The following is a 115,343-nucleotide window of genomic DNA, read 5'->3' as shown; positions in this document are numbered from 1 at the left end:
TGACGCCACCGATCAAAGTCATTGCGCTGATCTCGCTTTTCCAGGCCCTGGCAGGTCTCCCGCCCCCCTTGGAGCGAATGATCTTCAGCAAGCATCGTGCCAGAAAGACCAACATGTCCTCGACAATAGGCACTGAACGAATCGTGGTATTTGCCGCGAGTCATCGAACGGCATCGTGCCAAATCAACCTGTTCGAGAGTATTTGCTGGTCTACATGTCTCGGATGGTCATAGCGGGTATGTCCGCGATGTGAATCAGCTGACCGTTCCTCAAGGATGAAATGCGGGTGGAAAGCGTGACCATTTGCTGCTTTGTGGCTCTGTTTCTTGATGGATCATTTTAGGCAATGGCCATACCAGGCGGCGCTGGGCAAGCCATAACGCCGAATGGGCTTTTCGAGAGTTCGCTACTGCCAGCTGTACTCGACCTGACACGGGATTTGGGCTCTGTCGGAATACCGACAACTCTCCACATACTTTAGTAAGCTCAAGCTGACTGTTCCATTGGCGAATTCGCGAGTTAATTGACGACCCGAGGTAATGTCCCGTAATGCCGATGGAGCCCGTGAGAGTTGCAGATGTAAGATCGCTCTCTTTCGAGCGGCGCTCTTGGCGGCAGTTATGCACATTATCGTCTCGGTCCTGAAGTAGGATAAAAGCTGCAATTTCCTGGTCCTGCGTCAGTTTGCTCGCCGCTAGGCGGGTGGAGAAACGAATACGATCAGGCACGGGCGGTGGCTCATCTTGCGCTTGCCTTCTATCATGGTAAACGCGATGAAATCCGCGGGAGCATCGCTGACCGCCCACGGCGTCGCACGTCACGTCTCATGGAGATTCGTCAGTCGCGTCACGATCTGAAGCGGGCGATTGAGATTCTCGAAGAATTCAATCGGCCCATTGGCGTGGACTGCGATGTAAATTCCATGTCGGCACCATATGTTCGGCTTGTGGCTTGCTGGGAGACCAGGATGGCGTCTCGCAAGCCTCTGCGCCAGTAAAGATCGCCAGAGCGGTCCGATCGGGCAATGCGCGATTGCGGATTGCTAAGTTCACTTCGCCGGCGGCTTGCCCAGCGTCTTTGTCTACTGGACAATAGACCGAGCCGCCGCCATGGTGCGGAACGTCGTGGCACCGGCGGTAGGGCTGGTCCACAGCGGCTCCTGCGGTCGTTTGTTCCGTAATGTCCGGAAGCATCCCAATTTCCAGGAAACGGATGCTTTCTCGGGCACTTAAGCGCTGTTAGCGGAACGACCGTACAGCTATTCGTGAGGCTTATGGGCACGGGGGCCCCTTGGCACGTCGCTGCCTCACTTGGGCGCAGTTCTCTTGATCTTTCTCAAGCGATGCCCCTTCTGCAGCAGTGGAGGAGGCGCGCCTGCCGCGCAGCGCTGGCAAAGGCGTCGTGGTCGACGATTCTACGACGGATCAGCTTCGGGCAAGGCCAGGAAACTGAAATCGCATCCAACTTCCAGGGGTCCGGCGAGTACCGTGGTTCAAGAGCCGCCCCTCCTCATTGCCTCGATGCTGGCTCGGGCGAGCCCCCAATCGTCAGACTTCAGAAGGGCAACTTCCACACGAAATAGAGAAGCGCAGCGATTGCCACCCAGAAAAGTATGCCGCGGAAGATGAAAGCGAGCGCCATTTTAATCGACATCTTGCCCAAGCCGCTGCGCCATGGCGATTCCATCGATCGCGTCTGCCAGCCCTTCCAAGAAAGTCCGATACCACGCGTCATCGTCGGGAAGGTCCCATTCTTGTAGGCTGCCGACGTAACGCGTCAGAGCAATCACGCCTGCGATCGTGGTTGGGGTTGAACGGATGAGCACGTTCCCATGCTCCGCGAGAGCACGGTTCCTTTGACAGCTGATTTCGTCGGCGGCATCAAACTCGGGTCCCGAATCGAGCTTTGCCGATACGGACAGGGCCGCATCGTAATGTGCCAACAGCTCGCGATGTCGCTCGATCACTAGGAAGGTTAGATCCCGATCGGCTGCAGCAGTCGACTGGGGAGAAATTTCCTGCGATGACAATGTTGGCCCCAAGCAAGTAGCAGGGCTACGTTAGCATGGTGGCCATGATGATAATCAGCGTAGAAGGTCCTTCATCTGCGGTATTTCTGCTCGATCGTCTTGGCATTCAGGCGAGGTCAACCAGCTCCATTTGGGGTCGAGACGTTTCGCGCACGAGGCGCGCCTTACTCGCGGGAAAACGGCCCTGCTCGATCGTTTTGGCGTACATTACTGGCCTTTCAAGCGTCGTCATTTATGAATGCCACCAGGTGCCAGGGCGGAGATCCTCGCACAGCCGGCTTGGGGTGTCCTCGCACCGTTGGTGGAACCTCGTCCGCGTCGTGTGAAGGCGACACCACCACATCGGGTATTCGGCGGCAGGCCCATTCAGCCATCCTTCACGGATCATCCGGTCTGAGCCGGAGTGACGACGCAGTTGAGGCGTCGACGCCGGCGGTGGGATCCCTCCGCAAAGTCTTACGCGGACGGTTGGATAAGATATCGTAGGTTTGGTCGGTGTGGGGGTCTCCTTTGACTTTATTTGGATAGGCCTTTTCGCCGAGCAGGGAGTTCAGCCGGCCTGCTATCTCGACGGCTAAACCACCTGGGCGTCCTGGTTGGCGGAGCACGGTGACCGTCTCGACCAAGTCTCTAATGGCTTCCGCGGCCTCTCCGTCGCCCGTACTGACACCTTTACCCACTGCTTCTTCAAGCCGACCGAGTTGCTCCTCATATCGTTTTAGGATGGCCGGATGCAGCGCAATTTCGTTCGGGGCGGGTGGTTCGCTTTGCAACTCCTCAGATATCCGCTTTCGTTCGGCATCTAAGGCAGTCGATCGCGGCCCGAGAACAGACGGATTGCCATGTCCCTTCGCGATCGCATCGACCAGTCGTTCGATTTCTCGAGTCAACTGCCCTAGCTGCTGCTCGAGGCGGTGTCGCTTTGCCTGTGATGTAGCTAGGAGGCGCTTCCGCTCCTCCAGATACGTTCGTACGTATTCCGAAAACACCTTCGGTGCACGCAGTTCGGCCCTGAGCCCGCTGAGGACTGCACTCTCGACCGCATCTAGATAAAAGGTCTTTGCATCAGAACATGTGCCGCTCTCTTTCGACGCGGAGCAGCGAATACGAGTGCGCCCTGACTTATCGCGTCCATTGGTTGCCATACCCGAACCGCATGAGCCGCACCGGAGCAGTCCGGATAGCATCCGACGAGGCCGACGTTGGTGGCTGGGGTGGATGTGACCGCGCTCTTCCTTGCGTTGCTGAGCAGCCGTGAATAGCTCTGGATTGACAATTGCAAGATGCGGCACTTCAGCCATCTGCCAGTCACTCTTCGGATTAGGTCGCGACAGGCGTTTTCCCGAGTCGGGGTCCTTCACCATCCTGACCTTGTTCCAGACAAGGCGCCCCACATAAAGTTCGTTTAGTAGAATGCCGGCGCCCCTCTCATGATTGCCATTGATTGTTGACGCATTCCAACCTCGTCCCCGCGGAGGAGATACCCGCTCGTTGTTGAGATCATGCGCGATTTCCCGAGGCGTACGGCCGTCCACGTATTCCTGAAAAATGCGCCGGATCACTTGTGCCTCGGCCTCGACAACCACTCGTTCACCACTTCTTCCAGGGACCGCTGCGTATCCGTACGTCAGGCCGCCACCAGCCAAACCTTGCTTAACCCGCCCCGCTTGGCCGCGACGCACTTTGTGCGCATTGTCCTCGCGATAAAGTTGTCCGACCAAGCCGCGAAGGCCCACCAGCACAGTGTTAACGACGCCCTCGTGGACCGCCCGGATCTCGATCCCGAGAAATGACAGCCGCTTATGAATGCCAGCCAGATCTTCCATGTCGCGAGAGAGGCGATCGAGCGCTTCGACGATCACTACGTCAAAGGATCTCTCCCGCGCCTGGTCCAACATCTGTAGCAGGCCTTCGCGGCCCATGACAGACCCGCCCGAACGAGCCCGATCTTCATGGGTACTGACAACAATTAATCCTTCACGCTCGGCATAGCTTTGACAAAGTGAAAGCTGATCCTCAATCGATCGCTCGTTCTGAAGATCGGTTGAGAATCGAGCATAGATCGTCGCTCTTTTCCTCGTTTCGATCGATGAGCTGTCTTTCATGATCCTCCCTCGCGGCCACACGGGCAAGTACTCGCGCGAGACGTAAGATCGCCTTGTCTGGATTCGTCGGCAAGGAAAATTTGCAATCGGCCTCCCCCACGATCGAACCTCTAGGTTATCGCGCAGCTCAACGAGGTGCACGCACCTGCGCTGGCGCCAGTCGACAAGACGACGTGGGGCGAACTGATCATCTCGAGCATCCTTGCTCGGATCATGACCAAGTGTAACGCCCTCCATGAGCTCGTCGTGCAATCGGATGCCCAGGCGAAGAAAAAGATACGAGCGAACGGCGTTGCATGGAACTGATACTGCTAGGAACCGCACAACCTCTCCATTTAGCCAAGACCGAAATGGAAATCCCGGGCTTCGCCACAGGGCTCTATTTCCGCCGTCGAATTCGCCACCAGTTCGGCCGATTGGAGTACTTAGCTAGACCGTGGGCGAGGAGGCGGTGGATGGTTCAACCGTCCTTAAGCAGGTCTACCTAGCGAGGGGAAATGGCCTTCGCCGTTCTCGCAACGTTCAGACATACTGCTATGGCTCGACCTATGGCCTGGATATTGCGTCTTTGTCTCCAGGTGCGCTCCAATGATGCTGAAGTCGGGAATCGGATGCGTGGCTAGGGTGAACAAGCCAGAAGCTCATTGCCCCCTCGCGATAAGCGGCTTCAGGATTGGGTGCGGGGGCAGGGGTGGTCGGCACAACGCGTCAGTTTCTCCCTCGCAAGCCAGCTCAGCCGACCAAATCTGGCAGGTGCCTTGCGGGACGTCTCGGCGATAAAAGGCAGGGCGCCCCGGGCAGCCGCCCAAGGGTGCGAGGTGGCAGCGTTGCAGTACCGCGGCGCTGGCGAGCGAAGTTAGTGGCGCACGTGATAGGGACAGCGCTTTCCGAGGGCCTCTTTGACGAGCGCCGAGTCACATCGTCATTTAACTCCGCTGGCAGCGCGGAGTTGGCGGTTTCAGAGCTTTGAACAGCGCGGAGAGCCGGCCCGCGCTGCCTCCCCTCTAACTCTAAACCTTCTGGGCTCGGAATACCTCAGCACACCAATGGGTGAGCCATGCCCGATCCTGACCGTCGATTGCTGTGAGCCAGAACCTTGCGATGTTCTCGCGATCTGCTGCATAAGCCGGCGGACACGTTCCCTGGCAAGCGTCAGCATGAGTCGAGGCGGCTGCCCCATGTCGAGCGCCGCTGAGATCGCATTTGTCACCAATGGACGGTTTCTCTAATCTGGATCAGAGACGTCGATTGGCGCCTTCTCTCCAGAGAAGGCCGAATTATCCTGGTGCCGCCAAACGCCGCCGATTGCGGTTCGGCAGGCGACGGATCTTTACCGCGCGTACGAGACATCGCAGTTTTTGGCGAGAGCGAAGAGGCAAGCGCGTAAATCAAATGCCTATCTGATCATTGCGCAGCTACAGGGTCCTTTTCGATCGTCTTCGCCGAACAGATCATGGCACGGCGCTCAACGACGGCGGCAGCACGCGCGTATTTTCGCAGCCGATCCCGCACATTCGCACTCTTCGATGTTGCGAGTTGTTCCGCCGAGTCTCGGCGAAGCAAAATGGTGGCACGCCGTTGAGGAACCGGCAGACGCGAATTCAAAGCTATGCTGAGCACAAATAACATCAACGCTGATCGCCCGCAGCCTCACAGAGTGAGGCCGCGCGTTCTCGGGGATCCATCGCGAAAGATCCTGCGGGAATTCGGAGCCACGCGCTCACTGTACGCCAGAGGCGCGACTGCACTGCGGCACGCACAGCCGTCATTGCGTTGCTCGTGTGGCTTCATTTTGGGAACGCAAGCCGTTTGGTCGCTCGCGAGAGAATGAATTGACCGATGCTTGGTGAAAGAAGAGCATGCAGACGCTTGCGCCTCTACAAAATCAACCTCTGCCCGACATCGAGCTGTTCGGCGCAAACTTTATCGCGCAACTGCGCTCCAAAAACGGCAGGAAGCCTGCCGCAGACGCTAGCCCGAGGGACAAACGCCTGGAAGCCAACGCTCGCCGCCGCAAGCCGTGCTGGCCATACCTTGGTCTCTCGCAAAGCAAGGCCAGCGTAGAAGCGCTGGGCTACGAGACCTTCGCCAGAATGGCGAACAGCGCCCGGAGCTATATCGGGGACAAAGGCCGCGGTGTAGTGAGGGAGCTCCAGTGCTTATACGCAAAGACGCTCTGGATAACGGCGTTACGGAGCGACCGATACCGCCGAACCCCGCGAAGCCTGCTGCCTTCATGCAAGGTAGTTCAACGCGGCGTGCTTGCTCATTCGCCGCCGTGCTGTGCATGACTACCAATGCTGGTAGGTTACCCGAGCCCACTCTCTCTCTAAAGTCCCACTGTACCCTGAGGCGGCGGGCCTCACGGGAAAGCCGGGTGGGTTAGCCTTGTGATCCCCCGAGGCTGACTACTGAGCCAGCGGTACGTGATAGGGACAGCGCCTTCCTTCCTCCAATGGGGGGGGTGCCGAGTCATGTCGCCCCCAGCGTTCCGGCGAAGCGGATGCGACAGATAGCGCATTTATCCACCCTCCCTGGTGGACATCGGCGCCGAGTCGCATCCGCGCTCTTTCTCTCGAACTCGCTAATTGCGTCTAATTTTCGCGCCTGACAGGGAGGTAGGCTGACGAGCTCATTAAGCATTTTGACGAATCGAAACCCAATCGTCCTCCACACGCGAACCCAGCGTGGAGCACGAGCCGGTAACGGCGCGAGGTATTCGAATTCGAAAGCAAGTGTGCGCAATCCGAATGGCCAATCCTGCATCGAAGAGCCCACGAGCCAGGGGGCGTGAAGTCATACGGCGATCAGTCATTAAACGCGCGGTGGATTGGGTGAGTGTCAATCCGGCGCGTGGTCCCAATGCGGTTGCCGCTCATCGCAAGCGCGCCGAATTGCTGATCTGAGGCGTAACGGCGATATCGCTGCCAGCGGCAAGCGGCCCGCCCACATGCTCACCTTCATTATTTGATTGCGCAGGTCTGTCAGCTTTCGGTAAGCCAGCCCCGATAAAAAAGCGTTGGGTTTAACGGGGCTTGGCAGGGACAGCGCATGAGCTGAAGGACCACCATGTGCCGAGTCACGCTTCCGTTAAGCTCATTGCATTGCGGATGCGGCAGAGTGGTGCCTCATGATGCCCCCCCAGGCTGCCAGGCGCCGAGTCGCGTCCGCAATGCGCTCACAACTCGCAGGTTAGTTCTCCTCTCGATTTCGATCGTTTTTGCAAGCAATCAGCTTCTTGCCGCTGCTTAAAGCTCAGTTTGGAGCAGTTAGCTGGGTGGCAGGGAAAGCGTTGCCAACTGCATGCGTGGCGAAAAAGTGCTGATTCATGTTCTGCTAGTTCAACAAGCAGTCCGGGCGGGGTAGGGACAGCGTCTGCTCCAGCGCAACCAAACGGCGCCGAGTCGCACCCACACTGCTTCCGATCAATTTTCGCCAACACTCAGGAAGGGAAAGGAGAGTGCTTTGGCTTAGTCCGGTGCGCTGTTGTCTTGATGCAATTGTGTCCGCCACGTGTGGCAACGACGACGCACGCAGCGTCGTCGATTCTTCAACGCGGTACTTCCTGTCGCGGCTTTCAAGGTCTCGGATAATCTTCTCATTCTATCGCGCTTCGTCTGGACTTGCCCTGCCAACATTCTTGCGCCTCTCATGTGCGTTCGGCCTGACATTGTCTTTTATGCACTGTTTTCTATCTACGCCCACGTGTCTGGTCATGCTGGTGTCTCCAATCGCTTTAAGGCAAAGGCCCAGTTTAGAGGGGCGACGATGAGATGGGGCCGACCTATTTTGGTAGGTGCCCTTCATTACTTCTCGCAGATATAACTTAGTCACCCTTGAGAATTTGAGCCTCATGGGAGCAAAGGTGGCCAGCCCCAGTCCTTGTGACCGGGTTGGCCGCCAGCGCTTGCGACACCATGCCCAAGGCAGCTACAGGCCAAAAATGCATATATTGGAGCGGCATATCACGACCCTGCGGTCGCAAGCGCTTGCGGTGCTTGTAGCCAAGCAGGTCCGTGCCTCCGATCAGTCTCTGGGACTATCAGATCGCAAGGTCGCCACATTGAACATGGACGAAGTCCAGGCAATGCTAACCATACTCGATTGCATGAAACCCAACCTGCGGCCGAAGGAAGCACGGCAGATCGCTGCGCGCATACGCGCGCTTTTAGAGGGGGCGCATGAGTGTCAGCCGGTTCGGGTAGCATGTCTGTGAGCCCCCTAGTGTGAGCTCTCGGTAGGTTGTCCAACAGGTCGTGAACGAGGAAGCTGGAGTTAGCGAAGCTTTAGCCCACTCCTGGAGAATTGATAGGCACGCATAAGGATGCGGCTCTGACGCCGAGAGATCGGGAAGCCATGGTCCCGAGCGTGAGAGCCTGACAAAGGCCAACCGCGCTGCAATTCAGGCCAAGTCCGTCGCCAAGTGGGTCAAGCGTTCCGCAAGGGCAGGTGTCAATAGCGTGATCGCTCTACAAGGTTTCTTTGAACGCCGAGCCAAACTCTGCCTGCCACATGCGCCGAAGTCGGAGTGCGACGACCGCGCTATGCCGATTGCGCAGCTTGACCCGGCCGAACCGGTGCGGCGCTATGAACGTGAACATCCCGTGAGCTGACACATCGATATCAAAAAGCTGGGCAAGTATAACTGTGCCGGCCGGTTGAAAGAGCAGCCTGCGGGTACGCGGCGACGAACCTGGCCAGGATTATGTCGACATCTGAATCGAGGATGCCTCAATACCTCCAGCAAGGCGATGAAGAGCGATCGTCAGGGCTGCGCCGCGGCCGTCCTCAAGGCGAGGACGCCACAAGCGTCGGCGTCAAGACCAGCAAGTCAGGACCGACAACGGACCCCGCTACGAACCTTTGCTTCCCGCTAAAGCGGGCGAACGCCTCGGCCTCGAGTAAATCGGCACCAAGTTCTATTGGGGCTCTTTAGCGACCGAGATCTGCTGCTGCGGTGCTTGGAAATGCGATCTTTGTCAGGCCGCAGTATTGCGCACCTTGGCGGACCTCAAGGCATTCTACACTGCGCATCGTCGATCCAGCCCGTGAGCTGCTCTAGAGCAGACCGGATCGCTTGCCTACAGCGGCAGCCGGTAGGCGAATCGGCGGAAGCCGACGCACGCCTGCATTACTAACAGACAAGCGAAGAAAGTCTCGCGGCGATGATGGCGCAACCAAAAGGATTTTCATCCATTCCCGGCCCATCTTTGAGCCGTCGATTTCTTTTTCTCTTGTGCAAGTTGACAATTTTCTTCCCCGCTCCCTAGGAAGTACCGTTTGCGCGGAAGGCTGAATTTCTTCAAACGAGAACAGTATACGCCGCGAAGCATGAGACGGAGGCAATCTTCATTACCACGGTTCCATCAGCCCTCGATCCACCCCCTTATCTCGCAGCGGCCCTCCACCAAGGAGTTCGTAAACATCCGCAACAAGAACTCCGGGACGCAGTCAGTTAAGCTAAAGCCGAAGAAGTTCACCTGCGTTTCGCAGCAACTAGACTGCTGATCACCCGACATACTCGATCATTTCGTCGCTGTGGATAGCTATGACTTGAAGTCGTTGACGAGTTAACCGAAGTTCAAGCTTTGCCACATTCGCACCTGCAAAATCGAACTGAGGTCCAAATGAGCCACGTTTCGGAGAAGCCGACCGATCGCATCACAATTCCCATGCTGCAGCGGTGGAAGCAGGACGGTCGGCGTCTCGTCATGACGACTGCCTACGACGCGGTTGCGGCGCGTATCGCGGATCCGTCCGTCGACATCATTCTTGTCGGTGACAGTGTGGGTAACGTTTGCCTTGGATTCGAAAATACGCTTCCAGTGAGCGTTGCGATGATGAACCATCATCTGGATGCCGTGGTACGTAGCAAGCCTCGTGCTTTACTCGTCGCCGATATGCCGTTTCTAAGCTTCCACGTCAGCGTCGAGGAAACGATACGCAATGCTGGCGGATTCCTGCAGCGAGGCGCAGCTGCAGTGAAACTCGAGGGCGGTGGCAAGAGAATCGAGATGGTACGGGCGCTCGTCGATTGCGACATTCCTGTGATGGGTCATCTCGGTCTTATGCCTCAGAGCGTCAACGTGATGGGCGGCTTCAAAGTGCAGGGTCGGAAAGCGGATGAAGCGTTGCGTTTGCTCGATGATGCTCACCTTCTGCAGGAGGCCGGCTGTTTCGCCTTGGTCTTGGAGGGCATTCCGGCCGAGCTTGCTGCTCGAGCGACCAAGTCCTTGACAATACCGACAATCGGGATCGGCGCCGGCCCGGACTGTTCAGGCCAGGTGCTCGTGTTTCACGACGTACTGGGCCTCACTGGAGGTCATCGCCCCAAATTCGTTCGCGCCTATGCAGAAGGCTTTCAGCATTTGCATGATGCGCTCTCGCGCTGGGCCGCGGATGTCCGCGGTGGTGCATTCCCGGGACCGCAAGAGTCCTACAGGCTTCCCGAAGACGTTGGAGAGTCAATTGCCACCTGGGCGCCGTCCAACCCAACTTGATATAGAGCTCCACATGCAAACAATCACGACGGTCGCTGAACTTCGCCGTACTCTCGCTAAATCCCGCGGCGCCAATCGACGGGTCGGATTGGTGCCGACAATGGGCTATCTTCACGATGGCCACATGGCGCTGATCGCAGCGAGCCAGGCGCAATGCGACGTCACGGTCGTCAGCATCTTCGTCAACCCCACTCAGTTCGGACCAAACGAGGATCTCAGCAGCTATCCGCGCGACTTTCTACGTGATGAGGAACTGTGCCGTGATGGCGGTGTTGCGATCCTCTTCGCGCCGGATACACAGGAAGTTTATAGGAGCCATTTCGAAACCTTCGTTGAACCGGGCGACCTCGCCAAACCTCTGTGCGGAGTCTTCAGGCCTGGGCATTTTCGCGGTGTGGCGACCGTCGTATGCAAGTTGTTCAACATGGTGCAGCCCGATGTCGTATTTTTTGGGCAGAAGGATTTTCAGCAATGCGCAGTCGTGCGTCGCATGGTGATTGATCTCAATCTCCCGATCGAGATGGTCACTGTACCAACCGTTCGCGAACGCGATGGGCTCGCAATGAGCAGCCGCAACCGCTATCTCAGCAAAGAAGAGCGTCAGCGGGCCCTTGCGATCAACCGGGGACTATCCGCCGCGCTCGACGAATTTCGCTCGGGAGAGCGCAACGTAGAAAAGCTGATTGCGGTCGCCAAGGGGCATTTAGAGGCAGTTGACAGATTGCAGTATCTTGAACTTGTCGACGGTGACACGCTCAAAACCGCCGATAGTCCACTGCGGCGCCCCGCGGCGCTTTGTGCGGCAGCCTACGTTGGCTCAACGCGTCTGATCGACAACGTCTTACTGGGTTGCCAACTCGGTAGCGAAATGCGTAGCTAAACCGCGCGCAGCATATTGAGTGGCAAGAAATGCTCAAAGCACCTCCGAAAGGCGCGTCGAGCTGGCAGCGAAGGGCCAACTCCAACGCGACTTTGTTTAGCGAGTTAGCGAGGATAGGTAGCCGGTGCGTATGGAATATTGTGGGACCTAAAACTTTGTGTCTGGCAACATCACCAGATTTGCTCTACGGCGATCAGCGATCAATTCGACAAACCTTCGTATAGTGCTCTATAGCTCAGGCTATATCACCCATTTACCTTTGTAGAGTTGAGCACCCGTCACGTCGCGTGTACTTTCGACGTCGAACCTCAATCATTGGTCTGCGGGTCAGTGCGAAACCTGAGCTGCTGCCTTGCTATAATTCGTTAAGCTCCAATCAGTCGTTACGACGAACATCTGGAGTCAGGACCTCCGGCGGAGAAGACAGGGGCTTTATAGCAGGCGCCGATCATCGAGATGGGGATTTAGCCATCAGAGCAGCGGAATAACATTCACTCGAGCGACGAACATGGAAGCGAAGGATAGTGCGTCCGCACCCGCGAGCACGTGAGCTCTTAGAGTAGCCAATAGCGCGTCCCTCGTACCGGGGGCTAGCACAGCCGCAGCATTGGTGATCATTGCCGCTTTATAAGTTGCGGCGAATCTGCATCCCACCCTTGATACATGAGTCGATATGGCATTTACCGAGCTTTTCATCAAACGTCCGGTATTGTCTATCGTCGTCAGTTCCTTGATTTTGCTGATCGGCTTGCGCGCGGCCACCGTACTGCCGATCCGGCAATATCCCAAGCTATCTAATACGGTCGTCAATATCACGACGTCCTATCCTGGGGCTTCTGCCGACATGATCCAGGGGTTCATCACCTCTCCCCTGGAGCAGGCTGTCGCGTCCGCCGAGGGGGTTGACTACATTAGTTCCTCGTCTGTGCTTGGTACTTCGACCATCAAAGTCTACATAAAGCTCAATTTTGATCCCAACGAAGCGCTCACGGAGGTGCTCTCCAAGGTCAACTCAGTCAAATACCTGATCCCAAAGGAATCAAGCGATCCAGTTGTTACGAAGTCGACGGGTCAGAAGACTGCTGTCATGTACATCGCCTTCTCCAGCGAGGAACTGGCGGCAAGTGCGATCTCCGACTATCTCTCACGCGTTGTGCAACCGGTTATCTCAACGGTCGACGGCGTTGCAGCGGCAGACATTCTGGGCGGCCAGAATTTTGCGATGCGGCTATGGCTCGATAGTGCGAAAATGGCTGGGTACGGCGTGTCGCCGGCTGAGGTTTCGGCTGCAATCGCCGCTAACAACTTCCAGGCCGCGGCGGGTCAGACCAAGGGCTATTTCACTATCTTCGATGTCACGGCAAACACGGATCTGCGGAGTGTCGAAGATTTCAAGCGCATGATCGTGAAGGCCAATGACGGTGGCTTTGTGCGCGTGGAGGACATTGCGGTAGTGGAGCTTGCCGCGCAGACTGCTGACGTTAGTGTCGCGATGAATGGCGAGCACGCGGTCTTTGTCGGCGTGCAGGCGAGCCCGCAAGGAAATCCTCTAAACATAGCGCGAGGCGTTCGAGGGCTGTTTCCAGAAATCGAGCGTAACCTGCCGCCGTCATTGAGGATGAAAGTAGCCTACGACTCCACCAAATTTATTCAATCATCGATCGATGAAGTTGAAAAGACGCTCATTGAGGCCGTCGTGGTCGTTGTGGTCGTGATCTTCCTGTTCCTGGCCTCGCTGCGCTCGGTCATCATTCCGGTTGTCACTATTCCGTTGTCGCTCGTTGGTGTCTGCAGCATGATGCTCGTGCTGGAGTTTTCATTCAATCTCTTGACCCTCCTTGCAATGGTACTCGCTATCGGTCTCGTAGTCGACGACGCGATAGTGGTGGTGGAGAACATTCACCGTCATTTAGAAGAAGGTGCAACGCCGCGAAAGGCTGCCACAGCGGGAGCGCGCGAGATCGTCGGCCCCATTGTCTCGATGACGATTACTTTGGCTGCGGTGTATTCCCCAATCGGATTTCTAGGCGGCCTCACCGGTGCGCTATTCCGCGAGTTCGCGTTTACGCTAGCGGGAGCGGTGATCGTCTCGGGCGTGATCGCTTTGACACTATCGCCGATGATGTGCTCGCTCCTGCTGAAGCGCGACGAGGGGGGACGGTTTGCACGATTTGTGAACCGTGGGTTCGGCGCCATGACACAGTGGTACGGCCGCAAGCTCGACCGCTCGCTTGACTATCGACCGGTTACGGGCCTGTTTGCACTTACCATGCTTGGCCTCGTCGGCTTTCTCTATATGCACACTTCCAAAGAACTCGCCCCCGAGGAGGATCAAGGGATCGTATTCGCTTTAACGAAGGCGCCGAAATACGCCAACATCGACTACCTCGACTATTACGGCACCAAGCTCGAAAACGCGTTCCAGAAATTTCCAGAGACTGACTTGAGCTTCGTGCTCAATGGCGTTAGCGGCCAGCAGAGTGGCCTCGCGGGCATGCTGCTCAAGCCCTGGGACGAGCGCAAGCGATCATCGATTGTACTAAAGTCCCTCGTCCAGGCCGAGCTGTCAAAAATCGAAGGCATCAACGCGTTTGCCTTTAGCTTGCCTCCGCTTCCGGGCGGTTCGGACGGGCTACCAGTGCAGATGGTGATCAATTCGACCCTTGGCTTCCAATCCATCTATGAGCAGATGTCAAAGCTGAAGGATGCGGCGCGTAAGAGCGGCCTGTTCATGGTGAGCGACTCCGACCTGGAGTTCAACCAGCCGGTGGTACGAATCAAGGTCGATCGATCCAAGGCTAACGAGCTTGGCATAACCATGCAGACCATCGGGAATGCGCTTGCCACATTACTGGGGGGAAACTATGTGAACCGCTTCAATTTGCAGGGCCGCTCATACCAGGTGATCCCGCAGGTTCCCCGAGGGGAACGTCTGGTGCCGCAAGCAATCGGGAGCTATTACGTAAAGAACGCGACAGGCTCAATGCTTCCACTGTCTACCGTAGTCTCCATCGAGACCGCCACCGATCCGAACGCGCTCACCCACTACAACCAGCTCAATTGCGCGACTTTTCAGGCAGTGCCGATGCCTGGCGTCACGATCGAACAGGCTGTGGATTTCCTGGAAGCCGAGGCGAAGAAACTACCCGCAGGCTTCAGCCACGACTTCCTGGCCGACGCGCGCCAGTATGTGCAAGAGGGTAATCAACTGGCCATTACATTTGCATTTGCACTCATCATCATATTCTTGGTGCTTTCGGCTCAGTTCGAAAGTCTGCGCGACCCGCTCATCATTATGATCAGCGTGCCGATGGCAATTGTCGGCGCGTTGATTCCGCCGTTCTTTGGCTGGGCGACCATGAACATCTACACCCAGGTTGGACTGTTGACACTTGTCGGGTTGATTTCTAAGCACGGCATCCTGATGGTTGAGTTCGCCAATGAGCTGCAGCTCAAGGAGAGATTTGACCGTCGCTCGGCTATAGAGATGGCGGCGCGCGTCCGATTGCGCCCAATATTGATGACCACGGCGGCGATGGTCACGGGCTTCATCCCCTTGTTGACTGCAACGGGAGCTGGAGCGGCGAGCCGCTTCTCGATCGGGCTCGTCCTCGCCGCCGGCATGTCTGTCGGCACTCTGATCACGCTGTTCGTTCTCCCAGCCCTCTACGTGGCGATCGCGTCCGATCACCGTGACGACGCGAGCGCCGACCGCGCGAACCTAGCCGAGCTCGACTTCACCGGCGCTGCTGATGCCGAGATGGCTAGGTAATGACCATCAAATAGATGTGGGTTTGCTCCGTGGTGCGCGCGAAGGAGCCTAGGACCGCTTCAAGTTACTGGGACGTCGAGACTTCGCGCACTTGGCGCCGAGCTGGGCGCCTCATCTCCTCGGAGAAGAATACTTCGGTGGTCCGCTGGTGGCTGCTAGGCGAAGCGGCGCCGGATATTCACGGCATCGGAACCAAGCTCGACCCGCCGGAGGGGGCAAAAGACAGTTGGTGCTCTCTTGATAAAACGGTGGATTTACCAATCATCGTGAATGGCTCGGCCCGCCATTCGGATCGTTGGTGGGATTGCTCTAATCCGTGATGCAGGCTTCCTTCTCGAGAACAAGCCGATCACTCTTGTGCCGTCGATCGCTCTCAATACGAAACGCCCGGTATGCCAGCTGAATGCCCTCGTTGAGCGAGGTGGTGGCGCGCCAGCCGAGCCCGGATAACCGACTGACGTCGAGCAGCTTGCGCGGCGTTCCGTCGGGGCGCGACGTGTCGAAGCTGATCTCACCGCGAAAGCCGACGGCGGCCGCAACCATGAGTGATAACTCGGCGATGCTGATGTCCTCGCCGGTGCCGATATTGACCGGTTCTGGCGAGGAGTAGGTCTTCATCAAATGGATGCAGGCGTCGGCGAGATCGTCGACGTAGAGAAATTCGCGGCGCGGCTTGCCGGTACCCCACACCACGACGTTGCTTCCGCCCGCAATCTTGGCCTCGTGGAAGCGGCGGATCAGCGCGGCCATGACGTGGCTGTATTCGGGGTGATAATTGTCGCCAGGCCCGTATAGATTGGTCGGCATCACGCTAATGAAATCGGCGCCGTACTGGCTGCGATACGCCTCGGCCATCTTGATGCCCGCGATCTTGGCGATTGCATAGGGCTCGTTGGTCGGCTCCAGCGGGCCGGTCAGCATCGAGTCCTCTCGCAGCGGCTGCGGCGCCAGGCGTGGATAGATGCAGGAGGAGCCGAAGAACATCAGCTTCTCGCATCTGTTGGCATGGGCCGCCTGGATCACGTTGCTCGATATTGCGAGGTTGTCGTGGAGAAACTCGGCGCGCAGGGTGTTGTTGGCGACTATACCGCCGACCTTGGCTGCGGCGAGGAACACGGCCTGCGGCCTCTTCGCTGCAAACCAGGCAGTCACCGCGGCTTGGTCACGCAGGTCAACCTCGCTTCGTGACACCGTCAAGAGATCGACCTGCTCGCGTGCCAGTCGGCGCACCAGCGCCGCGCCGACCATGCCGCGATCGCCGCCGACGAAAACGGTCTTGCCTTTCAGCTCAAACGCCGCGATTGCCATTTGCTGCGTCCTGTCTGGCTTGGACGAGATCGCTGGCGACCATTTCCTTCACCATTTGCGAGAACGACGTTTTCGGCGCCCAGCCGAGTTTTGCGCGCGCCTTGCTGGCGTTCCCGATCAGGAGATCGACTTCGGTTGGACGGAAATAGGTGGGATCGACCTGTACCAGGGTCTTGCCAGAAGCCTTATCAACGCCGACCTCCTCGACGCCCTTGCCACGCCATACGATGCTGCGCCCGACCTCGGCAAACGCCAGCTCGACGAACTCGCGGACAGACCGCGTCTGGCCGGTCGCAAGCACGAAGTCGCCGGGCTCGTCCACCTGCAGGATCCTGTGCATGCCTTCGACGTAGTCGCGGGCATGGCCCCAGTCGCGCTTGGCGTCGAGATTTCCGAGATAGAGCTTGTCCTCGAGGCCGACCTCGATGCTGGCGACGGCGCGGGTGATTTTTCGAGTGACGAAAGTCTCGCCGCGGGTAGGACTCTCATGATTGAACAGGATGCCGTTGCTCGCGAACATACCGTAGGCCTCACGGTAGTTCACCGTAATCCAGTAGCCATAGAGCTTGGCGACGCCATAGGGCGAACGCGGATAAAATGGCGTGGTTTCCGTCTGTGGCACCTCTTGCGCGAGGCCGTAAAGCTCGGAGGTCGAGGCTTGGTAGAAGCGCGTCTCCTTTTCCATGCCGAGAATGCGGATAGCTTCCAACAGGCGCAGCACACCGATCGCGTCGGCATTGGCGGTGTATTCCGGGCTCTCGAAACTGACCTGGACGTGGCTCTGTGCGGCGAGATTGTAGATTTCGGTCGGCCGAATCTGCTGCACAAGCCGGATCAGGTTGGACGAATCGGTCATGTCTCCATAGTGCATTAAGAACGGCACATCGGCGGCATGCGGGTCCTTGTAAAGATGATCGACGCGCGCGGTGTTGAAGGAAGACGACCGGCGCTTGACCCCATGCACGGTGTAACCGAGACCGATCAAATGCTGGGCGAGATATGCGCCATCTTGCCCGGTGACACCAGTAATCATCGCGACGCGCCGGTTTGAATTGTGAGCCACCATGATGTCTCGTTTACTTGCGCCAAAAGAGTTCGCTATGAAAAGCCATTGCGTAGTCGCTTCCCGAAAATCTAGATGGGCACGCGCGCGCCAATCTCACTAAAGGAGCGCGATCGTTAGCCCCTGTCATACACCTCATGAAGGAATACAACACCATATACGTTGATTTATAGGTGGACCTGCCAACACATTGATCTTAAGGGGATGAAACTCAGGCGACGTCGCAACGGTGATGATCCTAAGCAGGTGAGATGAATTGTAAGCGCCGGTGCGCCCGCTCGGGGCGCTTTCCGGCTGGCTATATTTCCAAATGAGACAGATGTCGTCCATCTGTGAGCCTTATCTTCTCACGCGCATGTATGCATCCGCGCGCTCTCAGGGAGGCGGAGGAGCTGCGGGTTGCGGCTTCCAAATAGGAGACTCAGTCTTAACGGTCGGCATAACAACTATAGTCCCCGCCGGTCCCAAGTAGCTGGTTTGCAGCAGGCGATGCACAGCCGACGTAAAACAAATGAGAAGGACTGGCAAACGTTGGTATAGACCGTCGAACATTTCGATATCGAAAGTTTACGTTAGTACAATGGAGCTTCGACGCCGATCCTCTAATCTTGACTGAACGTAAGTTGCCTCAGTCCGAGTATGACAAGTGTCTTGAGCCCGCGCCGGAAATTCGTTCTGAGGAGAACTAGACAATTCAAGCTAGAGCCGCCGCGCAGGTATATCACCAGCAGACCACGTAGAGGATGTGGGCAGCGTTCTTTTTCTGTCTGAGCCGGAGGGAAGCCGAGACCAAACGTGACCGCTCTCTCGACCCGATCCTGAGACGCATAGACTCAGTTGTTGCGCATCAACTTCATCGCGGGGGCGGTATCGCTGCTCATTGTTTTGGAAACTTAGAAGGGGGGCGCGAGATGGCTCATTAGTTCCGGTGAGTCTCTTTGTGCCGAGCTGGATGTCGGCGCGCAGGCGCAACTGCACGTTCGGCTCTCGTCGAGGCGGTCACGGCGTTGGCGACACCATCGCAGCGTCTATTCGAATAGCTAGCTAAAGGAAGAAATGAAGCCGATGGCTGGAAAAAGATCTAAATCACGCGGGCGAATTCAGATGCGATAAAGGCGCCCGCGGAAGATTCGAACTTGAACCCCGTTGTTGTCGGGCAAGCGAGCTCTATCACGGGCTCCTATAGCGCGGACGCCAGACTCCTCGAAGTTGGGCTGCATGGATTGATATGTGTGGAATTATTGGCATTTTGGGACGTGGTCCGGTCGTTGAGAAGCTGGTCGCGTCGCTCAGGCGACTGGAATATCGTGGCTACGACTCAGCGGGTCTCGCGACTCTCGAAGGTCTCCGTATCGAGCGCCGCCGCGCTCAAGGTAAGCTGAGAAACCTTGAGGAGCAGTTGCGCTATAGTGCCCCTGTAGGTCAAAGCGGCATCGGTCACACCCGCTGGGCGACTCATGGAAAGCCGACCGAGAGCAATGCTCATCCGCATGCGACGGAAAATGTCGCGGTCGTTCATAATGGGATCATTGAGAATTTCCGCGAGCTCCGAGCTGAGCTGGAACGAAATGGAGCCAAGTTTTACTCAGAGACGGACACCGAGGTTGTGGTGCATCTCGTCGAGTTCTACCTCAAAAACGGCTACTCACCGCAGGATGCGGTGCAGGCGTCGTTGCCGCGCTTGCGCGGTGCCTTCGCGTTGGCATTCCTTTTCAAGGACCACGACGATCTTTTAATCGGTGCGTGCAAGGGGTCGCCTCTTGCGATCGGACATGGTAACGGCGAAGTGTATCTAGGATCTGATGCGATTGCGCTCGCGCCTCTGACCAATACCATTACCTATCTTGAGGACGGTGACTGGGCCGTGCTTACGCGCGCGACGTGCGCGATCTATGGTGCAGACGGCTGTGTCGTCCGACGGGAAACATCAAAGTTTGCTGTGTCGTCTCTCCTTGCGGAAAAGGCTAATTATCGCCACTTCATGGCTAAAGAAATCCACGAGCAGCCGACAGTGGTCGCGCAGACATTGGCGCATTATCTCGATGAGGCGGCCAAGCGGGTAGCGCTGCCGCTCGCATTGCCCTTCGACTTCAATTCCATTCAGCGCATTTCAATTACTGCGTGCGGCACGGCAAGCTACGCCGGGCACATCGCCAAATACTGGTTCGAACGGCTGGGGCGCTTGTCTGTGGAGATAGATGTAGCCTCTGAGTTTCGATATCGGGAGGCGCCTCTGCGCCGGGGCGATCTCGCGATCGTCATCTCGCAATCGGGCGAGACGGCCGACACACTAGCTGCGTTGCGATACGCCAAGGGCCAGGGCCTGCATACGATATCTGTAGTTAATGTCCCGACGTCGACGATTGCGCGCGAGAGCGAATCCGTTCTGCCGACGCTGGCTGGGCCGGAGATCGGCGTCGCTTCCACCAAGGCATTTATCTGCCAGCTGACGGTACTGGCGGTGCTTGCCATCGCAGCAGGGAGAGAGCGAGGTAAGCTGTCTGAAATCGATGAATCGAAGCTCGTGCAAGAGCTCATCGAGGTGCCGCGGTTGGTCGCTGCGGCCTTGTTAGTCGAGCCGCAAATTGAGAAGCTCGCGCGCTATATCGCCGGCGCGAGGGCGGCACTCTACCTCGGTCGTGGCACATCGGCTCCGCTGGCGTTGGAGGGCGCGCTCAAGCTGAAGGAAATTTCGTATATCCACTCAGAAGGTTACGCCGCCGGCGAGCTTAAGCACGGGCCGATCGCACTGGTCGATGAGGCTATGCCTGTGGTGGTGATCGCGCCTTACGATGGCGTTTTCGAGAAGACCATTTCGAACATGCAAGAAGTGGCGGCTCGCGGCGGAAAGATCATCCTGATCACCGATGCGAAGGGCGCTTCGGAAGCGACGGTGGACACGCTCGTGACCATCGTTCTGCCAACAATGGTCGCAAGCTTTACGCCGATGGTCTATGCTATTCCGGTCCAGCTCTTGGCTTACCATACCGGCCTCGTAAGTGGCGCGGACGTGGATCAGCCGCGCAATCTCGCGAAATCCGTCACTGTGGAATGAGACTGCAGTGTTGCTATCGAAGCGTCAGGTTTCGGCGCCGACGCGTTCGGCTTGCGGCTCCTTTCCTCGGTTGGTGGGTCATGGATCTCGACGAGTTCCCAATCCGGAGTCGCTGTAGCTGCCGTGGGTCTCGCAACCTCGAGCGATGCTACGTCAGCCCGCCTCAGTGTAGTAGGATCGGCCACCCTATAGGAGGCTTTGGGTGCCTGTCGGCCTGCAAGGTGCTGGCGAAGCCGTTCAGGAGCCATTTGCAATCCGCCACAGGAGCCAAGAGTTCCACCTTGATTGGCCTGATGATGCTCCAAACCGTATGCTGGGATTGGACGGGTCGCGATGCAGCCGTCATGAAGCGCGCGCTCTACAATGCGCTTCTGCCCAGTATCGCGATCGATGCAAAGGATCCAATTGGCATCGGCAGTGAATCGGGGATCGACCGTTCCAACGGAGGAGGATCCTCGCACTGCTCGCTTCTCATTCAACCTAGTGAATCAATGCGCAAGCGCACCACGTTCCACTAGAAGCAGGCCCTGCGTCAGCTAACGTGAGGGCGGCCGGCAGCATCACGTCAGATTTTCGTAAGCCTGAGTCCCTATCTGCGCCGCAGGGCCTAGCAAGCCTGAACCAGACGTGGAAATTCATGCCCGACCGGAGCACCAATTGCATGTATAATCGGATCAATGGCTCGTCCTATTTCACATCCTCTCCCCTTGACGAGACTGATGAGCAAAACGACGCAGACAGTTTCGCGGATGCGTTTCGGCAGCTGCGTTTAGCCCCGTCAAACTCCAGCGGCACTTCGTCTTCGACAACACGGCCCTATTGGCTTGATTCAAGCCCGCCTATCGTAGAGCTCGATAAGCGGTCGTTCAGAATGGCGGCACAGGGCTATCACAGCGACGAAATCAGGAAAATCGCCGATAACCCACATGAATATTCGGACTTCGTCTCTCGGAAAGCGGCACGAACTGCAGAGCTTGCACAGAAATATGGAACAGCTTCAGATTCTGATAACGCGCGATACTTCAGCTATCAACTAGGAAGCGAGAGTGTCGGCCTTTTACGAATGGAAGGGGGCGACAGCATGACGAATTTCGAGGTCGAAAACTGGCAGGAGCTGTTTCCCGGCCGATCTGGGACGACTGCTACTGTAGATCTTCAGGTCGTTCATCCGCTTGTCGAGAACGCTGGCGATATTCTGCTCGAGCATCAACTTGGAATCGCCGGTGAGCGGCCACTGCTAAATTTGCGTCCGGCGAATCCGGAGGCAAGAGCCCGTGCTGCAAAGATGGGGTTCGTCGAGGTTGACGCCGATAACATGGTCCTAGACCCAGCGAGGTCAGACAAGTGGGTGAGGAATGGCGAGGGCAAGTGGCAGCGAGAAGGCACCGCTTCGCGGTATCTTCGCAAAGCTGACGACAGCCAAGATCGTAAAATCGAGATGCCAGCGAGTGCTCCAACATACGATTATGAAGATGATTTCATGTGACCATGGAATCACCGGGCATTAGGCCCCTGGTGATCTAGCCTGCTCCGCACTTCCGTGCGGCGGGCGGCGGTTAGCCAGAGTACCTTACTTAGCTCAGAATGCTCTCTCCTCAATTCTCCTTGGCTGAGCAGTTGCTGATTGTTCGCGCCTGCGAAATTAGGGGCCTATTGAACAAGCATATTGCTGAGAATGCCCGCCTGCGGCGACGACCTGTTCTGCCCCCCGCCAACCGGGGGGCGGGACGGGTGGCGCCGAGCACGTTGGACGGCTCGAACCACAACTCTTCTGCAGATGAAGCTTGCGAAGAAATAATGGCGTGGACGCCGGACGAGAGTCGGTCGCAACAATGTACAGCGAAGCGGCTGCCCAATGGACAACCCGGGCCCGCTCAACGGACGTAAGGATCTGGTGAGCACGAGGATCGTGCAGAACACTCTCACCAGAGAAGCGGTGCGTAAGACATGAGGGGCTACAAGCGAAGCTCCATTCTCGTCGTCACCGCGGTAGGGCTGAGCATAGCCAATCTCGTGCGTGCCGGGCGCACGCGGGCAACTCCGCTCTGCAATGGAATAGATAACCTCGCTCCAGATGGAGCTAAGAACGCTTAGGCGCAACGACCGCTCTTTATTACCATGAGCGTAGGCGTGGAATGAGCCAGTGCCAGCGTCTCTCGCAGAATAGTCTGTTCTGCAGCCGCCCAAATCGGTAAAGCCTGGAGGCGCAAGAAAATGCTGGCCGTAGCATATTTGGAGTAAGCCGGGGTTCGGACTGAGAACGTTGCCAGCCGACTTGATTGTTGCCCACGAGCTTTTAGATCGGACATCAACTCAAGCTGCAGGTTGGAATCAGATACCGCCTCGAGCGCTATATGCCTTCAGTGCGTTGTCGAGGCACTTAAGTAACTCTTGTCCGCCAAATGGTTTGGCGAGGAAGCCAATTGCGCCCGCCTCCAGGGCTGACGTGCGCACACGCTCGCTGGGGAACGCTGTAATGAAAATGAATGGTGCTTCGTAGCCACGCGTCCGCATTTGCGCCAGCAGCTCCAGCCCGCTCATGGCCGACATCTGCACATCGGTAATGACACAGGATATCTCGTTCAACTGCGGGGACCGCAGGAGCGCCTCGGCCGACGCAAATATCTGAACGACGTAGCCACGCGATTTCAAGAGGTTCCCTGTCGCCGCACGGACTGAGGCGTCGTCGTCAACGACGGAAATCAAAGGCGTGGGCAAGATGAGCTCTCCTGACGCAGGAACAGTGGCTGCCAAAGTGTTAGCCACCTTCGGCGAAAATGGGCTGGAGAGATGAAACTGTAAAATCATACTTGCGTTTGTTCAGGATGATTTGCACGAAGTCCCAGCGTCTCGCTCATTCTGATCAGCTCGGCCAGCGACCGGGCACGCATCTTTTTCATGACGTGACCCCGGTAGATCTTGACGGTGATTTCGGCAAGCCCAAGTTCGGCGGCTACCTGCTTGTTCATCAGGCCGGCCGTGACCAGTTTCATCACCGCCTGCTCTCGCGGGCTTAAGGTCCCAAATAGAGACTGCAAGTTCGTGACGGTTCGCTGAGTTTCCCGCCTCTTGCGATCGCGTTCGGTCGCCGCAACCACGGCATCGAGCAATTCCTGATCGCGGAACGGCTTGCTGAGAAAATCGACCGCACCTCCCTTCATGGCCCTGACGGTCATGGGAATGTCACCATGACCGGTGATGAAAATGATCGGGATGTGTATGTTCAACCTGGCCAGCTCGGTCTGGTAGTCAAGGCCGCTCAGGCCCGGCAGCCGGACATCAAGAACTAGACAGCTTGTGACGTCCGGAATTGTGCTCTGCAGCATTTCCCGGGCCGATCCGAACGCAACGACCTCCAATCCTACCTGGCGGAAAAGGTTAGTAAGCGAGCGGCGCACCGAGATGTCATCCTCAACGACAAAGACGATCGCCTTCGTCGAGGCCTCGGCATTGCTACGCTCACCTAGCGAGTCAAACGGTCCTGTCACTGGAGGGCCTCCTTATGCACGGGCAAGAAAAACTGAAAGGTCGCGCCCGGTTCATCTTTATGAAGAAGCGATAGCCGCCCTCCGTGAGCTTCCACGATAGATCGGCAGATCGAAAGTCCCATTCCAAGGCCACTCGACTTGGTGGTGAAGAAGGGGTCCAACACGTGGTCAGCGTCCTTCTCAGCGATCCCGACGCCGCAATCGGCCACGGCAAGCTGCACGCGCCCCAGATCGTCCTTGGATGATTGAATCAGAAGTTCGCGCGGCCGGTCTGTAATTGCGTCCATCGCCTCGATTCCGTTCATTACCAGATTGATGATCACCTGTTGTAGCTGAATTCGGTCACCGAGGATCCTAGGCAGAACGGCCGTTAACTCGGTTCGCAACGTCACCCGGTGGCTCACCAGCTCTCGTGTTACCAGCGCAACGACGTCCCGGACGACATCATTAATGTCGAGCGGCACCATCTCAATCTCGCCTTTCTTCGCGAGTGCGCGAACGCTACGGATCACCTCGCTTGCCCGGATCGCGTCTTCGATGATCCATTCCACTGAAGAGCGCGCTTCGGCAAGATCAGGAGTTTCGCGAGCCATCCATCCGAGGCACGCATCGGCGTTGGTGAGAATGGCGGCGAGTGGCTGGTTTATCTCATGGGCGATGGAGGTTGTCAGTTCTCCTAACGTCGTTACACGCGTCACATGGGCAAGCTCCGCCTGTGCCTTTCGCAGGTCTTGTTCGGTCTGATCGGCGCGGATAATGGCTGTGATGTCAGTGCTGACGCCACGGTAGCCCAGAAAATTACCGTTTCCGTCGAAGAAAGGCTTGCCACTCGTGCGGACGTAGATCGGAGATCCCATCCGATTCACGGTACGGTAGACGAGATCCCGAAACGGCTGACGCGCCTGCAACGTCGCCCGATGTTGCCGCCACTTTTCGGGCTCCTCTTCGACGTCGCACGCAATCTCCCAGCGAGGCAGGTCCATCAATCCAGTGGCCAAAATTCCTGCAGTGCTGGTGTGCTCGGATAAGCGGGTCACCCGATGATCTGGACCGGTCTCCCAGAGCCAGTCGGAAGCTGTCTCGGCGTAGTCGCGAAAGCGCTGTTCGCTTTCGCGCAGCGCGACAAGCGTGTTTTCCAGGCGTTCCCTAGCTGCGTGTTGATCGGTGACATCCATATGTGTTCCGATCAGCTCGCTGACCTTACCATCACTAGCGGCGACAACATGCGCAACCGAGTGTATGCGCCTTGTCCTGCCATCTGGCAGAAGGATACGGAAATCATATTCGAACCGCTCCTGCTCCTTTTCTCTCGCCTGGCGCTGCACCTCCTGTAACCGTGGCAAGTCTTCCGGATGGATGCGCGAGCGAATGGTCTCTATCGATACCGGCTCTTGTGGGTCAAAGCCGAACAATCGGTCAACTTCCGCGGACCGATAAACGAAATCTAGCCCGTGGACGTCCCAGGACCAGCTCCCTGTGTGGGTGAGATGCTGGGCCTCGGCCAGATAGGCCTCGCTGCGACGCAACTGCTGTTCTGCCCTCCTCGCTGCCGTAATATCGGTAGCTGCCCCAACAAACTCGATTTCACCAGAAGCGCTTCTCGTGAGCCGTGCCTTAGCACGGATGTGCTTCACAGAGCCGTCTGGTAGCAGCAATCGATACTCGTGCTCGAAACCGCTCAAGTCTCGCATCGCTCTATCGATAACTTCTTTAACCGAAGCCCTATCATCTGGGTGAGTGCGATCAACGACAAGCTGCGGCGAGGGGATCGTTTGAGGATCTAATTGGAAAATCCGAAATGTTTCCTTTGACCAGAATGCCTCGCCAGTGGTGGCGTTCCAGCTGAAGCTGCCTGTATGACTCAACTCCTGCGCTTGAGCCAAATGTGCTTCGCTCCGCTGCAGGGCGAGTTCGGTCCGCTTTCGCTCCGTGACATCTTCGCAGGCGATAAGGACAATGGGCCGGTCGTCCGCCCAAAGCATGGCTTTGGCGTTTTCACGTACCCACAACACGGAGCCGTCCTTCCTGACTTTCTGGACGTCCCACGTGCGCGATTGTCCAATATCCTCAAGGCACGCCCGAATGCAGTTGTGAACGAATGCGCGATCCTCCTCAAGAAATATGCCGAGTACGGAGTGGCCGATCAGATCTGCAGGAGCATAGCCGAGTTGTGTCGCGCCGAATGTATTGACGTTAAGGACAGTGCCGGCTTTATCGAGCATGAAGTACATGGCCGGATTGTGCTCGAAGATTGCTCGCCACCGTTTTTCACGATCCTCCAAATCCGCCGCGCTGCGCTGAAGCTTGACCGCAGCTACACGCGCAGCCTCTCTTTCCTGGCGGAGCTTTCCGATCAGGTACGTTCCTACAATGGAGACAAGAAAGAATGCGACAACCACTGGAAGATCGCGGGAGTCGTCGATTTGCAGGCTAAACGCCGGCGGCGCAAAGTAGTATGCGAGAGCAGCGATTGCCATGATGCAAAGCGCGGACGACGCGATGAAGCTGCCCATCAATGAAAATAGCAAGACTACTAACAAATAGGCGAACGCCGTCGCGGCGAAATGGGCATTGAGGTATACGCAACTTAATGTAACAGCGGCTAGCGTTATGCCGCCGAAGGTCAACTGAGGGGCTGAACGTTTAAGACTGCTTATCTGGATAGACATTTTGAGACCGTCCGGCCTGTCTCCGGCGGGAGAGCTATAGCATTTTAGGCAAAAATGGGGCAATCCTCGTCGCTTGGGTCGAGCGTGCCCGAGATTGATCACCTGCTGCCGAACTCAGCACGTGCGGGGAAAAAACGCATTATAAACATGCGTATAGTTGTCCTAAACTTTCGAAGAGGTGCCGCTGACGGGCAGCACTCGAAGCTGAAATTTCTGACTTTCCGCCCCTGCCGATAGCCCTCCCGGCATTCGTTCGAGCCTGCCCCGATGCGCCCTGCTTACGCCCCCCGGACCGAGGACCGAGGATCTAGTTCAGCCGAGAGGTTGAAGCTAAACGATCAGGCGCGCCTCCGAACCGGCAAAGAACAGAAACAAGCGGCCGCCCCCGGCACAGTCTGCGAAGGAAAGCACAACCTTCATGTGCCGAGACAGGAACGAAAAGTTGCGCGAGTGCTACCGGTGCGATTGGGCCATCGCGCCTAGCTGCTCGGTCAAGGATACCTCCATCTGAACTGCGGCGAGCCGCCCACGGCACCGTCGGTTCGGTGTCATGCCGCGCTGGATTCCAGCGAAATCCACCCTGAAGAAGCCGCTATTTCTTTGATCGCGTGCTTTTCAGGAGGACCTGCCCGGCCGCGACGCGGGCGCAAGAGCGGTGCACTGGAGAGCGCATGAGAAAGTGCCAGCTCGCCTTAAGTCGGCTTGGCCGATTCGAGTCAATTCGTGTTCGGATGGTGGCGGTTAAGATCCGGGACCTACTTCATTGTGCTTGTAGGGTCGATAGTGGTCGAAGCTGTGGGCTGGTTGAGTCGAGCCTGCAGCGTCCCGTGCTCTAGCTCGTCTTCCCACCAGGATACGAACACGGCCGCGATACCATTGCCGATGATGTTGGTCAGGGCGCGAACCTCGCTCATGAATTTGTCGATCGAAAACACGATTGCCATGCCCGGCACCAGCGCTGGGTTTACCACCGACAATGTCGCAGCGAGGGTGATGAAGCCCGCGCCGGTGACGCCGCTTGCTCCCTTCGACGTTAGCATTGCCACGAGCAAGATCGTGAGCTGCTGGTTAAAGGAGAGATCGACCCCGAGTGCCTGGGCAATGAACAATGTTGCAAGTGTCATATAGATGTTAGTGCCGTCGAGGTTGAAGGAATAGCCAGTTGGCACCACCAGTCCGACGACCGTCTTGGAGCAGCCCAGCCGCTCGAGCTTCTCCATCAATTGCGGCAGCGCGCTTTCGGAGGACGACGTACCGAGCACGATCAGAATCTCGTCTTTGATATAGACAAGGAACTTGAAAATTGAAAAGCCGACGAGGCGCGCGATCAGGCCGAGTACCACCACAACAAACAGCGCGGCTGTTGCGTAAAACAGCGCGATCAGACCGATCAAATTACCGAGCGCTGCCGGCCCGAACTTGCCGACCGTGAAAGCCATGGCGCCGAAGGCGCCGACCGGGGCCGCTTTCATTACAATAGCGATCACGCCGAACACGGCTTGCGCGACGTCGTCAATCATGCCGCGCAGCCGCTCCCCACGCTTTCCCAGCGCCATCAGAGAAAAGCCGAAAAGGATCGCGAACAGGAGAACCTGCAGAACATCCCCGCGAGCGAAGGCGCCGATCACGCTATCGGGAATGATGTTGAGAAAAAAGTCGACGGACTTCGAAGCTTCCGCTTGCTTGACGTAATTGGCGACCGCCGCAGCATCCGGCTTGACCGTAAGGCCATGGCCGATTTGGACGAGATTGCCCATAACAAGGCCCAACAGCAAGGCAAAGCTGGACACGATCTCGAAATAGAACAGCGCCTTGACGCCGACGCACCCGACTTTCTTCGCATCCTGAATATGCGCAATACCAGATGTGACGGTGCAGAAAATAATCGGCGCGATCACCATCTTGATAAGCTTGATGAACCCGTCACCGAGAGCCTTAATCCAGTCGTTGGTGGCTAGAGATGGCCAGAGGCAGCCGACCACGGCGCCAATAATGATCGCGATCAGCACTTGGACGTAGAGTATCTTATACCAAACTTGCGACGCGCGTGCGGGCGCCGCAGTTGCCATGGTGGTCATGACGCTTCCTTCCCGAATATACTCGAATGCGAGCCGCCGCGCCCTTCAGAGGCGGCAGCGTCATACGAGACTCATCATTTTAGCCGTGTCCGATTGAAGACGGTTCCGGGAGCCGGCGCGTCCTTCCAAAGGCAGGCGCTTAGTTACGTTGTCCATTCTCCTTAAGCAAGATATGCACCAGATGCCTAAACTCCGGCCGATTGATCAGTCGTGGACAAGTCGTCTGCCCCGGGCGCATCGGCTCAGTCGAGCGCGGACCGCATGCGTAAGATCGAACAAAATAATTGCAGCGTAGCGCCGCCTTGGCGGAGTTACGTCTCGCCTGGGAGCGTTAGCGTGATCGATATGCACACACTGCTGAGATCGATGCAACAACACGCGGCATCGGTAAAATCGATAGTTTGGATCGCACGCATTTGTCGGATGGAAGCGCCGCTTGGGAACAGATTGTTCTGAAAAGCCTTTGATGGATGAACTGCGTTGTGGCTAGCGACAAAGCTCGCTGTGCACGGGGGGGCGTTTGTCTCCAGGCCTTTGCTTACGATGCATTGGCTATGTCGACCACGAGGCGGCCTTCGCTCGCGGCTCCTCGGGCCTTTGCGACCTCGCAGAGGCAGCGTTACAACGAGTTCTCGGCTAACCGTTCGTGTTGCGGCCAAACGGCGAGCTTGCTTCCGCCCGCTGCACTACCGCCGCGGCGAGCCGTCGACCAACCACATAGGATCCTCTTCGGCCGGCAAAGTCGAACGCTTCGTTGCGGGGCCGTCGCTGTTTGCTCGGGAACAATGATGCCGAAAACCTGACAGAGTGTTAGGTCCACTCCAAAGTGACGTCGCCTTCCACTCGACTGTCTCTCGCATTGAGCATGGAGCTGCCACTGTTCGCACCCGGCACAGGAATTGCTGACGACAAATGAGAAGTTGCCCGGTCATATGGACCGAAGCGGACCTGCCACAGGAGTTGTCGATGAGGCTTGCGATGCTGCTCTTGCTCGCACAAAGGAAGCGCGTGAATTTGGCGGCCGCCGCGAGCCGCCGCGCGACCAATTGGCCATTCGCGCCACCTCCCCGTGTGAGCCGCACGTGCAGGCTATCACTGTCAGGATACGTCGGCCCACACTCTCTGGCGGGCTGACGCAGATGGAAGTGGTTTGGGCAGAGATTTCGCAATCCCTTGCGCTCACGATTGAGCTCGCCAGTGTGACGACCGTGATCCTTCTCTTGATTAGTGTGCCCCTCGCTTGGTGGCTAGCGCGCTCAAAGACCTTTGCGAGCGAGGCGGTGGCCACGATGATCGTCCTGCCGCTGGTGCTGCCGCCAACGGCTCTCGGCTTTTGCGTCCTCGTTTTGCTCGGCCCCCACGGACCGGGTGGCGTTCTCGCCTCTTTCTGGGGCGAGCGTACGCTAGCCTTTACCTTCGCCGGAATCGTCGTCGGATCGGTCCTCTCGGCGCTGCCGTTGGTCGTGCAGCCGATCCGTAGCGCCTTTGTTGCGATAGGCGATCTCCCCTTGGAAACGAACGGGCGCGTTCCGCCGTTCTACGCCTTCATTGCCGTCACCGCGCCACTGGCGCGACTGGAATTCATTAAAGCCGCCGTGGTTGGCTTTTCTCATACGATCGGCACATTCGGCGTCGTGATGATGATCGGCGGCAATATTCCTGGACGCACCAAGGTGTTGTCGGCCTACGTCGTAGACTTCGTCCAGGCGTCGCGCTGGCGTGAGGCAGGTGTGGTCGCCGGTGGTATGGTGATGTTCGCCTTGGCGACAATCTTCACTTTGGCGCTCATCGACAGACACTGTGCCAGGAGGGGCACCGAATCGTCTTAGCGCTGCGGCCTGACATTCCGATAATGCCGGGCAGCAGTCTAGCAAACTGGGCCCAGTCCGAGGGTACAATGAAAAAGCTTGCTATCGCCACGGCAGCTGCTGGATTCGCTCTCAATTCGGTGCACTCCGCGCCTCTGCCCGAAGCAGCGGCCGATGAGGTAGGCGTTTCTCAGCAGCGCATTGCCAAGCTAGACGACTTCTTCGCTCGTGAGATCGCAAGTAAACGCGTTCCAGGCGCGGTGGTTGCAATCGCAAGAGACGGAAAGTTGATTCACTACAAAGCGTACGGCCAACTCGACCCCGCAAAAGGAAGGCCGATGCGACTCGATGCGATCTTCGCGCTTGCTTCTATGACCAAACCGATGGTGGCCGTTGCGGGGCTCATCCTCATGGAGCAAGGTCGCCTACCTCTACAAGCCAAGCTTACTGATTACTACCCGGAATTCGCAAACATGAAGGTGGCAGTGCCACAGCATGATGGCTCATTAGAATTCCGAACACAGAGTTCTGCGATCTACATCCACGATCTTTATCGCCACACATCCGGACTCACCTATGGTGCGCCCGGCAGCTCAGACCAAGTGGTGCGTCTCTATCCCGGTTTCGCCGATCCGCCCCTAAGAGGCGATAAGCAGGCTTTCATTGAAGCGATTACCAAGCTGCCGCTAGCGCACCAACCGGGGACTGAATTCGAATACGGCTTCTCGACCGATGTGCTGGGTGCTGTCATTGAACAGGTCAGCGAACACCGATTGGGCGACTATCTCACCCGGAACCTATGGAAGCCCATCAAAATGCAAGATGCCACTTTCCATTTGTCGGAATGGCAACGCGACCGCCTCGCGCGTCCATTTTCGGAGGACCCCCTGACGGGAAAGCCGCAAGACATCGGACTCCTCGAAAGCCAGACGAAGTTTGACTGCGGCGGAGCCTGCGCATTTGCGACAGTGGGTGACTACGTGCGCTTTGGACAAATGCTGCTCAATGGCGGGGAGCTGGACGGGCAGCGAATTCTTGGTCCGAGGACGGTGGGCCACATGATCTCCAACCACCTTGGGCCAGAGATCAAGAATAAAGTCGCCAATGTCGAGCCGCATCGTGCCGGCTTCGGCTTCGGGCTTGGAGTGGCTGTACGGCTAACCGGGGGGCTCTCGGCGGTTCCGGGCAATCCAGGAGAGTTCACCTGGACCGGCGCCTACGGCACACAATTCTTCTGCGACCCAAAAGAGCGTCTGGTCGTGGTGGTCGGAACGGCAGCGCCCGGGGAAATCCGGAAGTACTACCGCGAACAAGTCCAGTTTATCGTCTATGCTGCCATAATCCGATGACTCTCCGCCAAAAGGCTCGATGATCCGTTTTGGGTAGTAGGTAGGCAGTGTTGCTAGTACCCATGGATTTCGACTGAGTCTTGCCGTTGCCATCTATCCGTGTCGGATGGATCGTACCGATGCGTCAAGACGCGATCGCCTTCCGAAGAAGCCCCTGCAAGCCGGTGAGTGTCGCGATGCGCCCAGACGTCGCGCCTTGCCAACGATGGGCTTGCGTGATGAAGGCTTCTTGATGATAACTTTAAACGTCCGGTCTCTTGCCCACAGCGCCGTAGCGATCACGTGCGACCTGCCGCTATTACCAAAGTCAGATCGAGTCGATCCAGACTGTAAAGCAACGTCAGCGGGGCGCATCGCAGCTCGGTCCATTGCCGCCTCTCTTCCTCGCTCGACGGCCGCTTTTGGACGGGCTGCCTGTGCAGTCGCGAGCATCAGAGCTTGAACGCCTCGTTGGTCAGCAATCGGCAAGCCTGATTGGGGGAAGGCAGTGCAGTGCCCGTCAACTGCACCAATTCTATTCGACAATCGGACTGATGAGCGTAGCGATTGTAGGATAGTCTGCGTGCAGAGGTGAGCCATCGTACTGATTTGTTGATGTGCTCACATCTTCGAAACTGAACACCATTAGCATGACAGATCCATGGCAAAGCTACTGGTGGGTGGCTGGGTTCACAATTTCGAAAATCTCAGCGATCGATTGATGTCCTAAGTCTTTCGCTTCGCTGGCCTGGTTCTTGCTGAACCATCAGCAATTCGTAACGGCCACGGCTACTCACTTGGAAGGTTTCATGGATGATGCAACGGAAACGTTCTACAGCGTGATCAGACGTCAGGGTATCACGCGTCGTAGTTTCCATAAATTCTGTAGTGTGACGGCCGCGAGCTTGGGGCTTGGTTCGCTCACCCCAAGCAGTATTGCCCACGCCCTGGAAACCAAACCGCGTGTGCCCGTCATCTGGTTGCACGGGCTCGAGTGTACCTGTTGCTCGGAAAGCTTTATCCGCTCGGCCCATCCCTTGATTAAAGACGCGCTGCTGTCGATGATTTCGCTCGACTACGACGATACGCTCATGGCGGCGGCTGGACATCAGGCTGAGGCCATCCTGGAAGAAACCCGTGCCAAGTACAAAGGCCGCTATGTGCTCGCAGTGGAAGGCAATCCGCCGTTGAAGGAAGGGGGCATGTTCTGCATTGATGGCGGCAAACCGTTCGTTGAAAAGCTCAGGTGGATGGCGGAAGGGGCCATGGCGATCATCGCTTGGGGCACGTGTGCGTCCTGGGGATGCGTGCAAGCGGCCAAGCCCAATCCGACTGGCGCGGCGGCGATCGATAAGGTGATCACCGACAAGCCCATCATCAAGGTGCCCGGGTGTCCTCCTATCGCAGAGATCATGAGTGGTCTCGTGACTTTCATAGTCACGTTCGGAAAACTTCCGGAGCTCGATCGCCTAGGACGTCCAAGTATGTTTTACTCCGAGCGCATTCACGACAAGTGCTATCGGCGTTCCCATTTCGACGCTGGCCAATTCGTCGAAGAGTGGGACGATACGTACGCCCGCAAGGGCTATTGCTTGTACAAGATGGGTTGCAAGGGGCCAACCACCTACAATGCCTGTTCGGCCGTTCGGTGGAACGGCGGCGTCTCATTTCCCGTTCAATCCGGTCACGGCTGCCTCGGTTGTTCCGAGGACAGCTTCTGGGACAAAGGTTCGTTTTACGACCGACTCACAACCATTAAGCAGTTCGGAATCGAGGAGAACGCCGACAAGATCGGCATGGCCGCTGCCGGGGTGGTCGGGCTAACGGTCGCTGCTCATGCGGCGGTCACCGCCGTGAAGCGGTTGACCCACAAGCCGGATCGCGCGGCCGATAAAGGCGACCCGAGTTGAGGAGACACGAAGGTGGCCGTCCAGACGCCGAATGGGTTCAGTCTCGATCGTTCCGGTAGGCGAATCGTCATCGATCCGCTGACGCGGATCGAAGGCCACCTCCGCGTCGAAGCCAATCTCGATTCCGACAATGTAATTCGCAATGCGGTCTCAAGCGGGACGATGTGGCGTGGCATCGAAGTCATCCTGCGCGGGCGCGATCCGCGCGACGCCTGGGCGTTCACCGAGCGGATCTGCGGGGTCTGCACCGGCACCCATGCGCTCGCCTCCGTGCGCGCGGTTGAAAATGCACTGGGAATTGCGATTCCGGAGAATGCCAATTCGATCCGTAATATCATGCAGTTGTGCCTACTCGTGCATGATCACCTCGTACATTTCTATCACTTGCATGCGCTGGATTGGGTCGACGTGGTTTCCGCGCTCAAGGCCGATCCCAAGTCAACCTCGGCGCTCGCGCAGTCTATCTCGCCCTGGCCGCTGTCATCCCCCGGCTATTTTAAAGATTTGCAGATCCGGCTCAGCAAATTCATCGGGTCAGGGCAACTCGGTCCGTTCAAGAATGGCTATTGGGGGCATCCGGCCTACAAGCTACCACCGGAAGCAAACCTGATGGCGGTAGCTCATTATATGGAGGCGCTGGACTTCCAGAAGGAGATCGTCAAGATCCAAGCTATCTATGGTGGCAAGAACCCGCATCCGAACTGGCTGGTCGGCGGCGTCTCCTGCGCGATCAACATCGACGGAATCGGTGCGGTGGGCGCGATCAATATGGAGCGACTGAATATCGTATCTTCGATCATCGACCGCTCAATCGAGTTTGTCGAGCAGGTCTATCTGCCCGACATTGCTGCAATCTGCTCGTTCTATAAGGACTGGCTCCACGGCGGTGGCCTGTCGAGCAAAAGCGTGATGTCCTATGGCGACATCCCCGAAAATGCCAATGATTGTTCTGAGAAAAGTCTCAAGCTGCCGCGCGGGATCATTCTTAATGGCAATCTCAATGAGATACTGCCGATCGACCATGGTGATCCCGAGCAGATCCAGGAATTCATCGCGCATTCATGGTATAAATACCCCAGTGATAGCGGTGGGCTCCATCCCTGGGACGGCATCACTGAGCCGAGTTTTAAACTTGGGCCAGAATTCAAAGGCAGCAAGACAGATATCAAGGAACTCGACGAAGGCGGCAAGTATTCCTGGATCAAAGCGCCGAGGTGGCGTGGCCACGCCGTCGAGGTCGGGCCGTTGTCGCGATACATCATCGGTTATGCGCAAGGCAAAGCCGAGTTCAAGGAGCCCGCCGAGAGACTGCTCAAGGGGCTCAATCTCCCTCTGACTGCGCTGTTCTCGACGCTTGGCCGTACAGCGGCGCGGGCGCTCGAATGCCAGTGGGCGGCGCACCAAATGCGTTATTTTCAGGATAAGCTCGTAGTCCAGCTCAAGGCAGGCGATACGGCAACTGCCGACGTTAGCAAATGGGGCCCGGAAAGCTGGCGTAAGGAGGCCAAGGGCTACGGGTTCACTGAGGCGCCTCGCGGTGCACTCGGCCACTGGATCAAGATCAAGGACGCTAAGATCGATAATTATCAATGTGTCGTTCCGACGACGTGGAATGGATCTCCTCGGGATTCCAAAGGCAATATTGGCGCGTTTGAAGCTTCGCTGATCGGTACCCCGATGGCCGATCCGCAGCGGCCCCTGGAAATCTTGCGCACCATCCATTCCTTTGATCCGTGCTTGGCTTGCTCGACGCACGTGATGAGTCCTGAGGGCCAAGAAATGGCTTCAGTCAAAGTGCGTTAGGTCCATGCTGGATAGGGCTCAGAAGCTCCTCGCCGCCGACGGTGCGGCACCGATTGATCGCAGCATTGGCACTGGCGTCGCCTACGTTTATGCGCCGGTGCGACTGTGGCATTGGGCTAACGCGGCGGCCATTCTGGTACTAAGTTTAACTGGCTACCTTATTGGGATCGGCACACCAGCGATGAAGGAAGAGGCAAGCGACGATTTCCTGTTCGGCTATATCCGCTTTGCCCATTTCGCGGCGGGATATGTGGCCAGCGTTGGCTTTCTTCTGCGCATCTACTGGGCCTTGATGGGAAATGCGCATGCCATGCAGATCTTTTGCGTGCCGCTCTGGCGCCGGTGCTTTTGGCGGGAGGTGTATCAGGAGATTCGTTGGTATGCGTTTCTTACAGGGGGGCCTGAGAGGCGCCTCGGGCACGACCGCCTTGCTCAGCTCGCAATGTTCTTCATGTTTACACAGACGATCAGCTTCATGGTCGTCACAGGCTTTGCACTGTATGGGCAAGGTGCCGGTACTGACAGTTGGCAGTACAAGGTGTTTGGCTGGGTGTTTTCAATCTGGCCGAACAGTCAGGACGTCCACACCCTGCATCATCTCGGCCTGTGGGTCATCGTGATGTTCGCGCTGGTCCACATCTACGCGGTGATCCGGGAAGACATCATCTCGCGCCGCAGCTTCTTTTCCAAAAGATCGGCTGAGCGCGGGTTTGGCGATTGACCGGGAAGCGAATGTTCAATCCGAAAGACAAAAAACGGATCCTCGTGCTCGGCATCGGCAATATCCTGTGGGCCGATGAGGGCTTCGGCGTGCGAGTGGTCGAAGAGTTTCATCGCCGCTACACCGTCGATAATAATGTCACCGTTCTCGATGGCGGTACCCAGGGACTCTACCTCGTCAGTTTTCTTGAACAGGCCGATTGCCTGGTCGTGTTCGATGCCATCGACTATGGATTGCCGCCCGGGCAGTTGGAGCTTGTACGAGATGACGAAGTGCCGAAGTTTACTGGTGCCAAGAAAGTGAGCCTGCATCAGACCGGTTTTCAGGAGGTCTTGAGCGCGGCCGATTTTCTTGGCCGCCGCCCGCGAGAGCTCGCTCTCATCGGCTGTCAGCCGTTGGACGTGGAGAATTGGGGCGGTCCTCTGACCGCGCCGGTGCGCTTTCAGATTGCGCCTGCGATTGAACTGGCTTGTAAGCTTCTAGCGCGGTGGGGCTCGCCGGTGAAACCGCGGAGCGCGCCGCTGCCTGCATCAGAACGGCTGTTGGCAAACAATATTGACCATGCGAGTTATGAGATGAGGGCGCAGCCCGTCTAGCGACCTGCGACTGACAATGTGCCTTGGCTTGCCAATGACGATTGCCGAGACCGACGGTATCACGGCGCTGTGCAAGTATGGCAATGAACAGCGGCGCGTCTCGGTCATGCTGCTCCCCGATGTCACGGTCGGCGCCAAGGTGCTCGTCCATATCGACAGCGCGGTGCGGGTTTTGGACGACGATGAAGCAAGGCTGATCTCGGAAGCACTTGACGGGCTTGAGGCCAGCCTCAACGGCCAGGACAGCAATCGATTCTTTGCGGACTTGATCGGTCACGAGCCACAATTGCCAGAGCACTTACGGTAGCCGTTCCGCCCACTTGCGCCGAGTGAGGGTTCTCACAAATCGAATTCCAGTCGCACGTAACGTTTGCCTGGAAAATATCAGGCGCCTGCCGTTGGCCCGAGCGTGATCCGAGGCCAGACGATGATTGGCATGCGCCTTGCTAGCGGCCTGCTAGCAGAACCGAACATCGTCAGAAAGGCGTTTGATGAAATTGCAGCCGGCGCAGCATGGTTCGGCGCGACGCCCCCCGTCTGACGTGGAGGGCGTCAGCGGCGTCGATGCGCGCATAGCCGCGCACGCTCAAGTGACGGTGACTGTGATGCCGCTGCCCGCGTCAGAGCTCCGGATCATCCAGCTCGCATTCTTCCTTCCTGAAGTTGTCAAAAAGTTTCGGCAAGGCATGCAAGACCCAGTGGTTTCCCGCGGCGTTAGTGGCACACGGGTCGGCGGGCTTGGCCGACGTAGACCGTCGATGCGGACCCTATGCCCTAGGCACGATGAAGTCTGCCTGCTCAGCGAGAGATCGGACCGTTTGCTTGGCATCAACCGCATCTCCGTACCGATCATTCGGGCACACGCCGCCAGCCCTTGCGTCGGCAAGTGCATTGCCGCTCGGTGCAGACAACGGAGCATCGCGTCATGAAACGAGCGACCCCCGTTGTATCCGGCGGCGCTGAGCGGGCGACGAGCGAGCTTGCCACTGGCTCTGCGAGTCTCGATGTATTCCATACCGGTCTCATGAGTGCGCTCGCCGGCCCCGCCTGGCGCGACGCGGACGAGCGTGGAAGTCACTATCCGAACGCCACCTTGCTGTTAGCAAACGCCGCTGCTGCCGTTCGCGGTCAGAGAAGCGGTGCTCGGACACAACTGTACGGACTCGCACATCTCGGCGATGGCGAACGCAAGTTGATTGACGAACTGCTCGGAGAAGGTGAGGTGGTCGGCGTGGCTGCGCTCCCGGATGGCTCTTTGGCGCAAATCCGGGAGTCTGTGCTTGCGGGAATCTGGCGCTTGCGCATCGGCACTGAGCCCGCGCATGAATATGTTGAGGTCGGGTCGATTCCGCAGATTGTCCGGCGTGCTGCAACTGACCTGACGTCGGCCGATCTTGTGATCGGCTCGCCGCCGAATGGCGCGATGAACGTTCGACCGGTGCTGGCCGAAATACGCGAGCGGGCGAGGGTGTGGCAATTGGGCATGCACGCCCATGTTATCAATCTGACGTCACTGCCAATGAGCATTATCGACTTGACATTCCTACAGCAAAGCTTGGGCAATGGACCGGTCCAACTCATGTTGCACGGCTACGGCACCTGCCGAGTACAAGCGACCAGGATTAGGAATGTCTGGTCCGTGCAGTTCTTTAATTCTACCGACGACATCATCCTTGATACACTGGAGGTCGGCGGCGTGCCGGCTGTTACGTTGGCTGCCGATGAGGATTTACAGGACTCAGCCGAGCGCATGCAGGAAATTATCGGGGCGTACTTCACATGAAGAGCTCTCTCGGGCATTCGGCATCGGCTGGGACCCCGCAGACGGCGCATGCGCGTGGACTATAGCTTGCGCGGGATGATGGCGGAGTGTTGCCCATGAGTCTCGTTGCCCGCCACAAAATCGATGTCCGCGTATTGCTAGCTGCCGACGCAGTCGCCTCGGTCGAGATCCTGCCGCGAGTCCGGCCGCCGCTGGCGCGGATGTTCGTCGGAAAGGAGCCCTCGACAGTGCTCAACGTGCTGCCGCGGCTTTTCGCGTTGTGTGTCGCTGCGCAGCAAACTGCATTCTTGTCCGCGATCGAGACGGCGCGCGACGAGGTGATCACCCGCGCAACAAGGCGGCAGCGTATTGCACTTATCGTTACTGAGCGCATCGCGGAGTTGGCCCGGAGCCTTTTTGTCGGACATCTTACGTTAGATGTCGCCAGTGCGGCGACGATCCGCTCCCTGATGTCGGAATTGTCAGCGTTTGTCCGCTCCGCACAGCCAGCCTGGAGTTCCGCTCAACGCGAAGCAACCGGCCGGATTGTCGCTGCGCTTGCCGTGCTCGGTCTAGATGAGGGGGAGGCGCTGAGGTCTGGTAGCCCGCTGGCGGTTCGCGTTGCGGCGCTTAATGACGTCGACGTGAAGTCAATTCCGGTGGGGCACTCATTCCTGTCTGTTGCTGACGACCCCAGCATCACGAAACGATTGCTCGGGGACGACTCGACGTTCTGCTATTGTCCCGATGTTGACGGAGATGTGCCCGAGACGGGTCCATGGGCGCGCCAGATAAGCCGGGATCGGGTCCCGCTGGGACCCTTCGGTGCGGCCGAGCGGCTGATGGCCAGATTTAATGAGATCGTCCGGCTATGTGCCTGGCTTAAGGCCGGCGCTCAGATTGCCGCCGCGGAGCATGGGATTATCGAAAGATATAAACTAGGGCCGCGCCGTGCAGCGGCCGCGGTCGAATGCGCCAGGGGCCGTCTCTATCACGCGGTTGAACTCGACGCTCAGGGTAGAATATCCCGCTTCGAATTTCTTGCGCCGACGGAGTGGAATTTCCACCGGCGCGGGCCGCTTGTACGGAACCTGCAAGGCGCGGTGCTGACGGCTCGAAGACGCGGAGATGCAGTCCATGCGGTGATTGCATCCCTCGATCCGTGCGTCGCGTTCACCCTCAACCTTAGCGAAGTTCGCGATGCATGAAATGGCGATTTGTCTTGGCATCATTCAGATCGTCGAGGAGAAGGTACACGAGCGATCCTCTTCGCGGGTGCGGAGCATCTGTCTGGAGATGGGAGCACTGAGTCATGCGGCGCCTGAAGCGATCAGGTTTTGCTTTGCTGCCGCTGCAACGCGGACCGTTGCCGAGGGCGCGGCTCTTAATATCGTCGAACTGCCAGGCGTTGCTTGGTGCATGAGCTGTTCGAAGAGCGTCGAAATTGCTCGGCGCGGTGAGTGCTGCCCTTGCTGCGGCAGCTATCACTTGCAGGTGACCGCGGGCGAACAGATACGGGTGAAGGAGCTGGAGATCGATTGATGTGTACTGTTTGCGGCTGCCACGACGGGACGCCGTCCACAAAACGCGCCGAGGAGAATGATGCGGAGAGCCATGAGCGATCCATTCAGGGAAATCGCGATTGCCATTCTGCGCTTCCGCCGGGCGACCGACGGCCGCCGCCGTCAAATCACGCTGATGATAGCTATAATCGCTGTCCTCGCTCAGCCAATTACCAGGCGGATAACGCGCAGGCGCTTCCGAGCGGCCTCGATCCGCCTGATTTGAGGGGCTGTGGCAGGAGCAGAAAACGGCTCGTTGAGATTGAGCGCGATATCCTGGACAAGAATAATGGACTTGCGGCGAACAATCGCGCGCTCTTCGCAGCCGATGACCTGCTTGTATTTAATCTTTTGTCCAGCCCCGGTGCCGGTAAAACGACGCTGCTCGTCCGCGCGGTATCCGAGCTCAAGTGCAGCCGGTGGGTCGGGGTCATCGAAGGGGACCAGCAGACCTCGAACGATGCCAGACGGATTCAGGCCGCCGGCGTGCCAGCCGTTCAAATCAATACCGGCAAGAATTGTCATCTCGACGCTGCAATGATTGGCGAGGCTTATCGCCGCCTGCCGCTGCTCTCAGGCGGTATTCTCTTCATTGAAAACGTGGGTAATCTGATCTGTCCCGCCGCCTTTGATCTTGGCGAAGCCTGCAAGATCGTAGTGTTCTCGATTACTGAAGGTGAAGACAAGCCGCTCAAGTATCCCGATGTGTTTGCCGCTTCGTCGCTCATGGTGATTAATAAGATTGATCTAGCGTCGGCGCTCGAATTCGATTTGGGCAAGGCCATCGAATACGCCAGACGGGTCAACCCGAAGATCGACGTGATTGTAGTGTCGGCTCGGACTGGCGAAGGTTTTGCCGCGCTCTACGCCTGGATCGATAGACAGGCGGGCCGTCTGAGACGCGCCTTCCAGGACGCAGGGCGATGAGCGCCGCAGCCACCCGCGACGGAACACGGCTGCGCGTCATCGTGAGTGGGGCAGTGCAAGGGGTCGGCTTTCGTCCTTACGTCTATGGACTTGCCATTCGGTATGGATTGGCGGGCTTTGTCATCAATGGCGCTGAGGGCGTTATCATCGAGGTTGAGGGCCACCGTGCGTTGGAGTTTGTCGCCACGTTGCCGCTCGAGGCGCCTCCCTTGGCACGCATAGTCGACATCTGCGTTCGCGAGACTGCCGCGCTCTCGGAGAAGGGCTTTTCGATCGGTACGAGCGAAGCCGGGAAATCGTCGACGCAGATCGTCGCTGATGCCGCGGTCTGCCAGCACTGCCTCAAAGAGCTATTTGATCCAGAAAATCGGCATTATCTTTACCCTTTCATCAGTTGCTGCCATTGCGGCCCACGCTACACCATCGCCGAACGGCTTCCGTACGATCGTCGCAACACTGTGATGAGGGCGTTTAGTTTGTGCGCCGCGTGCGTGGCTGACTATGCCGATCCGGCAAGCCGCAGGTTTCACGCGGAGGCGATCGCATGCCCAGCATGCGGTCCTCGGCTCAGCCATGCGATCAGCGATATTGTCGCGGCAATCGCGCGGGGGCAGATCGTGGCGATAAAGGGGCTGGGCGGATACCAGCTTCTTTGCGATGCGCGTAACCAGGACGCCGTGCAGCGTTTGCGAAGGAGAAAGCACCGCCTTCAGAAGCCGTTCGCGGTTTTGGTCGAGTCCATCGAGCGCGTCAGCGAGATCGCGGAGGCGAACGCGCCCGAGCTAGCGCTGCTAGAATCGGTAGCACGCCCCATTGTCCTCCTGCCATCGCGCCACAATCTGGCGCCCGCCATAGCTCCCGGTTTATCGCTAGTGGGTATCATGCTGCCGGTAGTGCCGCTGCATCACCTCATCTTCCATGCGCTTCGTTCGCGAGGTGTGCGTGCGGGTTGTAGCCCGGTCATGGTGGCCACCAGTGCCAATCTTTGCGGCGAACCGCTGTTGATTGACAACGCGCAGGCGCTGCGGCGGCTCGACGGAATCGCCGATCTTATCGTGACCCATGATCGCGATATCTTGGTGCGTGCTGATGATTCCGTGGTTTCGGTGGTGGCTGGCCGGCCGCAATTCGTTCGTCGTGCTCGTGGCTATGTTCCCGAGCCGATCCGGCTTGCGAGATCTGTCCCGACCGTGCTCGCCGTCGGCGGCGAACTGAAGTCGACGATCACAATCACCCGCGACAACCAAGCGTTCGTCTCTCAGCATATTGGCGATCTAAATACGGCCGAAGGCATCCGTGCGTTCGAGAAGACGATCCGACATCTCACATCGATCCTCGACGTGGAGCCTGTCGCGTTCGCCCATGATCTGCATCCCGAAATGGCTTCTACCAGGTTTGCGGAAGCAAATGCTCGCGCGCTGGTCGCGGTCCAGCATCACCACGCACACGCTGCCGCGGTAATCACCGAGCATGGCCATACGGGGCCAGCGCTTGCCCTAGTGCTCGATGGCCATGGCTTCGGCGCTGACGGCGGTAACTGGGGTGGCGAACTATTGTTGTGCGAAGGGACGTGGTTCGGACGCATAGGGCACTTAGCGCCCCTGCAGATGCCCGGTGGAGATCGTGCAGCCCGCGAGCCGTGGCGTATGGCGAGCGCAGTATTACACGGGCTCGGCAGGGGTAACGAAATCGGGCACCGCTTTGCGGCGCAACGGCAAGCGGGGTGTGTGTCGGACTTGCTCGATCAGCCGGGCGGGACCACCACGACCAGTGCGGGACGGTTATTCGACGCGGCAGCGGCGCTGCTGGGGATTGCGCATGTGCAGAGCTATGAGGGCGAAGCAGCGATGAAGCTCGAAGCGCTGGTGCGGCGGGCAACGATTCTCGAACCCGGCTGGACGATCGACGGCGGCGTGCTGTCGCTTCGTCCGCTGTTTTCGCGCTTGATTGCTGATGACATTGACGCCGCAGGTGGAGCGGGGCTGTTTCATGGCACTTTCGCCGCCGCCTGTGTCGACTGGGTCACGCGCGCTGCGCGAACAACCGGCGTCAATACCGTCGTTCTGAGCGGCGGCTGCTTCCTGAACGCGGTGCTGTCGGACGAGATCCCGCGCGGTTGCAGCGCAGCCGGTCTTACACCATTGGTGCCGCGGCGGCTGCCGCCCAGTGATGGCGCTTTGAGCCTTGGCCAGGCCTGGATTGCCGCTCTACAGATTGCTCAACAGTCGTCCGCCACGGGAGTAACTGCCTGATATGTGTCTTTCGGTTCCGGCGAAGATCGCTAAAATTCTATCCAGCGACATGGCTCTCGTGTCTATCGATGGCATCAGCTTGGAGATATCGATTGCTCTCGTCGACGAGCTCGATGTCGGCGATTGCGTCCTCGTCCATGCCGGCTATGCGCTCGCTAAGATCGATCAGGCGGAAGCCAAGCGCACGCTGGAGCTCCTGCAGGAGCTAAGCACCGCCGAGCAGGAATGCCGATCATGAAATATTCTGATGAATTTCGCGACAAGACCATCGCGCAGGGACTTGCGCGTGCGATTGACGCTGAGGTCAGTTCGCAAAGAACCTATCGGTTCATGGAATTTTGCGGCGGACACACTCATGCGATCTCCCGCTACGGCCTCGAGGATCTGCTGCCCGCGAACGTCCGGATGATCCACGGGCCCGGTTGTCCCGTCTGCGTTCTGCCCGCGAGCCGAATCGACATGGCGATCCGGCTCGTCGAGCGACCAGAGGTCACTCTCTGCGTCTACGGCGACTTAATGCGTGCTCCCGGGTCGCAAGGACAGTCTCTGTTGCGAGCCAAAGCGCTGGGCGCTGACATTCGGATGGTTTACTCGACGCTGGACGCTATCCGGCTTGCCGAACAGATACCGGGCCGCGAGGTGGTCTTCTTTGCCATCGGTTTTGAGACCACGACGCCCCCAACGGCGGTCATGATCCGGATTGCCGAGAGCAAGCGGTTGGATGGCCTGAGCGTGTTCTGCAATCACGTGCTTACACCCTCTGCGATGCACAGCATTCTCGAGAACCCGAAGATCCGCAACACCGGCGGCGTCCCAATTGACGGCTTCGTCGGGCCTGCGCATGTCAGCACTATTATCGGTACGCAGCCTTACGAGCCACTGGCAGAACAGTTCGAGAAGCCGATCGTAGTCGCGGGATTTGAACCACTCGACGTGTTGCAAGCTATATTGATGCTGGTGCGGCAGGTGAATCAACACCGCTACGAGGTAGAAAACCAATACCGCCGTGCAGTGACACGCGAAGGCAATCTGCGCGCCAAGGGCGAGGTGTCGCAAGTATTCGAACTGCGTGATCAGTTTGAATGGCGTGGGCTCGGGCTCGTACCCAACAGCGGACTGAAGCTGAAGCGGTCTTACGCAAAATTCGACGCCGAGACGCGTTTCGCGATCCATGACATGCCTGTCGCAGACAATCCGGCGTGCGAGTGCTGCGCGATCCTGCGTGGCGCCAAACGGCCGGCCGATTGCAAGTTGATTGGAAAGATCTGCACGCCGGAAACGCCCATAGGGGCCTGCATGGTATCATCAGAAGGCGCTTGTGCGGCGTATTGGACCTATGGCCGAGTTCGCGGTGAACAGGTGAGGCAAAGGTCATGAGCATGAAAGCCTATCCACGTAAGCTCGACGTAAAGAGCGGGCGCGTTGAACTGTCCCACGGATCCGGGGGGCGTGCCATGGCACAGCTGATCTCCGACCTTTTTCACCAAGCCTTCGGTAATGAATGGCTCGCTCGCTGCAATGACCAGGCGGCGTTTGATGTTTCGGCAGGCAGGATGGTGATGACGACGGACGGCTATGTGGTTACCCCTCTTTTCTTTCCCGGCGGCAATATCGGGTCAATGGCTGTGCACGGCACGATTAATGATGTCGCGATGTCCGGTGCGCGTCCGCTCTATCTGTCAGCCAGCTTTATCATCGAGGAGGGTTTCCATTTTTCGGATCTGAAGACGATCGCGGATTCGATGGGCGCGGCAGCTCGCGGGGGCGGCGTTCACATCATTGCTGGAGACACCAAAGTCGTCGAGCGCGGCAAAGCAGACGGTCTGTTCATCTCTGTGGCCGGGATCGGGTTTGTGGCCGATGGGCTGGATCTGTCCGCCGACAAGGTAAGGGTCGGCGATCGTGTGCTGGTGTCCGGAAGCCTCGGCGACCATGGAGTGGCGATTATGTCAAAACGTCAGAACGTCGCTTTTCAAACCGAAATCGTCTCGGACTCAGCCGCCTTGCATGATCTCGTAGCGGTCATGCTTGCCGCCGGCCCTGGCGGCATCCGCGTGATGCGCGACCCCACGCGCGGCGGGCTCGCTGCGGCTCTCAACGAGATTGCGCATCAATCCGACGTTGGGTTCCATTTGCAGGAATCAACCATTCCGGTGAAGCCTGCGGTTGCGGCTGCCTGCGAACTTCTTGGACTAGAGCCGATCCATGTCGCCAATGAGGGCAAGCTCGTTGCGATCGTCGCGCCTGAATCGGCCGATGCCGTGCTTGCTGCCATGAAGGCGCACCCGCTCGCGTCCGATGCAGCTGACATTGGCGAGGCGGTGGCTGACGATCACAAATTTGTGCAGATGACCACCGGTTTCGGCGGCCGACGCGTCGTCGACTGGCTGTGGGGCGAACAATTGCCTCGGATCTGTTGAAGAGGAGCGTATTCTGCGGCTGATGTCGTTTCAGAAACCTCCACTGATAAAATTCCTTCACGCCTTCGACCTCCACGGCCTCGGCGGTGGCCCGCAAGACGTGGCAGCGAAGGTGCTCGCTTCCGACCACACCCACCCTCCTTCGGTCGAGTGGAAGGATTCGCATGCCCGCCGCAAGGCTAACCGGGTCATTCATGATTTCACCGCCCTGCAAGCGAGGCTATCTGAAACTTCTACGCGGCGTGTGGACGCCCCAATCCCCAAAGCCATCGTCCCGATAAGTTAACCCGCGCCCGCGGGTAGCGCTTGGCTTCCCATGGTTGCGACCCTGTTCCTCGAGAAGGCGCTCGATCGGCACAACGCTGATCGTGCACGGCCAGAACTTCCACGAGCAGCAACCGAATCCGCCCTAACTGTCGCGGACTCCCATACAGCCAGTCTCAGCAGCAGAAGAGGCGGAGCGGAAGGTCGTCGCCCGCAGAACGAGCGTAACTCTCGAGGGCGAGCCTGTGGCTGCCAACTTGCCGCCACAGGGATGATCCACGACTGCACGGAGGTCCGGCGAGAAGTTCGCCTGTTGGATATCGGCTCCAGCTCCTAATAGCGATACGGGATACGGTTGATGGCGAAGACCAAAGGCATGTCTGAAGCCTGGACGTATACGCGTCGTACGATGCTGTTGGGCAGTAGCGTCTTGGGTAGCGCGTTGTTCGGGGGCGTTACGGTGCCTACCCCAATCGGCCGCAGCGCAAGGTTTTCATGGTGTTGAAGGCCGCCGACTCTCCCTTCGTCGTGGGGTGCACACAAGACGGCATCACCTCGTTGCGTTATCGTAACGATGCGTATGACACGGATTATGTCCTGCCTGGAGCCGTGCTGGGGGCGGCTCACGCTAGAGTTCGGCGTGCCGGATCCGAGTGGCATACGCTTCGAACCGGCGCTGATGCAACGAGGCCGATGCATAGCGCGGCCCTTGAACTAGCAGCCCGCGATGCTGGCGTCCTTCTCACGACCCGCCTCGCAGTCGATGAGGCTGGATTGACGTGGGAGATCATGCTGCGGAACGATGGCATGGCGAGCGTGGAGGTTGGCGACCTATATTTACCCATGCCGATGAACACCGAATTTCCGGCAGGACAACCGGTATCGGTGGCTGTTTTGAAGCACAGCTTCATCTCGGGGCATGGATCGCACATCTTCTGGATTCGCGGCAACAGCATCGGTCCCTTCCTCATGCTCTTACCGGAAGCGGACACGTCACTGGAATATTGGAATGTCCATAAGGATTCGGCCGAAGCCAGTGGTACGTGGTGCGCCTACATCTTAGCCGGGGCGGCCGCCGGCGAGGCAGGGGCGGGCGGGACTCGCTGGCGCCAGCCGACCCATTCCCTGTTCCTGTCGCCGACCGAGCAACGGCGTTACCGTCTCCGCTTCCAGTGGGTTGCCGATTACGAGGCGGCGCGCAGGGCTATCGCAGACGCCGGTCTGGTGGACGTGGAAGTAACGCCGGGCATGACGGTTCCCAACGACCTGCATGTCGACATCGCGCTCGCGTCCTCCATTCCGGTGGAGCGAATCGAAGCGGAATTTACCGACGATACGATGGTGCAACGGTTGCCGGATCGGGCTGGCAGGCGACTGTGGCGGATTCGCTTTTCGCGATTGGGAGAGAACCGGCTGACCCTGCACCAGCCGGGTGCACGCCAGACCTTTCTTGAATTCTTCGCTACCGAGCCCGTCGAGACGATGATGAAGAAGCGCGCAACCTTCATCGTGAAGCGGCAGCATCGTGACCCGTCCAAATGGTACGACGGTTTGTTTGGCGAGTGGAATATGGAGACGCAGGTCCTGCTTGGCCCGGACAATTACGACCGGATCAAGGGCTGGCGCATCTACGAGGTGACGTGCGACGATCCCGGGCTGAGCAAGCCCGCCTATCTCGCGACGAAGAATGCCGAGCATCCTGATGTGGCGGAAGTGGCGGCGCTAGATCGGTATATAGATACGTTCGTCTGGGGCGGGCTGCAACGTACTACACAGGAGGCATACGCCTACAGCCTCTATGGCATACCCGATTGGAAGCAGAACAGGGAGAGCAGCGATCCCGGCCCAAAGGGCCGCCTGCATATCTGGCGGCCTTATGACTATCCGCACATCTTCGCAACGTATTTGGCCATGCACCGCATCGCGCGTGACCATCCCGCGATACCCACCCGCCAGAGCGCACGAGATTATTTGATACGCGCCTACGGTACGGCGCTGGCCATGTTCACGGTGCCGATGCGCGTGGTGATGTGGTCTGCCTACCGCACCGGCATCTGCAACGAATGTGTGATCCCCGAACTGGTTTCGGCGCTCACGACGGCGGGCTTGACGCGCGAGGCGGCGACGTTGGAGGCGCACTGGGCACGTAAGGTGCGCGCCGTCGTCGATCCGAAGGCGGACCTGTTCAAGTCTGAATATCCGTTCGATTCCACAGCCTTCGAATCAACGCAGGCACTGGCGCGCTCGGCTCTTGACGACCCTGTCGCCATGGGGGTTTCGAAGGCGGCAGCGCGTGCCTTCGCGGAGCGTCAGATCGCTGCAAATCTGTTCTGCCGTGGCTGGCTGGAACCTGCGTATTACTACCTGGGCAGCGATTATCGTCGCACTGCGGGCGACGCCTATACGCTAACTTACATGGCGCAGATGGGTGGCTGGGCGCTGCTTGATCATGCGCTGAATGATGCAGACGACCCGCATCCGCTCCTTCGTCTCGGCTATGCGTCACAACTCAGCGCGTGGGCTTTGCTGAACAGCGGCCCGGCGTCGGCCGGTCATGGCTACTGGTATCCGGGCGAGGAGAATGACGGCGCGGCCGGTGGCGGCTTCGAGCCGGCGCCGAGCGGGACCACATGGCTCGGTCAGCCGCATCACCGTGGAGCGTGGTATTACTCGTGCGAGATCGACCTGGGATTTTGTGGGGCGATCCGCGCTGCTGCGACGATCGTTGCCGATGATCCCATCTTTGGGCAGGTTTGTCACGGTGGCATCATGAAGACGCTCGCTCACACCCTGCGTATTTGGCCACATGATGGCGTGCGTCGACGGCTCAACGTGCGGCTCCAGTCCTTCCGATTGGACTTGGTGCTGCTCGACGCCCGATTCCGGGCGGATCGACCGATCATTCTGAATTTGGGGGAGGGGTGGATCAGCCTTACGCCTGAGCCCTTTACCCCGTCTGCATCGAGAGTGACGTTCGAATTGCGGTACGATGACGGAAGAAAGCGCAAGGAAGTCGTCAACATCACGGACAGCCAGATCGTCATCCGCTTGCCTGGGGCGCGCTTACCGCGGGTTCAGGTCCGCTAGTGATGCCGATTATCCGGTGCGATCGGCACTTATGGCCTGCCGTTCCAAGAGGCTCCCGAGGCGATGACGATCATCCCCGCAAATTCCGAGCATCTCGGCGCACGTATCCGCATCACCGCGGTGCTGCATTCCTCGGGTACGGCGCTGAACCACCATCCGCACATCCACATGATCGTGCCGGAGGGCATCGACGACAAATCCAATATCCGTTGAAATATGGGAAAGAGTGAATGCCGTGGCCGCCCTCTCCTGAGAATAGCCTCTAGAGTTAATCGGCACTGGAATCGAACCCCTACCGGCGTCCAAAAGGGGCTCTGATTCATCTTTGGAACGGCCCGGCTGCAGATCTTTCTCTGGTTGAACAAGGGACGACGGTGCGGTCATATGTTCGGCCTGTAAACGGGGCGCTTGGCCGCTGGCCACGACGATATCCGCGGAAAGCAATCGCCCAATCAATTTCTCGCGCTCGAAGCGCAGTGAGTCAGGCGGTCTGATCGCTACAATGCGCATGCGCGAGTGCGCGTAATATGCCGATTCGCTACTTCCCTCGTTTCTTTGCCCCGAAATGCAGCCCATCACGCCGGAAAAATGCGTTCTGCTCTGGAAGCAGCCGGATTGCTGCTCTGAACTCGGAGCGCTGTCACTTGAGTTTCTAGAGTAAGGTGATCGTCCCACGATGGCGACCGGCTATTTGCCATTGACTAGGATCAGAGCATAAAATCCGAATCCTCTATCCTTCGGCAAGAATTAGCGGAGGCGAGATCATGCGCAATCTTCTGTTTATCGGTGTGCTTGCAATCCCCATGGTCGTCAGCTTTGGATCGGCTTCGAGCGCGGCTTCGCGGGGGCGCTCGTACATCCCCTCGGCCCCGCAGGACGTATATTGTCTGCAGGGACGTACCTGGGGATATCCGGGCAATTGCCAGTTCTCGACCTATGAGCAGTGTATGGCCACTGCATCCGGCACCTACGCCTATTGTGGTATCAATCCGGTCTACGCGTTTGCGCGACAGAGAGCGCAATCGCGCTAGCGTGCGAAGGTCGGGCAGTCTGAGGCATGCTTAGATAAATGGACCGGCTGTGCCGGGTTGAGGGACCTGGCCCTGCCGTCCGATCCGGACCTCCCCCGTTCGAGCATCGAGCGCGCGACGCGATGCGTCGCCTCAGATGCGTCGGACGCAAAGCAAAAGCATCAGGCTGCAGTGGTTCATCGGCGTCACTGCAGCCGGGCGTCGCTCTTTATTCAATTCAAGAAAAAAGCAACGCGAAGCGTCAAACAGACATCTGCTTTTTGCGTCTTGTCAGCTTCCTTTTCCGTGGTGACCGCTTGAATAATCTACTTTGAGTAGTGTTTGAAGTGAGGCTTTCCAACGCGAAATCTACGCTAGCTGCGGAAAATGAGGGAGATCGCCAGATGTTGGATGACCCCAGCACTGCCTCTTACCGGTGGTTCTCGACGAGGTCTGCAAGAACCTTCCGCACGGAGCCGGAACAGCAATTCGGAACGATTTATCACTATCGCGCGTGTCGACGTGTTAAGTTCAGGGAGCAAGCTCCCACGGTCCGCTCGGCACCCGTGGGTTTGAAATCCTGCGAAGCCTGTCAATTATCGCTGAATTCCTGCAGGATTTTATCGGCTGCGTCGCGATATCGCTGCTCGCTTCCGATATGAAGGGCGCGTCAGGCAGGGAGTTTTCAAATGAAGGTCGGAGTCCCAAAGGAAATCAAGGCGCACGAATATCGCGTGGGCCTTACTCCTGGAGCTGCCCGCGAATATGTGGCAGCAGGCCACAGCGTGATGATCGAGACCAATGCGGGCGCTGGCATTGGTGCAACCGACGACGATTATCGCAATGCTGGCGCAACGATTCTAACTTCCGCCGTTGAGGTATTCGCCTTGAGCGAGATGATCGTAAAGGTCAAGGAGCCTCAGCCGTCCGAATGGTCTCAGCTGCGTGAGAATCATATCCTCTTCACTTATCTGCATCTGGCTCCCGACCTGGACCAGGTTACCGGCCTCCTGGAATCTGGATGCACCGCGATCGCCTATGAGACGGTAACTGATGCGCATGGTGGTCTTCCACTGCTGGCGCCGATGAGCGAGGTCGCGGGTAGGCTTGCGGTCGAAGCGGCGGGTAGCGCCCTAAAGCGGAGTACAGGCGGACGAGGGCTGCTGATCGGTGGGGTGCCCGGTGTTCAGCCTGCCCGAATCGTGGTGATCGGAGGTGGCGTCGTCGGTACGCACGCGGCACGCATGGCGGTCGGTCTCGGCGCAGAAGTGACCATCATCGATCGTTCGTTAATCCGGCTCCGCGAGCTGGACGAGCTATTCGAAGGACGCGTTCGCACCAGGTTTTCAACCATCGAGTCCGTAGAGGAAGAGGTATTGGCGGCCGATGTGGTGATTGGTGCCGTGCTCGTTCCAGGTGCGAGCGCGCCGAAGCTGGTCCGCCGGAGCATGCTGAGCTCGATGCGCAAGAGGGCGGTACTCGTGGACGTCGCTATCGATCAGGGCGGCTGCTTTGAGACATCACACCCAACCACTCACGCTGATCCAACTTACGAAGTAGATGGCATTATTCATTATTGCGTGGCCAATATGCCCGGCGCCGTTCCGCTGACGTCGAGTCAAGCACTGAATAACGCAACTCTGCCGTTTGGTTTGGCTCTGGCCAACAAGGGGTTTTCCGCCGTACTGGACAATCCACATTTGCGCGCAGGCCTCAACGTCCATCGGGGCCGGCTAACTTACAAAGCGGTGGCCGAAAGCCTCGGGCTGCCCTTCTCACCGATCGAACAGGCTGCGGCGTGATCCCAGAGGCCCTCATGGCTGTTCCCTCCGTGACTAAGCCATCCTTTGGGTGGCTTTTTTTTCGGCCACATTAATCGGCTGACCGCTGCCGGCATCTACTCTGACCGCGAAGCGTACGGAGGATCACCAGACGAACACCTGACTTCAGCCGCCCGCGCGAGGGGAGAAAGTGTACTTTTGCCCCATAAAGCGCATGTGAATGCCGGTTTGCCGGCAATACGGGGCAACTGAAAATGCGTCCCGCGGGCCCCGAGAGGGACGCGCATCACGGGTGTGATTGTATCTGGAGCGGCCGCCGCGGCCTTCTGACTGGCTGTGGCGAGGCGGACTGGTGAGGACCTGCCGGTTGTTGCCCGTGATCCGTCGCGTAAGCGGCGGCTGTCCCGGTGAGTGGAACTAACAAGATGCGCTCTGGGTTAGACGGGCGGAGAACTCTATGATGCCGCGCGGCGCATCGATCTTAGCCGTGGCACGGCGGGCGTTGGGGAGCATCTCAGATCGTTCCGCTGAGTCTGGCGAAGCTGGTTCATCTGATCGCTAATTGATGTGAATTGACCATGCGCAAATCAAGCATCGAGATCAAGCCGCCACGCCCTTGTAGGATTTGCGACAGCGTGTCGAGGCGGCGATTTGCGTTATCGAAAATACTTCAGACGAATCAAGCTCAAACTGTCTGGCACAAGACTTGATAGCAAGAAGCTGTCCCGCACCTTTTTTATGGAATCGCAGTGATGGCTTACAAGATAATCGCATCCCAGTGCACCGTCTGCGGTGCGTGTGAGTTCGAGTGTCCCAATGCTGCGATCAGCCTGAAGAACGACATATATGTGATCAATCCGTCCCAGTGTACCCAATGTGAAGGGCATTTTGACGCGCCACAATGCGCCGTCGTTTGCCCGGTGCCCGATACGTGCGTGCCGGCAAAGGTCGGGTAGCCGACGAGAGGAGCTCCCGCACGAAACATAATGAAGACGCTATCGACACAGCCGCCTTTCCTATCCGTCTCCTGTTTTTCTCACTTGCTAGCCTCGAGTTCGTGGTGACTTGCGCGAGCCGCTCGTAGAGTGTTGCGACGTAACGAGCGCCGCGCCCCGAGACCCCGGCAAAGGGGCGTGGGCTTTAGTACTTCTAAATTGTTCTAGCAGAAGTTCTTCACGACTAAATACAGCCGTCGCCACATTGTTAGAGTGAGTCCGCTTTTCACTCCGACTGAAGCCACGAGGCGAGATGCCCGAGGCTGAAATGAATGCATGGGAGAGCGACATGGATGGTCGCGGCGATACCAACGGCACCAAGGCCGCTTCGGCGATCGAAGCTGACGACGCGGTCGACCAGCGCCTGGGTGAAACCGTGCGGCTGCTGCGGCAGCGCGCCGGCCTCTCGATCCAGGACGTCGCCAACAAGACCGGCCTGTCCACCGGCATGATCAGCCAGCTCGAACGCGCACGCGCGATGCCGTCGATCCGCACGCTGCGCCTGCTCGGCCTCGCGCTCGACGTCCCCATCTCCTATTTCTTCGAGAGCAGCGATCCCGCCGAAGCGCCGCGCTACATCGTGCGCAAGTCCAATCGGCGGCTGCTGCGGCTCACCGCCAGCGGCGTCGTCAAGGAAGCGCTGACCCCGGAAGGCAAGGGCCAGCTCGAGCTCTACGAGCTCACGCTCAACCCCGGCGCCTCCTCCGGCGCCGACTTCCTGCAGCACACCGGCGAGAAGGCAGGCTACATCCTCGCGGGCAGCCTGCGGCTGTGGCTCGACAACCAAGCCCATGTGCTGGACACCGGCGACAGCTTTCGCTTTCCGAGCATCGTGCCGCACATGTTCGACAACCCGACCCAACAGGTGGCGAGCGTGATCTGGGTGACGACCCTGCGCCAGACCGATTCGCCGGCGGGTTGAGGCGCCAAGGCGTGTTCCTGGCATTCTAGAACCTGTCGAGTTTCCGGCGTGACTACAATGAACTTCCTGCGGGGGGCACTGAACGCCCAGGGCAAGGCGCGCGGCGAGCAGGAATTCTCCACCCGCGCCCGAGAAGATACTGGTCGCTTACCCGGAGGAGGGGCTCAGGCCATCAACTTCGTGCGCATGATCGGGACGCCGGCCGAGAAGGGTCGATCATTTCGTTTGAAGTGAAGAACACATGCGCATGATATTGCCACCATCCTTGACCTTGCCGGTTTAGCCGTGCGGGCCGCACTGTGCGATGCCGCTGCTCAAGTGCTTCGGCCTGCTGGCGACGTGCCGTGTGTCCCTTGGGCTTTACAATACACGCGAAGAGATCGATGTGTTGTGCGTGTCCTTGTCAGGGCGTGGCAACTGCTCGCGTAACCTGGCGAGCGTTCACGTGGCAAGGCAGCTCGCGTTGAGCTCTGCAGCTTCGGATCGTACACGTCATCATCATCGCAGCAAGCGAGCATCTGTAGGTAAGTATAGAAGCATTGGTAAGCCTGTGTCGGCCAGCCGGCCTTGCTGCCGACTTTCTTCCTTCAATCGCAGAGCACTGCAATCGCGCATAGGCTCCAGAACCGGGTGGGAGTTTTCAGGCAGAGCTCACCTTGTTCAATTTCGAACGGGGCCACACCAAGAGTTCTCTGCGAAAGCGCCATGTCGGATTCGTAACAACGGCCTTGTCACCGCATGAGGTGCGGTAAGTAGCTTTGATTGTTGCGGTTTTGGTGCTCAGGAGACGCTGGCATGCTGGTTGCAAAAGTCTTGGATCAAGAAGCCGCCCTCGCAACAGCTAACCTTTGAAGGACATCAGATGAGTCTCGCCACGACCCAGAGCATCGCAGAAATCAGGGCTCGCAACAAAGAGCTGATCGAGGAGGTGCTGAGGGTCTATCCGGAGAAAACCGCGAAACGGCGTGCCAAGCACCTCAATGTTCACCAGGCCGGAAAGTCAGACTGCGGCGTCAAGTCCAACATCAAATCCATACCCGGCGTGATGACGATCAGAGGCTGCGCCTATGCGGGGTCAAAGGGGGTGGTCTGGGGACCAATCAAGGACATGGTTCACATCAGCCACGGCCCGGTCGGCTGCGGTCAGTATTCGTGGGGCTCGCGTCGCAACTATTACGTTGGCACCACAGGTATCGATAGCTTCGTGACCCTACAGTTCACCTCCGACTTCCAGGAAAAGGACATCGTATTCGGCGGCGACAAAAAACTGGTCAAAATTCTTGATGAAATCCAAGAGCTGTTTCCGCTCAACAACGGCGTCACGATCCAATCGGAATGCCCGATCGGATTGATCGGCGACGATATCGAAGCCGTGTCACGAGCAAAATCCAAGGAGTATGGAGGCAAGACCATCGTGCCGGTCCGTTGTGAGGGCTTCCGAGGCGTGTCGCAGTCACTGGGCCATCACATTGCGAACGATGCGGTGCGCGATTGGATTTTCGGTCATCTCGAGGACGATGCCAAACCCAAGTTCGAGCCGACGCCGTACGATGTTGCGATTATCGGAGACTACAATATCGGCGGGGACGCCTGGTCATCCCGAATTCTGCTGGAGGAGATGGGTCTGCGGGTAATCGCGCAGTGGTCCGGCGACGGCTCACTCGCTGAGCTCGAAGCAACGCCGAAGGCAAAGCTCAACATTCTGCATTGCTACCGTTCAATGAACTACATCTCACGCCACATGGAAGAGAAGTTCGGTATTCCGTGGTGCGAGTACAATTTCTTCGGACCATCAAAGATCGCAGAGTCATTGCGCAAGATTGCGGGCTATTTCGACGACAAGATCAAGGAAGGCGCCGAGCGGGTAATCGAGAAGTATCAGCCGCTCGCGAGCGCGGTGATCGCTAAATATCGGCCTCGCTTGGAGGGCAAGACCGTGATGCTGTACGTCGGCGGGCTCCGTCCGCGTCATGTTATCGGCGCATATGAGGACCTGGGGATGGAAGTCATTGGCACCGGATACGAGTTCGGTCACAACGACGACTATCAGCGCACAGCTCAGCACTACGTGAAGGACAGCACGCTTATCTACGATGACGTCAATGGCTATGAGTTCGAGCGCTTCGTCGAAAAGCTCCAGCCTGACCTTGTCGGGTCGGGTATCAAGGAAAAGTACGTTTTTCAAAAGATGGGTGTGCCGTTCCGGCAGATGCACTCTTGGGACTATTCGGGTCCATATCACGGCTATGACGGATTCGCGATCTTTGCCCGCGACATGGACATGGCGGTCAATTCGCCGGTTTGGAAGAAAACGAAGGCCCCCTGGAAGGAAGCTTCGAGCGCCAAGCTCCAGGCTGCCGAATAAAGCAAATCAACGCTCGGGAAAGCCGAGGCGATACCAATCTCGACGACAGTGAAGGATTTCACCAATGGCGCAGAGTGCCGAGCACGTGCTCGATCATGTCGAACTGTTCCGCGGTCCAGAATACCAGCAGATGCTGGCCAAGAAGAAGATATTCGAGAACCCTCGCGATCCTGCCGAGGTCGAACGTATTAAGGAATGGACGAAAACCGCCGAATATCGCGAAAAAAACTTCGCGCGGGAGGCGCTAGCGGTAAATCCAGCCAAGGCGTGCCAGCCGCTTGGCGCGGTATTCGCCTCTGTTGGCTTTGAGCGTACGTTGCCCTTTGTCCACGGCTCGCAAGGCTGTGTGGCCTATTACCGCAGTCATTTGTCGCGGCACTTCAAGGAGCCTAGCTCCTGTGTCTCTTCGTCAATGACGGAAGACGCAGCCGTATTCGGCGGTCTGAACAACATGATCGACGGGCTCGCAAACAGCTACAACATGTACAAGCCCAAGATGATTGCGGTTTCCACAACCTGCATGGCCGAGGTGATCGGCGATGACCTCAACGCCTTCATCAAGACTTCGAAAGAAAAAGGCTCAGTTCCGGCGGACTTCGACGTGCCCTTCGCCCACACGCCGGCGTTCGTCGGTAGCCACGTGACGGGCTATGACAATGCGCTCAAGGGCATTCTGGAGCACTTTTGGGACGGCAAGGCCGGGACAGCGCCGAAGCTTGAGCGCAAACCGAATGGGGCGATCAACATCATTGGCGGCTTCGATGGCTATACCGTTGGAAACCTTCGCGAGATCAAGCGCGTCTTGGAATTGATGGGCATCCAGCATACGGTTCTCGCCGACAATTCGGAAGTCTTTGATACTCCGACCGACGGCGAATTCCGGATGTATGACGGTGGTACGACGCTGGAGGATGCCGCGAACGCGATTCATGCCAAGGCGACTATCTCCATGCAACAATGGTGCACGGAAAAGACGCTGACATTCGTGGCGGAGCATGGCCAGGACGTCGTATCCTTCAATTACCCCGTGGGCTTATCTGCAACGGATGACTTCATCGTCGCGCTGTCACGCCTCAGCGGCAAGGAGATTCCCGAGCAACTTGCGCTAGAACGTGGCCGCCTGGTGGACGCCATCGCCGACTCCAGCGCGCATGTCCATGGCAAGAAGTTCGCGATCTATGGCGATCCGGATCTTTGCTATGGGTTGGCTGCGTTTCTGCTCGAACTCGGCGCCGAACCGACCCATGTGCTGTCTACCAACGGCAACAAGGCATGGCAGGAAAAAATGCAGGCGCTGCTTGCAAGCTCGCCATTTGGACAGGGCTGCCAAGCCTATCCCGGCCGAGACCTCTGGCATATGCGCTCACTCCTATTTACCGAGCCGGTCGATTTTCTGATTGGGAACACCTACGGGAAGTACCTGGAGCGCGATACCGGAACGCCACTGATCCGCATCGGCTTTCCGATTTTCGATCGGCATCATCATCACCGTTCCCCCCTATGGGGCTATCAGGGCGGCCTGAACGTGCTGGTGAAGATCCTGGACAAGGTCTTCGACGAGATCGACAAGAACACCAACGTTCTTGGCAAAACAGACTACAGCTTCGACATCATTCGCTGATGAGCGACTGCGCGTGCCATCGCTCAAGCAATGGGCGATGGCACGTTCGCATGGTCGTTGCTTTGCAATTTGTTCGCCCTGAGAGGAAACAGGATGAGTTCACTAGCGGCCAGGGTCCAGGATATCTTCGACGAGCCGGGCTGCGCCAAGAATGGCAGTAAGTCGGAGGCTGAACGCAGGAACGGCTGCACCAAACAGCTGCAGCCAGGTAGTGCTGCCGGCGGCTGTGCTTTCGATGGTGCCAAGGTTGCGCTGCAGCCGTTCACCGACGTGGCTCACTTGGTACATGGTCCGATCGCGTGCGAGGGCAATTCCTGGGACAATCGGGGGGCAGCGTCGTCAGGCTCGGATCTGTGGCGCACCGCATTTACAACCGATTTGAGCGAAACCGATATTGTATTCGGAGGCGAGAAGCGGCTTTGCAAGTCGATCAAGGAGATCATCGACAAGTACGATCCGTCCGCAATCTTCGTTTATCAAACCTGCATCCCGGCGATGATCGGCGACGACATCAACGCAGTCTGCAAGGCGGCATCTAGAAGATTCTCAAAGCCGGTGATTCCGATCAATTCTCCGGGCTTCGTCGGTTCGAAGAACCTCGGCAACAAGCTGGCCGGCGAGGCCTTGCTTGACTATGTGATCGGTACGCGAGAACCGGACTACACCACCCCGTACGACATCAATCTGATCGGAGAATACAACCTTTCGGGAGAGCTCTGGCAAGTCAAGCCATTACTAGACGAGCTTGGAGTACGAATTCTCTGCTGCATCTCAGGCGATGGCAAATATCGCGAAGTCGCTTCATCTCATCGCGCACGGGCGTCGATGTTGGTGTGCTCAAAGTCCATGATCAACGTCGCACGCAAGATGGAGCAACGCTACGGGATTCCATTCTTCGAGGGGTCTTTCTACGGTATTCAAGATTCGAGCGAATCGCTACGGCAGATTGCCCGCTTATTGGTCGAACGCGGCGCCCCAACAGATCTGCTGGGGCGCACCGAAACGGTGATCGCGCGCGAGGAAGCGTGGGCCTGGGGTGCGATCGAGCCGTATAAGCCACGGCTCGAAGGCAAAAAGGCATTGTTAGTGACCGGCGGCGTCAAGTCATGGTCGGTCGTTGCGGCACTCCAGGAAGCCGGGCTTGAGTTAGTCGGTACCAGTGTGAAAAAATCGACCAAGGAAGATAAGGAGCGCATTAAAGAGCTCATGGGGCATGAAGCCCATATGATCGAGGATATGACGCCGCGCGAGATGTACGAGATATTAAAGGGCGCAAAAGCGGACATCATGCTGTCGGGCGGCAAGTCGCAGTTCGTCGCGCTGAAAGCGGCGGTGCCTTGGCTCGATATCAACCAGGAGCGTTGCCACGCCTATATGGGCTATGTCGGAATGGTCAAGCTGGTGGAGCAGATCGATAATTCGCTCTCCAGTCCGATGTGGAAGCAGCTACGTCGACCGGCGCCATGGGAGGCGTTGGCCAAGGCGATGGAGCAGATGCAATCGCCCGCGACCGCGCTGGCCGATCCGGCGCTCGCCGAAGAGTCGCGCCGCGCCAGGAAGATCTGCATGTGCAACAAGGTCGATCTGGGCACGATCGAGGATGCAATCTACGCGCATCGCCTGAGGAGCGTCGAAGCGGTCAGGGAGCATACCAATGCGGTCGGTGGCTGCTGCCAAAGACGTATCGAGGATATCTTGGCGTCCGAGCCATCTGCCATGCGACAGGCCGCAGAGTAGGGAGGCGTCATGGCCATCGTCACGGCGCCAACAAAAGCCTGCGCTGTCAACCCGCTGAAGATGAGCCAGCCGATCGGCGGCGCATTCGCTTTCATGGGGCTGGGCGGGGCGATGCCGCTTCTGCACGGCTCCCAGGGGTGCACATCCTTCGGGCTCACGCTCTTTGTCCGGCATTTCAAAGAGGCTGTACCGCTGCAGACCACCGCGATGAGCGAGGTCACGACGGTACTTGGTGGTTATGAGAACCTCGAGCAGGCGGTACTAAACATCTACAAGCGAGCTAAGCCAAAGATCATCGGAATCTGCTCGACTGGTGTCACCGAAACCAACGGCGACGATGTGGATGCCTACCTCAAGCTGATCCGGAGCAAGCATCCGCAACTCGCAAAGTTGCCGCTCGTTTACGTCTCGACACCTGATTTCAAGGGTGCGTTCCAGGACGGCTGGGAGAAGGCTGTCGCGCGCATTGTGGAGGTGCTGGTGGATGGGCCAAATGCCAGTCGCCTGAGGGATCCATCGAGGGTGAATGTTCTGCCGGGATGTCACCTCACGCCCGGCGATCTTGATGAACTCCGTGTCATACTGGAGGATTTCGGGTTGTCACCGTCCTTCCTCCCTGACCTGGCGGGATCGCTCGATGGGCATATCCCCGATGAGTTTACGCCAACGACCATCGGTGGCATCGGCGTTGGCGAAATTGCGGATATGGGCCGCGCGGGCTGGACGATTGCAATCGGCGCGCAGATGCGGCGAGCTGCAGAGGTCATGCAGGCAAAGACCGGCGTGCCTTTTCGTGTCTTCGAACGGCTGTGCGGTCTCTGTCCGAATGATGAGTTCATGACGTTGTTGAGCGAGATCAGCGGGCGCCCGATACCCTTGAAATATCGACGCCAGCGCAGTCAGCTCGCAGATGCCATGCTGGATGCACACTTCCATATTGGCGGTCGCAAACTCGCAATCGGTGCTGAGCCAGACCTTCTGCTCGATTTGTCCGACATGCTGAGCGAAATGGGCGCGCAGGTGACCGTTGCCGTGACGACTACTCAGTCGGAGGTGATCGAGCGGATCCAGACCAAGGAGGTGATCATTGGCGATCTCGAAGATCTGGAAGACCTTGCCAAAGAGAGGTGTTGCGACCTGCTGATCACGCATTCGCATGGAAGGCAAGCGGCGGCGCGGCTGAAGGTGCCGTTCTATCGTGCAGGTTTTCCGATATTCGATCGACTTGGCGCGGGACACCAGCTGTCAGTAGGCTATCGTGGTACCCGTCATCTGATCTTCGAAATCGCTAATCTCGTGATCGCGCATCGCGATAAAAACGATCAGCCTACGCCAGATAGGTGGCGAACTGCGCGCGGACTGCCACTATGCCCAGGCTATCGCAGCTCCGCTGGCGCGACTGAGAGGTCGGTTGCATGAAAGTTGCGTTTGCCACTCAGGACCTGAGACGCGTCGATGCTCATTTTGGTTGGGCAAAGAATATCGCAATCTACGATGTCGCTCCCGGCGGGCACGTGTTTGTTGAAGCGATCGAGTTTGAGGGCGATCTTAAGGAAGACGGCAGCGATGATAAGTTGGCGCCAAAGATCGAGGCCGTCAAAGATTGCGCAATCCTTTACGTCGCTGCCATTGGTGGTGCAGCGGCTGCGCGAGTGGTCGCCAACAAAATTCATCCTATCAAGGTGAGTAAACCAGAAAACATTCTGGTGTTGCTAGAAAAACTCGAGCGGGTGCTGAAGGGCACACCACCCCCCTGGCTGCGCAAGGTCATGGCAAAGGACCAGCGGAGAACGTTCGACTTTGATGAATGAGGTGATATGACCACAAAAATAGAGCAGCAGGCCAGCCTTGTCGACGCGCCATTCCTCATCGATTTGGTCAAGATTTGGCGTGCTCAGGATACCAACGGAGCCTGGGAAGGGAAGAGCGATCGTGATCTGCTCGAACCCTATATCCTGAACATGGAAAAGCGGCGCGCATTGCCGATTATCGGTGATCCCGATCCAAAAACACTGTGGCGGCTTGAGCTGTTCTTCAATGCAGTTGCGCTGTCGGTAGAGAGGGAGACTGGCGTCATGATTCAGCCGATTCTGAAGCTGCATCATGAAGGCTTCGGGCGCATAGTGCTCATCGCAGGGCGGTTGGTCGCCGTAAACAAGCAGCTGCGCGACGTGCATCGCTTCGGATTCGACAGTTTCGTCAAGTTAGCGCAGGAGGGGGATAAATATGTCAGGGACGGAATCGACCTGATTCGGAAGTTCCCGGACGTGGCAAACTATTGAGGATACTCACTCATGGGCGATCGTGAAACACTGAAGGCCGAACTGAGGAAAGTGTCCGCCAAGGCGATACAGGCCAAGATGGATTTGCACGATCTTTCGGAAGAATTACCCATCAACTGGACCTCGATCATGGTGGTCGCTCAGAAAGCGTACGATTCTTACGCCGAACTTGATCGCACGAGCCGCGCCTTAAAAGCGCTGGAGAATACCTAGAGGGGGCAATGCATGTCGTTTCAAACACGAGACGGACGCGACTGGACGCCACAATACCTGGTCACGATCGATGCAAAGAAATGCATCGGTTGTGGCCGCTGTTTCAAGGTGTGCGGTCGAGATGTCATGACCTTGAAAGGAATCAACGAGGAAGGCGAATTTGTCGACCTCGACAATGACGAGGACGATGAGATCGAGAAGAAGATCATGGTCTTGGACGATCAGGGTGCCTGCATCGGATGCGGTGCGTGCGCCAGGGTTTGCCCGGCCGACTGCCAGACCCACGTTTCAGCTGCAGCCGAAGCTGCATGAGCGAAGGCGCTCTCCGGGGCCTTTAAGTGCAGCAGGCCCGGCTCGGATTAAAGGAGAGGATTTGCAGGAACAGCTGGGCCGCAACGATATCACGTCGTTGGTAGGTCTTCAGGTTACTCATCCCCGTCGAGAACGCGGGCGAAGTGTGAAGAACGAGAACGACGAGTGGAAGCGCGTCGACGGGCCTACGCGGTCGTCCGTGCTTTAATCGCAGTTACGGTGTCAACCCCGATAGTAAACGTGATCCACAACCGAGTTCATGGGTCTTTCGGCGGGTCGTCTCCACAGGGGCCGTCGCATGATCGCGTTCATGAGGTGTGCATCTCGACGTGGAGAGTGCGGCGCGTAAAGCCCGCAGGACGACTTCAAGATTGCCACGACCTTCGTCCCGGCAGGGACGCTTGTTCCGCCGAAGGCGCATCTGGCGTGGTTTAAGACTGCCTCATCCGGCCCTCACCTGTGGCCGGAACTCAGTGCCATCGGCGGTCAGGAAGAGACGCCAAACAGTTTTCAGCCAGGCGTGCAAGGTGCCCACCTGCCGCTGAGAGCCGCCTGTGGTTGTGTGGCCGATGCTGGCCGCTCGAAACAAGCTCGTGGAGCTGCGGCGCGACGGCTGTTCTCGCTGTACAGCGGCGGATGTCGATCCAGTCCCAATCGACCTTGGTGGTGAGCTGAACCGCGAGTGCTTCATATTGATGATCTGGTTCAGCCTCGCCCGGAACGGATTGCCCGGACCCGTCGTCCTGTGCTTCGTCGGCCGCATCGCCACCTCCGATGGGACGACGGAACTATGGCTGTCGATTCGACGGAATCCTGAAAATGAAATTCCAAGACTTCCATGCCTGGTGTACCAAACCGTGCATTCGCAGCAGTCCACAACGACGAGATGGGGTTCTAGCTCATTTGCTTAACCGTTCTTCACTCACGAGGAGTGAGCTTCCTCTCACAAAAGCCGGCGACAGATGCTCAACCTCGGCGCGTCAGCTCGTAGTCAGCTAGACATCTTACAATCCTCGGTAGGGCTCGAGCAACGCGAGCTCAGCACCAAACCGTACCGACAGGAGAGCGATCCGATGTATGGCCGAATTGTTGGCTCATCTAGCCAATCCACAAGCGCTGCCCAGGGTGATGAAGCACAGCATTCAGATGACGAGGGCTTTGCGGAAAGGCTTGCAGGCATGGCGCCCGATGCTGGCCCAAGTTCGTCTCAGGCAGCGACACGGCCGTACTTCGTAAGTTCCCAAGCTCCGATCGAAGAGATCGACATCGATCGGTTCGGGGAAGAAGTGAAGGCCTTCTATGGTGAGGACATCAAGTACATTGCCGAGCGTCCACTGGAGTACTCGGATTTCATATCCACGAAAGCTCAGCGCGCGGCAAACGTTGCTAGAACCTATGGCCACACCGACGAAGATACGGACCAGGCGCGATATTACGCCTATCGCTTGGGTGACAAAACTGTCGGGCTTCTGAGGACAGAAGGCAAACTTCGGGTAGGAGGAAGGCGATTCAGCGCCCAGTTCCCCGGTCGAAACGAGGTCACATCCCAAGTAGATCTTCGGGTTACTCATCCGCTCGTCGAGAACGCTGGCGATATCCTACTCGAACATCAGCTTCGGCAAGACGGCGAACAAGCATTGATTATGTCAAAACCTGCGCTCCCAGGCATCGAGTCCCGCCTGGCTCAGATGGGCTTTGTTCCTGTGAGTGATAAGAATCACTGGGTACTTGATCCTCGCCAGCATCCCGACAAGTGGACGCATAACGACGAAGGTAAATGGCAACGTGTAGGCAAACCTGAAGGATATCTTGCCGCCGAGAGTAGTGGTGCTCAGGCAAACATCAAGCGAGCTTCGAGTGAAGCAAGTGATGAGACAGAGTCGTCAGGCGACGACACGTCTTGGTACTTCGAGCGCCTAAATCTAGGTCCGGGGTCGGCTGCAGAATAGTCGCTGTGGACGAGGTCGGGCCTGAAAGCGGTGGCTACTTGAGCTCATCGAGGATGTTGCTGCAGAAATGGCTCGCCACTTCAACACGCGCCGGCGTCAGGCGGCGGGATCGCGCCCAGAGTGCTGCACCGACGCAGCGCGGGGCCGCTCGCCGCCAACGCGGCTTAGCCCTCAGCTGCCTGCCCTTGCGCTGCGCAGCCCGGTGCTCCACCACCGCGTTGGCTAGGGGGCGGTCTATCGACCATTCCTGCTTGAGCGGACATCTTGATGCCGATCGACGACATCGGCAATGCACCAAAGCAGAGCCCGTAAGAGGCGGCGGGCGCTCAAAAAGAGCCGGGAAGTGATCATAAAGCCGATCGAGGATAAGGTCTCTCTGCGGGACGGTCAAACCTAGCCGCGAGCCTGGTCAAGGATCGCGAAACCCTGCTGGCCTTCTACGACTTCCCTGCCGAGCATTGGGATCAACTGCGAAGCACGGATGAGATAGACTAGCGATTTCTTCATGGTGAGACGACGATTGCGGCGATCATTCGACTCCCCGTCCGCATCTGGCGCGGTATTGTTCGCAAAGACGTCGATTGCCGCTGCGGGCGGACGTCCGCGTCGGCTCCCAATAGACCTGGCGCGGATCCCTCCTGATGGCGGCTGGCACCGAGAGCGGTACCTTGTCCAAGATATTGGCGGTGTTGTGCAGCACCTAGCATCGCGGGTGTCGGGTCCGGGAAGCCTTCCAAAAGCCGAGCGCGCGGGCGCCGACGGCAATTTCCGGGCCCATCCGGCAACCCGCGCTTTGCTTGATGTCGATCAGGAGCTCGCGCCTGATGCAACAGGTTGTGTCATTCACTGCGTATCGCTTGCTCGAGAGGTTTTGGCAGGCTTAGGGGCCGCTTTTGCAGGGTAAAGTGGCTGCAACAGCAGCAGCGGGCCAGAAGACGGACATTTCGCCGTTCCATGCGCGGGCGCAAGGGCTAGCCTAAAGGGGGCGCATGTTCGCCGCGTGCGCCCCCCGTTGCGGGTTGGGAGCGAGCGTTCACCTTGTGGGAAGGCACTTGCGATGCCGCGATGGATACGCGATCGCAGGGCATTGCAACCGGCCTTCCGCAGCGTGGCGATTGGCGAGCAGCAAAGACCAGTTGTCAAGTTTAGCAGTCCTGCAAATGGTCCAGAAAGGTTGGAGCTATGCTGGGCAGCTAGGCATGGAAAGGGCAGCAAGGCTCAATGCTCCTGCGAATTGTTCTGAATTTTGCGCGCAAGCGAAAGAAATTGGTATGCTGCGACGGCGAAGCTTTCGATTGGATTGCCGAAAACACGTTCCGGCACTTGTACACTTCTTGCACGGTGATTGCACAACGACAATGAAAAGCGCCTTGCAACAACCGGGTGATGAATGCAGCCAAATCCCATCTATGCAATTTGCGGCTTTAACGACATTCCGAGCCGCCAAGCCATGGGATTCCATCTTATGGTCGTCGAAGATGACGGCAAGCACCGGCCGTGGTCCATCATCGTGGTGCGCTGGGGCAAAAAGGTGCTTGGCTATGTCAATAAATGCCCGCACAACAGCGTCAAATTGGACTGGGAACAGAACCAATTCCTCGATTCTTGCGGCACCCGATTGATGTGCGGCAAGCACGGTTCGACCTTCGAACTCGGCACCGGGCGGTGCGTCGAAGGTCCATGTGAGGGTAGAGCGCTCACGCCGATCGCGTTGGCAGTTCTGGAAGGCGATATCTGCATCGTTGGTGTGCATCTTGTCGAAGACGATGCATGGGCAAATAACTGAAGACTGCGCTTAGACCGGCCGGTTCTCGTTGCGGTTTTTCACCGCTTCCATCCTCTTTAGCCCGTCGTCATACGAGATCTCCTCACACGACAGATCGAGATCCTTCGTCGCATCGAGGAGGCAATCAAGCTTACCCCGCGGATCGAGCTTCTTGATATCATCCTTGTTCAGCCCGACCAGGTCCATCATCTCCTTCCAAACGGTGGATTCATCGCAGGGTAAGACGTGGAAGTTAATATCGCCGAACTTCACTCTGTACTTCGCCAGCAAATCGATGTTGTTGCAAAACATGAAGTAGCCGCCGGTTGGGCTTAAGGTGCCGTCAAGGACGGTCGCGACGTCAGCAAGATATGCAAAGGAATGTAGGTAGCCGACCAGCACCGGAATAGTGCGCTCTCCGTCCTGCGCGAACGTCAGAACCTGCTCGATCGAATAGTCTGGCGGTCGCTTCTCGTCCGCGACCTGAGTCTGGAACTTCAGTGCGACGTCGCCACGAAAGCCGAACCGGCCCGGCTTGGTGGTCGCACCTTTGAGTACGGCGTTAAGCAGGCGGCCCTCCTTCTCAAGTCTGCCAAGTGCGGTGTTCTCGATTGCAGTCATAAAATGCGTCCTTGATCTAAGCTCTTCACCGACCTGTTGGTCGGTGCCAGATCCGATGCAAATTGCCTGCCGCCGCAGCGTTGCGGCCCACCCTAAGAAGACAACGCGTCATCGGCTGGCACCGCCTAGAGTAGCCTTGTAGGAAATCCGACGCCTGTTCCAAAGCCAACGTGCGAAGGTGCGCATCATTAAGTGTCTGCGCGCTGGCACGTGGCTTGCTCTTAGCTACGTTCAAGCTGATGAGGGAAAGACGTGATCAACCTGACCGATAGCGCAGTGAATGCGATCAAGAGTGCGATATCATCGTCCACGCGCCCGTCCGGCGGTCTGCGCGTCATGATTGAAGCAGGCGGCTGCAGTGGCTTCAAATACAAGATGGGTCTGGCCGAGGAACCGAAGCCTGACGACACCGTGATCGAATGCGATGGGCTGAAGGTGTTCGTCGATAGCAAGAGCTGCGATCATCTAGTCGGTACGACCATCGATTTCGTCGTGGCGCTGGAGGGCTCTGGATTCACCTTTCACAACCCGAACGCCACCGCAAACTGCTCCTGCGGGAAATCGTTCTGTTGATGAAAAACATTGTTCAGGTGATGAGAAGAAAACATCGAAGCGCGCCGGCCGAGCCAAAACAACTGAGGCAATCGTCGTCCACTACGACAAAGCGGGAGCGTCGCATTCGCGACGCGCTCGAACTTTTCATGCCTCATTCTACAACTCCACGGTGGCGGCTGGCAGCTGATCGGCATCGATGGCAGTCTGTTTATGGCTAGGCTGGCCGGTGCCTGTACGTCGTGTAAGCGTTCGAGGGCGAGCGTGGGACGTACGCACGTGGCTCGTGGGTAAAATCCGCGGATTTGGTCAGCTAATCCTCGTTTCTGGTACTGATGGGGCAGTGGATTGAGCGAAGATCGAGCGCCGATTTACCTCGATAACAATGCAACGACACGGACTGATCCGTCCGTCGTGCAAGCGATGTTGCCGTTCTTCACTGAGAATTTCGGCAATGCCTCATCCAGGCATGCCTTCGGCAACGACGTCGCAGTTGCTGTGAGGCAGGCCCGGCGAAGCCTGAGGGACCTGTTAGGTAACACATACGATCATGAAATCGTCTTCACCTCGGGAGGGACCGAAGCCAATAATGCCGCCATCCTCTCTGCTCTGGCGACGCAGGAAGATCGAGACGAAATTGTCACTACTTCGGTTGAGCACTCCGCTGTACTTGCGCTAACTCAGCAATTGGCGACAAGGGGAGTCAAGACGCACATAGTACCCGTAGACGCTTGCGGCAGGCTCGATATCGAGGCGTTTCGCTGCGCGCTTGGGCCACGCACAGCCGTTGCCTCCGTGATGTGGGCCAATAACGAGACCGGAACGTTGTTTCCTGTGGAGTGTCTGGCAGGATTGACGCGTGAGGCGGGCGCGCTGTTTCACACAGATGCGGTCCAGGCAATTGGGAAGGTGCGTTTGAACCTAAAGGAAAGCGCGATCGACATGCTGTCGCTGTCCGCGCACAAACTGCACGGCCCCAAGGGGGTCGGCGCATTATATTTGCGCAAAGGGACTAAATTCCGGCCGCTAATCTGCGGCGGATCACAGGAACGAGGGCGCCGCGGCGGGACCGAGAATGTTCCCGCGATCGTCGGCCTGGGAAAGGCTGCCGGGCTTGCGGCGGAGCGGCTTGAACCCGAGCGCGTTCGCATTGGCGCTTTGCGCGACCGCCTTGAACGTGGAGTTTTGCGCAATGGGGAGTGCGTTGTGCTCGGTGACGTCAGCAATCGGTTGGCGAACACGGCCAATATTGCCTTCGACCACCTCGAAGGCGAAGCCATCGCCCACCATCTCGATCGGGCGGGCATAGCCGTGTCGCTCGGATCAGCCTGCAACTCCGGTTCAATGCAGCCATCGCATGTTCTGTGTGCTATGCAGGTGCCGACGTGGCGGATGCACGGCGCCGTGCGCTTTTCTCTGTCGCGTGAGACCTCGTTGGCGGAGGTCGATGAGGCCGTGTGCGCTGTGTCCGACGTTGTGGCTCGCATGCGAGCCATCTCCGGCGCCACTGTTAGGGAGTAGACCTCGTGAAGATCATGATCCGCCGGTCTCCGGAGGGCCTGTCCATCTACGTGCCAAAAAAGGATCTCGAAGAGAAAATCGTGGAATCCGAGTACGAGACTCTATGGGGCGGCTGGATCAAAGTGGCTAATGGCTGGGTGTTCGATTTGCCTGAGATGGCGAGCGACACCCGATTGCCGATCACAATCAATGTGAAAAAGCGGGACGAGACCGGGCACAATCCGTGAAGACACTGCCGCAGATCGACTTTGTCGTTGCGGCGGCCGCGTGGGGCGCTCTCGTGGTTTGAGGGCCCCGAGCATCGTTCCATATCGTCCTGGCCACGCTGAATGGCGGAGACCCGTTCTGCCGACCACGCCAGACCGAATGCTCGGCTTCTTCGCCAGCAAGTTTGCGCCGCCGCGGGAAGTTAGGGGCAATACGGTCAGCGGCGACCCAGCATATCGAAATTAGCAAACATAGCGCCGTCGCAACGGAATTGACGACGCAGACAATCGCTCGCTCAGTTGAGCCGAGGCGGTTACACTCCATCCTGCGCCCCGTCGTTGGGCGTCCAGCAGGATCCGTGGTAGCCACTACTGGCCTTGTCGAGCCCGGATCCCCCCGCGTGTAACGGGCTTGCGAGAGCCGCAACGCGGCAAACGCGTTAGATGGAGCGGCGTTCGGGGGAGCTTAGCGCGAGAATGAATGCGCAAGGCATAGCGCTCTGGGTGAGAATAGCGACGTATCTGTCGTTTTGCTAACAAGCTCATCATGGCTGTTGTTGCATGCGCCAGTGCTAACGTAGCACTAACTCGATGGCCTGCTGCTGCGATTGCATCATTCTGGCCATGGCATGCAAGTTGCTACCCAGCTTTATGAGGCTCGCTCACGGATGGTCCTGGGAGAGCGACGATGTCTCCAGGGAAAAGCGAATGAACGCGGTCGTCGGACGCGGAACATATGTCAAAGCTGCAGTAAATCACGGCAAGATTATGCAGCCCACCACCGATCATAAGGGCTGCTGCGCTTCGGCCAAGACCGGGCAGGCGAGCTGCGGCTCGAAGGCCGGCCAAGGCGATCTGCCAACCGAAATCTGGGAAAAGGTTAAAGACCATCCCTGCTATAGCGTAGACGCGCACCATCATTACGCTCGCATGCATGTCGCGGTCGCGCCTGCCTGCAACATCCAGTGCAATTACTGCAACCGAAAATACGACTGCGCCAATGAATCGCGTCCGGGCGTGGTGAGCGAGAAGCTCACCCCTGAGCAGGCGGTCAGAAAAGTGCTCGCGGTCGCGACCACCATCCCTCAGATGACAGTGCTTGGCATCGCTGGACCGGGCGATGCTCTGGCCAATCCAGCAAAGACGTTCGAAACGTTCGAGCTGGTGTCAAAGGCGGCTCCCGACATCAAGCTTTGTCTGTCAACCAACGGACTCGCACTGCCGGACTATGTTGATACCATCGTCAGGTCCAAGGTCGACCACGTCACCATCACCATAAACATGGTTGATCCCGAAATTGGAGCCAAGATTTACCCGTGGATCTTCTTCAACCACAAGCGATACACGGGCATTGAGGCGGCAAAGATACTCACTGATCGCCAGCTGCAAGGCCTCGAGATGCTTAGCGAACGGGGTATTTTGTGCAAGATAAACTCGGTGATGATTCCCAACATCAATGATGACCACTTGGTCGAGGTCAACAAGGCGGTCACGTCGCGCGGTGCCTTCCTTCACAATATCATGCCGCTGATCTCCGCACCCGAGCATGGCACAGCATTTGGCCTCAGCGGTCAGCGCGGCCCGACCGCGCAAGAACTGAAAGCGCTGCAAGATGCTTGTGAAGGGCGGATAAACATGATGCGGCATTGTCGCCAGTGCCGCGCCGACGCGGTTGGTCTACTCGGGGACGATCGAGGCCCAGAGTTCACCACTGATCAGGTGATGAAAATGGACGTCCAGTATGACTTAGGGATGCGCAAGGCTTATCAGCAAAGAGTAGAGAATGAGCGCGTCGCCAAAGCCGAGGCGTGCCAAAAGGAGCTTGAGAAGTTTTCCGGAGAGATCAGCGCGATCACTCTTCTGGTGGCGGTTGCAACCAAGGGCTCTGGGTTGATCAACGAGCACTTTGGGCACGCAAAAGAATTCCAAATGTACGAGCTCTCTACATCAGGCGCCAAATTCGTTGGCCGACGCCGTGTGGAGGTTTACTGCCAGGGCGGTTATGGCGAGGAAGATAGACTTTCCACCATCGTGCGCGGCATCCGTGACTGCCATGCGGTTTTCGTGGCCAAGATTGGCGGCGGCCCGAAAAGCAATTTGATCAAGGCGGGCATCGAGCCGGTCGATCAATTCGCCTATGAGTTCATTGAGAAGTCGGCGATCACTTGGTTTAGGTCATATCTCGACAAGGTGAGGCGTGGGGAAGTCCAGCATGTAGAGCGCGGCGACGCCGCGATTCCGCAAGGAGCTCGGATCTCTGCGGCGTAAGGGGGAATATGTGCCGTTCAAAATCATCGCCTCGCAGTGCACGGGCTGCTCAGCCTGCGAACCCTTATGCCCGAACGTTGCTATATCGGAGAAGGAGGGGAACTTTGTCATTGAAGCGGCGAAATGCACCGAATGCGTTGGCCATTTTGACGAGCCGCAATGTGCAGCCGCCTGTCCGGTCGACAATACCTGCGTGGTTGACAGGTCCTTGCCTCGCTATCAAGCGCCAGAGTAAAGCGTGAGGTCTCATGAGCGGCAAGGTAAGACCTGGTGCTGAATCCGTCGCCCTCGTCGCAGGCGCCGGGTTCGCGCCCTTCGGGACGGCAACCGCTCTGCATTGTCCTGCGGTGGTGCTGCTGGGTCGGCAGCACGGCCTGGCGGCATCTCAGCGGTGCGAGGGCGCTTCGTGGTACGAGAGCGCCCTCCGAGGCAGCCCTCCCATCGTCGATGCGATTGACGATCCGGCGGGTGGGCACGAAATGATGCAGAGTGTTGCCCGCGTAGGCTAGGCGGCTTCTCTGCATCTGAAGAGGGAGCGGCGCATGAGGAGGGGTATATGAGCAGCATTGTTCGTGACAGCGACATCGTCGAGCTCAGCGACCCACCCGTCTTCAGCTTTGGCCAAAAGCTCCGAGCCAATCGCACCATCCGAAACGATGGCACCTATCCCGGCAAGGAGATTGGTGACGTCTTAGTCAAGAAGGGGGAGGTGGGTTACGTCGTCTCGATCGGCACTTTCTTGCAGCAATTCTACATCTACGGTGTGGCATTTCTGGACAGCGGCCACCGGGTTGGCATGAAACGCAAGGAACTAGAGCCGGTGGAAACCTGCGAGGAGATCGATGATCTGCCGTTGCCGGAGGAGTCATGACTCAGCAAGCCGTTCCGAAATATCGACGGGGCCAGCGAGTCAAAGCCGCAGTCGACCTCACCAACGATAGCTCATTTCCGAACGCGGAGCCCGAGGGAGTGTTGCTCACCGCCGGAGCGACCGGCGAAATCATCAAGGTCGCTATCCACACCGAAGCGAACGTGCCGGTCTATATTGTCGATTTTGGTGAGGCGCTACTGATCGGCTGTCTTGAAGAAGAAATAGCAGTGCTTTGAAGGAGGCTTTCGCCATGAATGCCGCGCTGATGAGGAAAGCAAAGACGGGGTTGCTGCCTCACCCAAACGAGCTCGATCGCAAACGAATTGAGCGCGGCTTGAGCGCGCGCAAGCGCTATCTTTACGTCTCGCCGAAAGTGGGGCCGGTGAGAGGGGGCTACCTCGTCGAGAGCCCTTGTTGCTCGCGCAACATCGACACGGATGGCGCTCTCATCGATGTCGCCCTAATTCTTTATGATACCGTGAGCGGGATCTGGAAGCTTTTTCGCAAGAATCATGCCCAGGGAGTCTGGGAATTTTACAGCCTTTACCTCCGTTTGCCTTCTGCAATCGACGAATTGAACGCGGATCCTGAGCGCCTGTTCTGGCAATAAGGGGCCAGCCTTTTAGTTGAAAAGAAGCCACGATGGCGCGCACTGCGAAAGAATTGATCGAAATCGAACGACCAGCTTGCTGCGGATGGCGCTGGCTTGAGCCCGGTGCCAGTTGCCGCAGATTTATTGGGCCGCTGCGATGCGTCAGACGATCAAATCAGCCGTTCCGACAATTTCATCGTCTCGATCTTCATATGCTCGATCGATCGGATCGCAGATTACGGCCGACCCAAAGCGACCGACTAGCGTCCCGTTGGCGCGAAAGGAACGTTGTGCGGTGAGCACTGAATTTGCGGAGTGTCAGCTGGATGAGCGCACACCTGTTATCGCAAGATGAGCAGGCGGGATACGTGCTTTATACATCGTGACCCGCGCTGGAATGCCACCGGCGGCATGTACTCGTTCAGGAAAGGGGGAAGAAAAATGTTCCAGGCGAGGGCGGAGAAGGCCTGCTCAATCATAACCAGTATCGGCGTCAAAGGCTCGCCTTGAGGCCTGCGCCGAGTGCCCCAGGGCAAGCACGCTATCATCGAGATCGTTGGTCTCTTCGGCCCGTGATCGTGAGTGTTACCAAATAGGGATCGTATGAACTCGCAAGAAATCGTCATCCACGTCCGCTTCGCCCCGAACGGGAGGGTGATACAAATCAGCGAGCGTCCGGCCAGGCTTACGCCCGACCAATGGTTTGATGTCCTCAACACCCGGGCCAGCTCGGCTTATCGGCCGCTCACTCGTGGCCGCGGGGTTTTTCGGCTGAGTCGGACTGCGGTCGATGTCTTCAGGCAGGAAACTGCGAGGCCGAGATGAGCGAACAGCAAACCGGCGGGACCTGATGAGCGAATAGGTCAGAGGGTTTGGGCGTCTTTCCGGCCGATGCCATTGACCTGAAAGAAGCCGTGGGGCTGTTAGCCGGTTGGGGACCGCTGATAGAAGCGAGAAGACAACGACAGATCGCTTACTTCGGCAATACTTGCGAGGCGCGCTGCCCAAAGCAAAGGATCGTTGCAGAAGTGAACGTTGCACACTGATGTGATACTTAGTTGACTTGGATCGAGAATAAGCGACGGGTGGATAAACAGATCGACATGACAGGAGCGAGCTTGAAATTGATCAATAGGCGGCGCCGGTACGCGCAGGTCCTATCGAGCTTCTTTGGCGACGACAACCACTATGGCGCCGGCTCATCGCGCCTGTTCCGCAAGCGCGACTGGGAATTATGGTGCGTTCAATCGTAAGAGACTACTGGGCATTACGTGCTCGCACCCCGTTTCTTCAGCATCAACAGAGGATAGGCGCATGAACTCAGAAGAAGAAATGGAGCTTCCGCAGCTGTATCGGCATCATGTCTTTGCCTGCAACACGCAGCGTCCATCAGGACATCCGCATGGCAGTTGCGGCGCCTCAGGCGCGCAAACCCTGTGGGATCGAATGGGCAAGGCGATCGAAGCGCAAGGCCTCAACGATATCGGTTTCACGATGGCGGGCTGCCTTGGGTTTTGTAACTCTGGTCCCTTGCTGGTAGTCTATCCCGGCGGAATCTGGTACCGCGTGACCACGCCTGAGGACGTTGACGAGATCGTCAAATCCCATCTCAAGCAGGGCAAACGTGTCGACCGCCTTGTGATGGTGCTCAAGCGAAGTTAGAGGCGTCCTGGCGACCACTTGACCGGACCCGCAAGCATGGACGGCGTGCTCGTCCAGGAGCTGCTCGGCCGCTCGGAGCTCGGATCGTCTGAGGTTGACCGTCCAACCCGAGGTCATTGACATGTGCGCGGCGCATCCCCTCTTCTGAGGCCAAATAGGCAAAGTTTGTCCTTTGCAACGCGCGCCCACGCAGTAATAGAATTATAACGCGCCCATCTGTTCGTATCGTCACTTACGTGCCGCCCGATTCGTAGCTCACAGCGAGAGCAATGCTGGTAATGATTGTCTACCTCTGGCCAGCTGACGCGGCGAGGACGTGTCAGCTAGCTTCCCACTGCACACGGTGAGGGTAGGAGACGCGCTTCACGCGCTCGTAGCGTCCGAGTCGATAACGGAGTCTCCTTGACCCTGTTCTCGCCCTCAGAACCTGTAAGCGACGCCGCCGCTGACGAGCCATGGGTCGATATTGGCGCGCCCGGTGACGGCAACCGCATCGTTTACGGTCGCGGAGTACTCCGGCCGCAGCCACAGCTTCTTCACGTCCAGGTTGAGGCCCCAGTGACGGTCAAGCATATAATCGAAGCCGAATTGGACCGCCGCGCCGAATTGGTTTCTGATGTGTAGATCCGTGACGGTAAGACCGCCGAACGACAAATTGGCTGCCGATTGGTTGAAGAATGCAGTGTAGTTGATGCCCGCGCCGATATACGGCTTTATCGGGCCGAAATCGGTGAAGTGATACTGAAGGGTTAGTGTTGGCGGCAATAGCCAGGCGGTGCCGATATCGAGCCCCGTGAGTGCGCCATTGCCGCTGATGTGATGGCGAGTCGCGCCGAGAATAAGTTCAGCGGCTACGTTTTCTGTGAAGAAGTAGGTGATATCGAGCTCTGGTATGGCTCGCTCGCTGAGCGAAAGCCCTGAACTCGGTGACGACAGCGATGGCGTTCCAGCAACGTTGACTGAGCTACCTGCGGTATCCGGAAGAACGCCGAGCACGCGCAGGCGGATCATCCAGGGACTGGAGACCACAGTTGGAGGCGCTTTATAGTAGACCGGTGCCGGGCCCAGATCCGCACCTTGGACCGAATTGCTAGCCAACGAGCTCGCAAGCGCGAGGACCGATGCCCTCGTCAGAACTGCTAGTACTCTCATCTAAGTCTCCATTCCAAAACTCGCGCGAGCAGCCGCGCGAGATCTCTGTCACACATGATGAACGGAGTAGTATTTGATACCGATCAAAAACAAAGCGAACGTTAGCACAATTGTCCCGCTAAGTTGCATTAGGATCACGGCCACGAAACATGTTCTGTTTTGATCGTAATAATCCAGTAGTCAGTTTGAACTGACGAATCTGCTTCGCGGCGTTGGCGCTCCGAGTCAAGGCAGGCCGCGGAGGTCGCGCGTGATAAAGGTTACAGAATGCGGCTACGTCTCTCACACGTTACAAAGCGGCGAGCGCGGCACTCCAGTGCAATACCGGCGATGCCGCGCTACGAGCAATCACTCGCGCGCCGTCTTGGCGGAGGTTCCCGCGGTTACTTCGTGTGAAGCAAGCCCGAAGTGAAAAAACACATTGTTGCCTTGCTTGTTCGCTGGCAGGGACGCTCAGCGTCTTCACGCCTGCCGGCACGGCGTGCAGTGTCCTTCGTGCAAGCATACCTCGAGATCATCTTGCGTCTTGCCGCCAAGCAGCGACAGCGCTGGCTCACGATCGAGTCCGGCACTTCGTGCCCCGTCTATGTCGATCAGCGGTCGTCGTATCAGGAGCGGATCCCCTACCATCAATGCGAGTGCGCTTGCCGCGTCGAGAGCATCGGGATTGACTTCGCCTGACTTGATACGGGGCGCGGCTCGGTTGAACCAGGAGTTAACGGGCATATTGCGAAAGAAGCCGCGCAGTTCGTCCGCATGCCATGGCTGCTTCAAGATATCTTTCACGACCACGTCATGGCCGGCGGTCTTGAGCGCTTGAATCTGGCGCGCGTTATTTGCGCAGCCGGGTTTCTGATAGACGATGATTGTCGCCATGGCCGACCTATGTAGGGGTGCTGAGCTGACCAAGTGGCAGGCCGCTGCGGCTCCCCGCGAGCCCAGTTGAAGTTCTTCGGTCAACCCCGATATCTGCGCACCAAGCGCCATTCCGCATTTGCAACACTCGCCGCTGGTCCGCCAGGTTTCGAGCCCGTCCGGCATATTCATTCTCCCGAAATCGCTCGGGTTGCGAGAGGAACAGCAAGCTCCGTTCCACAATTGGAGAGATCGGAATAGATCCCGTGATGCCGGCTTTTGTCGTTGATGTTTGTGGTTTTTTGTTTGTTTTCCGACAGGCCGCAGAACCCGTCACATCCGCAACAGCCAACGATCACACGCCGGCTGGTTGGCTTTTTTATGTGTAATCAGAAGTTTAATGTGTGGTTCAGGCGCTGGCACGGCTGTTGCTAATGAGCTGCAGCAACACTGAGTGAGGGCTGAGTGCACGCCGACGCCCAAGGCGAGCGATGCGCTCCTTCCCTTGAACCCGTGTGCCCCCGCTTCTGTGAGAGAACCAAGCTCGCACAAGAAGCGCGCAACGTTTGGCAAATCGGTTGATGGAGAGCAACATGTCTTCACTGAGACAAATCGCGTTCTACGGCAAAGGCGGAATCGGCAAGTCCACCACTTCGCAGAACACGCTGGCGGCGTTAGCCGAGATGGGTCAGAAAATCCTGATTGTAGGATGCGATCCGAAGGCAGATTCGACCCGCCTGATTCTGCACGCCAAGGCGCAGGACACGATTTTGAGCCTTGCCGCGAGCGCCGGCAGCGTGGAGGACCTAGAACTGGAAGACGTCATGAAGGTCGGCTACAAGGACATTCGTTGCGTGGAGTCCGGTGGTCCTGAGCCAGGTGTCGGCTGTGCCGGCCGCGGTGTCATCACCTCGATCAATTTTCTGGAAGAGAACGGCGCTTACGAGAACATCGACTATGTCTCGTACGACGTGCTTGGCGACGTTGTTTGCGGCGGCTTTGCGATGCCAATCCGCGAGAATAAGGCGCAGGAAATCTACATCGTGATGTCCGGTGAAATGATGGCGATGTATGCCGCGAACAACATCTCCAAGGGCATCCTAAAATACGCGAACTCTGGCGGCGTGCGGCTGGGCGGTCTGATCTGCAACGAGCGGCAGACTGACAAGGAGCTGGAGCTAGCGGAAGCGTTAGCCAAGAAGCTAGGCACTCAGCTGATCTACTTCGTGCCGCGCGACAACGTGGTGCAGCATGCAGAATTACGCAGGATGACGGTTCTCGAATATGCACCCGATTCCAAGCAGGCTGATCACTATCGCAATCTTGCAACCAAGGTTCACAATAATGGCGGCAAGGGCATCATCCCCACCCCGATCTCCATGGACGAGCTCGAGGACATGCTGATGGAGCACGGCATTATGAAGCCGGTGGACGAATCCATCATCGGCAAGACCGCCGCCGAACTCGCGGCCTCGTAAAGGCGCGCGACGGATGCCGGTCTCCTCGACGCCCATCCCGGGAGGCCGGCATTCTGACGAGCGACCCTGATCAAAACCAGGTTGCGGCGCGCAAACCTGACCATTTTGGAGACCCGCAAAATTATGTCTGACGCGCACTTGCTTCCGTCGCTGGCTGCTTGTGCCGTTGATATCAACAGCCAGATGCATAGGGGAATTGCAACCTACCGCATGCTCACCGGTGTGCATCCTGCAGATGCCGATATTACCATTGACAGCAAATTCGATCGCCATGTCGTGGCGTCTATACTGGCGGCTGCCACAATGGATGGTGGCTCCCTTCCCGAGAAGGCTGGCCTGTCCGGCCTTGAACTGGTGGCCTTGCTGGAGCAGTACTTTCCCACGCTTGAGATCAAGCTCGCGAAGCAGCTTTCGGCTTTCAACTGCGAAGAGGACGACGAGATCGCAATGCTGCGCGATCTCTTGATCAAGCAACGATCGACGGAAGGGGATATCGGCCGCTGGCTGGCTTCGATGATCGCGCGTCGCGCGATAGAACCGGACCATCTGTGGGAAGCTCTCGGCTTGCGCAATCGTGGCGAACTCTCGCGGCTGCTGAGCCGTCATTTCGCGCCGCTCGCCGCGCGCAATTTCAACAATATGCGCTGGAAGCGCTTCTTCTACCGCATGATTTGTGAGAGTGAAGGTCTCGTGATGTGCACAACACCCGTGTGCAATCAATGTAACGACTTCAACATCTGCTTCGGTGAAGAAAGCGGTGAGAGCCGGATGGCCGTGCGCCGGCGCGATTTTCTGTTGTAGGCGGCTCGGCCGGTGGTTGCCGGCGACTGGCCATCTGAACCGCCGCAAAGGTCCGCTATCGCCCAGTCATCCGAGAAAGCCTCGCCGGATTTGGTAAGCCGCGCGGGACGTTGAGCGCACGGTTGGCGCCGGTTCCATGTGAGCGAGTGAACATGTGTTCAATGCCGCGGCGGCCCCCAAGTCTCGGCGACAATTCTCACATCCTGGCGAGCCGCAATTGCTAACGTTCGAACTCGACGTAACAACAGGCAAGGCGTCCGCTTCATGACCTGTCGCATTTGCGACAATTCATTTGCTCAAGAAGGTCGAGGGCGGAAGCGGTAGGGTCATCAATGGGTTGGCCGGTACGGCAGGCCGGCATGCTGTTTGCTGAATCGTAGGTAGGTCAAATAATGAGGAGCTCTCGCGTGAGCGCCGCCAGCACCCCCGCCAAATCGTTTCGGCCCGACCAGGTGCGCGCCAAGCCGACCGTGCTCAACGACACGACATTTTCGCGACGGCGAGCAGGCACCTGGCGTTGCGTTCACCACAGAGGAAAAGCTGGCTACCGCGCAGGCGCTGGTGCCTGCCGGAATCACGGAGATCGAGGCGGGGACGCCGGCGATGGGCAACGAGGAGATCGCCGCCATCCGCGCCATTGTCGAAGCAGATCTTCCGGTGACCACCATAGGCTGGTGCCGGATGCGGGAATCTGATGTCGACGCGGCGATCGAAGGAAAGGTGCCCATGATTAATGTGTCGATCCCGACCTCCGATGTCCAGATTGCGGCCAAGCTAGGTGGTCATCGCGGCCTGGCGCTAGAACGGGTGAAGCGATTGGTAGGCTACGCCCGTGAGCGCGGACTTGAGGTCGCCATCGGTGGTGAGGACTCCTCCCGCGCCGAGGTCGATTTTCTCATCAGACTGATGGCGACTGCAAATCCGAAGGAGAAATTTTCGATGATCAGCTCATCCATGCCAGCCGGTATCCTGGATCGGCTCAGCAAGGCCTCGTCGGCAGAGGAGTTTTTCTCGCTGCTTGGCGTCGATTACGACGCCAAAATCGTGAATGTCGCGCGCCTTCACATCTTAAAGCGCATGGGACAATATTTTGCTGAAGAGCAATTTACTGGCGCCGAAGAGCCGGAAATCAGAGCTAGGTGCAAGGCGATACTGGAGCAAGCCTATGCAGATTTCGTGACATCGTCACCGATCGATCAGCGAGTGTTCAAGGTTTTGAAGGATGCCGTCGCAGACCCTAAGAAGGCCGCGGCCTTTGTCCCGTTGAGCGAGTTGGAGTGACGCTGTAAGCGAATTGCGACCGACCGGCGTCGAGGCGATCCGATATTGGGCCTTCTCTTTCGTGCTCAACTATCTGAAGCAATGACCGGAGCGGCGGTTGTCGTATTCCCGACCCATGTCTGGATTGCTCGCGTCAAAGGTATCAGCCGTTCGTTGAATTGTGTCGCAGGACATTACTTTCGACTGGCTTTCAATGGTCTTTGCAACTGGTACGACACTTGCTGTTGTCCTGCCATCGAAGCCGACAGATGGCAGTCGACCGCATGAGTTTGAAGGAGGACCTATGATGCTGCTTTTACGACATGCTGAGATCTGCGCTACCATTCCGAGCCCCATAGTCGCGTTAGCTTCCTTGGATACGGGTTTTGACTCGATCAGAGCTCTGCAGCGTCGGTCAGATGCTGGTCAATGGTAAGTCGTCGCTTCGCGTTACTCCTGCAGTCGGTATGCATAACAACATCTGCATCAAAGCGGTCCCCGATCCCGCTCAGATCGGTGCCCATCTCTTGGCGGATGGGAACTGTGCCACGAACAGCGCCAGCTTCGGCCCATACGGAATGCTTTCGTTTGAGGGGCGGGATGGATTGCGTGACAGGAGTGTTGCCAGGATCGCCCTCGTTTTCGCCGCCGATCTGGAGTCGTTGGGCCGAACTGGGTCGCAGGTACTGCGCAGCGTACGAACTCGCCAACTCAGGTATCGAAGCTATCGGTTAGAATCACCACGGCGCCTTGCCGAGCCGCGGTGGCGCTCGTCGAACCCGGCGAGTAACGGTTCGGTTTGGCAGAGCCCTCCAAAATCAGTCGGACGGGTGCTTCTTTGCGACGACGTGTATTGTTGTCCGGCCGGTCCAAGCACGCAGGCGGGGCAGAGCAGCCAGCCACTTGCTAACCGAAAGTGATCTTCAGTTGACGAAGTGAACAAGCAACCCGTGGCGCCGGCGCCCCTATCGTTGAGGAGGAATTTGAAAGTATGAGCAACGTCAGCAGAACGGCCATGCCAGCGGCCGCCGGCCGCGCAGCAGCCAAAAAAGAGCTGCCGGAGCGCTTTAAGTCGTACAAGCACGTCTGGGTCTTCGTCGAGCTTGAGCGTGGTCAAGTGCATCCCGTTTCCTGGGAGCTTATGGGTGCAGGGCGCGGCCTTGCCGACAGGCTAAAAGTGAATCTTGCCGCTGTGGTTATCGGTCCGGAAGGGCAGCACACACGTAACGCCGCGCTTGAAGCCTTTTGCTATGGCGCCGATCTGGCCTATCTCGTGAGCGACAATGTTTTATCGGATTACCGTAACGAATCCTACACCAAGGCGCTAACCGAACTCGTCAACACCTACAAGCCCGAGATCCTGCTGTTGGGTGCGACGACGCTCGGTCGCGATCTGGCAGGTTCCGTGGCGACGACCCTGTCGACGGGGCTTACTGCCGACTGCACCGCGCTGCACGTGGACGCCGATGGGTCGCTTGCGGCGACGCGTCCGACCTTTGGTGGCTCACTGCTCTGCACGATCTACACCCTGAATTATCGTCCGCAGATGGCCACCGTCCGCCCGCGGGTCATGCCGATGCCTGAGCGTGTCGACCGCGATGCCGCTCGTATCGTCGTTCATCCGCTCGGCCTTTTCGAAGAGGATATTGTCACAAAAGTATTGTCATTCCTGCCCGACCGCGATGCACAAACGTCCAATCTAGCCTATGCCGATGTCGTGGTTGCGGGCGGCCTAGGACTAGGATCGCCTGAGAACTTCCGGTTGGTGCGCGAGCTCGCAACTCTGCTTGGAGCTGAATATGGCTGCTCGCGTCCTCTCGTGCAAAAAGGGTGGGTTACGTCTGACCGGCAAATCGGCCAGACAGGCAAAACCATCCGGCCGAAGCTCTATATTGCCGCCGGCATTTCCGGTGCGATCCAGCACCGGGTTGGCGTCGAGGGCGCGGATCTGATTGTCGCCGTCAATACTGACAAGAACGCTCCGATCTTCGACTTCGCCCATCTCGCGATCGTCAGTGATGCCATTCAATTGCTACCGACGCTGACGGCTGCATTCCGCGCGCGGCTTTTGCCAGAAGCGCGCGCCCGGATCGCGGTCTAGAGGAGATGAGCATGATTGAAGAGAAATTCGATGCGATCGTAGTCGGAGCCGGTATGGCCGGGAACGCGGCGGCATTGACGATGGCCAAGCGCGGCATGAAGGTGCTGCAGCTCGAGCGGGGCGAATATCCCGGATCGAAGAATGTGCAGGGCGCCATCCTATATGCCGACATGATGGAAAAGCTGATCCCCGAGTTTCGAGAGGAGGCGCCGCTCGAACGCCACCTGATCGAACAGCGGTTCTGGATGATGGACGACCGCTCCCATGTCGGCATGCACTACCGTTCGGAGGACTTCAACGAGGAGCGGCCGAACCGCTATACGATCATACGCGCTCAGTTTGACAAATGGTTTTCTTCCAAGGTGCGTGAAGCTGGTGCGATCGTGCTGTGCGAGACCACCGTCACCGAGCTTGTACGGGACGATCGTGAAAGGATCGTCGGTGTCCGTACAGATCGCAGAGACGGGGAAATACATGCCGACGTCGTGGTCCTGGCCGAAGGGGTCAATGGCCTGCTCGGCACGCGTGCAGGCCTACGCGCGCGCCCGACAGCCGAGAACGTTGCGCTCGCGGTTAAGGAAATGCATTTCCTGCCTCGCGAGACTATCGAGGCGCGCTTCAATCTCAGGGGCGATGAAGGCGTTGTGATCGAGGCGGCCGGCACCATTTCTCGTGGCATGACCGGGATGGGTTTCATCTACGCCAATAAAGAGTGTATTTCGCTCGGCATCGGTTGTCTCGTCGGCGACTTCCAGCACACCGGCCAAACGCCGTACGGACTGCTCGATCAATTCAAGAGGCATCCCTCTGTGGCGCCCCTGATAGCAGGGTCCGAAGTCAAGGAATATTCGGCGCATCTCATTCCCGAAGGCGGTTACAAGTCAATCCCGCAGCTTTTTGGGGAAGGATGGGTCGTAGTGGGCGATGCGGCCCAGCTCAACAATGCCATTCATCGTGAGGGATCCAATCTCGCGATGACCTCCGGCCGTATCGCCGCGGAAGCGATAGGTCTGGTCAAATCACGCGGCGAACCGATGAGTGCAACAAATCTGTCAATTTACAAGAAGATGCTGGACGATTCGTTCGTCATCAAAGATCTGAGGAAGTACAAGGATTTGCCGCCCCTAATGCATACTCACTCCCAGAACTTCTTTCTCACCTATCCGCAGCTCATCTCCAAGGCGATGCAGAACTTTGTGCGCGTCGATGGTACGCCCAAGGCTGAAAAGGAGAAAGCGAGCCTGAAATCCTTTGTCAAGGCGCGGTCATGGTCAGGTCTGTTCGGCGATGCTTGTCGTCTTGCGCGGGCCTGGCGCTGACCGCAACAGTGTGAAGTCCAACAATGGAAGGCCAAAGCATGAGTTCCGAACCCGCGGTGCGCGTCGAAGACAAGCTGTATTACAACCGCTATCTTGTCGACGTCGGAAACCCTCACGTCAAGGTCCGTGCGCACACAACGCCATCGCCGCAGCTACTTGCACTTTTGAAAGTCTGCCCCGCGCGGTGCTACGAACTCACCGACAGCGGCCAAGTCGAGGTAGCGGTTGACGGCTGCATCGAGTGCGGTACCTGTCGGGTTATCGCTGAGCCGACCGGCGACATCCAATGGAGCCATCCGCGCGGCGGGTATGGTGTGCTGTTCAAGTTTGGGTGATTGTGAACGAACGGCCATCGGCGACCGAGGCTAGGCGATGCGAAGTCATCCTATCCGTGGCGCATCGCGTGTCATTTGCGGGACGGCGGGAATTCGACCACGACGCTCTTCATAGGGACGCTGCGCAACATGACTTGCCGACGTGCCCCGCCGTGACGATCGTTCGAGAGCCGCAAAGGCCTTGTTGTGGCGCCACTGCGTGGCGCCCCAACTGCGTTGATCGAATGGCAGAGTAGAGATCACCCTCTCGCCTGAGCGGGGGCGGGCCCAGCGGCCTCGATAGCGATCGTCACTGACTGCGTGATCGCAGCAAAGCGCACGGCGGTGTGTATCGCTTTGGAAGAGACGCCCGCGGCCCTCAGTGTCTTCTCATGGGCATCAATGCAGACGCCGCAACCATTTATGACGGAGACAGCAAGCGACCACAGCTCGAAATCTGTCTTGTCCACCCCGTGATTGCCGATCACGTCCATACGTAGCCGTGGCGGCATCGTCTTGTATTCCGGGTCGGAAACGAGGTGAGCGAAGCGGTAGTAGACGTTGTTCATTGCTTCCACAGTGGCGGCGGCCTTCGCTGCGGCGATCTCCACAGAGGTCATCACGGCGGACGCCGCGGATTCCAGCGCGGCCACCAGCGCTGCATTGCGGGTGGCAGCCGCACTCGCCAGCAGCAGCCCGTATTTTCGTTGCAGCGAAAACGTCTCATCGGACACCACTGAGATCAAGTTAAGCCGGACATCCTTCGCGAAATCGGGAATCCTTATTTGTTCGATCCACGACATGCTGCCTCAAGCAACTTTCAAGGTTTTGCCGCCGATTTCGCGGTTGCAGGGACAGAGCTCGCCGGTTTGCAGCGCGTCCAGAACGCGGAGCGTGTCCTTAGGACTGCGCCCCACACTGAGATTGGTCGCATAAACGTGCTGGATCGTGTTTTGGGGGTCAACAATGAAGGTGCAACGATAGGCGACCCCTTCGGGTGAACGCACCCCAAGACCATCGACGAGCGTTCCCTTTGTATCGGCAAACTGCCAGATTGGTAGATTGTGCAGGTCGACATGCGAACGCCGCCAAGCAAGCTTGCAGAACTCGTTGTCGGTCGAACCACCCAGTACAACCGCATCCCGGTCAGCGAATTCCTTGGAAAGGCTGGCAAATTCGGCGATCTCTGTCGGGCAGACGAATGTAAAGTCCTTGGGGTAAAAGAAGATAATCTTCCATTTTTCCGGAAAGCTCATTTCGGTCAGCGTCTGAAATGCGCTCTGCCCTTCTTCTTCCTGCGCATGAAAACCGGGCTTCACGCCTGTGATGTCGAATGACGGCAACTGACTTCCAATTCCGAGCATGCTGTCCTCACAAACTTGCTTTTTGTAGATCGTGACCTCACTGATGGAGCAAACTATATGCCACCCGTTCTTAGGTCCGGAATGGGTGCAACAAGGCCAGCCCAGCGGCTTGGATCCGGGCATGCTCGCGCGCTTGGTGGCTCGATCAGCACTAAGCTGACGGTCATCTAAATCACCAAAGATCGCACAAGGCGTTGGGGCCAATCTGCAAAACACCGCTATACGTCAGCAGAGCAATAGCGACGGTCGCGCTGCCTTTGAGCTCGACGGCACACGGGCGCTGGTCAGGCGCTTGGCGGGAAGATGGCAGACCTGAACCGTAGCGGTCTTGTCATTTGACCAGCAGGCACTGCAAAGCCGACTATGGACTTAATGTCGGGTTGCGTTATTTAGCGCGCGCGACGTCTCGCCATTGAAGGTCCACAATCGGTACATTTGCAAGACATCAAGGTGGCCAGCAGCGGACGCCGTAGCTAAGGTGGCTTCTGAAATGGCGAAGAGTTCGATGGACGATCGCGGAGCCGACCTGCTCGGCGGCCCCACTGTCACGTTAATGTCGGCCGGTATCGTTGTAACCAAAAAACCGCAGCTCGGGTTGAAGGCCCGGCCGCGTGGCACGATCAAGGCAGCAGCGTGCCAAGTCCGCGGTGAGGCTCGCCAGTCGGCAGTTCACGAGCGCTTCGCAATAGGACCGATCGCCTCCCCATCAGCAAATTCGCCAAAAGAACGAGAAGCAGCTGGTCGGGCCGAGGGCTGCGGCCTCGGCAAGCCTGCTTTTATCAAGACAGAACATTGCTCTACTGCCGGGTGGTTGCGAAATTGAGATCTTTTCTCCCCTGGCAACATCGATTGCGAGTATCATCTGCGTGCCATTTGCTCGCCTCGACTGTCGCTGCACCAGCTGCCGATGCGTACGTTTTGGTGCGCGACGTCCTGAGCCAGATCGGTCAGTAGCCGATCGAGATCGTTTTTAAGGCAAAGAGCTACCCGGAACATTATTCGGATTATCTTAGGTAGACTGTCGATCACGGCCGGGATCTTGTTGGTGTTCTTCTCGCATCGGAGCATAGCTGTCGAAGGTGCTCATGCGGATGTGGCAGGTGTTGCAAGCAACCGCTCGGCAGCCCAAGCGGAACGGCGCGCGCGACCTCCGCGAGTACTTCCCCTCCATTGCTAAGCCGTAGCGCATCAAAGGAGCGGCGTGTGATGCGCGCCAAAAGCGGCACGCCAGATCGGCCGGTTTCAAGGGTCAGAACCAAGGTGACCTCAGCCTCGCCGTGCGGCAGAGAGGCTTTTATGCGTGCTGGAAAAACATTGAGGATAGAGCTTGCTCGCCGTGGCTCGCGCGCGATGCTGACGTCGTCGGCAGCGATGCGTAACCGCAGCTGCGCTCCCGGTGTAAGCGGCACTCCAGGTATCAGAAAGCGCACAGCTTTGAGGCGAAGCATGATCAGCCCATAGCGCCCGTCATAGCCGCCGACCGTAGTATCAAGACAGACTGCCGCTTCGCCGCGCTTGGCAAGCGCCGAATCACTCTGAAGGACACTGAGCGGACCGGCCGTAGTCACGGCGCCATCCTTCATCATGACGAGATGATCGGCAAAATGCTCGATATCAGCGATGTCATGGCCGAAGTAAATCATCGGCAATGGAAGCGTTTGCCGCATGCGCTCGAGAAAGGGCAGGATCTCGCGTTTGGCGGAGCGGTCGAGCACAATGAGTGGATCGTCAAGCAAGACTAGCCGAGGCTGGCCAAGCAGCGCACGGCCAAGAGCGAGTCGCAGTCGCTCCGCTCCGGAAAGAAGTGATGGCAAACGCTCGAGCAGTGGCGCCAAGGCGAGCAATTCGACCACACCATCAAAATCGATCAGTGTCGGTTCCGATTTGGACGCGTTGTATAAGAGTATGCGTCGGACAGACAAATGAGAAGAGAGAATCGGTAAGCGAAATACATATGCGACGTGACGCAGATGAGGCGGTCGAAATATAGTCTCATCCTGCCAGATCTCCCCGTCAATTGCACAGAATCCATTCGGCAGGCGCTGGACCCCAGCGATGCAGCGCGCGAGCGTAGTTTTGCCGCACCCGGGGGGACCAGAAATCGCTGTGATGCCTTTGGCTGGTACGCTGAATTGCGTATCTAGCGGAATACTTCCGAGAGAGCCGTTGAAGGCAACTTCGATACAGCCCTTTTTGGCTTCTCTAATGAAGCTTCGCATGTTCTGCATCTTCTCATCTAAATCAGGAGGCCAATGGCAGCAGTGGAGCTGATGGCCATGCTTTCGACGATGCCGTTTATGGCGCGGCAGCACGGCGTTTCCGCTCACGTGAGGAGCCTTGGGTGGGAGGGCGGACTGCAGATTTGTATCAAGCTCTTGTTAGCAGCTCCGCGCCGCTAGGAGTGTGGCAACCGGACGTTGCCCGCTGCGCTTGCCAATCAGAGGTAAAGCGCCATTCCAGCAGCGCAAGGTTGTCAGTCTGCTTGGCGGGCCGAGGCCTTCTAATGAATGTTGGAATGGCGCGGCTTGAAAGGCTTGGCAGTGAAGCTGTCGGAGCACGCCGGAGCCGGATACTGGCTCTGGGCCAGAATTCGGCATCACGGATCCCACAGCTTTCCGAGCCGATTTGAAATTTGCGTCGGTCGCCACAATGTTGGCCTTTGCACTCTCAGGTGCGAGTAGCATCAAGGCGAGGTCGATCAGGATGAATCGAATAAACCTCATTGGAATCCCGGCTCCGCCGCGACCGCTTTCTTCGCGGCAACTTGCTGATCCTTACCCAGCAATCGGCGTGCCGTTTTAAGGAATATCTGGCCGGCTATTTGGCAAGGGAGGCTTTGCATCGGCCTCCACCCCGCGTCTTAAATCGCCGCATCGTATTGTAGGACCTTGGACGTTCAACGTCGCCAACCGTACATGCAGGAGCTATGAGATGGCACCTGAGGGTGAACCATGCCTCTCGCGTTGGAGATGGTGCTTCGGCGAATGTGCGGCCACGCGTCGGTGATGCACAAGTCCCTGCCTCCGGTCGACGCACCTTCCGATCTGCGCGAAGGGAGGTCGGCAGCCGCTCGCTGGGAAAAAGCGCTGATATGAGACGATATCCGCTGCCCGCTCGCTCAAAGTGCTTGAATCGATCGTAACGTCAGGATGTAGGCATTGCGAAGCAGAACGCCGTATTGGAGCCAACATCGGCACACAAGCGCTAAACGGCCGATCTCCGTGTGATCCCGGTCTTCGCAATGCGTGTTGCGCCTAGCGGTACGATGATTTCCGAGCGCCGGTATCATTGCGGCGCCCGGAACAGCAAGCCAGTGGCTGCCGAGGCGCTGCAATCCGGTAAACAGATCAGCCTGGCGGGGCAAAGAAAAAAGCAGTGAAGTATATGCGGTTTAAGAGAGGTTTGGTGAATCAAGCGCGACGAATAGGCGGGACTTGCAATGCGCATCGCTATGCAGCCGTCCTTGCTACGATCGCGATAGCAGCGAGCTGGTGCACAGGATACGCTTGCGCGGGAGATCGCCGGGCCGAGGAAGTGTTAGTGTCGTGCAAACCAGACGTGATCCGCTTCTGTGACCGCTTTACAGGCCGTAACGAAGCTGACGTGGCGATGTTTTGTCTAACAGAAAATTTCAAAAATTTACGCCGCGAATGCCGACGCGTTATGCCGACCGCCGCCGCGGGCAGAAACGACCGGTCGAGACAATCTCTCAACAAGCGTCCAGTAGGCCTTTATCGAGAGTGAGGCACGGCAATTGCGAACTCGAACAATAGTGAGATGTTCGGCCTGACCGGGCCTCCGGCTTTGGCCAGCTCGGTGGTTGCAAGTTGATCGGACTGGAGCATCAGCCTGCCGACGCGCGGCTCAACTATCTGAGGACTGATCCGCGGACCAATTGGCAGCAGTCGCGCTTCAATCAGCGCTGCAGCCATTCGGCGACTTCGAGGCTTTCGTGATTCGCGGTAACGGGTCCGATCGACAACTGTGTCAGCTGAGGGAGGAGGAATTGCCGGACATATGCTGGAAATCCGTACTCCGCACCAATCTATACTGTTTGTGGCCGGCGATTAGGTGCTTTTGGGCAGGGGCTATGGGGTAGTAACGGGCAAAAGAGTCGCCCGAATATTTGCGTTGGAGGTTTGTTTCATTGCGGTTTCCCTTGGCTTCTCAGCTTGGGACTACCTTGGGCTGGACTGCCGGGCTCAAGGTAAACAAAGTGAGGTAGCAAAACCGCTTTTGTTAGCCGCTGATCGACTTCTCGAGGCATCCGCTTGATGCCATTGCGGCGTTCTCGATGGGCGCTTCAGGGGAGTCGCTTCGCCCGATCGTGGTGCTCTTGACCGAATACACTTTAGAGGTCAGGGCTAATGGGAACGCCGTCGACAGAAGTCTCTCAAAGGCAGAAAGCTGTTCATGCAGACGCTTCTCAACGGCCTCCCGCTGCGCGCCAGGCAGTTCAGTGCCAAGTGATCGACGGCAACGCCAGATTTCGTTTCGCAACCATCTGATCTCATTTAATGTATCATCAATCGAAGTCATCACAGATATTCGTTCCTGGAGTATCAAGCATGACGATCGTCTGAGCGGCCGTTGCTTGGCTCCGCATTTCTGCCGAATAGTTCAGCCGAGGCCCGCCCGTTCGTCCCCGGAGGTGGCGAGCAAGATATGTGCAACTCTTGCCAGTCAATATCACCCTACATCGGGCGTGTGACGGCAAATCGCGGCAGAATTTCGCGGTTTCACGGCGTCCCAATCGTGTGTCATGCACGATTTCAGCGCTCCACAAGATCGGTTGGCCGACGGGCAGTTAAGTAGATCCGGCCTGCTATAGGCATTCACAATCGCCTACCCGATAAACAATCTACGGGCGAGGTGGAACTTATCAACAACATGGGAAAGTCATGAGAACGAACTTTGAGGAGGGCAGCGATCCACGGCATGCGCCAGCTGATCAAAGAAGCGAACGCGGTTGCGGTTGGTAGTACAAGACAAAATGTCGATGGACGCAGGGTCGAGCATTCCACAGACAGTCAATGCCGTCGACATCCGCTGCGCACCCCTCTGAAGATCGATTGAATAGCTTGGATCGCACGCTGCACCAGGTTGTACCGTTGCTGATGCGTAAAAGATCAAGGCTCACATGGCAAACGTTGACGTCCCATTCCAAACGGAGATCACGACGACGACCTACTAGTTTCCAGTTTGCTTGCCTGCAGGGATGGCCGGGAAAGCCATTTAAGATGGATGGCACGGAGCGCCCGGCCGGCATCATCAGTACACTTGCCGGTTGGAGCGGCGAGACAGCGTCGATGATGGAATGAAGCGGGCATTAAAATGTGTCTGACCCAGCCAAGCCCCGCCTTTCCATCGCGCCGGGATCCGTCAGCTTACCGACAGCTAACTTTCGTATCATGAACGTCGCTACTCGCTTGCAGGCTCGGCTCAAAGGGCGCAGATCTCGCAGGCGAGACCGGGGCAGATTCCGATATCAACCGATCTGCGAGCGACACGTCGCCTCGTTCGCTGCACTGCTTGCAGTTGCTCGGCGATACTTGCGCAGGCGTATTCGCGCCAGTCGTGCGGAACTGCCCGGTTGTGGGATTGCACCTCATTTCGGTTGGCCGGTGGAGCGTCAGCCATAGTGGGGGATTACCAGTTGTAAGATGCGCCGCCCCGGCGCGTTCGCTCCATTTTGACACGCAAGAAACGATATCGATGAACGCAGAACAGCTCGGGGCTGGTGCTCCTTCCGCAACTTCCGATTCAGAAAGCTCCGAACCCGGCTCCGCCGCCGCATCGCAGTGGGGCGAGGCGTTGAGGGACATGCACGGGTCCGGCGCCGAGGGGGCCGCCCGGCCCGAGTTGCTGGCCGACTGGGCTGCCGAAGACGGGCAGGGGCAACATGAGGATCGGCAACTGGCAGTAAGTCGAACGAGAGCTTGGCGCGGTACGGGTGATCTCAATGAGCTGCTAGATCTATCGTCCCTCTCCCTGACCGCCTTATCTGCGCCCATTCTGGCCGGAGTGCGCCGCCTGAATGTCGACAACAATCAGCTGGCAAGTCTGCCCGAACGCCTTCCAGAAACGCTTCAGGAGTTGGACGCGAGCGGTAACCGCCTGACCCACCTGCCCCGCCTTCCAGCTGGGCTGCAGAGTCTGAACGTCGATCACAATCAGTTGGCGGGCCTGCCCGAGCCTCTCCCGGCCGCGCTCGAATGGCTCAGCGCCAGCTACAACCGGCTGACCAGACTGCCTGAGACGGTCCCGCACCATCTGATATGGTTCGGTGCCAGCGACAATCTGCTGACCAACGTGCCCGAGACTCTGCTGACGCAGCTAGGCGGTGAGTCGAGCGTTAATCTGGAGAATAATCCGCTCGCCGATTGGGTGCAGGCCGGCCTGGCAGCAGCGATGCATGCCGGACACTATGCCGGCCCTCAGGTTTTCTTCTCGATTACCCCTGGAGCGGTGCAACTTCAGCCGCGGTCCCTGCAAGAGGTCGCCGCGGACTGGCTTGAGGGCGAGCCGACGGCAATGTCCACTTGGCAGCACTTCGCCCATGAGGCGGGGGCCGCGGACTATGCACGCTTCCTCGACCGGCTCCGGGGCACCGTGAACTACCATCATGAGGCGTTCCGTCAGGCGGTTGCTGATGACCTGCGGCAGGCAGCTGTCAGGCCGCGTTTGCGTGAGCAGTATTTCGAATTGGCTTCGGGAGCGAACGCGAGCTGCGAAGATCGCATTACTTTGGTCTGGAACGGCATGCAGACTGCACGCCTGAACGCTGATGTCGAGGACGGCGTCTATGACGGGCGACTGGGCGAATTGCTCCAGAACGGCCGCGTCATGTTTCGCTTGGAAGCGCTTGATGGGATCGCGCGCGAGAGGGTCAATTCACTTCGTCGTGCCGATCCCGACGCGGATGTCGATGATATCGAGGTCTACCTTGCCTATCAGACCCGGCTGCGGGACGCCCTGGAGCTGCGGCACACGGCTCCTGACATGCGCTTCATGAATGTCTCTCACGTGACCGAGGGCGATGTGGCCAGGGCCGAGGTATTAGTGCGGGAGCAGGAAGCGGCGGAATTTCCGGACTATTTGGCAGCGCGCTGGCAACCATGGGAAAGCGTGGTGAGGCGCATCGCACCCCAAGATTATGCTGACATGCAGGAGCGGCTCCTCGACGCGATGGGCGTACAGTTTGAAACCCGCTTGGATGAGCGGCTGGCCGAGCATGGTCTGACAGGCGATGCCGATGCCGAACGGGTCCTCGGCGCCCGAATACGAGACGAGATCGCCCGCGAGATCAAAGGCGCGGTCATGCATCAGGTGCTCGGCAAATTCGGCCTGAAGCTATGAGCGCTCCCGAAGGAAGACCTCGTCGATCCGGCTAATCGCTCACAAAGTCAAGGCGGTCATGGTTTCTTCGAGGATGGAGCTGTCTGCATCAGCCATGGCGAATGAGCTGCTGTCGATTGCCCTTCGCGCTGTCCGTGCGCACGATTGTAAGGATGGAGATCCAAGCGAAAAAGTCGTATGCGCGCAATGCGTTCGCGACGAACGCCATTGAAGTCAGCGGTCAACGAACCACTCATAGGCCGGACGAACAGATGGTGATCAGGCCGAACTCTTAAGTAGCCCTTGTGCAACGTAGGCTATCGATATCCGTTCCCCGTCGACGGTCAGACCTTCGCAGCGTCACATTCGAATCCAGATCGCGAAACATGCTGTAATTGCGTCGAATCCATTGATGCAGCTCGGTGGACCAATCCTTCTCGTCGCGCAGATATCCAGTGAAGGAAAAGCTAAGCCGGTCTATATATCGTTTAAGGAACAGGGGAAGTGCGGAAATCCGAATCACCCGCTCGTGATCCATCACTTCCGGTAATTCGCCACGCAGCACGAATTCATTGTGGACGGTGACCAGCGACGCCGGCGGAATTCGCCGCCGTAGCATTTCATAAGCGCGAAAGGAGATGCGGTCTGCTCCCGCGACGAAGAGGATGATAGGGGCGACATAGCAGCGCGCTGTCTCCTTCATGAAGCCAATTTCCTCGCACATCTTGAAGAATTCGTCGAAGACGTGAAAGCCGAGGTCAATTACCTTGGGTACCCGATCGTGGATGATCAGAGGGTCCATCAGCTGCATCTTGCCGTAAGTGTCGATCACATCAGCGGTCTCCGTAATGTTGGGGAGATAGTCGAGCAATGAAGGCTCTTTCAAGTTGACATCGAACGATAGCGCTGTGCCGTTTTTCAGCAGCAAGAACTCGCTCATCGCCCGAGCGACGAGGGTTTTACCGACCTGCGGGCTAGGAGAGCAGATGATGTAGATGGGGGTCGCTAACATAGCCAGCAGATCAATTTCGTTCCGTACGTAGGCCCGACCGGAGCTCGCCGGATATGCCGCTACTTTTCGCCGGCCCGGGTGGCGGACTTGGCCCCCGCCAATTCCGTCAAGTTGATGCGATCAAATTCGCTCCAGACATTTGCCAGCCAGTGCCGGACATAGCCGCGCAGGACGAAGGAGTTGTTCGCGGGTTCATCGTTGCGTCCCTTGTTTGCCACGAAGTCTATGAATGGGACGGATGCGACTTCCACCTGCTCATAGGCCATCTCGTTGAGCTTCGGTATGGTCAACTCAGTCGCATGTTTGATGCGGTGAAAATAGGAATTATAAGTCGCTTGATCCCACTGGAAAAATTGAGTGTCGTTGATGAAGTTCTTGACCAGGTAGTACTTTGCGCCGCTCATGAAAGTCGCGGTTTCCGCGATCTCGTCTAGCGAAGCGATGGATGATCCCAGGATGTGGAACACGGCAAATGTGATCTGGCCCGACCGTGCTGAGTCCAGAAATCCGATGTCGCGCAAGGAAGCCAACGCAGAGGACAGTAGGCCTGCCCGAGCATCGATGACGGTGACGGATAGCCCTGAGTTCAAGGTATCGAAGATCTTCATCTGGTCCGCCGTCGTGGTCATATCGACGATCTCAGTGATCTCGGGATAGAAGCGCTTCAGCGTTCCGCGGGGCGACTCTGTGTCGAATGCGCGTGTTTGCACGTTGTTGACGCTGAAGTAGTCCAGTAGCGTTCGTGATACGGTCGTCTTGCCGACTCCTCCCTTGTCCGCACCGACCACAATTACAACTGGCTTAACCATCAACATCTCCTGAGACACTCGTTATTGCCGCGCGCAAGGTGCGCAATCGGCACGTCTCTGCTTTTGGGTGCGATCATGGCAGAAAGAAGGGGCAATGAACCTTCGATGCTGGAGCTCTGCAACTGATAAACGTTTTCAACATTGAGCGAGTAACATCGTCCGATGATGCAAGCCGGAGAATGGGACTAATCGCTTGTATTGGTGATCTACGTCAGGTTTGTGGGCAATTGGAATGCGCGGGGCAAGAATCAACTGTCCGCCTGTTGTGATCGTTGTAACGACATAGGTTATCCATAGATGCCGTTGCTGTTGTTATCTACTTTTCATGAAGCGACGGAAACTAACGTGGCGTCAGATTGGGAGCTCGGATCAAAGCGCAGATCAGGGCGATGCGACGCGGTGCGCCTATGGCTTGGCAGACCACAAAGGTCTGCTGGATCAGATGGTCGTCTTTTCGGCAGAGAGCGAACCGGCTGGTTAATTTCTGAAAGATGACCCTGAACGACCGAGCTCTCACTCTGCTGATGAATGTCGGGATACGCGAAAGGTGGAGCGCGCGGGACACAGATTCGTCGAGCTACGTCCTACCGGTCAAGGAGGTTCTTAGTGGAATGAACGATGGCCATGGCACTCTCGTTGGCCGCTTCCTTGAAGCGGCAGACAGTGCACGCTCCGGCTTTAAAGCGCTTACTTTGGCTAACCCGAAGATCCAACGCGGATTGTCGCTGGTTCAAACGCGTTTCCGCAAAAGCCGGCCTCGAGCGGCCGCATGGTAGCTGCCTCGCCTGGAATATCTCCACAAGCTAAAGGGGGGTGCTAGATGCACTCTGCACGCAAGAGCGAGCGCCTGGCTGGGGTGTGGTCCCCGTTGGCATGGGGGTGCACTACGCTGCGTCGTTCGAGGAGCGGCCGACGATAATTGTGAGCAGACCCTCGCCCCACAGCCGCTGCGCTGCTCTCTTGGCGTCCTCCAGCGTCACCCCATCGACCAGGGCATTCTGCTTTTCGAAATAGTCGATGGGCAGCTTGTCGATCTGATTCTTCAGTAGCGTTCGCGCAAGCTTTGATGATGTGTTGAGAGCCACCTGTTGCGCGCCCTTCAGGTAAGACTTTGCGTCATCGAGTTCCTGCTGAGTAGGTCCTTCCTCCGCGATGTGGCGGACCTGCTTCTCGATTTCCTCAACCGTCTGACCGGCACGATCTGCGCAGGTGCCGCTGCTGCCGAGAAAAATGGCTGAATGGTCCAACCAGACAAGGTGCTCACGGACGAAATAGGCCAGTCCGCGCTTCTCGCGGACTTCGCGGAACAGGCGAGACGTAAGGCCGGCGTCCCCGAGAATGTGGTTGACGATGTAGGCGGCCATGAAATCCGGCTCGCTCCGACGGACGGCCGGCCCCCCAAAGGTCACAACTGTTTGCGGCACATCGACCGGAATGAAGACCCGCTGTGGCGGCTTTGCTGCGGTCACTTCGGTAACCGGCACCGCTTCTGCGTTGCTCGGCAGGCCGCCAAATGTCTTGTCGAGCAGCTTGCAGACGACCGCTGGATCGACGTCGCCGACAATAGCGATTTTGAGCGTGTCTTTTGCGATCACGCGTCGGACATAACCCTTGAGATCCGCGACCTCGATCTTCGGCACGCTTTCCAGCGAGCCCTCGGCTGGGCGAGCATAAGGATGATCCCCAAACGCGACTTCGAGAAACTTGCGATGGGCCAGAGACGAAGGATCGGTCGAGGCGTGCCGAAGGCGCGCAAGCACAGTAGCACGGGTCCGTTCGACGTCGGCCGAGTCGAAACGCGGTGAGGTTAGCGCCGTCCGTAAAAGCTCGAAGGCCTCGTCCGCGTTGTCTTGGGGCGTGCACAAGGCACCGCGAAAGTGATCAGGGGTCACATGAAAACCCAACTCGATGGCACGACGGTCTAGCCGCTGATGAAAGGTCTTGAAGTCAAAGTCGCCGGAACCTTCCTTGAGCAGGCCAGACACCATGTGACCGACGCCAGGTTTTTGAGCGGGGTCCTGAGTCGCGCCGCCGGTGAAGGCATATTCCATCGTGATCAATGGGACGGTAGAATCCTGCACGAACCACGCCTCTATACCGCAAGACGAAACTAGGCGCTTGATCCTGGTTCGGCCAAGTGAGCTCGCGGCGGCAACTGAATTTGGCGAAGCGAGCATAGCGATGGAGAGCGACGCTCCGCGGAGAAGGATCCCACGTCGTGTGCAAGGATAAATCACTAGAGCTTCTCCCAGTGTCGTGGAGTAGACTCTTTTACGAGATAGCCGGTCACCGCTCGTTTCTTGTCGAGCCAGTTCCGCACTGCTTCGTGCACCTGCCGTGCACCGACAGCGCGGATGTCCTCCGGCCAGCGTTCAATATCCTCAATGCATAGTCCCGTCGTCAGGCCGCGGCCATACCGGTGCGCGAGCATTTCCTGACTGTCCTGGGCATAGGTGACTTGCGCAATCAGCCGCGTCTTCGCGCTCTGCAGATCTTCGGTGCTCACGGGATTACGGGCAATGTCGGCGATGACCTCGTCGATGGACTGCTCGATCAGGCTGAGGTGGACACCAGGTTTTGGTATGGCGGAAATCGCGAATAGCGAGGGATCGAGTGCGGCAGATTGGTAGCTCGCTCTGGCAGTGACCGCGAGCTGCTTTTCGACAACAAGCGAGAGATAGAGATATGAGTTGACACCGCCGCCCATCAACTGCTCGAGCACCTCAAGCGCCGGACCTTCCCCAGCGGCGGCGGTGCGAGCCGACGGTACGAGATAATAGCGGTGCAGGGCTGGCTGCTCGACGCGGGAATCGGCCAACGTCACTCTGCGCTGCGCGGCCGGCGTCGGCTCCTGCGGCCGCAGGCGTTGCACGGGAATTGACGGTTGCGCGGGGATGCCGCCAAACGTCTCCTTCACTAGCGAGAGAATTTCCTTGGTGTTTACGTCGCCAGCGACAATCAAGATCGCGTTGTTGGGTGCATAGTAACGCTTGTAGAAGCTAAGCGCGTCCTCTCGGGTAAGCGTTTCGATTTCCTGGCGCCACCCAATAACGGGGTGGCCATAGGGATGGTTAAGGTAGAGCGCCGCCATCATCTGCTCAGCAAGCCGGTTACCTGGTTGGTTGGCGACGCGCATATTGAATTCCTCCAGCACGACGTCGCGCTCGGACTGCACATCCTCGTCCTTGAGAATGAGACCGTTCATGCGGTCGGCTTCAAATTCCATCATCTTACCGAGGTGCTCGCGAGGCACGTGTTGGAAGTAGCTGGTGAAGTCGAATCCGGTAAAGGCGTTCTGATAGCCGCCGGCGCGCATCACAGCCTTGCGGAACTCATCCGCCGGATGTTTGGATGTGCCCTTGAACATCAGGTGTTCGAGGAAATGCGCAAGCCCCGATTTGCCAGGCGGTTCGTCCGCGGAACCGACCTTATACCAAATCATCTGAGTCACGACGGGTGTGCGATGATCCGGGATCACGACGACCTGCAGGCCGTTCTGAAGTGTGAAGCATGCTGGTTGATCTGATTTGCCTGGGTCGGCAAAGACGCTGGCCTCGTCAGGAAGGTATAAGCCGGTGCCACTCTCCGTTTTGCGCTCGACCGCCGGGGCGGTGCGCGTCGTCGACTCCGACCCTTCAGCGGCGGTGCTTGCCGCCTTGCCGGTGACCGAAAGCCGGTTCTTCATGGCATCGCCTTTCGTTTCATAGTTGTCACTATCGTAGAAAGTCCGACACGGCGGGGAGCCGCGCCTCGTCTTGGCAAACAGTGGAGCAAAATCCGGACCAATCGCCGGATGGCGCCTCGCGTACGCAACGGCACACAGCGACCTTGCGCGCAACGCCTCAGGAGAACTTCGCGTCAATCGAGAATTCAGGTCAATCGAGCACGATGTGACGTCAGCACAACACCCGGCAGGCTCGCCATCACACGTCTCGCTCTAGAAGACGAGTGGCTTGACAATATTTCTCACGGCCCCAAGGTGGCAGTCGGCGAGCAGCTCCTTGGAGTACGTTGCGCCGAAGTAGTGCAGGACGAAGGTGCCAGAATAGCCGAGATTTTCGGTCGCGCGGATTAGGTTATTCGGTGCGAGCCTGACCTCACCAAAGTCGATCTGGCCAATCGCTCTTGGTAGTTCGTGTACGCTCTACATAAAGTTATAGTCATCATCATACGGATCGTTCGTGGGCATCGCCACGCTTTCGGTACACTTGGCATTGCTGCTGTAGTCTTCTATCGCGGCAAGATACAAAGGCGGTCTACCCGTTCGCTGCCATTTGCCGTCTTTGTTCTTCCATTTGTCCTGGTGCTTGTCGGGATCAAGCACCATGATCGAGTCACCTACCTCAAGAAGCTGCGCGGGAGTTCGCTTCCGGATTGAAAGAGTGGGAGAGCACAAGCGGTTTGTTACCGTCGATCTGGACCTGATGTTCAAGCAAGATATCGCCCGCGCTATCGACGAGCGGGTGGGTAACCTAGCGGTCGGCAAGCTAGCATAAGCTTCGCTATCTCCGCCTCCCTCTTCATCGCCACGCTTATCTTGAACGAGCCAATGCGTTCCGGCCGCCCGCCTGCGGTGCTGAGCTGGCATCGCCGGCCTCCTTCTTGCCTTCAAGTGCGAGCGACAGTCCGAAATTGTTGCGCAGCATCGGGTTTGCGGGTTCCGCTGCGAGAGCTTGGCGGTATAGTTCTTGGGCCTCCTGATGGCGGCCCTCGTGATCGAGAACCACCGCTTTGGCATTCAATGCGCGCAGGTCGCCAGGGGCTGCCAATAACACGCCGTCGAGCATCTCGAGCGCATCATTCGGACGGTTGCGGGCCAGCAGGGCTCGCGCAAGAGGAATCGCTGCATCGATGTTGTTCGGCTGTTGCTTCAATGCATCGCGCAGAGCCCCTTCATCAGGATCCCGGCCGAGCGCGTACGAAATGCGCTCGCGCACCGCGGGATCGATGTCTTCGTTGTGTGCGAGGCGAGATGTGGACGTCTGCTGCGGTGAGAGGCTATGTTTATCTGGGGCAGCGCAGCCAGCGAGCAGCACAATAGCCAGCATCGCAAGCAGAGCGGGCCGCGGCCCTGGACTGGCGGAGCACAAATGCCGGCGGCACCTGGTTTCATTTTGTTTCATCGGCTACTCACGGGGAAGTGCGGCGCATTCTTAGTTTGCAGCTGCTAGGAGCCCTCCTGAGGAAGGCGCCTTGGGAAGCTTGACGGATCCAATCGGTTGGACCGTGAAGTCGGCGGCGAGATCTTGATAAGACAGAACAGGCAGGTCGATGCCGTTGCGCGTGAGAAAACCACGTACGAAACGGCGGATATCCATCGACCCAAGGACGACAGGTTGGCTCTTACTTTGCGCGATGGTGGCATGGATCTGACGAAATTGTGCAAGCAGCTTTTCGCTCTGCCATTCGTCCAAGACGAGGTATGGGCCGACGGCAGTTTCCCGTACTGCGCCGCGGATGATTTCCTCGCTCTCACGCTCGATGATAAAGGCGACCACGACGCGATGAGCGTTAGCATACCGAAAGCAGATTTGTCGCTTTAAGGTAGCACGAACATATTCGGTGAGCAGGACGGCGTTTTGCTCGCGCTCGCTCCATTCTGCCAATGCCTCCAGGAGCAAGCGGGTATTGCGGATTGGAATGCCTTCATCGAGCAACCGGCGCAGGACCTCGGCGATCCGAGGGACGGTGGCCGTACGCAGCACCTCCTTCACTAGGTCAGGATATTCCTGCTCCATCCGGGCGAGCAATTGGCGGGTTTCCTGGATACCTACCAGGCGCTGTGCATAGCGTGTCAATGTGGAATGGAGACGTAAGGCAAGAACTTCGCTCAGGCGATGATATCCGATTCCAGCGGCCTTGAGAGCCGCTGCATGCCGTTCTTCGATCCAGACACGATTCGTTTCCGGGTCTTGCTGAAAGGGGATGCCGCTCAACTCGATGTTCGCCACATCGTCGTTGAGCGCCAGGTGCCCGGGATTGATCACATCGCGCTCAACTGGCACACTATCGACATCCACCCTGAATTGCGACGAGGACAAGCTCTCGCCGATTTGGGCCGGGATGCGCGGAATGGTGATGCCAAGGTCCGCCGAGACCAGCCTTGAAACACGCGAAATGCTCTCTTCCAGCTCGTCTTTGTCGATCGAATCCGTCAGGTTCGGCGCAAGGAACAACGCGATCGGAAGTGCTTCCGCATGTGCGGTCTGCTTCTGGGCCGCTGCCGGAGCTGGCGCCGAAGCAGCGGCGCTTGCTCCAATTTTAGCGGCAGGCTTGTCGCCTTTGGCCCCGATCTTGACGAAGCTGGCCGCAGCGAACAGGACGGCCAGCACGACAAACGGGAGCAAAGGAAAGCCGGGAACAAGCCCCATGAATACCAATACGCAGGCCGCTAGCCTAAGTGCCTGCGTACTTGCGGTAAGTTGGTGAACGATATCGGCGCCGAGTTTGAGTTTGGAGGGCCCGTTGACGCGCGTGACAATGGTCGCGGCGGTAATTGACAGCAGCAACGCCGGAATCTGCGAAATGAGCGCATCACCGATCGTCAAAAGCGTATATTGATGCAGCGCGTCATCGAGCGACATACCCTTTGAGAGCAGACCGATGCTGATTCCGCCCAGCATATTGATGCAGATCACGATTAGTCCGGCGATCGCGTCTCCCTTAACGAACTTCATGGCGCCATCCATCGCGCCATGAAGTTGACTCTCTTGCTCCAAGGCGGCACGTCGGCGGCGTGCTTCGTGTTGATCAATGTGGTTGTTGCGAAGTTCCGCATCGATCGCCATCTGCTTGCCTGGTAGCGCGTCAAGCGTGAAGCGCGCAGACACCTCTGCGACGCGTTCGGCACCCTTGGCAAGAACCATGAACTGCACCATGGTCACGATCAAGAATATGACAATGCCGACCGCGATATTCCCTGAAATGACGAAGTCACCGAAGGTGTGAATGATGCTGCCGGCGTCGCCCTCAGCAAGGATCAGCCGCGTTGTTGCAATCGTTAACGCCAGTCGAAAGACGGTGGAGATCAGGATGACGCCCGGTAGCGACGAAAAATCAAGCGGTGTGGTGAGATAGAGCGCAACCATCAGCAGCAATATGGCAAAGCCAAGATTGAAGCCGATCAGCATGTCGATCACGATGATTGGGATTGGCATGATCATCATGCCGATCGCTAGAAGCAGCATCAAGGCAACCATGAAATCCGGGTGGGCCGGAGCGCGCGCGATGAAGTCACGCAAGACGTTGGCCATGATAGATCCTTATTGCTTTTTGATGAGCGCGGCCCTGCTCGCGCGCAGTGACACATAGCGCTGGAAGACCTCGCGAGCCTCGGGCATGCGGCCAGCGTGCCGCAGGGCGTGACTGCGCAGCAGCGTCATCGGTATGCGGGAAGAGGGTTGCGTATCGAGTGCGTCCAGTCTGTCCAATACGTCGAGTGCTTCATCACCAAGGCCCTCGGAGATTAGCGCGTAGGCGAGAATGCGGAGTAAACCGATGTCGTTAGAATGCTCGCGAGCTGCAATTCGCAACAGAGCCAGACTTTGTGCGCTCTGCCCGCACGCGAGATGTACATACGAAAGCGCGCAAAGCAGGTCGCGCTCCGGCCCGGAGATCGACAGAATATCGCCGGACTTGGAGACTTCTGGAACCAGGGGAGCGGGCCCATGCTGCAATCCATCAGGATCGGCCATGGCTAGCCCTTGATTAAGCTGTTTTGATTTTGCCGGAGCATTAATAACCGCTGTAGTTCCTGCTGCAGGATTACCAAACACTCTCGTGCCGTATTGTCATCCGGTGTCGCCTCCAACGTCCGCGTCAAGCGCTCCAAAAGAGCACCATGCTTGTCGGCGCGCAGTACGTCCGGATGACGGAGGCGTGGAACGACGAAGGAGAGTAGTCCGCGGGACAGATTGGGACCATAGAGCAAAGCCAATACCGCGCGTGGATCTAGCTCATTTGCCCCTGCTTCGCTTTCGAATAAAGTGACGCGAGAGATGGCGCCGACGGAGCTGACCTCGAGCGTCGCTTCGCTCGCAACATCAATTGGCAGATCACGCGAAACCGTATCCCGCCACGATGCGCGCTTCGCGCCGCTATCCGCATGGGCGCCTTCGAGCTCGAGTTTATCACCTCGCGAGGGAGACGAGCCGATGACCGGTGCGTGCTGGCCCGCATCTAATCCCTGCGATCCGGTGCCGGGCCCTACGGAGTGCTGGGGCAGCCTAGCCATCGCCTTCTCCTTCTTTCTTGCAGGCTAGAGACCTCAATATGGCAAAGCGGCAGATCGGCCGTTGCGACTGAGCAGAACACGTCCATCCTCAATTCGATCAACGGTCCATCCATTGCTTAAGAGCGCACCGACGAAGTACTTCTGCCCGGCAATAAGCAGATAAGGTTCGCTTCCGCGCCAGACGGCTTGGACAGCAATTGAAGACGGCATCTTCTCCTCTTTCACCGTGACAGCATTCACAAGGGTCGTGGTGCCGTTGGTTTGACGATCGAACCATTGCTGGATCTCTTTCCATTTTACGACGAGGTTCGGCGTAATTGTGCCTTCCGCGGTCACAACGCCGGGGCCGCGCCCGATCTTAACGTCAAGAAGGCCCGCTCGTTCGATCTCTTGCCGCAGCGATACGGCCATTTCATCAGCAGCTCTCGGATCAGAATGATCAACGGTTGGCTTAGTGGCAATCTCGACCGTGCGCGACGACTGTGTACTTGGCACCACCGCTCTATCGCCTGGGGCGAAGATAGTTGAGACGGTGCCGATCACGACAGAGCTGAGCAGAACCAGGCTGAGTGCTAAGGTCAAGCTGCGGGAGCGCTTGCTCGAAGAAACCGGCTGGACATCCTCTGTCGACCAGCGGATGGACATCGCGCCAGCATGAACGACCGCGGGGAGGGGCACTCTGACGCGCTCACCTGAAGCGATGCTCGCGAGACCGTCTATGCTGATGTTGGCGGCGAGCGCCTCGACCTCGATCGAATCGTGCTGCGCGATGACACGAAGGTGATGCGGCTCAAGCCCTTGTTCAACGAAGATCATGTCTGCATCGAAGCCACTGCCAACAATGCTGTCGCCGCCCGCTGCCTTCCCCTTGAGCCCGGTATAGAGTCCCGAAAGCACCTCGAACTCGAGCGAAACAGAGCCCTTCACGACAACCTCCTGAATAACGAGAGAAGCCGTACGGCAGTGCCGTACGGCTCATCCAGATTTCGTCATTCACAACTCGGCGACGGTAGCAACGCGGTGAGCCACCCGTCTCGCAGAATTACTGAACGCGTTCGTCGGCGACCTTCTTCTCGGACGAGAGCTCGGTCGTGATTCGACGCATTGCCACGGCCTGGGCCTGAACCTTCTGGCTAACACGCTCGAATTCAGCCATCTGGTTCTGGAAGCCCGTATCGCCCGTCGGCTGCGCCCCAGCAGCGCCGCCATTTCCGCCAACATTGTCAACTGCCATATCTACTTACCTTTCTGTTGGGATAACCTTGGTTCTGACTTGTTACGAGTTGTGGGCCGGCGAGATGATCGCGGGAATTGAGAGGACCATGGGCGTACCGCCGAGCGTGCTGAGCCCAAGGTTCAGCTCCGGGCTCTTGCAGAGGGTATCGGACTTGGGTTGTACCTCGCTCTTGTCGCCGGCGTCTTTGTCGTCTGCGGCCTTATCATGGCTACCCTCGTCGGGCACCAAGGTGTGGACCACCTTGTCAAAGACCTTGTCAACGCTCCCGCCCAGTGCCGAACCAATGGCCGCTCCGGCAGGCCCGCCAAGGTATCCGCCGGCAGCACTTCCGATCATTTCTCCGATCATCGCATTCTCCTATCCTCGTCTTGTTGCGCTCAATAGACGACTGCTCGCCTAGATTTCAGCGGCCTCATGCTAGGGGCGCTAGCTTTCGAAAAGCTGACGAGCCTCATGTTGAGGCGAGTGGGATGATCTTTTGCGGCAGCGTTGCACCTGCTCGCAATCATCGGCTCGCCCGGGCCGTCCCAGCCCGTCTATAATCGGCTTTGCGCAAGGCCCTGTGGGTGGTGCTTAGCTGCGCGTGCAGGAATGAGTTTACCTTGCGGAGCCTGAGCAGGCGCGTGGCTTGGCGGATAGAGTGCGAAAGCGGGATAAAGTCATGGAGTTGTGCGGGTCTCAGCCCGCGCTAGACTCGTTTGGTCAACATGGGCGGCTTGTGCAAAGTCAGGGTCCGCGAAGATCCTCTGATGCCGGAGAGACTGGTCCGCGCGCGTGTTCAACCCATCGATCGCTCCTCGCAGATGATGTGCACGACCGGCGGGAGCGCTGATTGCGCGGTGAGGATGGGATGACTGGTTGATAACCGGCAGACCTCGCGTATCGCGAAGACATAGGGCACCTCTGATAACAGCCGTTTCGTGCGAAGAGGAGGGTTGAAGGTTGCGATACAGCTTGGCGAAGGATGCGTCTCCGACATTCGATCAATGTCAAAGTGGATGCGGCTTCGCTCGCCCATCGTCGTCAGCTTTTCGACAGGTATTCGGGCTACGGTCGTTGTGAGTTAAAAGGGCGTGATGTGATCGTGCAGCACTTAGTGTGGTGCGACGAAAGGAAGATCTCGTTAGGGCTGCTGGTCTGGCAAGAGAAGTAGTCGTTCGTCCGGATGAGCTAATGGTGCGTTCTCGTGCAGATCGAAGCAGCGTACCTTGGTTGACTATGCGCGCAGCGTTCGCGGTTTTACAGATTTCGTCTATGCAACAGGAGTAAACTAAATGCCGTATCTTCCCGTGACTGGCCTTCCGGTGGTGGGCGCGTCCGACTCGATGAACGGAGTGGTGCCAGAAGGCGCGGTTGTCACTCCCGCCTTCAACGCCTTGTTGGGGCAGTATGCTCCGGCGAGCTACCAGTACCTACCGGTAGCCTCACCAGCCTTCGTCAGTTCGGTCGCCGTTCCGGTCGTGGTAACGCCAGCCGTCGTTACGACCCAAGCTTACATGATGGCGCCTCCTCCTCCCACCATGCTGATGAGCCAGCTGAATCAAAATTCTGAGCCTGCTGTGGATCCGGTGTGGACGCACGAGGTCAAGGATGGCAAGGCCACGATCAACCTTGGGGACAAGTATACGATTACGGCCAATGAAAAGGATGGCACCTGGACAGTTCGCAACAACCAGACCGGGCATGTCACCGTAATTCATGGCGACCCCCACGTTGATGCCGACGGAGACGGCAAAGATGACTTCGATTTCAAGAAGGATATGACGTTTGAGCTCGACGACGGCACGAAAATTACTGTCAACAATGTTGACTACGGTAATGGTCAGGCCATCTCTTCAAAGCTTACCATTACCAACGGCCACAACGCGATGGTTGTCGAGGGGCTCGGCGACGATAAGGATGGAAAAAACAATCTAAGGGTGACCCAGTCCAATGCTGGCATGACCCTTGACGAGTTGACGTCCGATGGTGCCCAAACGATCCATGAGAGTGGCCAAGGCTGGGTCGATGGGGCCGGACGCGCGGTGAATCAGGCGAGTATCGATGCAGGCGAACAAGGGCGCGGGCCCGGTAATTACCAGTATGGAAGCGCAGCGCGTGCCTCTACCGCCCCCGTCTTCTTCGTTCCTCCTCCGCCGCCGCCTCTTGCGATGGTGCCTGTTGCGGTCGCCCAGGCGCCCACGCAGTCGTCTCAGCCGGCGCCAATCTGGTCGCATGAGGTCAGGGGCAGCAGGGCTGAGATCAAGCTTGGTGATAAGTATTCGATGCTCGTGGACGAGCATGACGGAACGGTGCTCATTCGCAACAATCAAACGGGCAAGATCACAGCGATCAAGGGCGACCCCCACGTCGATGCCGACGGTGACGGCAAGATCGATTTCGATTTCAAGAAGAACATGACGTTCCAGCTCGACGACGGCACGAAAATTACCATCGACACCGTTGATATTGGCAACGGCAAAACGATGGCCTCGAAGCTGACCATTACCAACGGCGACAATGCCATTGTCGTCGAAGGGCTAGGAGACCGCTTCGACGGTAAGAACAATCTTAAGGTGACGCAGTCGAATGCAGGCCGTACGCTTGATCAGCTGACTTCAGATGGAGCCCAGACGATTTACGAACAGCCAGGCTCGGGCTGGGTTGATCGGTCTGGACGCCAGGTTAACCAGGCGATCATCGACAGCAATGAGAATCCAGGCACACCGTCGGACGCTTGAGTTGGCCGCAATCCTGGCTGGTCCTGCGAGGCGATCCCAGCTTATCGGTAAGTCACTGAAGCGGGCGTTAGCGCCCGCTTTTCGTGTTCGGCGGCGCCAATCGTACCCACAGGCCCGCCATGACCCACGGATCAGGTACCCGCAAAATTTTCGATGCTGTTGTCAGCGGACCGGGAGCTGCGCAGGTATCTGCGCAGCGAGCGCCGAAGCTACCGACGTTACGATCTCACAGGATCTCTCTGGCACGCCATTTCGCGGGCGGCTGCAGTACCGATCCAGCACAGCCAGGTGACGGAATTGATCATAAAGGGAGAAGCGGTTGGTTCCGCTTGAAGCGTGCTGACTGAAAAGCGTGATGAACCCTCACTGAGGAGTGCGGCGCACGGCCGCGTAAGCTAGTCGCTGCGGCGTTTTTCGAGAGTTCCAAGTGCGATTGGATTGCGACCGGTCGCACCGCCCACCTGGAGGATCACCTAAGACGCATCTGGCGGCTGGCTTGGCAAGTCGGCGGCTGCGCCAGGTCGTTCTCGGTTCGGCTTGCCTTCCGAAGGTCCTTCCCTGTGCGCCTCTGATAATCCGGACCTTCACCCATCATCTAGCTCGCTCATCGCGTCATCCATATCTGACTGGGAATCGCTTATAACCTGGGTGGCGACGGCAACCAGAGCCTTTTCGAAGGCTCGCTGCAACAATGCTGCGGGCGAGTTTTCGCCGCCGTTCCCGGCGTTGTCGGTGTTTGCGCCAGCTTCTGGCGCCGTTGCTGCGATATCGGCTGCGGCTGTGTCCATGTCATAAAACCAAGCTAGCGGCGGTGCCGCGAGATGACCTATTCCAGCGGTTCTAGCAGGCACAGCTTGCAAGAAGCTGACGAAGAGTGAGGCTGGATTGATACCCTTATTCCTGCGCTCTGTGAACTCGGGTGGCTCCCCTTGGAGTTTGATGCCGCAAAAGGACGGTGTCGGTTGGAATCATTCGGCCGCTGCGTGGCTGCCGAACATCGGCGCGTTCGGTTCGACTCCAGGCGCGGCTGAGAGCGAGTGGATCGGATGGGCATCTGCGTTCGGCTGCAATAGAGAGCTGGCCTCTATCTCACGATACGGGCTAAGAAAGCGCACTAGGGAGGTGTGCCTTGCGCGGCTTCTGAAGCAGGCCATCGCGCCGAAGCAGCTGCCTTCGGCGCGGGCTACAAAAAGGAGATGAAGACCTTGGGGGCGGGCAGAGTTTTCGCGGATCAATCCGGCGATCTTGATGATATTTATGCTTCGGATGATCCGGGGCATACTCTCTGAGAGCTGCTATCCGCAGGGCCATTAACGCCAGATGCTAGAGTCCTCAACGCCAGATGCTAGAGTCCTCGCTTTGCCAAGGAACGAGGACAAGCGGCAGCGTAAGCAGTTCGATGTTGAACGTGCCCAGGGGGCGGTCATACCGTGACTCTCCTGATCCGGAACGCCCTTACCCTCGTCTCGACGCACGATCGCCTCGCGGTGCTCCTAAATCGCAGCGTGACTCGCGGGGCTGGCACGCCAGTTCTGAATTCGCAGCTAAATTGCAATGTTCTTTCTCCGCGGGCCGTTGTGTTCTCAGCGAACCATATGAAAAGCCATTTCATGCTCCGGCTCGCGCGGTCTTTGACTAGGCCGCTGCCGCTCGCGAGCTGGTCTGGCACTTATGAGTGGCCGGAAAAGAGAAGAGTGACCGCGGAATACCCCCGGGGCGCCTCTCACCAGGTGTCCTGCCATGTCTAAGTCTTTGTTGGCCGCGGGGAGATCACCCTGCCGTGGCACGGCTGCAGCCGTTAGCGGATGGGCGGATCTTCCGCATCTATAGGTTGGTCTTGCTCTAACTCTTCAGGCCAAAGGGTCGCATCCAGCGAAGGTGTGAGACGAATGAAGTCCTCCTCTCTCCATTCGGCCGTGTGAGGCACACCGAGCATGGCGAAAACTGTTGTCGGGTTTTCTTTGCTTGGCTTCACTCCGCTGCGCTCCAGCATGTCGATCTGAGCGCCGGTTGCTGTTTGAGGCGTAAACACCCAAACGTCCTTGGCGAGATGTCCGTCCCACATGCGGAACTCGGAAAGTTCTGATGGAGCTGCGGAAGACCCAGGTTGAGGCGGTCCCGCCTGCAGTGGCCGGGCATGGGATGGGCCGGCGTGAGACGGCTCACCCTGAAAAGGGGCAGTGTGCGATGGACCTGCATGCGATGGCCCCGCTTGTGGCTCACCGTGCCGCGGCTCGCCATGAGACGGGTCGGCATCCAGATTCTGCCATATCACATCTTGATCGAAGCCGGGATGTTCCTCGATCGCCTGAGCGATGGTCTGGGGCGAGAGATGCTGTCGGCCATTTTCCTGCCCAGGCGCAGCATATAGATTATCCTGCCAACCCGAGTCTGGCGAATGGGGATGCGCTAAATCCTCGTAAGGCGGATTCAGGTGACCGATATCAAAGTATGGAGAGTAGGGGTGGCCCGCGTTCAGATACGGTGAATAAGCCTCGCCCTGCAGCACTGGATGGGCGACGCTCTGCGCCAAAGCGGGAGCCTGTGCGCCGCTGAGCTGCTGCTCGAATTCGGTTGCATCTGAAGCCGTCTGTGCTGTGTCCGGCTCCGGGCTCGTATTCGCCGGGGCGACTGCATTGAAATCCACCCTGTTCCTCCTTCCATGATGACACGCATCGAGTTACGCGAAGCCTCAGCTAGCTCGGAAGCACGCGTGCGGAGGCCCGCATTGATCTCTAATACCTCGCGCCGCCTGCAAAAGTGGCACTACCTAATTTCCCTTGGGCGTCTGGGTCTCTGGTCCCTCTATCAGGGTTGCTCCAAGCAAGGCAGCCGCCCAAACCTCGCATGCTCAAGCTGGGGACCGTAGCTTTCGAAAAGCTAACGATCGGATGAAATAGGCGTACGCCGGACGGACCGACTTTGCTCGGAGTGGTCTTGTACCTTCGACCTCACTTCTGGCCTGGACCGGTTTCGCGCAAAATGCCCTCATGGTGCGGTGTTTCGGGAGAACCTTCCGGCCGCCCGTCTCGCAAGACCGTGCTCGATGAGCCGCGAAACAACATCAAAACCGACTCGCGTTGTGGCCTCTCGGCTGCGACGGGACTGCGCCGTGCCTGCGCTTCCGCCACAAGGCCTTTAAGGGTCTGATCCACCAGCGCAACAAATCGGGGTGGGCCAGAAGCAAGGATGAGGCCCTCTCCCGGAGCTGGTTTCACGATATAGCGCTCATCCGAGATGTTGAGGGCGTCGAGCGCGGAGTTGAACGCATCGAAGCTGATCGGGTTCAATACGATGAGCCGGCTTTGCGCCTCGTGGGCGGCGGAGATGTAAAGGACAAGCCCGTCGTAATACCACTGAAGATTGTACAGGGAAGTCAAACGGTCAAGGAATTCTCGTGGCGGCAAGTCAGGCATTCGCCCGCGAATCCGGCCCCTGACCTCGGCGCTGACATTGACCCTGATATTGAGATTGTTGCCGAACTCCTGCAGCGCCGCAGGAAGATCCTGATCGAGAACGGTGTAGCTATAAGGGGCAGACGGCAGGGAAAGGGATGCAGCAGACGAGCGCATTATGCCGATACAGATTAAAACGCCGGCACAAAGAGTTCTTTTTAGAATATGTACCATCGTAGATCGCGCGAGCATTCCCGGACGCCTTCCGCTCATCATCAAGTTGGAGTTTCGTTCTAGCTTGAAAACCAAAAGTGATCTTTAGATGACGCAGTCAGAACGATCTTCGTCAGGTTTTCGTCAGCTCGCCAGCCTATGAACTTGATCGGTTCGTCGGTTAACGCCTAGGTCTCATCACAACAGCACAATGACTCATTCCATGTTGTTAGGCGCAACGCCGATCTCTCCCAGTTCGGCTGACTGTCTTTCCAGTGCCTGCTCGCCCGCAGCTGCTGGCGAGCAGGCGCGCTTCGAGCAGTCCCTGGCGCAAGTAGCTGCAAATCACGGATCTGCCTTCCCGCCCGCGGATCGGCCCGTAGCGGCTTCGCCGATATTGGAGGTCCAGCGTACGAATGTGCTGGCAAGTCCGCCGGGTGACCGAATCCTCCAAACCCTTTCCAGTATGTACCAGGGCCGCGCCGTTCCTCCGGCGGTTGCGTCGGCTGTCGTGACTAGTGTGCAGCCTGGGCCGGCTACGCAGCCGCTTTTGCAGACGGATAACGTCGGTGCACATGCGAGTGGTAAACCGGTTGGAGCCGATTTTGAATCGATGATGACGAATCTGCGAGACGTATACAGGGACGTTATTCAGGTTTCCCTTGTCTCCAAGGGCACCAGCGCTGTCAGTTCGTCGCTCAACAAGCTGCTATCGGCCGGCTGAGTAAGCTGATGACTGGCGATACGAAAAGGGGTAGCTGTGGCGGCCGTCAATCGTGGCGGCGGCTTCGCATGTGTCTTGCGATGCCCCTTCTCCTCTCGCTGATCGGCTGTAAGGCTGATCTTTACACCAAAATTCAGGAGCGCGAGGCTAATGAGATGCTCGCGCTTCTCCTTGGAAAGGGCGTTGATGCTGCCCGTGTTGTCGCCAAGGACGGGACCAGTACAATCCAGGTCGAGGAAAAGCAGCTCGCTTATTCGATTGACCTGCTAAATGTCGAGGGGTTGCCGCGCCAATCCTTCAAGAATCTCGGCGAGGTGTTCAAGGGATCGGGCCTCGTTGCCTCGCCGATCGAGGAGCGGGCACGTTACGTTTATGCTCTAAGCGAAGAATTGTCGCGCACGATCAGCGATATAGATGGCGTCCTTTCAGCACGCGTCCACGTCGTTCTGCCGAAGAACGACTTGTTGCGACAAGATGCGACCCCGTCCTCAGCCTCGGTCTTCATTCGCCATGGCTCCAGCGCGAAGCTCTCGGCACTGTTGCCGCAGATCAAGATGCTCGTCGCAAACAGCATTGAAGGCCTGTCCTATGACAAGGTCGCGGTCGTCTTCGTGCCGGTCGAGCGCGCTCCAATCGAGCAGTCTGCCGCGCCGGTAGTCCCTACGGCTCAGTCAGCGAGAGCGGGCTCAGCGCCGTTACTTCCGCTTGCTGTGGGAGGCGCCGGAGCGGTATTCGGCATCGTATCTTGCGTATTGCTGGGCCCGCGCATGCGTCAGTTTGGACGATCATCGCGCAAGCTGAGCATGTTTGGTAGGGGCTCGCGCGTGTCTGCTGAGCAGGCGACGGACAAAAAGTTGATTGCTGATGCGACATAGTCTGGACGCTCATGTCGGCATCAATGTCATCCACAAAACTCAATCATTCGTTCACGCTCGCAGTCGATCGGCTGCGCGAGCTTGCTGCCTCGGTCGATCCCGGTCGTTTTGCTGGGCTTCTTGACCCGCTGCTTTCGCCTTCCACGTTGGCTCGGCTACAGCAGAGTGCCAGGCTGCAGCCAAGGCTCGCCGAACTGCTGCTGGGCAGCAAGGTGGAGGTGAGCTGCGCCGACTGGGACGAAGATGCTCTCCTTGGGCATGATCCGCGGCGGGCTGCGCTGCTCGCGGGCAGCATCTGGCATGCACGCTCCATCCTCAAGTTGGTTTCCAGGCACGATCTGACGATATTAGTGCAGGTGATCGGTGCCGAAGCGCATGCGTTCGCAGTCCGGCATTTATCCAGTGCCGTCGCAATGACCCCGATCGTCGAACCGGAGCAATTGTCGCGACAAATCGAATACGATGGGCACGCTTGTCTCGGCGCCTGGCTCGAACAGACTTCATCGCTTGGTCGTATCCGCGTGCTTCTACGCTTGCCTGTTGGGACGGCGGCCGAGAGTCCAACTGCTGAACACCGTAGCGCAGCAGGCCCGCTGCTTTCTCTCGTCATGGCGCATTTGCGTACAGAGGCTGCCGGAGTATGACGGCCGATGACCCCGCATCACCCGCGGCCCCGCAGATTCGGCCACTTGGACCGTTGATCCCAGCTGCGCAGCTTGAGATCTGGCACGATGCAGTACGGGCGCGAGCCGCTGCCGAGCGGCATCTGCAGCGGGTTCGCGGGTGGGCACGCCAGGCTTATGAGCGGGAACGGGCGCGGGGTCGCGCCGAGGGTGCAAAGGCTGGCGCAGAGGAAATGGCGCGGCTGATTGCGCAGGCGACTTTTGAAGTGGCCCAGCGCAAGGCGCGTCTGGAGCGGGAATTGCCGCAACTGGTCTTCGAGATCGTTCGCGATCTGCTTGGCGCGTTTGACCCGGGTGAGCTGCTGGTCCACGGCGTTCGTCATGCGATCGAGCAAAGATACAAGAACACGGAGGTTTGCCTCCACGTGCCCCCCCTGAGGGTCGACCTGCTCGCCAGTGAGTTCAAGGACTATGACGGACTTGAGGGCCGGCCGAAGGTCAGGATTGAGGCGGATCCGGCGCTGAGTGCGGACCAATGTGTCTTGTGGAGCGAGTTTGGCAATGTCGATCTTGGACTTGCCGCGCAGCTCCGCGCGCTGCGTCTCGGGTTTGGCTTGTCAGAGGAAGCTCAATCGTGACTGTGCAGCGACCAACCTACGATGCCGCCGCCACAGAAGCTACTGTAGAGGCCGCACTCTCGTCCTTGAGATCTTTCGCCAAGCACATCGATACACGCGCCATCCGCGGCCGGATCACGCGGGCGGTGGGCACGCTGCTGCACGCCGTCTTGCCGGAGGCTCGGGTCGGAGAGCTATGCCTATTGCAGGATCCTCGTAGCGGATGGTCGCTCGAGGCCGAGGTTATCGGCCTGTTGCCGGACGGGGTGTTACTCACGCCCATCGGGGACATGGTGGGGCTGTCCAATCGTGCGGAGGTGGTGACGACCGGGCGAATGCAGGAAGTGGCTGTCGGCCCCGATTTGCTCGGCCGCGTCATCGACAGTTTTGGCCGACCGCTCGATGGTAAGGGCCTGATAAAAGCCAGCGAAACCAGACCGCTACGCGGCAGGGCGCCGAATCCGATGAAACGGCGCGGGATTGAACAGCCGTTCCCGCTAGGCGTTCGTGTCCTGGATGGCCTTCTCACATGTGGAGAAGGTCAGCGGATCGGAATCTATGGCGATGCAGGTTGCGGCAAGTCGACGCTGATGTCGCAAATCGTAAGAGGCGCGGCGGCCGACGTCACCATCGTTGCGCTGATCGGCGAGCGCGGTCGAGAGGTGCGTGAATTCATCGAACGTCATCTTGGCGAAGCCCTCCACCGTTCCGTCGTTGTAGTGGAGACCTCTGACCGTTCGGCGATGGAGCGGGCCCAATGCGCCCACATGGCGACAGCACTGGCGGAATATTTTCGGGATCAGGGGCTTCGCGTCGTTTTGATGATGGATTCGTTGACGCGCTTTAGCCGCGCCATGCGTGAAATCGGCCTCGCCGCAGGAGAGCCGCCGACCCGGCGCGGATTTCCGCCCTCCGTTTTCGCGCTGTTGCCGGGCTTGTTGGAGCGCGCCGGCATGGGCGAGCATGGCTCCATTACGGCCTTCTATACGGTGCTTGTCGAAGGTGACGGCACCGGCGATCCAATAGCGGAAGAATCACGCGGCATCCTTGATGGCCACATTATTCTGTCCCGCGCGCTGGCCTCTCGGGAGCATTTTCCGGCTATTGATGTGCTGTCAAGCCGCAGCCGTGTCATGGATGCGATCGTGTCGATGCCGCATCGCAAGGCGGCATCTTTCTTCCGTGATCTGCTCTCACGCTACGCTGAGGCCGAGTTCTTGATCAAGGTCGGTGAATACAAGCAAGGCTCTGATCCGCTGACAGATCGAGCAATCGCCTCAATCGAGCAGCTGCGGGCCTTTTTGCGCCAGGGCCAGGGTGAGGCGTGCAGCTTTGAGGAGACGGTCGCATGGATATCGCGTCTAACGGCCTAAGTCCCGCTCACGCCTCAAAGCTGCGGCTCGTAAAGGATATGCGGGAACGAAGCGCCCTTCGTGAATTGTCCAACATGGAAGCCAAGCGCCACCTCGCGGTTCAAGCTGTTCAAGAAGCTCGCGAGCATCTTGCACATGCCGAGGAGCGCCGCGCAAAGCTCGAGGCGGAGCTCTATCGGGAAATGCTAGCGGCCGATGCGATATCTGTGTGCGAATTGCAGCGACGCTATCATCTCATCATCGGGCGGCTCACAGACGAGATCAAAGCGGCGCAGCGGGTTCTTGACGAGGCCCGTGCTGCTCAAGAGCAAGCTGAGGCTGCGGTTCTTGAGGCCCGATCCGTTTGGACCAAGCGTTCAGCGGCGAGCCAGAAATGGCGTGAGATCGATCACGACGTTCGGCGCATCACGGATGCACATTTCGAGGCTGCCGCCGAAATCGAAGCCGATGATGAAGTCTTGCTCCGCTACCGGCGAGGCCGATCAGGGCAGACGGGAGGTGAGCGATCATGATTGCAGATCCTCTCCCGCGCGAGCTAGGGGCCTGCGACGCGGAAGCCGCATCCGCGCCATATCGGCCGGCTGAACGCGCAGCCTTCATACCGACGATGATCCTCTCGCGCGCCGTGACCTCGTGGCTTAACGAGATCGCAGCGTCGCGTGCGCCTCTGCAAGCGCGCCTCGGCGAGAAGCCGATGTCTGTGCGCGTGAGCCGAACCGTCTGGCAGGTGGAGCCGGCTGTGACGTCGATGCTTGACTGCGTCTTCGACGTAAATGGCGAAACCTTGATTCTGTCCTTGCCAGCTCCGCTTGCGGAAGCGCTGATTGCGACCGTGCAGGATGGCCTTACCTTACCTTCTGAGCCGACGCGTTCGCTGGTCCTGGAACTTGCGCTGGAA

At 58.0% G+C, this 115,343-nt stretch carries 96 protein-coding genes and 4 pseudogenes (2 of these 100 running past the window's edge); 67 read left to right on the top strand and 33 right to left on the bottom strand.

Features of this window, described 5'->3' with window-relative positions; genetic code table 11:
* From XH81_RS31665 to XH81_RS31655, 4 genes are all read right to left on the bottom strand, one after another.
* Positions 1–31, bottom strand: the 5' portion of a protein-coding gene (locus tag XH81_RS31665; RefSeq protein ID WP_333913958.1) for a TauD/TfdA dioxygenase family protein. Its footprint begins 875 nt before the window's first position; 31 of the gene's 906 nt are visible here — the first part of the coding sequence; its start codon is at positions 29–31; its stop codon lies beyond the left edge, outside the window.
* Between the two features lie 853 nt (positions 32–884).
* A complete protein-coding gene (locus tag XH81_RS38625; RefSeq protein WP_333913917.1) occupies positions 885–1,193 on the bottom strand; it encodes an FMN-binding negative transcriptional regulator in 309 nt (102 codons plus the stop codon).
* Positions 1,194–1,642: 449 nt separating this feature from the next.
* Positions 1,643–2,029 carry a hypothetical protein gene (locus XH81_RS31660; protein ID WP_271596683.1) on the bottom strand — a complete coding sequence of 129 codons (387 nt, stop codon included), beginning with the start codon at positions 2,027–2,029 and terminating at the stop codon, positions 1,643–1,645.
* A 377-nt stretch (positions 2,030–2,406) separates the two neighbouring features.
* Complete coding sequence (locus tag XH81_RS31655) at positions 2,407–4,134, bottom strand: recombinase family protein (RefSeq protein ID WP_271596682.1); 1,728 nt, start codon at positions 4,132–4,134, stop codon at positions 2,407–2,409.
* A gap of 5,627 nt (positions 4,135–9,761) precedes the next feature.
* On the opposite strand from XH81_RS31655, the gene panB reads away from it, so the two are divergent.
* The 3 genes from panB (at position 9,762) to XH81_RS31640 (ending at position 15,286) form a co-directional block, all read left to right on the top strand.
* The gene (gene panB / locus XH81_RS31650) at positions 9,762–10,634 is read left to right on the top strand and encodes a 3-methyl-2-oxobutanoate hydroxymethyltransferase (protein WP_271596681.1); all 873 of its coding nucleotides are present in this window, start codon (positions 9,762–9,764) and stop codon (positions 10,632–10,634) included.
* Positions 10,635–10,647: 13 nt separating this feature from the next.
* The gene (panC, locus tag XH81_RS31645) at positions 10,648–11,514 is read left to right on the top strand and encodes a pantoate--beta-alanine ligase (protein WP_271596680.1); all 867 of its coding nucleotides are present in this window, start codon (positions 10,648–10,650) and stop codon (positions 11,512–11,514) included.
* Positions 11,515–12,187: 673 nt separating this feature from the next.
* Entirely contained in the window at positions 12,188–15,286 is a 3,099-nt protein-coding gene (locus XH81_RS31640; RefSeq protein WP_271596679.1) for an efflux RND transporter permease subunit, read from the top strand.
* 309 nt (positions 15,287–15,595) lie between these two features.
* Here the strand turns inward: XH81_RS31640 and XH81_RS31635 are convergent, their stop codons facing one another.
* Both XH81_RS31635 and gmd read right to left on the bottom strand, forming a co-directional pair.
* Entirely contained in the window at positions 15,596–16,594 is a 999-nt protein-coding gene (locus XH81_RS31635) for a GDP-L-fucose synthase family protein (RefSeq protein WP_271596678.1), read from the bottom strand.
* Positions 16,575–17,660 carry a GDP-mannose 4,6-dehydratase gene (gmd, locus tag XH81_RS31630; protein ID WP_271596677.1) on the bottom strand — a complete coding sequence of 362 codons (1,086 nt, stop codon included), beginning with the start codon at positions 17,658–17,660 and terminating at the stop codon, positions 16,575–16,577. The genes XH81_RS31635 and gmd overlap by 20 nt, the downstream gene beginning before the upstream one ends.
* 1,225 nt (positions 17,661–18,885) lie before the next feature.
* Here gmd and glmS point away from each other — a divergent pair.
* The 3 genes from glmS to XH81_RS31615 all read left to right on the top strand — a co-directional run bounded on the left by glmS (position 18,886) and on the right by XH81_RS31615 (position 22,198).
* Positions 18,886–20,712 carry a glutamine--fructose-6-phosphate transaminase (isomerizing) gene (gene glmS, locus XH81_RS31625; RefSeq protein WP_271596676.1) on the top strand — a complete coding sequence of 609 codons (1,827 nt, stop codon included), beginning with the start codon at positions 18,886–18,888 and terminating at the stop codon, positions 20,710–20,712.
* Between the two features lie 281 nt (positions 20,713–20,993).
* Positions 20,994–21,230, top strand: a complete 237-nt coding sequence (locus XH81_RS31620; RefSeq protein WP_271596675.1) for a hypothetical protein — start codon at positions 20,994–20,996, stop codon at positions 21,228–21,230.
* A gap of 143 nt (positions 21,231–21,373) precedes the next feature.
* Positions 21,374–22,198, top strand: a complete 825-nt coding sequence (locus XH81_RS31615) for an Effector protein NopP (protein ID WP_172787767.1) — start codon at positions 21,374–21,376, stop codon at positions 22,196–22,198.
* 845 nt (positions 22,199–23,043) lie between these two features.
* On the opposite strand, the gene XH81_RS31610 is transcribed toward XH81_RS31615, so the two are convergent.
* The 4 genes from XH81_RS31610 to dctA all read right to left on the bottom strand — a co-directional run bounded on the left by XH81_RS31610 (position 23,044) and on the right by dctA (position 28,947).
* Entirely contained in the window at positions 23,044–23,430 is a 387-nt protein-coding gene (locus XH81_RS31610; RefSeq protein ID WP_246708936.1) for a response regulator transcription factor, read from the bottom strand.
* 86 nt (positions 23,431–23,516) lie between these two features.
* Positions 23,517–24,200 (bottom strand): response regulator transcription factor, encoded by a 684-nt coding sequence (locus XH81_RS31605; RefSeq protein ID WP_271596674.1) that lies wholly within the window; start codon positions 24,198–24,200, stop codon positions 23,517–23,519.
* On the bottom strand, positions 24,197–26,869 hold the full coding sequence (locus XH81_RS31600) for a PAS domain S-box protein (RefSeq protein ID WP_271596673.1): 2,673 nt from the start codon (positions 26,867–26,869) through the stop codon (positions 24,197–24,199). The genes XH81_RS31605 and XH81_RS31600 overlap by 4 nt, the downstream gene beginning before the upstream one ends.
* 755 nt (positions 26,870–27,624) lie before the next feature.
* Positions 27,625–28,947, bottom strand: a complete 1,323-nt coding sequence (gene dctA, locus XH81_RS31595) for a C4-dicarboxylate transporter DctA (protein WP_172787763.1) — start codon at positions 28,945–28,947, stop codon at positions 27,625–27,627.
* Positions 28,948–30,086: 1,139 nt separating this feature from the next.
* Between dctA and XH81_RS31590 the strand changes: the two genes are divergently transcribed.
* The 32 genes and pseudogenes from XH81_RS31590 (at position 30,087) to fdxB (ending at position 62,625) form a co-directional block, all read left to right on the top strand.
* The gene (locus XH81_RS31590) at positions 30,087–30,776 is read left to right on the top strand and encodes a molybdate ABC transporter permease subunit (RefSeq protein WP_172787781.1); all 690 of its coding nucleotides are present in this window, start codon (positions 30,087–30,089) and stop codon (positions 30,774–30,776) included.
* Between the two features lie 68 nt (positions 30,777–30,844).
* Entirely contained in the window at positions 30,845–32,104 is a 1,260-nt protein-coding gene (locus XH81_RS31585; RefSeq protein ID WP_271596672.1) for a serine hydrolase domain-containing protein, read from the top strand.
* Between the two features lie 788 nt (positions 32,105–32,892).
* Positions 32,893–33,993, top strand: a complete 1,101-nt coding sequence (locus XH81_RS31580; RefSeq protein WP_172787762.1) for a hydrogenase small subunit — start codon at positions 32,893–32,895, stop codon at positions 33,991–33,993.
* A gap of 12 nt (positions 33,994–34,005) precedes the next feature.
* Complete coding sequence (locus tag XH81_RS31575) at positions 34,006–35,796, top strand: nickel-dependent hydrogenase large subunit (RefSeq protein ID WP_271596671.1); 1,791 nt, start codon at positions 34,006–34,008, stop codon at positions 35,794–35,796.
* Between the two features lie 4 nt (positions 35,797–35,800).
* Positions 35,801–36,517 (top strand): Ni/Fe-hydrogenase, b-type cytochrome subunit, encoded by a 717-nt coding sequence (gene cybH / locus XH81_RS31570; RefSeq protein ID WP_271596670.1) that lies wholly within the window; start codon positions 35,801–35,803, stop codon positions 36,515–36,517.
* An 11-nt stretch (positions 36,518–36,528) separates the two neighbouring features.
* Entirely contained in the window at positions 36,529–37,113 is a 585-nt protein-coding gene (locus tag XH81_RS31565; RefSeq protein WP_271596669.1) for a HyaD/HybD family hydrogenase maturation endopeptidase, read from the top strand.
* Between the two features lie 16 nt (positions 37,114–37,129).
* On the top strand, positions 37,130–37,420 hold the full coding sequence (locus XH81_RS31560; protein WP_172787758.1) for a HypC/HybG/HupF family hydrogenase formation chaperone: 291 nt from the start codon (positions 37,130–37,132) through the stop codon (positions 37,418–37,420).
* A 618-nt stretch (positions 37,421–38,038) separates the two neighbouring features.
* Positions 38,039–38,896, top strand: a complete 858-nt coding sequence (locus tag XH81_RS31555) for a hydrogenase expression/formation protein (RefSeq protein WP_271596668.1) — start codon at positions 38,039–38,041, stop codon at positions 38,894–38,896.
* Positions 38,897–38,991: 95 nt separating this feature from the next.
* Positions 38,992–40,083, top strand: a complete 1,092-nt coding sequence (locus XH81_RS31550) for a hypothetical protein (protein ID WP_271596667.1) — start codon at positions 38,992–38,994, stop codon at positions 40,081–40,083.
* On the top strand, positions 40,076–40,417 hold the full coding sequence (gene hypA, locus XH81_RS31545; protein ID WP_271596666.1) for a hydrogenase maturation nickel metallochaperone HypA: 342 nt from the start codon (positions 40,076–40,078) through the stop codon (positions 40,415–40,417). Before XH81_RS31550 ends, hypA begins: the two co-directional genes overlap by 8 nt.
* Entirely contained in the window at positions 40,417–41,364 is a 948-nt protein-coding gene (hypB, locus tag XH81_RS31540; RefSeq protein WP_271596665.1) for a hydrogenase nickel incorporation protein HypB, read from the top strand. The genes hypA and hypB overlap by 1 nt, the downstream gene beginning before the upstream one ends.
* Positions 41,361–43,616 carry a carbamoyltransferase HypF gene (hypF, locus tag XH81_RS31535; RefSeq protein ID WP_271596664.1) on the top strand — a complete coding sequence of 752 codons (2,256 nt, stop codon included), beginning with the start codon at positions 41,361–41,363 and terminating at the stop codon, positions 43,614–43,616. Before hypB ends, hypF begins: the two co-directional genes overlap by 4 nt.
* A gap of 49 nt (positions 43,617–43,665) precedes the next feature.
* Positions 43,666–43,854 carry a HypC/HybG/HupF family hydrogenase formation chaperone gene (locus XH81_RS31530; RefSeq protein WP_257187456.1) on the top strand — a complete coding sequence of 63 codons (189 nt, stop codon included), beginning with the start codon at positions 43,666–43,668 and terminating at the stop codon, positions 43,852–43,854.
* Positions 43,851–44,993 carry a hydrogenase formation protein HypD gene (hypD, locus tag XH81_RS31525; RefSeq protein ID WP_271596663.1) on the top strand — a complete coding sequence of 381 codons (1,143 nt, stop codon included), beginning with the start codon at positions 43,851–43,853 and terminating at the stop codon, positions 44,991–44,993. The genes XH81_RS31530 and hypD overlap by 4 nt, the downstream gene beginning before the upstream one ends.
* Positions 44,990–46,036, top strand: a complete 1,047-nt coding sequence (gene hypE / locus XH81_RS31520; RefSeq protein ID WP_271596662.1) for a hydrogenase expression/formation protein HypE — start codon at positions 44,990–44,992, stop codon at positions 46,034–46,036. The genes hypD and hypE overlap by 4 nt, the downstream gene beginning before the upstream one ends.
* 22 nt (positions 46,037–46,058) lie before the next feature.
* The gene (locus XH81_RS38620) at positions 46,059–46,322 is read left to right on the top strand and encodes a DNA -binding domain-containing protein (protein WP_333913910.1); all 264 of its coding nucleotides are present in this window, start codon (positions 46,059–46,061) and stop codon (positions 46,320–46,322) included.
* Positions 46,323–47,074: 752 nt separating this feature from the next.
* Complete coding sequence (locus XH81_RS31515) at positions 47,075–49,387, top strand: DUF5695 domain-containing protein (protein ID WP_271596661.1); 2,313 nt, start codon at positions 47,075–47,077, stop codon at positions 49,385–49,387.
* Positions 49,388–49,471: 84 nt separating this feature from the next.
* Positions 49,472–49,573: pseudogene (locus tag XH81_RS31510) on the top strand (transposase); the annotation flags it as partial.
* A 578-nt stretch (positions 49,574–50,151) separates the two neighbouring features.
* On the top strand, positions 50,152–50,418 hold the full coding sequence (locus XH81_RS31505; protein WP_271596659.1) for a DUF3551 domain-containing protein: 267 nt from the start codon (positions 50,152–50,154) through the stop codon (positions 50,416–50,418).
* A gap of 668 nt (positions 50,419–51,086) precedes the next feature.
* Positions 51,087–52,199 (top strand): alanine dehydrogenase, encoded by a 1,113-nt coding sequence (ald, locus tag XH81_RS31500; RefSeq protein ID WP_271596658.1) that lies wholly within the window; start codon positions 51,087–51,089, stop codon positions 52,197–52,199.
* 731 nt (positions 52,200–52,930) lie between these two features.
* Positions 52,931–53,134, top strand: coding sequence for a 4Fe-4S binding protein (locus XH81_RS31495; protein WP_036014930.1), 204 nt, complete (start codon positions 52,931–52,933; stop codon positions 53,132–53,134).
* Positions 53,135–53,462: 328 nt separating this feature from the next.
* The gene (locus XH81_RS31490; RefSeq protein WP_271596657.1) at positions 53,463–54,095 is read left to right on the top strand and encodes a cupin domain-containing protein; all 633 of its coding nucleotides are present in this window, start codon (positions 53,463–53,465) and stop codon (positions 54,093–54,095) included.
* 5 nt (positions 54,096–54,100) lie between these two features.
* Positions 54,101–54,218: pseudogene (sufC, locus tag XH81_RS31485) on the top strand (Fe-S cluster assembly ATPase SufC); the annotation flags it as partial.
* A gap of 181 nt (positions 54,219–54,399) precedes the next feature.
* Positions 54,400–54,837, top strand: coding sequence for a hypothetical protein (locus XH81_RS31480; protein WP_271596656.1), 438 nt, complete (start codon positions 54,400–54,402; stop codon positions 54,835–54,837).
* Positions 54,838–54,957: 120 nt separating this feature from the next.
* Positions 54,958–56,460, top strand: coding sequence for a nitrogenase molybdenum-iron protein alpha chain (nifD, locus tag XH81_RS31475; protein ID WP_271596655.1), 1,503 nt, complete (start codon positions 54,958–54,960; stop codon positions 56,458–56,460).
* Between the two features lie 64 nt (positions 56,461–56,524).
* On the top strand, positions 56,525–58,081 hold the full coding sequence (gene nifK / locus XH81_RS31470; RefSeq protein WP_271596654.1) for a nitrogenase molybdenum-iron protein subunit beta: 1,557 nt from the start codon (positions 56,525–56,527) through the stop codon (positions 58,079–58,081).
* Between the two features lie 93 nt (positions 58,082–58,174).
* Positions 58,175–59,818, top strand: a complete 1,644-nt coding sequence (nifE, locus tag XH81_RS31465) for a nitrogenase iron-molybdenum cofactor biosynthesis protein NifE (RefSeq protein WP_271596653.1) — start codon at positions 58,175–58,177, stop codon at positions 59,816–59,818.
* Positions 59,819–59,827: 9 nt separating this feature from the next.
* On the top strand, positions 59,828–61,237 hold the full coding sequence (gene nifN, locus XH81_RS31460) for a nitrogenase iron-molybdenum cofactor biosynthesis protein NifN (protein WP_271596652.1): 1,410 nt from the start codon (positions 59,828–59,830) through the stop codon (positions 61,235–61,237).
* Positions 61,234–61,629, top strand: coding sequence for a nitrogen fixation protein NifX (nifX, locus tag XH81_RS31455; RefSeq protein ID WP_271596651.1), 396 nt, complete (start codon positions 61,234–61,236; stop codon positions 61,627–61,629). Before nifN ends, nifX begins: the two co-directional genes overlap by 4 nt.
* 6 nt (positions 61,630–61,635) lie before the next feature.
* Positions 61,636–62,100: a NifX-associated nitrogen fixation protein gene (locus tag XH81_RS31450; RefSeq protein WP_271596650.1), complete on the top strand. Its 465-nt coding sequence runs from the start codon at positions 61,636–61,638 to the stop codon at positions 62,098–62,100.
* A gap of 12 nt (positions 62,101–62,112) precedes the next feature.
* Positions 62,113–62,313: a CCE_0567 family metalloprotein gene (locus XH81_RS31445; RefSeq protein WP_271596649.1), complete on the top strand. Its 201-nt coding sequence runs from the start codon at positions 62,113–62,115 to the stop codon at positions 62,311–62,313.
* Between the two features lie 12 nt (positions 62,314–62,325).
* Positions 62,326–62,625 (top strand): ferredoxin III, nif-specific, encoded by a 300-nt coding sequence (gene fdxB, locus XH81_RS31440; RefSeq protein ID WP_271596648.1) that lies wholly within the window; start codon positions 62,326–62,328, stop codon positions 62,623–62,625.
* A gap of 609 nt (positions 62,626–63,234) precedes the next feature.
* Here the strand turns inward: fdxB and XH81_RS31435 are convergent.
* A pseudogene (locus XH81_RS31435) lies at positions 63,235–63,388 on the bottom strand (IS5/IS1182 family transposase); the annotation flags it as partial.
* A gap of 310 nt (positions 63,389–63,698) precedes the next feature.
* Between XH81_RS31435 and XH81_RS31430 the strand changes: the two are divergent.
* Together XH81_RS31430 and XH81_RS31425 are read left to right on the top strand one after the other, a co-directional pair.
* On the top strand, positions 63,699–64,574 hold the full coding sequence (locus XH81_RS31430) for a host specificity protein (protein ID WP_271596647.1): 876 nt from the start codon (positions 63,699–63,701) through the stop codon (positions 64,572–64,574).
* Positions 64,575–65,964: 1,390 nt separating this feature from the next.
* On the top strand, positions 65,965–66,360 hold the full coding sequence (locus tag XH81_RS31425) for a Rieske (2Fe-2S) protein (protein ID WP_172787738.1): 396 nt from the start codon (positions 65,965–65,967) through the stop codon (positions 66,358–66,360).
* A gap of 9 nt (positions 66,361–66,369) precedes the next feature.
* On the opposite strand, the gene XH81_RS31420 is transcribed toward XH81_RS31425, so the two are convergent.
* Positions 66,370–66,960: a hypothetical protein gene (locus tag XH81_RS31420; protein ID WP_271596646.1), complete on the bottom strand. Its 591-nt coding sequence runs from the start codon at positions 66,958–66,960 to the stop codon at positions 66,370–66,372.
* A gap of 252 nt (positions 66,961–67,212) precedes the next feature.
* On the opposite strand from XH81_RS31420, the gene XH81_RS31415 reads away from it, so the two are divergent.
* From XH81_RS31415 to XH81_RS31370, 9 genes are all read left to right on the top strand, one after another.
* Positions 67,213–67,533 carry a HesB/IscA family protein gene (locus tag XH81_RS31415; RefSeq protein WP_036031955.1) on the top strand — a complete coding sequence of 107 codons (321 nt, stop codon included), beginning with the start codon at positions 67,213–67,215 and terminating at the stop codon, positions 67,531–67,533.
* Between the two features lie 327 nt (positions 67,534–67,860).
* Positions 67,861–69,033, top strand: coding sequence for a cysteine desulfurase NifS (nifS, locus tag XH81_RS31410; protein ID WP_271596645.1), 1,173 nt, complete (start codon positions 67,861–67,863; stop codon positions 69,031–69,033).
* A 5-nt stretch (positions 69,034–69,038) separates the two neighbouring features.
* Positions 69,039–69,260: a putative nitrogen fixation protein NifT gene (gene nifT / locus XH81_RS31405; RefSeq protein WP_172787735.1), complete on the top strand. Its 222-nt coding sequence runs from the start codon at positions 69,039–69,041 to the stop codon at positions 69,258–69,260.
* Between the two features lie 687 nt (positions 69,261–69,947).
* Complete coding sequence (nifB, locus tag XH81_RS31400) at positions 69,948–71,507, top strand: nitrogenase cofactor biosynthesis protein NifB (RefSeq protein WP_271596644.1); 1,560 nt, start codon at positions 69,948–69,950, stop codon at positions 71,505–71,507.
* Between the two features lie 10 nt (positions 71,508–71,517).
* Positions 71,518–71,742 (top strand): 4Fe-4S binding protein, encoded by a 225-nt coding sequence (locus XH81_RS31395; RefSeq protein ID WP_271596643.1) that lies wholly within the window; start codon positions 71,518–71,520, stop codon positions 71,740–71,742.
* Positions 71,743–72,063: 321 nt separating this feature from the next.
* Positions 72,064–72,378, top strand: coding sequence for a nitrogen fixation protein NifZ (locus tag XH81_RS31390; RefSeq protein WP_271596642.1), 315 nt, complete (start codon positions 72,064–72,066; stop codon positions 72,376–72,378).
* Positions 72,375–72,614 carry a nitrogen fixation protein NifZ gene (locus XH81_RS31385; protein ID WP_172787731.1) on the top strand — a complete coding sequence of 80 codons (240 nt, stop codon included), beginning with the start codon at positions 72,375–72,377 and terminating at the stop codon, positions 72,612–72,614. Before XH81_RS31390 ends, XH81_RS31385 begins: the two co-directional genes overlap by 4 nt.
* Positions 72,615–72,628: 14 nt before the next feature.
* Positions 72,629–72,988: a DUF3024 domain-containing protein gene (locus tag XH81_RS31380; RefSeq protein ID WP_271596641.1), complete on the top strand. Its 360-nt coding sequence runs from the start codon at positions 72,629–72,631 to the stop codon at positions 72,986–72,988.
* Positions 72,989–74,284: 1,296 nt separating this feature from the next.
* Entirely contained in the window at positions 74,285–74,632 is a 348-nt protein-coding gene (locus tag XH81_RS31370) for a (2Fe-2S) ferredoxin domain-containing protein (protein ID WP_271596640.1), read from the top strand.
* A 420-nt stretch (positions 74,633–75,052) separates the two neighbouring features.
* Here the strand turns inward: XH81_RS31370 and XH81_RS31365 are convergent, their stop codons facing one another.
* Together XH81_RS31365 and XH81_RS31360 are read right to left on the bottom strand one after the other, a co-directional pair.
* The gene (locus tag XH81_RS31365) at positions 75,053–75,784 is read right to left on the bottom strand and encodes an OmpW/AlkL family protein (RefSeq protein ID WP_271596639.1); all 732 of its coding nucleotides are present in this window, start codon (positions 75,782–75,784) and stop codon (positions 75,053–75,055) included.
* Between the two features lie 462 nt (positions 75,785–76,246).
* The gene (locus tag XH81_RS31360) at positions 76,247–76,660 is read right to left on the bottom strand and encodes an ArsC/Spx/MgsR family protein (protein ID WP_442868218.1); all 414 of its coding nucleotides are present in this window, start codon (positions 76,658–76,660) and stop codon (positions 76,247–76,249) included.
* Between the two features lie 572 nt (positions 76,661–77,232).
* Here XH81_RS31360 and nifH point away from each other — a divergent pair.
* From nifH to XH81_RS31325, 7 genes and pseudogenes are all read left to right on the top strand, one after another.
* On the top strand, positions 77,233–78,117 hold the full coding sequence (gene nifH, locus XH81_RS31355) for a nitrogenase iron protein (protein ID WP_027571409.1): 885 nt from the start codon (positions 77,233–77,235) through the stop codon (positions 78,115–78,117).
* A gap of 123 nt (positions 78,118–78,240) precedes the next feature.
* Positions 78,241–78,918, top strand: a complete 678-nt coding sequence (locus XH81_RS31350) for a nitrogen fixation protein NifQ (RefSeq protein ID WP_333913904.1) — start codon at positions 78,241–78,243, stop codon at positions 78,916–78,918.
* A gap of 392 nt (positions 78,919–79,310) precedes the next feature.
* Positions 79,311–79,836: pseudogene (locus tag XH81_RS31345) on the top strand (homocitrate synthase); the annotation flags it as partial.
* Between the two features lie 21 nt (positions 79,837–79,857).
* Entirely contained in the window at positions 79,858–80,199 is a 342-nt protein-coding gene (nifW, locus tag XH81_RS31340) for a nitrogenase stabilizing/protective protein NifW (RefSeq protein WP_271596780.1), read from the top strand.
* Between the two features lie 970 nt (positions 80,200–81,169).
* Entirely contained in the window at positions 81,170–82,279 is a 1,110-nt protein-coding gene (locus XH81_RS31335) for an electron transfer flavoprotein subunit alpha/FixB family protein (protein WP_172787727.1), read from the top strand.
* An 11-nt stretch (positions 82,280–82,290) separates the two neighbouring features.
* Positions 82,291–83,598, top strand: a complete 1,308-nt coding sequence (locus XH81_RS31330) for an FAD-dependent oxidoreductase (protein ID WP_271596637.1) — start codon at positions 82,291–82,293, stop codon at positions 83,596–83,598.
* Positions 83,599–83,636: 38 nt separating this feature from the next.
* Complete coding sequence (locus tag XH81_RS31325) at positions 83,637–83,933, top strand: ferredoxin family protein (protein WP_172787725.1); 297 nt, start codon at positions 83,637–83,639, stop codon at positions 83,931–83,933.
* Between the two features lie 239 nt (positions 83,934–84,172).
* Here XH81_RS31325 and XH81_RS31320 read toward each other — a convergent pair whose 3' ends face one another.
* Together XH81_RS31320 and XH81_RS31315 are read right to left on the bottom strand one after the other, a co-directional pair.
* Positions 84,173–84,715 carry a carboxymuconolactone decarboxylase family protein gene (locus tag XH81_RS31320; protein WP_271596636.1) on the bottom strand — a complete coding sequence of 181 codons (543 nt, stop codon included), beginning with the start codon at positions 84,713–84,715 and terminating at the stop codon, positions 84,173–84,175.
* Positions 84,716–84,721: 6 nt separating this feature from the next.
* Complete coding sequence (locus XH81_RS31315) at positions 84,722–85,276, bottom strand: peroxiredoxin (RefSeq protein ID WP_271596635.1); 555 nt, start codon at positions 85,274–85,276, stop codon at positions 84,722–84,724.
* A gap of 490 nt (positions 85,277–85,766) precedes the next feature.
* Between XH81_RS31315 and XH81_RS31310 the strand changes: the two genes are divergently transcribed.
* On the top strand, positions 85,767–86,099 hold the full coding sequence (locus XH81_RS31310) for a hypothetical protein (RefSeq protein WP_271596634.1): 333 nt from the start codon (positions 85,767–85,769) through the stop codon (positions 86,097–86,099).
* A gap of 202 nt (positions 86,100–86,301) precedes the next feature.
* Here the strand turns inward: XH81_RS31310 and modC are convergent, their stop codons facing one another.
* The gene (gene modC / locus XH81_RS31305) at positions 86,302–87,495 is read right to left on the bottom strand and encodes a molybdenum ABC transporter ATP-binding protein (protein ID WP_271596779.1); all 1,194 of its coding nucleotides are present in this window, start codon (positions 87,493–87,495) and stop codon (positions 86,302–86,304) included.
* A gap of 2,020 nt (positions 87,496–89,515) precedes the next feature.
* A complete protein-coding gene (locus XH81_RS31300; protein ID WP_271596633.1) occupies positions 89,516–89,815 on the bottom strand; it encodes a hypothetical protein in 300 nt (99 codons plus the stop codon).
* 1,176 nt (positions 89,816–90,991) lie between these two features.
* Between XH81_RS31300 and XH81_RS31295 the strand changes: the two genes are divergently transcribed.
* Entirely contained in the window at positions 90,992–92,635 is a 1,644-nt protein-coding gene (locus tag XH81_RS31295) for an NEL-type E3 ubiquitin ligase domain-containing protein (protein ID WP_271596632.1), read from the top strand.
* A gap of 271 nt (positions 92,636–92,906) precedes the next feature.
* Here XH81_RS31295 and XH81_RS31290 read toward each other — a convergent pair whose 3' ends face one another.
* The 5 genes from XH81_RS31290 to XH81_RS31270 all read right to left on the bottom strand — a co-directional run bounded on the left by XH81_RS31290 (position 92,907) and on the right by XH81_RS31270 (position 98,762).
* Positions 92,907–93,626, bottom strand: a complete 720-nt coding sequence (locus XH81_RS31290) for a hypothetical protein (RefSeq protein ID WP_271596631.1) — start codon at positions 93,624–93,626, stop codon at positions 92,907–92,909.
* Between the two features lie 59 nt (positions 93,627–93,685).
* Entirely contained in the window at positions 93,686–94,435 is a 750-nt protein-coding gene (locus XH81_RS31285) for a hypothetical protein (protein WP_109145653.1), read from the bottom strand.
* 884 nt (positions 94,436–95,319) lie between these two features.
* Entirely contained in the window at positions 95,320–96,672 is a 1,353-nt protein-coding gene (locus XH81_RS31280) for a M16 family metallopeptidase (protein WP_442868214.1), read from the bottom strand.
* On the bottom strand, positions 96,672–98,120 hold the full coding sequence (locus XH81_RS31275) for a M16 family metallopeptidase (RefSeq protein WP_271596629.1): 1,449 nt from the start codon (positions 98,118–98,120) through the stop codon (positions 96,672–96,674). The genes XH81_RS31280 and XH81_RS31275 overlap by 1 nt, the downstream gene beginning before the upstream one ends.
* Before the next feature lie 459 nt (positions 98,121–98,579).
* Positions 98,580–98,762 carry a hypothetical protein gene (locus tag XH81_RS31270; RefSeq protein ID WP_271596628.1) on the bottom strand — a complete coding sequence of 61 codons (183 nt, stop codon included), beginning with the start codon at positions 98,760–98,762 and terminating at the stop codon, positions 98,580–98,582.
* On the opposite strand from XH81_RS31270, the gene XH81_RS31265 reads away from it, so the two are divergent.
* Positions 98,761–98,931 carry a hypothetical protein gene (locus tag XH81_RS31265; protein ID WP_271596627.1) on the top strand — a complete coding sequence of 57 codons (171 nt, stop codon included), beginning with the start codon at positions 98,761–98,763 and terminating at the stop codon, positions 98,929–98,931. The two genes, XH81_RS31270 and XH81_RS31265, sit on opposite strands and share 2 nt — an antisense overlap.
* A 36-nt stretch (positions 98,932–98,967) precedes the next feature.
* Here XH81_RS31265 and XH81_RS31260 read toward each other — a convergent pair whose 3' ends face one another.
* The 7 genes from XH81_RS31260 to XH81_RS31230 form a co-directional block, all read right to left on the bottom strand.
* Entirely contained in the window at positions 98,968–99,483 is a 516-nt protein-coding gene (locus XH81_RS31260) for a tetratricopeptide repeat protein (protein ID WP_271596626.1), read from the bottom strand.
* A gap of 105 nt (positions 99,484–99,588) precedes the next feature.
* On the bottom strand, positions 99,589–101,688 hold the full coding sequence (gene sctV / locus XH81_RS31255; protein ID WP_271596625.1) for a type III secretion system export apparatus subunit SctV: 2,100 nt from the start codon (positions 101,686–101,688) through the stop codon (positions 99,589–99,591).
* A 9-nt stretch (positions 101,689–101,697) separates the two neighbouring features.
* Positions 101,698–102,129 (bottom strand): tetratricopeptide repeat protein, encoded by a 432-nt coding sequence (locus tag XH81_RS31250; RefSeq protein WP_271596624.1) that lies wholly within the window; start codon positions 102,127–102,129, stop codon positions 101,698–101,700.
* Between the two features lie 2 nt (positions 102,130–102,131).
* Entirely contained in the window at positions 102,132–102,668 is a 537-nt protein-coding gene (locus XH81_RS31245) for a hypothetical protein (RefSeq protein ID WP_271596623.1), read from the bottom strand.
* Positions 102,669–102,701: 33 nt separating this feature from the next.
* A complete protein-coding gene (locus XH81_RS31240; RefSeq protein WP_172787712.1) occupies positions 102,702–103,595 on the bottom strand; it encodes a SctD/MshK family protein in 894 nt (297 codons plus the stop codon).
* A gap of 115 nt (positions 103,596–103,710) precedes the next feature.
* Positions 103,711–103,902, bottom strand: coding sequence for a hypothetical protein (locus XH81_RS31235; RefSeq protein WP_036014847.1), 192 nt, complete (start codon positions 103,900–103,902; stop codon positions 103,711–103,713).
* Between the two features lie 42 nt (positions 103,903–103,944).
* Positions 103,945–104,253, bottom strand: a complete 309-nt coding sequence (locus tag XH81_RS31230; RefSeq protein ID WP_172787711.1) for a hypothetical protein — start codon at positions 104,251–104,253, stop codon at positions 103,945–103,947.
* Positions 104,254–105,179: 926 nt separating this feature from the next.
* Between XH81_RS31230 and XH81_RS31225 the strand changes: the two genes are divergently transcribed.
* Complete coding sequence (locus XH81_RS31225; RefSeq protein WP_271596622.1) at positions 105,180–106,625, top strand: DUF1521 domain-containing protein; 1,446 nt, start codon at positions 105,180–105,182, stop codon at positions 106,623–106,625.
* Positions 106,626–107,209: 584 nt separating this feature from the next.
* On the opposite strand, the gene XH81_RS31220 is transcribed toward XH81_RS31225, so the two are convergent.
* From XH81_RS31220 to XH81_RS31210, 3 genes are all read right to left on the bottom strand, one after another.
* On the bottom strand, positions 107,210–107,413 hold the full coding sequence (locus XH81_RS31220) for a hypothetical protein (RefSeq protein WP_271596621.1): 204 nt from the start codon (positions 107,411–107,413) through the stop codon (positions 107,210–107,212).
* Positions 107,414–108,423: 1,010 nt separating this feature from the next.
* Positions 108,424–109,272 (bottom strand): hypothetical protein, encoded by an 849-nt coding sequence (locus XH81_RS31215; protein ID WP_271596620.1) that lies wholly within the window; start codon positions 109,270–109,272, stop codon positions 108,424–108,426.
* Between the two features lie 304 nt (positions 109,273–109,576).
* Positions 109,577–110,272, bottom strand: a complete 696-nt coding sequence (locus XH81_RS31210; RefSeq protein WP_442868213.1) for a secretin N-terminal domain-containing protein — start codon at positions 110,270–110,272, stop codon at positions 109,577–109,579.
* A 172-nt stretch (positions 110,273–110,444) separates the two neighbouring features.
* On the opposite strand from XH81_RS31210, the gene XH81_RS31205 reads away from it, so the two are divergent.
* The 7 genes in view from XH81_RS31205 to sctQ are tightly spaced (at most 11 nt apart) and all read left to right on the top strand, a layout consistent with a single transcriptional unit that may run on beyond the window.
* The gene (locus XH81_RS31205; protein WP_333913899.1) at positions 110,445–110,957 is read left to right on the top strand and encodes a nodulation protein NolB; all 513 of its coding nucleotides are present in this window, start codon (positions 110,445–110,447) and stop codon (positions 110,955–110,957) included.
* Between the two features lie 8 nt (positions 110,958–110,965).
* Positions 110,966–111,832 (top strand): type III secretion system inner membrane ring lipoprotein SctJ, encoded by an 867-nt coding sequence (gene sctJ / locus XH81_RS31200; RefSeq protein WP_271596618.1) that lies wholly within the window; start codon positions 110,966–110,968, stop codon positions 111,830–111,832.
* 11 nt (positions 111,833–111,843) lie between these two features.
* The gene (locus tag XH81_RS31195; protein WP_271596617.1) at positions 111,844–112,476 is read left to right on the top strand and encodes a nodulation protein NolU; all 633 of its coding nucleotides are present in this window, start codon (positions 111,844–111,846) and stop codon (positions 112,474–112,476) included.
* Positions 112,473–113,093 (top strand): type III secretion system stator protein SctL, encoded by a 621-nt coding sequence (gene sctL / locus XH81_RS31190; RefSeq protein ID WP_172787705.1) that lies wholly within the window; start codon positions 112,473–112,475, stop codon positions 113,091–113,093. Before XH81_RS31195 ends, sctL begins: the two co-directional genes overlap by 4 nt.
* A complete protein-coding gene (gene sctN, locus XH81_RS31185) occupies positions 113,090–114,445 on the top strand; it encodes a type III secretion system ATPase SctN (RefSeq protein ID WP_271596616.1) in 1,356 nt (451 codons plus the stop codon). The genes sctL and sctN overlap by 4 nt, the downstream gene beginning before the upstream one ends.
* The gene (locus XH81_RS31180; RefSeq protein WP_271596615.1) at positions 114,421–114,957 is read left to right on the top strand and encodes a hypothetical protein; all 537 of its coding nucleotides are present in this window, start codon (positions 114,421–114,423) and stop codon (positions 114,955–114,957) included. The genes sctN and XH81_RS31180 overlap by 25 nt, the downstream gene beginning before the upstream one ends.
* Positions 114,954–115,343: the beginning of a type III secretion system cytoplasmic ring protein SctQ gene (sctQ, locus tag XH81_RS31175; protein ID WP_271596614.1), read on the top strand. It continues 732 nt past the right edge of the window; the window shows 390 of its 1,122 coding nt (coding positions 1–390); its start codon is at positions 114,954–114,956; its stop codon lies beyond the right edge, outside the window. Before XH81_RS31180 ends, sctQ begins: the two co-directional genes overlap by 4 nt.

Origin of the sequence: Bradyrhizobium sp. CCBAU 25360 (assembly GCF_028128695.1) — a bacterium.
GTDB lineage: Bacteria > Pseudomonadota > Alphaproteobacteria > Rhizobiales > Xanthobacteraceae > Bradyrhizobium > Bradyrhizobium ottawaense.
The sequence above is the reverse complement of the archived record's forward strand: the minus strand, read 5'-3'. Positions and strand labels throughout refer to the sequence as shown.

Coding starts and splice junctions, on each gene's coding strand:
- XH81_RS38625 (WP_333913917.1), bottom strand. CDS start 1,193: ATGCTTCCGGACATTACGGAACAAACGACCGCAGGAGCCGCTGTGGAC.
- XH81_RS31655 (WP_271596682.1), bottom strand. CDS start 4,134: ATGAAAGACAGCTCATCGATCGAAACGAGGAAAAGAGCGACGATCTAT.
- panB (WP_271596681.1), top strand. CDS start 9,762: ATGAGCCACGTTTCGGAGAAGCCGACCGATCGCATCACAATTCCCATG.
- panC (WP_271596680.1), top strand. CDS start 10,648: ATGCAAACAATCACGACGGTCGCTGAACTTCGCCGTACTCTCGCTAAA.
- XH81_RS31640 (WP_271596679.1), top strand. CDS start 12,188: ATGGCATTTACCGAGCTTTTCATCAAACGTCCGGTATTGTCTATCGTC.
- XH81_RS31635 (WP_271596678.1), bottom strand. CDS start 16,594: ATGGCAATCGCGGCGTTTGAGCTGAAAGGCAAGACCGTTTTCGTCGGC.
- gmd (WP_271596677.1), bottom strand. CDS start 17,660: ATGGTGGCTCACAATTCAAACCGGCGCGTCGCGATGATTACTGGTGTC.
- glmS (WP_271596676.1), top strand. CDS start 18,886: ATGTGTGGAATTATTGGCATTTTGGGACGTGGTCCGGTCGTTGAGAAG.
- XH81_RS31615 (WP_172787767.1), top strand. CDS start 21,374: ATGTATAATCGGATCAATGGCTCGTCCTATTTCACATCCTCTCCCCTT.
- XH81_RS31600 (WP_271596673.1), bottom strand. CDS start 26,869: ATGTCTATCCAGATAAGCAGTCTTAAACGTTCAGCCCCTCAGTTGACC.
- dctA (WP_172787763.1), bottom strand. CDS start 28,947: ATGACCACCATGGCAACTGCGGCGCCCGCACGCGCGTCGCAAGTTTGG.
- XH81_RS31590 (WP_172787781.1), top strand. CDS start 30,087: ATGGAAGTGGTTTGGGCAGAGATTTCGCAATCCCTTGCGCTCACGATT.
- XH81_RS31585 (WP_271596672.1), top strand. CDS start 30,845: ATGAAAAAGCTTGCTATCGCCACGGCAGCTGCTGGATTCGCTCTCAAT.
- XH81_RS31580 (WP_172787762.1), top strand. CDS start 32,893: ATGGATGATGCAACGGAAACGTTCTACAGCGTGATCAGACGTCAGGGT.
- cybH (WP_271596670.1), top strand. CDS start 35,801: ATGCTGGATAGGGCTCAGAAGCTCCTCGCCGCCGACGGTGCGGCACCG.
- XH81_RS31565 (WP_271596669.1), top strand. CDS start 36,529: ATGTTCAATCCGAAAGACAAAAAACGGATCCTCGTGCTCGGCATCGGC.
- XH81_RS31560 (WP_172787758.1), top strand. CDS start 37,130: ATGTGCCTTGGCTTGCCAATGACGATTGCCGAGACCGACGGTATCACG.
- XH81_RS31555 (WP_271596668.1), top strand. CDS start 38,039: ATGAAACGAGCGACCCCCGTTGTATCCGGCGGCGCTGAGCGGGCGACG.
- XH81_RS31550 (WP_271596667.1), top strand. CDS start 38,992: ATGAGTCTCGTTGCCCGCCACAAAATCGATGTCCGCGTATTGCTAGCT.
- hypA (WP_271596666.1), top strand. CDS start 40,076: ATGCATGAAATGGCGATTTGTCTTGGCATCATTCAGATCGTCGAGGAG.
- hypB (WP_271596665.1), top strand. CDS start 40,417: ATGTGTACTGTTTGCGGCTGCCACGACGGGACGCCGTCCACAAAACGC.
- hypF (WP_271596664.1), top strand. CDS start 41,361: ATGAGCGCCGCAGCCACCCGCGACGGAACACGGCTGCGCGTCATCGTG.
- XH81_RS31530 (WP_257187456.1), top strand. CDS start 43,666: ATGGCTCTCGTGTCTATCGATGGCATCAGCTTGGAGATATCGATTGCT.
- hypD (WP_271596663.1), top strand. CDS start 43,851: ATGAAATATTCTGATGAATTTCGCGACAAGACCATCGCGCAGGGACTT.
- hypE (WP_271596662.1), top strand. CDS start 44,990: ATGAGCATGAAAGCCTATCCACGTAAGCTCGACGTAAAGAGCGGGCGC.
- XH81_RS38620 (WP_333913910.1), top strand. CDS start 46,059: ATGTCGTTTCAGAAACCTCCACTGATAAAATTCCTTCACGCCTTCGAC.
- XH81_RS31505 (WP_271596659.1), top strand. CDS start 50,152: ATGCGCAATCTTCTGTTTATCGGTGTGCTTGCAATCCCCATGGTCGTC.
- ald (WP_271596658.1), top strand. CDS start 51,087: ATGAAGGTCGGAGTCCCAAAGGAAATCAAGGCGCACGAATATCGCGTG.
- XH81_RS31495 (WP_036014930.1), top strand. CDS start 52,931: ATGGCTTACAAGATAATCGCATCCCAGTGCACCGTCTGCGGTGCGTGT.
- XH81_RS31490 (WP_271596657.1), top strand. CDS start 53,463: ATGGATGGTCGCGGCGATACCAACGGCACCAAGGCCGCTTCGGCGATC.
- XH81_RS31480 (WP_271596656.1), top strand. CDS start 54,400: ATGCCGCTGCTCAAGTGCTTCGGCCTGCTGGCGACGTGCCGTGTGTCC.
- nifD (WP_271596655.1), top strand. CDS start 54,958: ATGAGTCTCGCCACGACCCAGAGCATCGCAGAAATCAGGGCTCGCAAC.
- nifK (WP_271596654.1), top strand. CDS start 56,525: ATGGCGCAGAGTGCCGAGCACGTGCTCGATCATGTCGAACTGTTCCGC.
- nifE (WP_271596653.1), top strand. CDS start 58,175: ATGAGTTCACTAGCGGCCAGGGTCCAGGATATCTTCGACGAGCCGGGC.
- nifN (WP_271596652.1), top strand. CDS start 59,828: ATGGCCATCGTCACGGCGCCAACAAAAGCCTGCGCTGTCAACCCGCTG.
- nifX (WP_271596651.1), top strand. CDS start 61,234: ATGAAAGTTGCGTTTGCCACTCAGGACCTGAGACGCGTCGATGCTCAT.
- XH81_RS31450 (WP_271596650.1), top strand. CDS start 61,636: ATGACCACAAAAATAGAGCAGCAGGCCAGCCTTGTCGACGCGCCATTC.
- XH81_RS31445 (WP_271596649.1), top strand. CDS start 62,113: ATGGGCGATCGTGAAACACTGAAGGCCGAACTGAGGAAAGTGTCCGCC.
- fdxB (WP_271596648.1), top strand. CDS start 62,326: ATGTCGTTTCAAACACGAGACGGACGCGACTGGACGCCACAATACCTG.
- XH81_RS31430 (WP_271596647.1), top strand. CDS start 63,699: ATGTATGGCCGAATTGTTGGCTCATCTAGCCAATCCACAAGCGCTGCC.
- XH81_RS31425 (WP_172787738.1), top strand. CDS start 65,965: ATGCAGCCAAATCCCATCTATGCAATTTGCGGCTTTAACGACATTCCG.
- XH81_RS31420 (WP_271596646.1), bottom strand. CDS start 66,960: ATGACTGCAATCGAGAACACCGCACTTGGCAGACTTGAGAAGGAGGGC.
- nifB (WP_271596644.1), top strand. CDS start 69,948: ATGAACGCGGTCGTCGGACGCGGAACATATGTCAAAGCTGCAGTAAAT.
- XH81_RS31390 (WP_271596642.1), top strand. CDS start 72,064: ATGAGCAGCATTGTTCGTGACAGCGACATCGTCGAGCTCAGCGACCCA.
- XH81_RS31385 (WP_172787731.1), top strand. CDS start 72,375: ATGACTCAGCAAGCCGTTCCGAAATATCGACGGGGCCAGCGAGTCAAA.
- XH81_RS31380 (WP_271596641.1), top strand. CDS start 72,629: ATGAATGCCGCGCTGATGAGGAAAGCAAAGACGGGGTTGCTGCCTCAC.
- XH81_RS31370 (WP_271596640.1), top strand. CDS start 74,285: ATGAACTCAGAAGAAGAAATGGAGCTTCCGCAGCTGTATCGGCATCAT.
- XH81_RS31365 (WP_271596639.1), bottom strand. CDS start 75,784: ATGAGAGTACTAGCAGTTCTGACGAGGGCATCGGTCCTCGCGCTTGCG.
- XH81_RS31360 (WP_442868218.1), bottom strand. CDS start 76,660: ATGGCGACAATCATCGTCTATCAGAAACCCGGCTGCGCAAATAACGCG.
- nifH (WP_027571409.1), top strand. CDS start 77,233: ATGTCTTCACTGAGACAAATCGCGTTCTACGGCAAAGGCGGAATCGGC.
- XH81_RS31350 (WP_333913904.1), top strand. CDS start 78,241: ATGTCTGACGCGCACTTGCTTCCGTCGCTGGCTGCTTGTGCCGTTGAT.
- nifW (WP_271596780.1), top strand. CDS start 79,858: ATGATCAGCTCATCCATGCCAGCCGGTATCCTGGATCGGCTCAGCAAG.
- XH81_RS31335 (WP_172787727.1), top strand. CDS start 81,170: ATGAGCAACGTCAGCAGAACGGCCATGCCAGCGGCCGCCGGCCGCGCA.
- XH81_RS31330 (WP_271596637.1), top strand. CDS start 82,291: ATGATTGAAGAGAAATTCGATGCGATCGTAGTCGGAGCCGGTATGGCC.
- XH81_RS31325 (WP_172787725.1), top strand. CDS start 83,637: ATGAGTTCCGAACCCGCGGTGCGCGTCGAAGACAAGCTGTATTACAAC.
- XH81_RS31320 (WP_271596636.1), bottom strand. CDS start 84,715: ATGTCGTGGATCGAACAAATAAGGATTCCCGATTTCGCGAAGGATGTC.
- XH81_RS31315 (WP_271596635.1), bottom strand. CDS start 85,276: ATGCTCGGAATTGGAAGTCAGTTGCCGTCATTCGACATCACAGGCGTG.
- XH81_RS31310 (WP_271596634.1), top strand. CDS start 85,767: ATGGCGAAGAGTTCGATGGACGATCGCGGAGCCGACCTGCTCGGCGGC.
- modC (WP_271596779.1), bottom strand. CDS start 87,495: ATGCGAAGCTTCATTAGAGAAGCCAAAAAGGGCTGTATCGAAGTTGCC.
- XH81_RS31300 (WP_271596633.1), bottom strand. CDS start 89,815: ATGACTTCGATTGATGATACATTAAATGAGATCAGATGGTTGCGAAAC.
- XH81_RS31295 (WP_271596632.1), top strand. CDS start 90,992: ATGAACGCAGAACAGCTCGGGGCTGGTGCTCCTTCCGCAACTTCCGAT.
- XH81_RS31290 (WP_271596631.1), bottom strand. CDS start 93,626: ATGTTAGCGACCCCCATCTACATCATCTGCTCTCCTAGCCCGCAGGTC.
- XH81_RS31285 (WP_109145653.1), bottom strand. CDS start 94,435: ATGGTTAAGCCAGTTGTAATTGTGGTCGGTGCGGACAAGGGAGGAGTC.
- XH81_RS31275 (WP_271596629.1), bottom strand. CDS start 98,120: ATGAAGAACCGGCTTTCGGTCACCGGCAAGGCGGCAAGCACCGCCGCT.
- XH81_RS31265 (WP_271596627.1), top strand. CDS start 98,761: ATGATCGAGTCACCTACCTCAAGAAGCTGCGCGGGAGTTCGCTTCCGG.
- XH81_RS31270 (WP_271596628.1), bottom strand. CDS start 98,762: ATGGTGCTTGATCCCGACAAGCACCAGGACAAATGGAAGAACAAAGAC.
- XH81_RS31260 (WP_271596626.1), bottom strand. CDS start 99,483: ATGCTGGCTATTGTGCTGCTCGCTGGCTGCGCTGCCCCAGATAAACAT.
- sctV (WP_271596625.1), bottom strand. CDS start 101,688: ATGGCCAACGTCTTGCGTGACTTCATCGCGCGCGCTCCGGCCCACCCG.
- XH81_RS31250 (WP_271596624.1), bottom strand. CDS start 102,129: ATGGCCGATCCTGATGGATTGCAGCATGGGCCCGCTCCCCTGGTTCCA.
- XH81_RS31245 (WP_271596623.1), bottom strand. CDS start 102,668: ATGGCTAGGCTGCCCCAGCACTCCGTAGGGCCCGGCACCGGATCGCAG.
- XH81_RS31235 (WP_036014847.1), bottom strand. CDS start 103,902: ATGGCAGTTGACAATGTTGGCGGAAATGGCGGCGCTGCTGGGGCGCAG.
- XH81_RS31230 (WP_172787711.1), bottom strand. CDS start 104,253: ATGATCGGAGAAATGATCGGAAGTGCTGCCGGCGGATACCTTGGCGGG.
- XH81_RS31225 (WP_271596622.1), top strand. CDS start 105,180: ATGCCGTATCTTCCCGTGACTGGCCTTCCGGTGGTGGGCGCGTCCGAC.
- XH81_RS31220 (WP_271596621.1), bottom strand. CDS start 107,413: ATGGACACAGCCGCAGCCGATATCGCAGCAACGGCGCCAGAAGCTGGC.
- XH81_RS31210 (WP_442868213.1), bottom strand. CDS start 110,272: ATGCTCGCGCGATCTACGATGGTACATATTCTAAAAAGAACTCTTTGT.
- XH81_RS31205 (WP_333913899.1), top strand. CDS start 110,445: ATGACTCATTCCATGTTGTTAGGCGCAACGCCGATCTCTCCCAGTTCG.
- sctJ (WP_271596618.1), top strand. CDS start 110,966: ATGACTGGCGATACGAAAAGGGGTAGCTGTGGCGGCCGTCAATCGTGG.
- XH81_RS31195 (WP_271596617.1), top strand. CDS start 111,844: ATGTCGGCATCAATGTCATCCACAAAACTCAATCATTCGTTCACGCTC.
- sctL (WP_172787705.1), top strand. CDS start 112,473: ATGACGGCCGATGACCCCGCATCACCCGCGGCCCCGCAGATTCGGCCA.
- XH81_RS31180 (WP_271596615.1), top strand. CDS start 114,421: ATGGATATCGCGTCTAACGGCCTAAGTCCCGCTCACGCCTCAAAGCTG.